Origin of the sequence: Flavobacterium sp., assembly GCF_039930565.1 — a bacterium.
Taxonomy (GTDB): Bacteria; Bacteroidota; Bacteroidia; order Flavobacteriales; family Flavobacteriaceae; genus Flavobacterium.
Window position 1 is genome coordinate 1 of sequence record NZ_JBDTTP010000002.1, and the last position, 115343, is coordinate 115343.

Sequence of the window (115343 nt, forward strand, 5' to 3'; positions counted from 1 at the left end):
ATTTATTACTATATTTGCATCCGCTTACGGGGTGTAGCGTAGCCCGGTTATCGCGTCCCGCTTTTCAGCGGGAAGACCGCAGTAAAATCTATGTATAAATAAGTTCGGGGTGTAGCGTAGCCCGGTTATCGCGCCTGCTTTGGGAGCAGGAGGCCGCAGGTTCGAATCCTGCCACCCCGACAAAAAGCCGAACAGAAATGTTCGGCTTTTTTTGTTTATAAAACCTTTCACGATGTATTATACTTATATTCTTTACAGCACAACCAAGTCAAAATTCTATATCGGACAAACTAATGATATCGATGACAGACTAAAAAGACATAATAATGGATTATCAACTTCTACAAAAAGTGGCATCCCATGGAAAATTGTTTATTATATTGTTTTTAATTCAAGGTCTGAAGCTGTTTTACTGGAAACAAAAATAAAAAAACGTGGCGCTAAAAGATATCTTAAAGATATAGCTTTCAAGTACGAGATATAATATAGCCTGGGATTGCGTCTCGCCGTGTGGCGGGAAGGCCGCAGGTTCGAATCCTCCCACCCCGACAAAAAGCCGAACAGAAATGTTCGGCTTTTTTTGTACAACTATATCTACTTATTTAATTACCTCTTTAGAATATGAGTTAGTCATAATCTATATCCGATTAACTAACTATACATTAAAAGATTATAATAGTAATTTATTCTTAAAAAAGGAATACATAGATAGCTAAATGATATTTCTTCGGCTTTTTATTGGCTTTATGCACGAAAAATAAATCCATGCTATAAAAAAGATTTGTAAAGGAATCCTATACCAAAGGTAAAGAGGACCTTCTCCATTAAATGTGGCAGTTTCAAGATTTACGTGCTTTAAGGAGGCATAAATATTTGAAGGGGTTATCAGTACTAAAAAAACAATTAGCAACCAACCCGTTAATTTTTTGTGTTTGGACAATAAAAGCCCAATTGCCGCAATGAATTCGACAACTCCCGTAAAGTAAATTAACTCAGGTTTATAAAGTATAAAATCAGGCAGCATCAGCAAAAATCCCTTAACAAATACAAAATGTGCAATTCCGGTTGTTATCAACATTGCTGACATGGCAATTCTGGCTGAAAGGGTATAATTATATTCATTTTGCAATAGTTTCAAAATGATCAGCGTAACAAAAAAAACGGTAGTTAAAATAATTTCAGGCATCTTGTTCTTTTTTTTGTAAAGTTCAAAAGAACTATTGCATTAAACAATGAACCTGGGTTAATAAATACGCCGACGAATTCTGCTCAGCGCCTGGGGAGTAATACCAATGTATGATGCAATATATTTTAATGGAACTTTTTGTATAAGGTGGGGCTGTTCTGTGAAAAGGTTTAAATACCGCTGCTCAGCGGTTTCAGTCAATAAAGAGATTTCTCTTTTTACATTTTCAAGGTATAAACCTTCACTTGCAAATCTTCCGATCGTATTACCTATTTCAGTTTCTGCATAAATAGCCTGAAGATCATTAAATGAAATTTGCCAAAGAATGGTGTCAGAAAGTGTTTCTAAATCATATGCACAGGGTGTTTGGGTAAGGAAAGAATCGTATGCACTTACAAATTCATTTTCAAAAGAAAAAGAAAACGTAAAATCACTTTCCTTTTTTGTAATATAAAAACGAATAATACCTTTTTCAATAAATGAAAGATAATTTTCGGTTTGACCTGATTTTAAAAGTAACGTTTTCCTGGGAAATTGATTTCTAACAAGTTTGGAAGAAAAAACATTCCACTCTTGGTCGGTAATTTTTACTTTTTTTTCAAAATATTTCCTGATTTCATCCATTAGCAGCCTTATGTTGATTGTTATTAATTTAATCTTATGATTTTCAAATATATGTATTTTTATAAGCAGGCTGTCTTTCTGCGATACTACAAATTCTTCCATCATTCAAAAAAAAGACTTCTATGCCTGTAATTCTTTTTAAGCAAAAAAAACTTACCCTATCGAAATGTTATTATATTTACCAATTAGAAACATTTTATTTATAACAATATGGAGGTTTTTCTTTTAGCAGGATTATTTGGTTTATTGATTTTTGTTCTTAACACTATGAAAAGTAGATTTGATAAGATCGAGGATGCTATTCAGAGACTTAATAAAAAGATAGACATTCTAAAAACAATTGAAAACCCTGTAGAAAAACCAGCGGCTACCTCTTTTATTATTCCTAAAGAACAAATTAGTTTTGAAAAACCAAAAGAAGATAAGGCTGTACCGCAAACAACTATTGAAAAGCCTATTACTCAAGAAAAAACAGAAAAAGTTGTTTTCTCAACGGAAAATAAAACAACTCCTGTTGCTGAAAAAATAACTCCAAAGCCTATAACTCCAATTATTCCAAAAAAATCATTTTGGGAAAATTTCAAAGAACAAAATCCGGATTTGGAAAAATTCATCGGTGAAAACCTAATCAATAAAATTGGTGTTTTAATACTGGTTCTGGGTATCAGCTATTTTGTAAAATATGCCATTGATAAGGACTGGATCAACGAACCGGCACGTGTTGGAATCGGCGTTTTGTGCGGAGCCTTAGTGATGGGAATTGCCCATAAATTGCGTAAAAATTATGCTGCTTTCAGTTCGGTTATTGTGGCCGGTGCCATTGCAATTTTTTATTTTACAATTGGAATAGCTTTTCATGATTATCATTTATTTAATCAAAGTGTAGCTTTTGGAATAATGGTTGTAATTACTGCATTCAGTGCTTTAATATCCTTGTCCTATAATAGAATTGAACTTGCCGTTCTTTCCTTAATTGGGGGTTTTGCAGTCCCGTTTATGGTCAGTACAGGTTCAGGAAGTTATATCGTGTTGTTTAGTTACATCATTATTCTGAACATTGGAATTTTAGCCATTGCCTATTACAAAAAATGGAATCTTGTTAACCTGCTTACTTATATTTTTACAGTATTACTTTACGGAGGATGGCTTGCTGATGATTTGACTAATGACAAACCACATTATCTTGGTGCTTTATTATTTGGATTTACCTTTTACTTTATTTTTATTTTAATGAATATCATTAATAATATAAGAACAAAAGGAGAATTTTCTAAAACCCAATTGACTATTCTGGCAAGCAACACCTTCTTATTCTATGCCGCGGGAATGGCTATCTTAACCAATTTTCATCCGGAATTAAGAGGTTTGTTTACTACCGCAATTGCATTGCTGAATTTAACTTATGCCTGGTTCCTTTATAAAAAATTCGGACTGGATAAAAAAGCAGTTTACTTACTTATTGGTCTAACATTAACTTTTATAACGCTGGCAATTCCAATTCAGTTTGAAAGCAATTATATTACTTTATTCTGGGCTGCAGAAGCTGTTTTACTATTGTGGCTTTCTCAAAAATCGAAAATTTCAAGTTATCGATTTGGTTCAGTAATTGTTCATGCCCTTATGATAATCAGTCTGATAATGGACTGGAACAAGTATTATAATGGCAATGCCGTTTTAAACATTGTACTTAATTCAATATTTACAACAGGTGTTTTTGCGGTAATATCTCTGTTTGCCGTGTCACATTTACTGAAACATGAAAGTGAAAGAATTAAACTATTAGGTATTCAATTCAATCCGGAAAAATATAAAAAATTAATTTTAGGATTAGGATATGTAATTGGTTATCTGGTTGGAATATTTGAAGTTACCTATCAATCAAATTATGCCATAACTAACTCAAGTTCTGCTGCTGCCCTGCCTATTGTTTATCACTTACTATTCTTTGCTCTGCTGGCAACACACTTAGTAAAAAAGAAAACCGAAGGAGGAAATCATGCTACAACATTAATTGCTGTAATCAATATTATTCTGTTTGCATTTTGGTTTAGCAATTATGCATTCATCGAACATAAAGATATATTGGCTTCTGGTACTGGAAAATCAATTGCTTTTTATCTGCATTATATTTCATTGCTAATTATCGTTTATTTTGGATTCTTATTATATAAAATAAATTCTGAAAAGATGATTCTTTCTATGTTCAACAAAAAGTTTTTTGTCTGGGCTGCAGCATTTTTTATTATTTATATTGCCAGTTCAGAAGTTATGCTTCATGGACTTGTATTAATGAATTCTCCAGTCACTTTACATGACATACAAACCAGTCCAATGTTTGCAAGTTACAAATTAGAAATCCCTTATCTGCGTGAATTAATAGCGGAAGATTCAATTGAATTAGCGAGAACAAAAATAATAAAAACAGGTTTTCCAATTCTCTGGGGAATTCTGGCCTTTTTATTTTTAATTATCGGAATAAAAAAGCAAGTCAAAACGATTCGAATTATTGCATTAAGTTTACTTGGATTAACTATTTTGAAATTATTTATATACGACATCAGTAATATTTCTGAAACCGGAAAAATTATATCATTTATCCTTTTGGGAATCTTAATTTTGATTATTTCATTTGTTTATCAAAAAATCAAAGTCCTAGTTATTGATGAAACCAAACCTAATGAAACCAATGAAACTAAATAATTTTTTTATATTCTTATTCCTGACAAACCTTTCTTTTGGCCAATTTCAAACAACGGGAAAAATAAAAGAAGTTACAGAAAATGGTTTCCATGAAATTGTTCTGTCCCCGGATATTCGATCTTATTCAAAACAGAATTTGAGCGATGTCAGGATTTTTAATGCGAAAGGAAATGAAATCCCTTATTTTATAAAGAGTAATTCTGAAGCTTTATTAAATTCATTTGAAGAATATAACATTGTTTCAAAAATGGTTTTCCCTAAGAAAAGCACTTCAATAGTTATTGAAACTCGTTCTGTAAAAAACAACAACCAGATTTCGTTATTTATCGCTAACGCTGATGTCGAAAAAAACTATTCTATCTCCGGAAGCAATGATTTGAAAGAATGGTTTGGAATCTCAAATTCGCAAACCTTATACGATTTAAACAGCTCTACAGAGTCAAGTATAGTGAAAACAATTTCATATCCTTTAAGCATCTATAACTATTTGAGAATTGATTTTGATGACCGAAAAACGCTTCCAATTAATGTTTTAAAAGTTGGGAATTTCAACACACAGTTTCAAAAAAATATAGTACAGGAAATTAAGCCCAAAAAATCGACAACATCTGAAATTTCACCAGAAAAAGAAACTCAAATTCATGTCCTTTTTGACAGACCCCAAGTTATCAACAATATTACCTTTGAGATTTCAAAGCCAACTTATTACAAACGTAAAGCTATTATTTACAAGAAAACAGCAATTCAGAACAAACGAAAATATCAAATAGTCGATGAAGAAATTGTCTCATTCGAATTAAATTCAAACACCAAAAACAGTTTTGAAGTTCCGGAAATATTCGAAAAAAATTTTTATATCAAAATAGAAAATCACGACAACCTGCCTTTATTGGTTTCGAAAATAAAATACAGTCAAAAACCAATTTCTATTATTGCAGATTTAAATGCAAATGAAAAATACAGTATAAAAACAGGAAATAAAAACCTAACTGAGCCAGATTATGATTTATCTGATTTTAAAAACAATATTTCAGAAATTCTGCCTCAAACTTACATCTACAATATGAAACGAAATCAAATACCCAAAAATCAAATTGACAACAAATCTTTTTGGCAGCAAGGCTGGTTTATGTGGCTTTGTATTGTACTTGGAGGGATTACGATTTTATTTTTCACAGCAAGTCTGATAAAAGATTTGAAAGAAAAAAATTAAACTTATTTAATTTTATTTTTAAACAATTTACACTTGTAATTCCAAACCTGAAAATTATAAACATAAAGAAATTTCCGGGCTTATTTATGATATTTAAAAAATAAATTCATCCCGACACCCACCAAACAAAAGGCTGAACAATGTTTAGCAAATGTTAACAAAATAGATTTTCAAAAACCATAAATAATTGTATTTTTACGGTTCAAAATTTAGAAAATAAATGGGCAAAATCATTGCGATTGCTAATCAAAAAGGAGGCGTTGGAAAAACTACTACATCAGTAAATCTTGCTGCCTCATTAGGTGTTTTAGAAAAAAAAGTATTACTAATTGATGCTGATCCTCAGGCAAATGCCACATCTGGCTTAGGTATTGATGTAGATTCTGTTGAAATTGGAACCTACCAGATATTGGAACACAGCCATACACCTAAAGAAAGTATTGTAAAATGCTCAGCTCCGAATGTTGATGTTATTCCGGCCCACATTGACTTAGTTGCCATTGAAATCGAATTGGTGGATAAGGAAAACAGAGAGTATATGCTGAAAAAAGCATTAGAAAGCGTTAAGGATGAATACGATTTTATCATTATTGATTGTGCGCCTTCATTAGGTCTTTTAACTTTGAATGCCTTAACAGCTGCAGATTCTGTTGTTATTCCAATTCAATGTGAATATTTTGCATTGGAAGGGTTAGGAAAACTATTGAATACTATAAAAAGTATCCAGAAAATTCACAATCCGGATTTAGATATTGAAGGTTTATTGCTGACTATGTACGATTCGAGGCTGCGTTTATCGAATCAGGTAGTCGAGGAAGTTCAAAAACATTTTAATGATATGGTTTTCGATACCGTTATTCAACGAAACGTTAAATTAAGTGAAGCCCCAAGTTTTGGTGAAAGCATTATTAATTATGACGCAACCAGCAAAGGAGCAGTTAATTATATTAGTCTGGCTCAGGAAATTATAAAGAAAAACAGCAAATAGTTTTTTATGACAAAAGCAATTAAAAAGCAAGCGTTAGGAAGAGGATTATCAGCCTTACTAAAAGATCCGGAAAACGACATTACATCAGTAGAAGATAAGAACGCTGACAAAGTGGTGGGAAATATTATTGAACTTGAAATAAGTGCTATAGAAATTAATCCGTTTCAGCCCAGAAGTAATTTTAATGAAGAATCATTACGTGAATTAGCGACTTCTATCAAGGAACTTGGTGTGATCCAGCCAATTACTGTTCGAAAAATGGACTTTAATAAATACCAGTTAATTTCCGGAGAACGTCGTTTACGTGCTTCGACTTTGGTTGGCTTAACGCATGTTCCTGCTTACATTCGTATTGCAAATGACAATGAATCATTAATAATGGCTTTGGTTGAAAATATTCAGCGTCATGACTTAGATCCTATCGAAATTGCACTTTCATACCAGCGTTTGATCGATGAAATTCAATTAACACAGGAGCAGATGAGCGAACGCGTTGGAAAAAAACGTTCTACTATCGCAAACTATTTGCGTCTTTTAAAATTAGATCCAATTATTCAAACTGGTATCCGTGATGGTTTTATTAGCATGGGACATGGCCGGGCAATTATCAATATTGAAGATTTAGATATCCAAACTGATATTTACCAAAAAATAGTAAGCCAAAATTTATCTGTTCGCGAAACAGAAACTTTGGTAAAAAACTATCATGAAAGTTTAAAACCAAAAGCAGAAGGAAAAACAAAGCCAGATTCTTCATTTGTAGTTAAAGAAACACACAAAAACACTTTTAATGATTATTTTGGTTCAAAAATTGATATAAAAGTTGCGGGTAACGGAAAAGGAAAAATCACAATTCCTTTTAACTCAGAAGCCGACTTTAACAGAATTATAAAATTAATAAACGGGTAGTGAATAAAATTGTCCCCATAATCCTACTGTTCTTTTTCTTAGGAACCGTCTCTCTTTTTGCCCAGGTAAAGGAAGAAACGGTTTTAGTCGCTAAAGACACTACCAAGATGCAGGAAATAGACCCACTAACGCCTGCAAAAGCAGCCTTTTATTCGGCAATTTTACCAGGTTTAGGGCAAGCTTACAATAAAAAATACTGGAAAATTCCTTTGGTTTATGGAGCAATCGGTACCAGCCTGTATTTTTATCTTGACAATAATAAAAAATATCATAGTTATCGAGACGAATACAAAAGGAGACTTGAAGGATATGGTATAGGCACTGGAGGAAAATACGATTATCTAGACGACAGCAGACTTATTGATGGTCAAAAATTTTATCAGCGTAATCGTGATTTATCTGCTTTATTTGTTGTTGGATTTTATGCATTAAATATAATCGACGCCAATGTAGATGCCGCATTACTTCAGTTTAATATTAACGAAAGACTGTCTTTACGTCCGGAAATTTATCCCAACGATGTAACTTTTAAACCAAATGTTGGACTAACTTTTAATTACAACTTTTAAATTCGGCATGTTCCAATTTAAATAAAAAAATATACAAAATGAAAATTGCACTTTTAGGGTACGGAAAAATGGGTCAGGTAATTGAAAGAATAGCTTTAGAAAGAGGTCATAAAATAGTTTTGAAGAAAGACGAATTTAATACTTATGACGGACTTTCAACAGCTGACGTTGCCATCGATTTCAGTGTTCCAACTGCTGCAGTAAGCAATATCTCAAGCTGTTTTAACAATAATGTTCCTGTAGTATCAGGGACTACAGGCTGGCTGGAACATTATGATGAAATGGCAGCACTTTGCCATGAAAAAAAAGGAGGATTTATTTCAAGTTCAAATTTTAGCCTTGGCGTAAATATTTTCTTTGAATTGAATGAATATTTAGCCAAAATCATGTCGCAGTTTGATTCTTATAAAGTAGCAATGGAAGAAATTCATCATACACAAAAACTAGATGCTCCAAGCGGAACTGCAATTTCTCTGGCAAAAGGAGTTATAGAAAATAGTAATTATACTAACTGGACTTTAGAAGAAGCAAAAGCTAATCAGATACATATAGAAACAAAAAGAATTGGTGATGTACCGGGAACTCACAGTATAACATACAATTCTACAGTTGATAATATTGAGTTAAAACATACTGCACACAATCGTGAAGGCTTTGCTTTAGGGGCCGTTATTGCTGCTGAATGGTTAGCCGGTAAAACAGGAATCTATACAATGAAAGACGTTTTAAACCTGGAATCCAAATAAAAATTAAATAAAAATATTCTGAATTTCAGAACTAAAATATAAAATTATGACACTTTATCTTTGGTTTATTTTTTTCCTGGCTGTACAAATAATACATTTTTTAGGCACCTGGAAATTATATCAGGCGGCTGGCAGAAAATCCTGGGAAGCAGCAATCCCTGTTTATAACTCGATAGTTCTGATGAAAATTATTAGTCGCCCAACATGGTGGACTATTTTACTTTTTATCCCAATTATTAATTTGATTATGTTTCCTGTTGTTTGGGTGGAAACTTTAAGAACTTTTGGAAAGAAATCAACTTTAGATACAATATTAGGGATTTTTACATTTGGATTTTACATTTACTATGTAAATTATACCCAAAAATTAGTACATAATCCGGACAGAAAATTAACTTCAGAGAACAAAGCAGGAGATACTATAAATTCTTTGCTTTTTGCCATAATAGTAGCAACATTAGTACATACTTATATTGTTCAGCCTTTTACTATTCCAACTTCTTCGTTAGAGAAATCCTTATTAATTGGTGATTTTCTTTTTGTAAGCAAAGTAAATTACGGACCTCGTGTTCCTATGACAACTGTCGCATTACCAATGGTTCATGATTCTATTCCCCTGACAAAAAATAAATCATATTTAAGCTGGCCACAATTGCCCTATTTTAGACTGCCTGCTTTAGAGAAAATTAAAAATAATGATATTGTTGTGTTTAACTGGCCAGTCGATACGGTGCATTACTTTTTTGAACCAAAAGGAAGACCAGGTGTAATAAAACCAATTGACAAAAAATCTAATTATGTCAAGCGATGCGTTGGAATTCCTGGTGATAATTTAACAATAATAGATGGCTTTGTATTTATAAATGGCAAAAAATTAGTGCTGCCGGAAAGAGCAAAACCTCAATATGAGCATAAAATATATGCCGCTAAAGGAATATCAAATGAATTATTGAAAACTACCGGATCTACTGAGTTCTCAAGGACTTACATTATAAAGCCGACTTCTGATGATCAGTTAGAAGCTGTTAAACCTTATATCATTAATGCTAATCAAAATCCTGATAATTCATTTACCATACAAACCGGATTTAACGGATTACCAGCAACTGTAATTCAAAGTACCGGAATATATGCGCAGGAACAATATCTTGCAGAAGCAAATGCTAATCTTACTTTGAAGGCTGCTGATGAATTAAGAAAAAACAAGGCAATTGATTCTATAATTCGATATGTAGATAAAAAACCTGGTGGCACAGAAATTTTTCCTCATAACGGAAAATGGACAATGGATGAATATGGGCCCATATTGATTCCTAAAGCCGGAGCAACTGTACAATTGAATAGCGAAAATATAGGTTTATATTCCCGAATAATTGGTACCTATGAAAACAATAAATTAGAAATAAAAGACAACCAAATAAAAATTAACGGACAGCCAGCGAACAGTTATACTTTTACAAAAGATTATTACTGGATGATGGGAGACAATCGTCACCATTCTGAAGACAGCCGTTACTGGGGTTTTGTTCCTAGCGATCATATTGTAGGAAAACCTGTTTTTATTTGGCTAAGCTGGGATACAAACGGAAAAGGAATCAATAAAATTCGTTGGGACAGAGTCTTTACTACTGTTGATGGCGACGGTCAGCCGCAATCTTATTTCAAATACTTCTTAATTATTCTGGCTGCATATTTTATTGGTGACTATTTTTGGAAAAAAAGAAAAGAAAGCAAATAATATTACCTAATGTCTGAATTGAAAAGTCATAAAGTCGTGTTTGATCCGGCTTTATGACTTTTCAATTTTAAGCTTAAAAACTTAATGAATATGAATTCCTTATTACTTCCAACCTATTTTCCATCCATTAGCCATTTTGCAGTAATGGCACAATCTGAAAGTATTACTTTTGAAATGGAAGATAATTTTCAGAAGCAAACCAACAGAAACAGAACGTACATATATAGTCCCAATGGCATACAGCTCTTAAATATTCCCGTTAAACATTCTAAAAATGCACATCAAAAAACAAAAGATGTGTTGATAGAAAATGAATTTGACTGGCAAAAACAACATTTTAAATCTTTGGAAGCTGCTTATAGAAGTTCTCCTTTTTTTGAATTTTTTGAAGATGATATTACGCCTGTATTCGAAAAGAAACATACTTTTTTAATGGATTTAAATATGGAAGTTTTAGAAATAACGACCAAGTGTCTACGAATGAAATTGGAGTTCGGCAAAACAAGCGAATATTTTCATGACACAGTAAATACTTGTGATTTTAGATATTTGGCAAATGGTAAAAAAGACACCAATTCATTTGAGAGATACCAACAGGTTTTTGATGACAAACATGGCTTTATAAACAATCTGAGTATTTTGGATTTGCTTTTTAATGAAGGTAAATTTGCAATGGATTACTTGAAAACACAAAAACTGATTCATCCTTAATCCATAGAAAGTATTGTCATTATTGGATAATGATCCGAATTTTCAAAATCCGAAAAACTTTCGAATTTTTTAATTTTCATTTTACTATCCGCAAAAATATAATCGATTCTTGCCGGGTAATATTTGAATTTATAGGTAGCTCCAAAACCTTTTCCCGCTTCTTCAAAGGTATCTTTTAATTTACCTTTTATATTTCGGTAAACATATGAAAACGGACTGTTATTCATATCCCCACAAATAATAATGGGATATTTACATTCTTTGATATTCTCTTTAAAAACCTCTGCCTGTTCCTGCTGCTGTGTAAATCCTTTACTGATTCTGCTGTAAATTTGTTGCGATTTTCGTTGATTTACATTGTCAATATCATCAGATATTTTATCAACATCAGGAGAAATCTTAATAGATTGTAAATGCATATTATAAACGCGAATAATATCCTTCCCGCGTTTTATATCAGCGTAAATCACATTATTATCCGATTTAGGAAAAATAATATTGCCTTCATTTATAATGGGAAATTTAGAAAATATGGCCTGCCCTGTTTTAATCTGATTTCCATCTATAAAAATATAACGATGCGGATATACTTTTAAATCCAAATGTGCAGAGTTTGAGTATTCCTGAATACACAGAATATCAGGATCCTTTTCATTGATAAAAGTTGTGATATTTGATGGAATATCATCACGATCCAGCCATTTAAAAACATTAAAAAGCCGCACATTATAGCTCATTACCGAGAAATTTTTTTCATCTTCGACATATTCCTTATTAGAAAATTTATAAAATTTACTGATAAAAGTAATTCCCGTCAATAATACCAAACCTGACAAAATCAAGCGTTTTTTAAACTGTACTCCCCAGTAAAAAAAGAACAAGGCGTTTAGTATGAAGAATGCCGGCATAAATAATGTCAAAACTGATAAAAGCGGAAAGCTTTTAGGTGCAAGAAAAGGTAAAATATAGACAGTAAAAGTCACTACAGTCAATACTATATTTAGAAAAAACATTATTTTATTAAACCAGGACAGGTTTTTCATATTTCTAATTATCGGTTTATTTACCTGCTTTAAACAAAAATTCTTTTTCTTCTTTAGTGAGACAATCGTAACCGGACTGGCTAATTTTATCTAAAATCTCATCAATCTGCTGTTGGGTTTTATCTTTAGTAACAATTCTTGATATTGGTTTCTCTGAAGGTTTATTATAATTTTTGTGCACTTTTTTAAAAGGAGTCGAAGAAGATTTACCAAATAGGTTAGCAAAAAAATCTAAAATTCTGGAAATTATCACACTCAAATCGGTTCCGTTCTGAAGTAATTTAATAAATATAAAGCCAAAAAAAGCTCCGGCAAAATGCGAAATATGACCGCCCATGTTAACAGAACGTAATTGCACTAAATCTAAAATCAAAATCACCGCAGTTATATGCCAAAGCTTTACGTTTCCGAATAAAAACAAACGCACATTCATTAATGGAGAATAGGTCGTTGCAGCAACTAGAATTGCCATTATAGCCGCAGAAGCACCAACAATAGATCCATAAATATTAGAAAAATAAAAACTTAAGGCAAAAACCAGTCCGGCAAAAAGAGCACTTAAAATATATAATCCTAAATACTGCTTTTGAGTAAAAAAAGTTAAAAACAAATTACTTGCAAAATTTAAAACCATCATATTAAATAACAGATGCCAAAAATCAAAATGAAAAAAAGCATAAGTTAAAAGTGTCCAGGGTTTAAACAAAAACACTTGTGGATCTGACGACAAAGCCAACCAATTTGGATAAGCGAACGCGCCTGTAAAATTCGGCCAGAAAAACACTAACGAAATCAGAAAACAAGCAATGTTCCAATAGATAAGCTTCATGGCGATACCGCCTAATTTATATTGCAATTTCAAATCATCCAGAATATTCATAAAAGCTTTTGAGTTTATATTACTATTTAAAGTTAAAAATTAATTCCAACGGTTTTTATCAAACTGATTTTTTTTCCAATAGAGCATCATTAAAAACCCAGTTATCGCTCCACCAATGTGAGCAAAATGAGCGATTCCAGTACCACCGCTACCAAACAATGAACTTCCTCTAAAACCTAAAAATAAATCAATAGCTAAAAGTCCTGGAACAAAATATTTTGCTTTTATTGGAACAGGAATAAACATTAATGCCAGTTCAGCATTTGGAAACATAAAAGCAAAAGCCGTAAGTAATCCGTATATAGCTCCAGAAGCTCCTACAACTGTACCCCTTGAGATAGCTGTTGCTTCAGACAAAACACCAAATTGTTCTTGATTACATCCAGCCTTTTCTAAAATTGTTCTAATATTTCCTGCCACCATTTGCCCATTAGAATCAAAAAGTGATTTATAATCTGCATTCAGTATTAATTGTAACTCAGATTTAGACAAATTCAAACTAGAAACTGAATCTAGAAGAGAATGTATTTGAATGTAATTTATCGCAGTGTGCAATAAAGCTGCACCCAAACCGCAAGAAATATAAAAAAACAAGAATTTTTTACTACCCCAAAAATGCTCTAATGCTGAACCAAATGAATATAAAGCAAACATATTAAAAGCAATATGCATAAATCCACCATGCATAAACATATGAGTTATAGGCTGCCATAATTCAAAATTATTATTCTCAGGATAGTAAAGTGCTAAAATTCTGTAAGCCGGATTCATATCTGGATTCATATCAAGACCAAAATGTCCTAAAGCAAGAGTTCCAACAAAAAAAAGAACATTTATTATAATTAACTGTTTTACAGTTTCAGTCATATTCATCATAAGGCAAACTTTTTATCTATATCTTCCACACGCATGGTGATGAAAGTCGGTTTTTGAAAAGGTGAAATATTGGGATCTTTACAGGCAAATAATCCGTTGACCAGATTGTCCTGCTCTTTTTCGGTTAAATAAGATCCAGTCTTAACCGCTAAACTTTTAGCCATCGATTTGGCAATAGTATCATTCTGACTGTAACTGCTCGCCGGAATTCCGTCCTGCAAATCGCTCAACAACTGCTCTATAACCATAGAAACTTCACTTTCGGTAATATTGACCGGAATTCCGGAAATTACAATATGATCGGTTTGAGGCAGCTCAAAAACAAAACCTGTGGTTTCTAATGAGGGTTTTAATTCTTCTATCAATGTCATTTCATCAGAGGAGTAAAATAAATTCAACGGAAACAACAATTGCTGGCTTGACGCCTGATTTACCGTCATATTTAATAAAAATTGTTCATACAAAATACGCTGATGAGCCCTTTGCTGATCGACAATTACCATTCCTGATTTTATCGGTGAAACAATATATTTTTTATGAATCTGATACGTTTTCTGAACGGCCTGCTCTACATCATTATCATTAAAAAGCGAAGAAGTTACTTCTTCATTTTCGAAAGTAAATGGAGAACTTTCAATACTTTCAGTTTCCAAACCTACATATAAACTTTCCCAACTCGCAGTCGGTTCTACTCTTTTTGAATATCCTGAGTATGATGAATTAAAAACCGAACCAGACGCCGAACCAGATTTAGAATAATGCTTATTCGTTTTGTCATCCGTAAATGGATTAAAAGTTCCATCAACCTGAATCGTTGGAGTTTCTGCCTCTACATCTTTGTAATGATAAGGTGTATCCAAATTAGAATCACGATCAAAGTCAAGAATCGGAGATACATTAAACTGACCCAAACTATGTTTGATTGAAGCTCGTAAAATAGCATATAGAGCCTGTTCATCATCAAATTTGATTTCAGTTTTCGTGGGATGGATATTGATGTCAATTGTATTAGGCGGAACTTGTAAATACAGGAAATAACTGGGCTGACAGCCGTCTTTCAAAAGCCCGTCATAAGCCGCCATTACGGCGTGATGCAGATAACCGCTTTTAATAAAACGATCGTTTACAAAAAAGAACTGTTCGCCCCTGTTTTTCTTTGCAAATTCTGGTTTACACACAAATCCCTGAATCGATATGATTTCAGTATCTTCGTTTACAGGTACTAATTTTTCATTGGTCCTGCCTGAAAAAATCCCTACAATCCGCTGACGGAAATTAGAAGAAGGCAAATTATACATTTCACTTCCGTTATGATAAAATGTAAAATGAATATTGGGATGTGCCAAAGCTACTCTTTGAAATTCATCCATTACATGGCGAAATTCAACCGTATCCGACTTTAAAAAATTACGCCTTGCCGGAATATTAAAAAACAGGTTTTTGACTGCAAAAGAAGTTCCTTTAGGTAAAACCGCCACTTCCTGAGAGACAAATTTACTTCCTTCAATAACAATATGTGTCCCCAGCTCTTCCTGATCCTGCTTGGTCTTCATTTCCATGTGTGCAATTGCTGCAATAGAAGCCAACGCTTCACCACGGAATCCTTTCGTGCACAATGAAAACAAATCCTCAGCCTGACGGATTTTTGAAGTAGCATGACGTTCAAAACACATTCTTGCATCTGTCACACTCATTCCTAAACCATTATCAATAACCTGAACCAGTGATTTTCCAGCATCCTTAATAATGAGTTTTATATCGGTTGCTTTTGCGTCAACAGCATTTTCCAATAGTTCTTTTACCACTGAAGCCGGCCTTTGAACCACTTCACCGGCGGCAATTTGATTCGCGACATGATCAGGAAGTAATTGAATAATACTCGACATTAAAAATTGTGTTTAAGGTTAGTTTTGCCAATCAATTGACATTTAAGGTTTAAAAAAAATCAAACCAAGGTGTACAAATTTAATGAATTTATACGTTGTTTTTGATCATGTTTAATCATAAAAAAAACAAAAAACCTATACTATTTTACATGGTATAGGTTTTAGTATTTTAAAACAATTGTATTTTATTGTTTATCTATTTTTATTGGGGTTTCTTCGATTTGAATTGCTCCTGAAGATAGTAAAGGCTGATTAAAAGGGTGTGACATTGATGCCTGTTGACGAATATAAGCCATTTTAATAGCCGCAATTGCCGCTTCTGTGCCTTTATTTCCATGAATCCCTCCACTTCTGTCAATAGATTGCTGTATATTGTTGTCTGTCAAAACACAAAAAATAACAGGAATATCAGTTTGCACATTAAGATCTTTAATTCCCTGTGTAACACCTTCACAAACAAAATCAAAATGTTTTGTCTGTCCCTGAATTACGCATCCAATTACAATAACGGCATCAACATTTTGCGTTTGCAGCATTTTTTTTGCTCCATAAATTAACTCAAAACTTCCGGGAACATTCCAACGGATAATTTGCTGAACAGGAACTTCATTGTCTATCAACGCTTCAAAAGCCCCATTATAAAGTCCTTCAGTTATGGTATCATTCCATTCAGAAACAACAATCCCAAATCGAAATTCTTTCGCATTTGGGATTGTGTTTTTATCGTATTCTGATAAATTTTTATTTTCAGTAGCCATCTTTAATATTTTAGAATAAATTTCAGATTGCTAAATTACAAATCTTAAATCTAAATCTGAACTCTATTACTTATATTATTGTGCTAATCCAATCAAGGCATCTACAGAAGAAGCTTCCGGAGTACCATCATAATTTTCTTTTATATCTGTCAAATATTTCAGCGCCTCTTCTTTTTGACCTAAAGCAATTGCCGTTTTACCTGCTTTTAATAAGAAACGAGGTGTAATAAAATCGTTTTTATTCGATTCTGCAGCTTTCACGTAATAGCTTAAAGCATCTTTTTGATTGTTTTTTTGAGAATAAGCATCTCCAATTCCACCAATCGCCAAAGCATTAACTATAGCATCATCTGATTTAAATTCACCCAAATATTTAATTGCTTCATCAAATTTACTCGTATTCAGGTAAGCCATTCCGGCATAATAATTAGCTAAGTTTCCTGCATCTGTTCCAGAATATTCTTCAGCAATTTTAATGAATCCAAATTTACCTTCAGAACCATTCAAAGCCAATTTATATAATGAATCACTTGCTACACCGCTAGTTGCTTTTTCGAAGTTTTGCTGTGCAACAAACATTTCGCTTGCGGCTTCGTCTTGTTTAGGTGCTTCGATAAATTTTTGATAAGCTAAATAACCAATAGTTGCAATAGCAATACCAGCAACTAAACCAATAATGATTTTTTGATTTTTAGCAACCCAATCCTCAGTTCTTGAAGCAGTTTCATCTAATTTAGAAAAAACGTCAGCTGTAGTACTGTTTTTTCCATCAAGAATTACTTGTTGTTCTTCATTCACAACCTCCTCTTTAACTTCCTTTTCCTTTGGTGCTTTATATCCTCTTTTATTGTAAGTAGCCATTTAAAATTAATTTAGTGAACGGCAAAAATAAAATTTTTATTGAAACTGAAGTAAAAAAAATCAATTTTATATCTATTTTATATTAAATAATTTAAACAATCGTAATTACTTTCAGTTAAGCAATAAAATAATTTATCCTGAAACGTGCTAAAAACCTTTTATATGGATAATTTTCGATAATTTGCACCCTCAAATTTTCGTTGTTCAAAACACTGAATTTTACCCTTACAGTTTCTTACAAAATGCATTTAAACAAAATTTCCTTATTCAATTACAAAAATTTCTCTGAAGCAAGTTTTGATTTTGATCTCAAGATTAACTGTTTTGTAGGCAAAAATGGAATTGGCAAAACCAATGTGCTCGATGCCATTTATCATTTGGCTTACGGGAAAAGTTATTTTAATCCGTTAGCCGTACAAAACATCAAGCACGGAGAAGAGTTTTTTGTGATTGATGCTGAATTAGAAAAAAATGAAAGAACGGAACAAATTGTCTGCAGTTTAAAAAAAGGGCAAAAAAAGGTACTGAAAAGAAATGGGAAAGCGTATGATAAATTTTCAGACCATATAGGATTCATTCCGTTGGTTATTATCTCTCCGGCAGATCGGGATTTAATTGTAGAAGGAAGCGAAACACGCCGAAAATTTATGGACAGCGTAATCTCGCAATCAGATTCAACTTACCTGCATCAGCTTATTCAATATCAGAAAGTAATCGTACAGCGAAATGCCCTGCTGAAATATTTTGCCCTCAACCATGTTTTTGACAATGATACCTTATCTATATACAATCAACAATTAAATGGTTTTGGGAAATCTATTTTTGAAAAAAGAAAAGATTTCCTCGAACAATTCGTCCCTATATTTAAGGTACACCATGAGGCAATAACGGGTTCTGAAGAAACGGTGCAATTGGTTTATGAAAGCCATTTGTTAGAAAAAGATTTACTAACCCTTCTTGAGGAAAACATCAATAAAGACAGGGCTTTACATTATACAAGTGTAGGAATTCATAAAGATGACTTATCGTTTGAAATTGATTCCCATCCTATAAAAAAATTCGGATCACAAGGTCAGCAAAAGTCATTTTTGATTGCTTTGAAATTAGCCCAATTTGAGTTTTTGAAGAAACAAAGCGGCGTAAAACCGCTGTTGCTTTTTGATGATATTTTTGACAAACTAGATGAAAGCCGCGTTTCTAAAATTATAGAAATGGTTAACAGCGAAACATTTGGACAGCTTTTTATTTCGGATACACATCCGGAACGTACGGAAACAATTGTAAAATCGACTCATCAAAGCTATAAAATATTCAATTTATAATTTCATTCGGAATCAAAATTGAAAATCATTAATTTAGCCTATATAAAAATATAATTATGAAATTTTCTCCCACCATATTAATGTTTGTTCTTGTGATATTCACTTCATGCAACGGTCAAACAACAGGTAATTTTGAAGAGATTGCCCCAAAAGAATTTTCTGAAAAAATAAAATTTACTAAAAATCCTCTGGTTCTGGATGTTCGCACTCCTGACGAATTTACCTCTGAACATATTGATAATGCAGTAAACATAAACTGGAATAGTCCTGATTTTGTTTCTAAAACTGATAGTTACGACAAATCAAAACCTGTTTTTGTCTATTGTTTAAGTGGAGGAAGAAGCAAAAAAGCCGCTGCAAAACTTAATGAATTAGGTTTCACAAAAGTTTACGAGTTAGAAGGTGGAATTTTAAAATGGAAAGCGGATGGCATGATGAAAAATTCTACTAAACAGATTGGAATGACTCAGGACGATTTCAATAAATTATTGCATACCGACAAAAAAGTGCTGGTTGATTTTTATGCCGAATGGTGTGCGCCATGTAAAAAAATGGAACCGTATCTTTTAAAAATGCAAAAAGAATTGGCAGATAAAGTAACCATCATTCGTATTGATGTCGATAAAAACAAAACATTAGCAACCCAAATGAAAATTGATCAGCTTCCGATTGTTATTCTATACCAAAATCACGAAGTAAAATGGAAGAATCTGGGTTATATAGATGAGCAAGATTTAAAAAAACAACTGCAATAAATACACTGATATGCTTACAAAAGAATCATTGAAATTTTTAGACGATTTAAAAATCAATAATAACAGGGATTGGTTTCAGGATAACAAAAAACGATACGAGATTTTCAAAAAAGAGTACCATCAATTAGTAAGTGATTTTCTGGATGCAATGAAACCGCTTGATCCTTCGTTGGAATTACTAGAAGTTAAAAACTGTACATTCCGTATCAATCGCGATATTCGGTTTTCTAAAGACAAATCACCTTATAAAGCGCATTTAGGTGTTTGGATGTCAACAGGTGCCAAAGGCGCCAACCGTTCCGGATATTACGTGCATATTGAAAAAGGTGCGAGTTTTATTGCCGGAGGATTTTATTCGCCGGATGCTGATCAATTAAAAAAAGTACGAAAGGAAATTGCCTTTTTTTATGATGACCTGGAAGCTGCTTTAGCCGACAAAAACTTCAAAAAAGAATTTGGAAGTTTGGATATAAACGAAAACAGTTCGCTTAAAAACCCACCAAGGGGGTATGAGAAAGACCATCCTGCAATTGAATTTTTAAAATTGAAAAGTTATACCGCTTCACAGAAATTCGACATAAAAGAAGTTACCCAAAAAGACTTTGTTTCAAAAATGAGCAAAAAACTCATTGCATTAAAACCTTTAAACGAATTCATTAATCGCGCTTTAGAAACGGATGAATCTTAAGCTGACAGAATGAAAAAAAGGAAAATACTTTTTTTAGGAGAATCCTATCGTGCAGATGCGATTACCTGGATGAACGGTTTAAGGGAATTTGGCGATTTTGAAATCTGTACATGGGAACTTCAGACACCAAACAATTCAAAACTAAATCGTTTCAAACGGATTTTAGAATATGGCTTCGCTCCTGTTTCGATTCGGAAAACAATCCGAAAAGAAAAACCGGACATGATTATTGCTGAAAGAACAACCAGTTATGGCTTTCTCGCTGCAATTTCAGGGATGCATCCAATTGCAATTGCCCAGCAAGGCCGGACCGATTTATGGCCGGAAGATTCTGTTTTATATCCTTTTAAGAAATTCATTCAGAAATACGCATTCAAAAAAGCTCATTTGATTCACGCATGGGGTCCGGTCATGACCATTTCTATGAAAGAAATTGGTGTTGATATGAAAAAGGTTTTGGTTCTTCCAAAGGGAATTGACTTATCCGCTTTCTCGCCCTACATTAATAATTCAAATAAAATTGAAGCTATTGTTACCCGTTCACTTCAACCCGAATATCGTCATGATTCTATTTTAAAAGCTTTTGCCATTTTACATCAAAAAGGAATTGATTTTTCCTTAACCATTGTTGGCAACGGAACCCGGTTACAATCTCTGAAAGATTTAGCCCAAAATTTACAAATTGAAAATAAAGTAATTTTTACAGGAAGAATTCCAAATACAGAACTTCCTAAATTTTTACAGCAGTCTAATATTTATATCAGCATGCCCATTACAGAGGGGGTTTCTGCTTCCTTGTTTGAAGCTATGGCCTGTAATTGTTATCCTGTTGTTTCAGATATCCCAGGAAATCAAAGCTGGATTACACATCGCAAAAACGGACAATTGATTGAAATTGATAATATTGAAAAACTGGCTGAAGAACTTGTTTGGGCTTTTGAAAATCAAGATTCAAGAAATGAAGCGATTTTACAAAACAGAAAATTTGTAGAAGAAAATGCCAATTACCACATTAACATGAAGATTATCTCAGATCAATATCATGAATTATTGAATAGATATTGGAATGCTAAAAACTAACGAATGGAAGATTTAATTAACGAATCTTACGACTTTGAACAAGTCGACAATAATCCCTTGCATACCAAATATGATTTTGTAAGCAATGGAGAAAAAGACATTCCGAAGAGAATTGCAATGATAAAATATCCTCACCCTGGTTTAGAAAAATTTTATAATTTAGGATTTGGTAATATTTTTATTGACAAAAATGGCAAGGAATTGATTTCTGATATGTCCAGGGATAATAACAAAGCAGATAAGGACAAAGTTCTAAAAACAGTTTTTACCTGTGCTTTGGATTTTTTATCCACTTCTCCAGAATCAATTTTGACTTTTTATGGCAATACATCTGCAAAACACAGACTGTATAAAATGGATTTAAATAAAAATTTACAATCTATTGCCAGTTGTTTTATTATCAAAGGCTGCATAATTCATGATTTAAAAATTACTGAAAATGAAGAAAACGGCAAAGAACTGCATTCAGTTATCAATACAGATACTATTGAATATCAGGATTATGACCCTGAAAAAAGCAGAACATACAGTTTTATAACTTTTAAAATTAAAGATCACTTAAAATAAAATTGTTTATATTTGTACTATTAAAATGATGCTGTTATGAAAAATATAATTAAAGATATTTTAGACAAATCAGGAAAGAAAACTGTTGTTTCTTATAAAGACAAGGATAACAGGCAATCCTTTGATGAAACTTTTGGAAAAAATAAAATGGAAATAGCCTCAAAAATAATTGGTGACAATTCAATATCCCTTTCTGAAAAATTAGCTTTAAAATAAAAATTAAATAATATATTATTTAATAGCCTTCAAATTTTGAAGGCTATTTTTTATTTAAATACAGATTAACAATAGAAAACCTTAGCTTCATTTCTTAAAATATCTTCTTAAATTACAACTGACATTTTTATTAAAATCCAACTCAAATAAATTATAATCCTTACTTTTGAAGTCAGAATCAATTCTTCAAAGCCTTTTTATTTATGGAAATTCAATCCAATTTTTCTTTAAAAAACTACAATACTTTTGGCATTGAAGCCAAAGCGAAAAAATTTGTTGCTGTTCATTCAACTGATGAGTTAAAAACTGTTTTAGAGGAAAATAAAAACGAGAAAAAATTTATTTTAGGAGGCGGAAGCAATATGCTTTTAACTAAAGATATTGAGGCACTTGTGATTCATATTGATCTGAAAGGAAAGAAAATAATCAAAGAGGATGATGACTTTGTCTGGGTAGAAAGCCAGGCTGGCGAAAGATGGCATGATTTCGTTCTTTACACCATCGAAAATAATTTTGGAGGCTTAGAGAATATGTCGCTAATACCCGGAAATGTTGGTACTACACCCGTTCAGAATATCGGAGCCTACGGAACCGAAATCAAGGATACTTTTGTTTCGTGTGAAGCTATGAACATTGAATCTCAGGAGATAAAAACCTTCACCAATGCCGAATGCCATTTTGGTTATCGTGAAAGTGTATTTAAAAATGAAATAAAAGATAAGTTCATTATTACATCCGTTATTTATAAATTAACCAAACGCCATCATAAAATCAATATTTCTTATGGAGATATTGCTGCAGAACTTGCGAAAAATAAAATTGAAATTCCAACTTTAAAAGATGTAAGCAATGCCGTGATTGCCATTAGACAAAGTAAATTGCCAGACCCGAAAGAGTTAGGAAACAGCGGAAGTTTTTTTAAAAATCCGATTCTATTGAAATCAGATTTCGAGAATATCCATACGAAATTTCCAGAAATGAAATATTATGAAGTTTCAGAAACCGAAGTAAAAGTTCCCGCTGGCTGGTTAATTGAAAAAGCCGGTTTTAAGGGTAAACGTTTTGGAGATGCAGGGGTTCATAAAAATCAGGCTTTAGTTTTAGTGAATTACGGAAATGCGACAGGACAGGAAATCTTAGCGGTTTCAAGAGATGTTCAAAAAACTGTTTTTGAAACTTTCGGTATTCATATCGAAGCAGAAGTGAATGTAATCTAGTAATTCACTAATTAATTCCTAAATGAAAAAACTTAATATCAGAGTGGTTTTTATTCAATTGGTTGGAATGATTTTTCTGATTCATGGCATTTTGCAATTAAGATTTTACACAGTAGCTGAAGAGTTTATTTGTGCTACAAGCCATTTTCAAGATGAAAAATCAGAATGCTGGAATAGATTGTTCCCTACCAAAGATGCAATTTTTAATTTTTTACCCAGCATATACATCTGGATATTTTTAGGCTTGTCATTAGGAATCATACTGATAGCTTTTTTGAATTGGAAAAATAAATTGTCTGCCCTAAACACCATTTTGGTTTCAATAGTAATGTACATCATTTTAAGGCTGAAATTTTTCAGAAAAGGAGTGTTTTCCCGATTATTTGATAATATTACTTCAGCATTTTCTGACGACTTTACAACACAATTTATCATCGGAGGAATTATTTTTACTATTACAGGAATTGCTGTTTTATGGCTTAGTGTGAATCTTAATATATTTAATTTTAGAAAGAAAAATTCAGATCAAATTAATTCATAAAAATGTACACACCTGACATCTATAAAAATGAAGATCCGGAATCGATCAGGATTTTTTTAAAAGAAAACAGTTTTGGAATTCTGATCAATCAGACAAATGGAAAATTATGTGCCACTCATATTCCGATAGAACTTGAAATAAATTCTGATGGAAAAGAAATATTACAAGGGCATATTTCCAGGCTAAATCCGCAGGCAGAAGGTTTCGTAGAAAATGATCAGGTTCTCGCTATATTTTCTGGACCTCACAGCTATATTTCTTCTTCCTGGTATGATCATGAAAATGTACCAACGTGGAATTATATTGCTGTACATGTTTATGGCAGAATTAAAATTATTAACGAACGTAACACAACAGAGCAGCTTAAAAAGTTAGTTGATAAATATGAAGCTAATTCAGAAAATCCTGTTCGTGTTGAAGATTTGTCTGCCAAAACCATGCGTCAGGTTAAAGGAATTTTTGGTTTTGAGATAGAAATTGACGAAATTCAGTCTACTAAAAAACTCTCGCAAAGCCGTGACGATCATAATTATAAAAATATCATTTCTGAGTTAAAAAAAACAGAAAACCCACAGTCTATTGCTGTTGCAAAAGAAATGTCAAAATACCGAAAGTAAATTGGTTTTAAACATTGAAAATTAGTAATTCATACCTACATTTGTTCTCGCAAAATTCAGAAATTAAAAAGACAATAAATTCATATGCTTATATTTTTACTTTACTTCTTTATTGCCGTTGTATTCATACAAATTTTTTACTACTTAGGGATTTTTGGAAAGTTTGCTTTTGCTAAACCCCATGGGATTACGCCAAAAAAAGTTCCGGTATCTGTAATTGTCTGCGCAAAAAATGAAGAAGAAAATGTAAAAAAGTTTATTCCTTTATTAGCAGAACAAAATTATCCTGATTTTGAAATTGTCTTAATTGATGATGCTTCAAGTGATGAAACCCTGGAAGCTTTTGAACAATTTGAGGAGCAATATGAAAATATACGTTTAGTAAAAGTAAAAAACAATGAAGCCTTTTGGGGCAACAAAAAATACGCTTTGACATTAGGCATAAAATCAGCTAAGAAAGAGTATTTATTATTTACTGATGCAGACTGTTATCCAGCTTCAAAAGAATGGATTACTGCTATGACTTCACAATTTACGCTGAACAAAACTATTGTTTTGGGATATGGTGCACACGAAAAAATCGAACGCTCTTTACTTAATAAAATTATACGTTTTGAAACCCTGCTTACTGCTATTCAATGCTTTTCATGGGCTAAAGCAGGATTTCCATATATGGGCGTTGGTAGAAACTTAGCCTATAAAAAAGAAGAGTTTTTTAATGTAAATGGTTTCATAGATCACATTCAGGTTCGCTCTGGCGATGATGACCTTTTTGTAAACCAGGCGGCAAATAAAACCAATATTACAATTGCGTATACTCCGGAAAGTTTTACGTATTCTAAACCTAAAGAATCGTATAAGGAATGGTTCGCCCAAAAAAGAAGACACGTTACTACAGCAAATTATTATAAATTTTTTGATAAATTACAATTAAGCCTTTTTTATACATCACAATTATTCTTCTTTTTATTAGTTATAATTTTACTCGCATTTCAGTTTCAATGGATTGCCGTGTTGGCTTTAGTGGCTACCCGCTACACTATTGCATGGATTGTAATTGGATTTTCTGCCGGAAAATTAAAAGAAAATGATATAAAAGTCTGGTTTCCTGTTGTAGAAATAGTGCTTATATTCACTCAAATCAATATCTTTATAACTAATCTCTTTTCAAAACCTGTACATTGGAAATAAATTCTAAAATAGAAAAAGCAAAAAAAGGTGACCAGATTGCCTTTACTTTTTTATTAGATTATTATTGGAATGAAGTGTACGGCTTTATGCTAAAACGTACTGAAAACGAAACCACTGCTGAAGATATTACAATTGAAACTTTCTCAAAAGCTTTTGATAAGATTGCCACTTATAATAAAGAATTCCAGTTTAACACCTGGTTAATTGCGATTGCAAAAAACGTTTACATTGATTTGTTACGCAAAAAGAAAACGTCTCTTTTTATTGAAATCACAGATACAGAAGATCAACAGGCTTATAATATTGCAGACACTACTCCATCTGCAGAAGATGCATTAATTAAGGAACAAAATTTATCCCGCCTGTTGCAATGCATAAAGGAATTAAAACCTCATTATCAGGAAGTGATTCAGTTGCGCTACTTTCAGGAAATGACCTATCAGGAAATTTCGGCTAAAATAAACGAACCTTTAAGCAATGTTAAAGTAAAACTTTTGCGTGCTAAAAAATTATTAGCTGAAATTATCAAACGTAATAGATAATTTATTATCTTTAATCAAAAGATAAAATATTCTTATGTATTTTATTAAAAAAATATCAAATTCACATACTGAAATTTAATTGTTTTTCGTTCTTAGTTAAACCAATACCCACGTTGCTTATGATTTAATGTTACTTAACCTTTTAAATCTATTAACTATGTCTAAATTAAGCCTTTACGAAACCAAGTGGACTGATCTTGTTTTCGAGAACAAAAACAAAGAGTACGGCGCGTACCAATTACGTCAGGAAAGTTCAAAAACCTCATTTTCTGCACTATTTTTAGCCTTATTGCTTATAGCAACTCTGGCAAGTGTATTTATGTTGATTAGCAAATTTCAAAATCCTGTCATCATAGCAACTATACCAACAGTTCTCGATGAAGTAATTAGGCCAGTAGATTTAAATCAGATTGTACCACCGGAAACTGAAGAAGCTGTTACGCCACCGCAAGAAGCTGCAGTGGCTGCACCAATCTCCTCTCAGTTAGTAAATCCTACAATAGTTTCTACTGAACAGGCTTATCAGGAAATTGCGCCTAATACAGATAACAGACCTGTTGTAGATAATACTTCCGAGGGAACACGAACTATTGTTAATGCATTACCATCAACTGGTGGAGGTGGTGGAGAAGTTGCACCATCAACACGAACTAATGAACCTGTTTTAATAAATGAGTTAGATAAGCTGCCTGAATTTCCCGGAGGAATGAGTAAGTTTTATACTTATGTTGGAAATAACTTCAACAGACCTGAATTAGATGCAGACAGAACTATGAGAGTATACGTGTCATTTGTTATAGAAAAAGATGGTTCCATGACTGATATAATAGTAAAACAAGATCCGGGTTATGGCCTGGGTAAAGAAGCTATAAGAGTTTTGAAATCATTAAAAACAAAATGGACACCAGGTATGATAAATTCTAAACCGGTAAGAACAGCATACAATCTTCCAATTACCATAAAGGTGGAAGCAGAATAAAACAACAAAAGCAGAATTTAGGTTCTGCTTTTTTTATGTTACTATTTTTATAAAATTAAGTTTGTAACCGAAAAATTGTTTCCTAAAATGTTACTTTTACATACCTTTAAATTAGTAATATCATAAAAAAATAAAAATCTTATAAAATGGGAATATTTTCGGCAATACTTGGTAATGCTGGCTCAGTCAGCCAGGATGACTTACTTAAAAAATATGGACAGCTTTTAATTGACAACGAAGAAATTGAAATGGGGTTTAAATTAATCCGGGACACTTTTATTTTTACCAATAAAAGATTAATTCTGGTTGATGTACAAGGCCTTACTGGTAGCAAAACAGAATATAAATCAATTTCATACAAAAGCATTACCCGATTTAGCGTAGAAACTGCAGGAACTTTTGAACTTGATGCCGAATTAAAAATTTGGGTTTCAAGCGAACAAAACCCAAGTATTATTAAGCAATTCAATAAATCTGTAAATGTATATGATGTCCAAAAAGTATTGGCACATCACGTTTTAGGGTAATTTTCAAATAAAAAACCCGGCAAATCTTATAATTTGCCGGGTTTGATTTATTAAATAAAATTATTTTTTCTTTTTTGCAGCTGTTTTTTTAATTGTCGTCTTTTTAACCGGAGCTCCATTAACAATTTTTTGCTGTACATATGCTTTGTAAACTCCATCTTGTTCAGCTCTTTTTTTAGCATCATCTGCTCTTTTCTTTGAATCAGGGTGAGAACTCATCATTTGATCAATAAATGAAGCTTCTGTTCCTTCGCTCATTTTTGCCAAAATTCTGAAAGCAGATTCTGCAGCATTCACATTATAACCATTTTTCTTCAAAAATTCATATGAGAATAAATCTGCTTCGGTTTCTTGTTTACGGCTATGCTTACTATCAATTAAGGCGCTTCCAATTTTTCCTAACTGGCTATCAGTAACTGACGCTACAGTAGCTGACTGTGAAGAAACTCCATCAATCAAGGCTTCTTTTTGGTAAGCTGCACGCATGGCATCCCTTGAGTCATTATTCGCAACGTGCCCGACTTCATGGCCAATAACCGCAAGCAATTCGTTATCATCCATAATATCCATTAATCCGGAATAGACACGAACACTTCCATCGGCAGTTGCAAATGCATTCACCTCTTTTAATTTATATACTTTATAATTTAGCGTATAACCTTCTCCTTTGGTATGTTTTCCAAAAAGCCTGTTTAACCTTATCGTATAAGGATCCTTTGGCCCTGCAACTTCATGCTCAGCGTCCATCTTTTCTACAGCAGCTTTTGACAATGCTGCCGCATCTTCATTGCTTAAAGTAAAACTTGCAACCCCTTTCTGAAGAGCTCCTATTGCCTTTTCTCCAAAATTAATTTGGGCATTCATTTTAGATGAAATAAAAAAAGCCAATGCAGCTCCTAAAACTATAATTTTATTTTTCATATTTCTTATTTAATTGATAACACAAATATACTCAGAACTAAAAAAATAAATGAAATTAATATTATTTGTTTTAGCTGTTAAACATTTATAGCATCATTTAGTTATTCAATTCACTACCGAATTTATGCTATGAAATTAACAAATCATCAATAATAAATCCATAACCAAACAACATAAGAAACGCAGATAATGCTAACTTAAACCAACTTTATGTATCTTTGCATTTTGAATTTTGAGATATGGAAACAGTCATTGAAAATATACCCACTCCAAAACCTAAATGGTTAAAAGTTAAACTTCCTATTGGACAAAAATATACTGAGCTGCGTGGTTTGGTTGACAAATATAGCCTTAATACGATTTGTACTTCCGGCAGCTGCCCAAATATGGGAGAATGCTGGGGTGAAGGAACGGCTACGTTTATGATTTTAGGAAATATCTGTACACGTTCCTGTGGTTTTTGTGGTGTAAAAACCGGAAGACCCGAGACTGTAGATTGGGACGAACCTGAAAAAGTTGCCCGTTCTATCAAAATAATGAATATCAAACATGCCGTGGTTACGAGTGTTGACAGGGATGACTTAAAAGATGGCGGTTCTATTATCTGGATTGAAACTGTAAAAGCTATCCGCAGAATGAATCCAAACACAACCCTTGAAACTTTGATACCGGATTTCCAGGGAATCGAAAGAAACCTGGACCGAATTGTAGAAGCAAATCCTGAAGTTGTTTCCCATAATATGGAAACTGTTCGCCGTTTGACGCGTGAAGTTCGTATTCAGGCAAAATATGATCGTAGTCTTGAAGTTTTACGTTATCTGAAAGAGAAAGGAATTAACAGAACCAAATCAGGAATCATGTTAGGTCTTGGTGAAACAGAAGAAGAAGTTTTTCAAACCATGACAGATTTACGTAATGCCAATGTTGATGTGGTAACAATTGGTCAATATCTTCAGCCAAGCAAAAGGCATTTACCTGTAAAAGAATTCATTACGCCAGACCAATTTGCCAAATATGAAAAATTTGGTCTTGAGTTAGGTTTTCGTCATGTCGAAAGCGGTCCATTGGTTCGTTCTTCTTACAAAGCGCAAAAACATATTTTATAAAATTCAATCGTTAAATCGATAGACAAATACAATTCACCAATTAAACAATAAGAGTGAAAACAAGAATTGCCATAAATGGTTTTGGAAGAATTGGCCGAAATTTATTCCGGTTACTTTTAAATCATCCCGAAATAGAAGTTGTTGCCATAAATGATATCGCTGATACCACAACCATGGCGCATTTGATAAAATATGACAGCATCCATGGCGTGTTGCCTTTCGTGGTGAGTCATAACGAAGAAGGAATTATTATTGATGGCAGGCTTTTTTTATTTTTTCACGATAAAAACATTTCAGACTTAAACTGGAAAATTCATAACATCGATTTTGTAGTAGAATCTACAGGGAAATATAAAACGTACGAAGAATTAAATGCCCATATTCTGGCTGGAGCAAAAAAAGTAATTCTTTCGGCTCCATCAGAAATTGAAACCATCAAGACAGTGGTTTTAGGTGTTAATGAATCTATTCTTGACGGTACTGAAACTATTATATCCAACGCAAGCTGTACGACTAATAATGCGGCCCCAATGATCAAGATAATTGATGAATTGTGCGGTATTGAGCAAGCTTACATCACAACTATTCACTCTTATACTACCGATCAAAGTTTACACGATCAGCCACATAAGGATTTACGAAGAGCAAGAGGCGCCAGTCAATCTATTGTTCCAACAACAACCGGAGCTGCTAAAGCCCTGACCAAGATTTTTCCTAAATTGGTTGACAAAATTGGAGGTTGTGGTATTCGTGTCCCAGTTCCGGATGGTTCATTAACTGATATTACCTTTAATGTAAAACGTGCCGTATCTATTGAAGAAATCAACAAAGCATTTGAAAACGCCTCTAAAACTAATCTTAAAGGAATTTTAGATTACACCGAAGATCCGATTGTTTCTGTGGATATTATTGGCAATAGACATTCGTGCCTTTTCGATTCTCAACTTACCTCCGTGATTGATAAAATGGTTAAAGTTGTAGGCTGGTATGATAATGAAATTGGTTATTCATCCCGACTTATTGATTTGATTTTGCTTTCGGTAAAGATGACTAAAGATTTAAAACATACCCATTACGAGAAGGTTTTTTAAATCATCAAATCCTTATTTACATATTGTAAAATTGTGGAATCAAAATTTTGTCCCTGATTGATAAAGTTGCTTTTTATAGGAAGATAATACAGCTGAGATATTAATTTAGAATCTTTTAAACGAACATAATCCTTTTCGGTCGTAATGATTTTTCTTCCCAGGGATTTATTCTGAATCGATTCTAAATCTTCCTCAGAAAAATGATAGTGATCCGCAAAGGTCAAACATTCATCATTTTCATTTTTCAGATAATCGAAAAACGAAACTGGTTTTGCAATTCCGGCTAAAAGTAATTTTGACTCTGACTTAATTTCAGAAACACCAATTTTTTCATTTTTTCCATAAACATCATCGTCGTAATCTATAAAAGTGAAATATAATTGCTGATTAGTATTTAATTTTAACTTTCGTTCAATTCTATTCTGATCTTCATTGGACAGATTATTAGGACATTTCGTCACAATAACAACATTGGCACGATCAGCTCCACTCCTGCTCTCCCTTAAATTTCCGGTTGGCAGTATAAAATCATCCGCATATAAATCTCCATAAGAAGTCAATAAAATATAAAAACCTGCTTTGACTTTCCGGTGCTGGTAGGCGTCATCAAGTAAAATTATTTGAGGTTTTTCATTTTGAGAAAGCAATGTTGTAATTCCGTTAGTTCTATTTGCATCAACAGATACCTGAATATTTGGAAATTTTCGATAAAACTGAAAAGGCTCATCGCCTATAATTTCTGCATTTGAAGTCGAATCAGCCAAAATAAAACCTTCTGATTTACGCTTATAACCCCGACTTAATGTTGCAACTTTATACTTATCAGACAATAAACGAATCAGATATTCAATTTGAGGTGTTTTGCCTGTTCCGCCAACACTAAGATTTCCAACAGCAATAACAGGAATATCAAATGAATAAGATTTCAGGATTCCTTTATCAAACAGAAAATTCCGAATTGTAGTTATGCATCCGTATAAAATGGCAAATGGGAACAGTATTTTTCGAAGTACATTCATTTTACGAAAGTATAATTTTTTTCGTTAATTTGTTTCAGGTTTCAAGCATACAAGACATGAAAACCTAAAACCTAAAACCTGAAACAAAAGTAAAAAATGAAAATCAAAAATATAATAGAAGTTCTTGAAGAAATGGCTCCTTTGGCTTACGCCGAAGACTTTGACAATGTTGGCCTTTTAGTTGGAAATTCAGAAACCGAAAGTACCGGAGTTTTGGTTTGTCACGATGCTTTAGAAACTGTAATTGAAGAAGCCATTACCAAAAACTGCAATTTGGTGGTTTGTTTTCATCCCATATTATTCTCCGGAATTAAAAAAATAACTGGCAAAAATTATGTAGAACGTGCGATTTTAAAAGCTATTAAAAATGATATTGCCATTTATGCCGTTCACACTGCCTTGGACAATCATTCACAAGGTGTTAATAAAATATTTTGTGATGCTTTACGTTTGACAAACATTAAAATTTTAATTCCTAAACAGAATTTCATTCAAAAATTAGCAACTTTTACTGTTCCTGAAAATGCTCAAAAAGTACGTCAGGCTTTATTTGATGCAGGCGCCGGAACTATCGGAAATTATGATAATTGCAGTTTTAATTCTAACGGAACTGGAACTTATAAAGGCAATTCTGAAAGTCATGCTGTAATTGGAGAACGTCATGAATTAACCGAAACTCAAGAAATAAAAATTGAAGTTACTTTTGAAAAACATTTGCAATCCAGAATTTTAAAGGCCCTTTTTGCGAATCATATTTATGAAGAAGTGGCGTATGAAATTTACGACCTTCAAAATTCTCATCAGAATATTGGTTTGGGAATGATTGGTGAATTTACATCTGAAATGGTGGAAAAAGAATTTCTCACTTTCGTGAAAGATAAAATGAAAGCTGATGGAATTCGTCATTCAGCCTTTACAGGAAAAAAAATAAAGAAAGTTGCTGTCTTGGGAGGATCAGGAAGTTTTGCCATCAAAAATGCAATTCAGGCCGGAGCAGATGCTTTTTTGACCGCCGATTTAAAGTATCATCAATTTTATGAGGCCGAAAACAACTTACTTTTAGCGGATATTGGTCATTTTGAGAGCGAACGCTATACAAAAAATTATATTGTTGATTATCTTAGGAAAAAAATCCTTAATTTTGCAATCATTTTATCAGAAGAAAATACAAATCCAGTTAAGTACTTATAGAATATGGCGAATACGAAAGAATTAAGTGTTGAGGACAAGTTAAGAGCAATTTACGATTTACAGCTTATTGACTCGAGAATTGACGAAATCAGAAACGTAAGAGGAGAACTTCCATTAGAAGTGGAAGATTTAGAAGATGAAGTTGCAGGTTTAAGCACGCGTTCAGAAAAACTAAAAAGTGAACTTGAAGTAGTTGAGGATCTTATTAAATCTAAGAAAAACGCTATTGACGAGCACAAAGAAGTTATCAAAAAATACACAAAACAACAAGAATCAGTTCGTAATAACAGAGAATTTAATTCGTTGACTAAAGAGGTTGAATTTCAGGAATTGGAAATTCAACTGTCTGAAAAGCAAATCAAGGAAATGAAAGCTTCTATCGAACATAAAAAAGAGGTGATTTCTAATTTAAAAGAAAAATTAGAAGCTAAAAGCAACCATTTAAAGCATAAAAAATCTGAATTGGATGCCATCATGGCTGAAACTCAAAAAGAAGAAATTTTCCTTACAGAGAAATCAGCAGAGTATTCAGGACAAATCGAAGATAGATTATTAGCTGCTTACAACAGAATCAGAAGCAGTGTTCGTAATGGTTTAGCAGTAGTTTCTATTGAAAGAGGTGCTTCTGCAGGATCATTCTTTACGATTCCACCGCAAACTCAGGTTGAAATCGCTTCCAGAAAGAAAATCATCACGGATGAGCATTCAGGAAGAATTTTAGTTGACAGCGCACTTGCTGATGAAGAAAAAGAAAAAATGGAACAATTGTTCTCGAATATCTAAATACATTGTCCCGATAATATCGGGACTTTTTTTTACCATTAAATTGATTTATTTTGGGAATTAAAAAAGGAATTCGTTTTATTACACTAAAATCGGTTGGACAATATATCAACTTTCTGAGTTATGTTCGTCCACAAAAAGCCGTTGAACTTTCATACGCACTTTTTAGCCAACCCCGAATTGGAAGATTACAAAAAGAACGCTTGCCTGAAATTCTTAAAAATACAGAAACCGAAACGTTTCATCATAACGACCATCATTTTCAAACGTATGTATGGAAAGGGAACGACAACAAAATTCTTCTGGTTCATGGTTGGGAAAGCAATTCTTCAAGATGGGAAAAAACATTACCTCATCTCCAAAAATCAGGCAGTACCATAATCGCTATTGATGCACCGGCACATGGGCAAAGCAGTGGTAAAGAATTTAATGTTCCGCTTTATGCCCAGTTCATTAATAAGGCAGTAGAAAAATACCAGCCCAATATTATCATTGGTCACTCAATTGGTGGAGCAGCCTGCGTATATCATCAATATTTATTTCCAAATACAAGTATCAATAAAATGGTAATTTTGGGAGCACCATCCGATTTAAAAACACTGATCGATAATTATGTTTCTATGTTGAGTCTGAATACCAAAATGTTTTCACTTTTGGAAAATCGTTTTTTGACCCATTTTAATTTCAAACTCGAAGATTTCTCAGGCCAAAAATTCGCTTCCGAATTCAATGTTTCCGGATTGATTGTACATGATGCTTCTGATAATATAGTTTCTTTTGAAGAAGGAAAAAAAATTGCGAGCAACTGGAAAAACAGTCGGTTTATTGAGACTAAAGGTTTAGGTCACGGAATGCACGATGATGAATTGTATCAGAAAGTACTTGATTTTCTATTTTCTGAGGGTTCTGAGATTATAAGTACTAAGACACATTAAGAATCTAAATAATTTTAATCAAATATGAGTTTAGAGCCTAAAATTCTAAGAAACAATTATTTTAAAATACCTCAAAAACTCCTTCTCTCCTTTTGCTGTAATAGTTACGGCTCTTGAATTTTTATTTCTTCTGAGCCAATCCTCGGTTATCATTTTATTTAATAGTAATGCTCCTATTGAACCTGCGATATGATTACGTCTTTCGCTCCAATCCAGGCATGGTTTTATGAAGATTCTTTTTTGTTTTTGAGCATCTTCTATATTAATTCCAAAATCTGAAAACCATTTATCTCCTTCGTTCGAAATCTTAAAAACACCCTTTTTTTCGATAATTATCTTTTGTTCCAATAAACTATCGGCTAAGGCAACACCAATTTTTCCCGCTAAATGATCGTAACAAGTCCGGCAATATTTTACGGGAGGATATTTTTCTGATTTGTTTTTAACAGAAACTTCATGTTTTGGAATAAGATTCGCCATTGCTTCTACAGCATAGGCAACTTCTTTATTATAAAATCTGTAATATTTGTGCCGCCCTTGTTTTTCAACACAAATTAAATTGGCATCCAGCAACTTGCCCAAATGCATACTGATATTTTGCGCTGATGTATCAACTGCAATAGCTAATTCGGTTGCGGTGAATGCTCTTCCGTCTAATAAATTCCATAAAATTGAGGCGCGTGTTGCGTCACCAATTAAGGTTGCTGTTTTTATAAATTGATCTTCCATTTTATTTCATAGTTAAATACAGACTGAACTATTACTTTGTAAAGTTAAATAACTTTGACAGAAACAATTTAATATGTGTACTACTTTATTTCTGCAATCTGATATTCAGGATCCCTATTCAATATATAAATCAATGTTAGAAAAACATCCGGTATACTGGGATGAAAGCAATAAAATATGGGCAATTTATTCGTATGAATATTGCGTTGAAATTCTCAACAATACCAATGCATGGATTCCTGCTGTAAATCCAGATAATGAACAAAAGCTGAACGAATATGCTTTAAAAATTCTGAATAATCTAACCCGATTATCGAATGGAATACAGCATGAAATATCAAAAGAAATTGCGATGTTATTAATTTCAAATATAAAATCAATTAACATCAGCAAAATTGTTTCATCATTGATCGAAAGTGATTTAGTTGATCATAAAATAGATTGGGTTGATTCAGTTTGTAAAAGATTGCCGGTTCTTGTTCTTTTAAAAAGTTTTGGTTTTGAAGAAAATGACTGTCAATTTATTTCAGATAAAATAGAATCTTATGCCAAAATTATGCTTTCACAGAAAAAGGAAGAACAAGTAAAAGCGATTAATGAGAATTCAGAAAAACTTTATTTGATTGTTGAAAAACATCTTTCTTCACTATCATTATACGATTCGTTATTAATCAAAATTTCGAATCAATATCATATTTCGACAGAAGAAACCACTTCGATTGCTGTTAGTAATTTTATTGGTTTGTGTATTCAGGGTTTTGACGCCGGTCGTGGAATTCTAAGCAATTCCTTATTGCAAATTATGCAACATACAACTTTTTCAAACAGAATTGAAGTTGAAAAAACGGTTATTGAAATGTTGCGTTTTGATCCGCCGATTCATAATACTAGACGAATTGCCATTGAAAATTTTTACATCGGCGAAAGCCAAATTAAAAAAGGAGATTCGATATTAATTGTCCTGGCTTCGGCAAATCGTGATTTCAAAAAGTTTGAAAATGCCATGGATTTCGATATTGAAAGAATAAACAATAATGAAAACCTAACTTTCGGAACAGGTGGTCATATGTGTCTGGCTAAATATTTTTCTATTCATTTGGCAACAGAAGCACTTTCGCATTTGTTTCAGAATTACAAATCTGTTTCATTGTTAGAAAATCAAATTCAGTACGAACCACTTATAAATGCCAGATTACCGAAAAATATCTGGATTTCATTACAAAAATAAAAAACTATGATAGCAGTAATTTTTGAAGTCATTCCTAACGAAGGAAAAAAAGCAGAATATCTCAATATTGCTGCGAATCTGAGGCCAGAACTAGATAACATTGAAGGATTTATTTCGATAGAACGTTTTCAAAGTTTTAGTAATCCTGAAAAGGTTTTATCATTGTCTTTCTGGAAAGATGAGGAAAGTATTCAGCAATGGAGAAATCTGGAAATGCATCGACACGCCCAATCCAAAGGAAGAAATGAAATTTTTAAAGATTATCATTTAAGAATTGCCCATGTTGTTCGGGATTATGGAATGTTCGAAAGAAAGGAAACACCAAAAGATAGTTCTAATTTTCATGATTAGAAAGGTTTAAAATTGCAGGAATTAAAATTTATTTGGATTTTAACCAAAGTCTGATAATCTAAGAAGTCTAAATTTTGACTACTTTTGCAATATGGAAGAGAATTTAAAACGCCTGAATAAATTTATTGGGGAAACCGGCTATTGTTCACGCCGTGAAGCCGATAAATTGATTGAAGAAGGACGTGTAACAATAAATGGAGTCGTGCCGGAAATGGGGACCAAAGTTTCTCCGGATGATGAAATACGTATAGACGGAAAATTGATTGTGGAGAAACACGAAAAAATGGTTTATCTGGCTTTCAACAAACCGGTTGGTATTGAATGTACGACCAACTTAGAAGTTCGAAACAATATTGTAGATTATATTAATTACCCTAAACGCATTTTCCCTATTGGAAGACTCGATAAAGCAAGTGAAGGATTAATTTTTATGACCAATGATGGTGACATCGTAAACAAGATTTTACGGGCCAGAAACAACCACGAAAAAGAATATACAGTAACGGTAAACCGGCCAATTACAGACCGTTTTATAGAAAGAATGGGTAATGGTGTTCCGATTTTAGATACAGTAACCCGAAAATGCAAGGTAGAACAGATCAGTAAATATAATTTCAAAATTATTCTGACACAAGGCTTAAATCGTCAAATTCGCAGAATGTGTGAATATTTGGGGTATGATGTAACGGCGTTGAAACGTATCCGAATTATCAATATTTCTTTGGATATTCCTGTGGGACGTTATCGCGATTTGACTGATGCTGAAATTAAGGAATTAAATGAATTAATTGAGCCTTCAAGCAAAACTGAAGAAGCAAGTTTGCCAAAAGTAGAAGCTCCAAAAAGAAGGACAGAATTCATCTCTGAACACGATCCCCGGTTTAAGAAAAAAGGAGATTATTAATGATTAATAAAAATAGAACAGGCGTATTAAATTAATAATACGCCTGTTCTATTTTATAATTTTGAATTATTATATTTTCTTATTGAAAATCCTTAACTCATTTTCATAGATATAATAAATTGATTGTGTTCCCGGATCAATTTCATAAATCGGACGCATGTTTTCAAAGATAATTTTATCTAATTCAGTACCATCCTCTTTTTTTACTTTCACTAATACTTTTTTGCTTGTCGCTTCATCTTTGGCAAAAATATAAGAGTAATCCCGATTTTGCTTCATTGCCTGGTACCTTTGTCCCAGCCTTTTGGAAACATCTCCTAAAACAGCAGCTCCGGCAGCTTGATTTGCAGATCTTCTTAATTGGGCTTCACTTTTTGCTTTTACCACACTTGTACTTTCTTTTCCGGTTGCCGGATCAATTGTAGTCATGGTCCATTCGCTTCCCATGACAGCATTCCCAAAAGAAGATACACCTAAGCCAATAGATCCTGCTGTAGCAAGTGCTGATCCCCAGGCTCTGCCGCCATCACCAGGCTGCGTATATATTTTTTGGTATAACACTTTACCATCTTTACTTACACCCATAACTTCTGTTGGTCCGGAAAGTGCAACCCCCCAGGAAAACAGTTCGATAGAATTTAATTCTTTTTCTTTTTTAACATTTACTTTTGCAAAAGCATCTGGTTTGTCTGCACCTTTTGAATCAAATTTGTACAGTTTTTCGTCATTATAAACTAAAAACTGATTATTTTCTTCATCAAAAACATTTAACAATGGACGGTTCTCATTAAATTTCAAATTTCCCCTCCATAATTTTTTGCCGCTTTTGTAATCTACCAGGTTACCATAGGTTGACGTCAGATATAAAACTTTATCATCAACTTTACCTAAATAACTGATTGCATCTTCCTTGTTGTCAGAAATTTCAATAAAGCTTTTCCATTTTTTTTGTCCGTCTTTATCGATAAGCATCATTTCGTTTTCAGCAACATATAAATAATCACCATCAATTGAAATCACTTTTTTTAATCCGTCACCGCGGGCATCTTTTTTCCAGATTTTAGATCCGTCATTTAAATTATAAAAATTGAATCCGCTGTGGTGGGCAACCAAAATTTTAGTTCCCCAATCTTCTAAATAAACGATATATTTCGTTTTAATGGCATCTTCCCAAATTGGTTTTCCTGTTTCAGAATCCAATACATTCAAATATTGTTTGGTAGACAACATTCCTTTGCTGTTGATTACTACTAAATTTTTATTATTTTGAGTTGGAAAAACTTTAGTATACTCCAGATCTCCTACCCATTTTAAATCACCATTCGTTCTGTCGATAGCAGATAATTTCCCGTAGTAAAGGGAATAGATCATGTTGGAACTAACCTGCGCTTCGTTTGATTGATTTGCTTTAAATGTAAACATGGAAGAAAACATGCTTTTAGCTTCTCCCTGAACTGTTTTCCATTTTACAGCTCCTGTATTCAGGTCGATTAAAGATGCAATTACTTTACCATCTTCAACTCCTTTTACCAAGTACTCATTATCATCATATAAAAATTGGCTGTTAAAAACAATATATTTATAATTTGCTGAATTGTAAACTACTTTACCGTCTTCAGAATTGATTAATACCGTTTTGTAGTTCACCAATGCCTCAATGTAAGGAGTTCCGTCAATTGGTTTTAGAATTCTTTTACTTGCAAATAAGTTATCGGTATCTAAGTTAGTAATTGTTTCAAGTGCGGTAGCGTTTCCTACCGTTTTATCTGCATCAAAACTCCAGATTTCAGTTTTCGTTTCCGGATTAATACCTTTAACAATATTACCTTCTTTAACCACAATAATACCTGTAATTGTATTTTGTGTTAAGTCGTCAATCTTCGAATTCATTTTTATAACTTGGTCGGCAACTCTCTGGGCAATACCAGTAAAGCTAACTAAAGTCAAAAAAAATACCAATGTAATTTTTTTCATAGTTTTTTTTGGGTTAAAATGTTATATTAATTTCCAAAATAGTGCGACAAATATCCCACATTGCTATTTAATAACCAAGGTAATTAATAAAAAAAATCTTCATAAAAATAAATTAAATTTTATGAAGATTTTGTAGTATACTTTATTTAGTATTCAGAAACTCGTAATATAAAGCTTTAGATAAAAAAGTTGTACTTTGATATTCATCAATTATTTCTTCTCTTTTAATTTCATTTGATTTTCCGTCTAAATTATTTTTTCTAAAGTATTCTCTCCGGCTTTGATCATTAAAATTCAAACCGCATAAAAATCTCGGTTCAACTCCTTTATTTACTGAGATATTATAATTGGTAATTAGATTTCCCCAATTAACAAAACTGCATAAAAGAACAGTTCCATAAAAATACCAAACCATCTGATTCGCTAAGTAAGCGTTTGTTTTTTGTCTTCTGATTTTTAGAAAAGCATATGCCAAACCAATGATTGCTAGAATGAGAAAAGCAAAAACCCCCAGACGTTTGTATGTCAAACCGAAAAAAGAAATATATTCTGAGTTTTTGATCAACGCACTTATAATCAAAACACCATTCAGAAAAATCCATACTTTGGCAAGTCTTTTAAGTGAAACTGCCTGTTTGTCGAAATTGAATCCGCCTTTAAAATAAAACATAATAACGCCAACCGCCATCAGTATTGAAAAAATCACAGAATTTACTCTTTCATGCGTATCAGAACTTAACTTAGATTTTTCTACTACCTCAAAAAACTGTTCGTAATTGTAGGTTACAATAAATACCAAAAGCATTAAATTCAATAGTATCAAAGTAATGACACCGCTTTTTCTCTCGAAATCCAAATCAAGAAATGAAAATGTATTTTGATTTTTAACTTCTGATATATTGCTGAATTCATTATCAAGAAGCTCATTTTTTTCATAACAAACCTCAGGAACCCAGTAATTCCAAAAGCTAAATGAAATATAGAAACCCAAAATACCAATAATAACCAGATTTCCCAAATTGATATCTAAAGTGTAATCTGTAAACAATGAAGAGAAATGATCACTTCCGAAAGAATATACGATGAAAAACAGAATTAGAAAAATGGCAGGAATTACAAAAAAAGCAACAAGTTTCTTGGCAAAATTATTATGGATTTTCTTTTCCGGAAGCCACTGCTTAAACATTAATATACGGCCCAATGATGTAATTCCGTTTAAAAATACGAGAGGAAAAACCTGAACTATTTTGAGTTTTGGATCCTGGGTTTTAAACTGTAAAAAAAGAATTGACATTGCCAAAGCTAAAAAAGAAGCGAAATCTCCGTACCAGGCAAAAGCCAGACAAGACAAAACTGATGTAACCACTAAAATCAAATGTGATCTTTCAGAAAAACGATCCTGAAAGAAATAACAAACAAAACCTGTTAAAACAAGTCCAAAAATTGACACGTTAACTCCAAGTTCTTCTTTGTAAAAAAGCAGTAAGAAAATCAGACTGCAAGCTAAAATAATGTGATGTTTTTTCATGTTGAATAAATTTAAAAGTACTTTGTTTTTCAAAGTAATTAGACAAAAAATTTTGGTTATTAGGATTTCATTAATTTTTCAAGGTAGGACAAGTGCTCTTTGAAGGCTAAACGTCCTTTTTCGGTAACACTATAAGACGTTTTAGGCTTTTTGCCAACAAACTCCTTCTTCACTACAATATATTCTGATTTTTCAAGCGCTGACGCATGACTGGCCAGATTACCATCTGTAATATTTAGTAAGTTTTTCATTTCGGTAAAATCTATCCATTCATTCACCATCAGTATGGACATAATACCCAGTCTGACACGGCTTTCGAAATCTTTATTTAGTTTATCAATGATTCCCATTGGTTATTTGTATTTTTTGAACATCATTAGTCCGTACAAGATATGCAAAATACCAAATCCTATGATCCAAAAAACTAAACCATATCCGATATAAAAAAGCGAAATACAACCTAAAATAATTTGGCAATATCCAAGATATTTAACATCCGAAAAAGTATATTTTTCTGCGTTTATTAATGCCAATCCATAAAAAAGTAAAGTTGCCGGAGCTATTAAACCATAGTTTTGATGGTATAATAATGATAAACAAAATACTCCGCCCACTGCTAAAGGAATTGCCAAATTAAAAAACATCTTTTTTGTAGCCGATGTCCAAATTGGCAAATTGTACTTTTTGCTTTTTCTGACAGTAAAAGCCAATCCAAAAACAAATGCACAAACCAAAATAATAACTCCGCTTACAACCAGTTCTGAAACCAATTTAGATGGAATTGTATATACTTGATCACCATCTAGTTCATCAGCAAAATATTCAATTCCGTTTATCTTAAACAACTGGTAAACATACAATCCGCCAATTAAGGCAGAAAGTCCCGCAAATACTCCTGAGAGTCCGCTAAGGGATATAAATCTTGAAGAACGTTCCATCATAGAACGAATGTGTGCTAAATCTTCCTGGTGTTTCTGACTCATAAATAAAGTACTTTGTATTGCAAAGTTAAATTTTATTTTGAATTGACAAACTAAAAATTGAATTTTATTTTATTGTTCAGTAAAATTATACCTAAAGTTTACAAAAACTTGCATAATGACTTTCTTTAATGGAGAGCTGCGTGAGGGATAGGAGCAAGCTACCGAAGTAGCGCGGATAGCCCGACCGTATTTACAAAAGGCGCAAATAAGCAGTATGTTAAGCAGCGCCTTTTGTAAATACGGTCACGCCCAAAGTATAAAACAACAAAGCCTACTCGATTGAATAGGCTTTGTTTATATTTTGTTTTGAAGAAAATTATTTTCTAGCGCTTCTCATTTTACGAGCCTGAAGTGTATTTTTTAACAACATCGCTATAGTCATTGGCCCTACTCCACCCGGAACTGGCGTAATAAATGATGCTTTTTTGCTTACTTCTTCAAAATCTACATCGCCTTTTATAACATATCCTTTTGGGTTTGACGCATCGTCTACACGGGTAATGCCAACATCGATGATTACAACTCCGTCTTTCACCATATCGCCCTTTAAAAATTCCGGAACTCCTAAAGCTGTAATGATAATATCTGCATTTTTAGTGAATTCTGCTAAGTTTTTAGTGCGGCTGTGTGTCAACGTAACTGTCGAATCTCCCGGATTTCCTTTACGGCTCATTAAGATACTCATTGGGCGGCCAACAATATGGCTTCTTCCAATTACTACGGTATGTTTTCCTGAAGTTTCTACTTTGTAACGTTCCAGCAATTCCATAATTCCGAATGGTGTTGCCGGAATAAAACTTTCCATTTCCAATGCCATTCTTCCAAAGTTGGTTGGGTGAAAACCATCGACATCTTTATCCGGATCAATTGCTAATAGGACTTTTTGTTCGTCGATATGTTTTGGCAACGGCAATTGAACGATGTAGCCATCCAAATCATCATCTTCATTTAACTCCTTAATTTTAGCTAACAAATCTGTTTCGGTAATATCTTCCGGTAAACTCACTAAAGTGGAATCAAAACCAATTTGCTGGCAGGACTTTACTTTACTTCCTACGTAAGTTAAACTTGCTCCGTTTGTTCCTACGATCACGGCTGCTAAATGAGGTACTTTTCCTCCTGCTGCTTTTATGGATTGAACTTCGGCTGCAATTTCATTTTTAATATCTTCAGATGTTTTTTTACCGTCTAGTATTTGCATTGTTTTTTGTTTCAGGTTTAAATTTTGTTTCAAGTTTCAGGTTAAAACGAAATTGTTATTTATTGAAAAAAGTTTCAAATTTCAGTCTCAAAACCTGAAACCTGAAACTTGAAACTTTTATTATTTTTTATCTCGGCATTCCGCCTGGCATTCCTTTCATGCCTCCCATCATTTTCATCAGGTTTTTTCCGCCCGGTCCCTGCATCATCTTCATCATTTTGCTCATTTGCTCGAATTGCTTCATCAACTGATTTACCTGCTCTACTTTAGTTCCGGAACCTTTGGCGATTCTGGCTTTCCTTTTTACGTCGATTATGGCTGGCTTGCTTCTTTCGATTGGCGTCATCGAGTGAATAATGGCTTCGATATGTTTAAAAGCGTCATCTTCAATTTCTACATCTTTCATGGCTTTTGAAGCACCTGGTATCATTCCAACCAGGTCTTTCATATTACCCATTTTCTTAACTTGCTGAATTTGCGTTAGGAAATCATCAAAACCAAATTCGTTTTTAGCGATTTTCTTTTGAAGTTTTCTGGCTTCTTCTTCGTCAAATTGCTCTTGCGCTCTTTCTACAAGGGACACAACGTCTCCCATTCCTAAAATACGCTCGGCCATACGATCCGGATAAAAAACATCAATTGCTTCCATCTTTTCGCCTGTTCCCACAAATTTGATTGGTTTGTTTACAACCGATTTAATCGAAATTGCAGCTCCACCACGTGTATCACCATCTAATTTTGTTAAAATAACTCCATCAAAGTTCAGGATATCGTTGAAAGCTTTTGCCGTATTTACAGCATCCTGACCTGTCATGGCATCTACAACGAACAATGTTTCCTGTGGCTGAATTGCTTTATGAACACGCGCAATTTCATCCATCATTTCCTTGTCTACTGCTAAACGACCAGCCGTATCGACAATAACAACATTGAAACCGTTTGCTTTTGCATGTTTGATTGCATTTTGAGCAATTTCAACAGGATTTTTATTTTCTGGTTCGGAGTAAACCTCAACTCCTATTTGATCTCCCACAACATGCAACTGATTAATCGCCGCAGGACGATAGATATCACAAGCTACTAAAAGTGGTTTTTTATTTTTCTTCGTCTTTAAAAAATTGGCTAATTTTCCTGAGAAAGTCGTTTTACCAGAACCCTGTAATCCTGACATTAAGATCACAGATGGAGTTCCTGAAAGATTAATTCCGGCAACATCGCCACCCATTAATTCGGTCAACTCATCCTTTACAAGCTTCACCAGTAATTGTCCTGGCTGAAGTGTCGTCAATACATCCTGACCAATCGCTTTTTCTTTTACTTTTGTTGTAAAATCTTTGGCAATTTTAAAGTTAACATCGGCATCAAGCAAGGCGCGACGAACTTCTTTTAAGGTATCGGCAACGTTTACTTCCGTAATTTTTCCGTGTCCTTTTAATATATGGAACGCTTTATCTAATTTATCACTTAAATTATCAAACATAATTTTGTTTTCTTTTATTGAAGTGCAAATATAAACTAAAGTTACAAAGTCACAAAGTTACCAACTTGTAAAATTTAGTGAATATCAATAAAAAAACCAGCTTAACTAACTGGTTTTTTGGTATACTTATTTTTTTGATTAAGAAATACTGCTATCAGTATTGATTTTTTTCAAAATAAAGATAGTTGGTACTATTACTTACATCACGCAAACGTATCAGAGAATTATTGAACTCAAATAATTTCCAATTAGAGTCTAATTTATGAAGTAAACTCGAACTAAAACTTATTTTAAATTCCCTTGTACCATAAACTTCCTTGGTTTCCCATTGACCTGTTTCGGAAATACCATCTTTCGAAGCAACCACAGATTTATCACTTTTAAAAACAAAAGCATATCCACTATACACAGAAGTCTTTTCTGAATCCTGAAAAACATACGTAATTTTCCAGGAACCTTTTGTTATTGATTCAGTAAAATCAAGTGTTGCGGTGTTATTCTCAGAGCAATTGTCAATTACATATTTAATTGCATTTTCGAATTCTAAATTATTTGTAATTGATTTTGTCTGATAATTATAATCAGTTATCGAAATAGGATATCTTAATGAAATATACTCGCTGGCGTTTAAATTTTTTATAAAATTAAAAAATGCCTGATCATTAGCAATGGATACAGAACTTGCAGCCTGATTATAACTATTGTAAATATTAATTGTTATTGGATAATTGATATTTAAACCATTGATTTTAGATAATAGATCAGGGTACATATTCCAATAATCTATTAGTGAATCAAAATCGGCTTCATTCGGAATCAATTTTTCTATATAATTATAGTAAATCATTGTTACCGGAAAAGTAATTTTTACAATATCATCATCAGTAGTATTTGCATTGATATTATCCAATACTTTTTGATAATCTGCTGTAGTGTTTATAGCAATGGCTGCATTATTAACAGTAACTGTATAAGGCAGTTTTATAGTGCAATAGGTAGACCCATCAATTATATTATCTTGCACCGTTTTTACCATAGCAACCCTTTGCAAATAAGAAGTAAGCGGAGAAGCATTAGTAACAGTCTGGTTATTATGGCTCTGTTCGTCTGTTTCGCTTTGGCAAGAGAATAAGAACAGAAAAGCTATTGATAAATATTTATTAAAACGGAACATATTTATATTTTTACAAAGGTAATACTTTAACAATCTGTTTTATGAAAATTGCTCATCAGTTAATATGTAATTAGGGTTATTTCCTTTATAAGTAATCATTTTTTTACAAAGAATATATTACGTTTAAAATGAACCCGGTTACGCAAAACCAAATTTTAGGATAATGAATAATTAACACTGTCTATACCTGAATAAAAACAATTTACTTCGCTTTTACCCTACTTGATTTAAAAACAAATACTTTTGCAGATTCCAAATTGAAAGATAATACGGCTAATGTCAAATATAAACCAATCAAATACTTGTGACGAAATTATCTTTTCGTCGTTTTTTAAAACTCACATCAAAGCACTTCGGAATTTTCTTTTTTACAAATTTGGTAATAAAGACCAGGCTGAAGATGTAGCGCAGGAAGCCTTTTTAAAACTTTGGCAAAACTGTGCCTCTGTACCTATAGAAAAAGCAAAATCATATGTTTATACGATTGCAAACAATAGCACTTTAAATGAAATTGCACACCAAAAAGTGGTTTTACGATATGAAAAAAATTTCGCCAATTTAGACAGAACTAATGAAAGTCCCGAATTTATTTTGGAAGAAAAACAATTTCAGGACAAACTTTTGAAAGCTATTGAAAACCTGAATGAAAAACAGCGTGTGGCCTTTTTGATGCATCGTATTGACAAAAAAAAATACAGCGAAATTGCCGAAGCATTAAATATTAGCGTAAAAGCAGTAGAGAAACGTATTCATCTGGCTTTGTTGAGCTTACGAAAAGAAATTAATTTATAAAAGTAGGGTAAATCCATTCCCGATTGTTTAATGATATAATACCACTTATACAATGAAAAAAAATGATTTATTAGCCAGATGGCTCAATGATGATTTATCAGAAAAAGAATTATCCGAATTTAAAGCAAGGCCTGATTTTGAAAAATACCAGAAAATAAAAAATTACACTGCTCATTTAGAAGTGGATGATTTGGATGAAAATGCGATGTTGTCGAACATTCTTCAGCATAAAAAAGCAACTCCAAAAGTGATTCCGTTATACAAAAAATGGATGTTCCGTGTTGCGGCTATTTTTGTTTTAGCCCTTGGAATTACTTTTGTGATGAAAAATTTTGTTCCCTATACCGAAACAGCAAGTTTTGGAGAAAAAACAACTTTTTCATTGCCTGATAATTCTGAAGTTGTCCTGAATTCAGGATCAGAGATACATTATAAAAAATGGAACTGGGACAGCAACAGACGTCTTGAACTGGAAGGTGAGGCTTATTTCAGGGTTTCAAAAGGCAGACGCTTTGAAGTCGAAACTAATCTTGGAAAAGTGTCGGTTTTAGGAACTCAATTTAATGTTAAGGCGCGAAAAAACAGATTTGATGTAATGTGTTATGAGGGTCGTGTAAAAGTAAATTATGGAAACACAAAAATCATATTGACGTGCGGACAAAGTGTGACTTTTGAAAACGGAAAACAATTCAGAACTGCTATAAAATCATCGAAACCGGGATGGATTGACAACCAAATATGTTTTAATAAAGAAAATATCAAAAGCCTTTTAGACGAAGTTCAAAGGCAATATAACATCACAATAGAATTGAATGCGAAAGATACAACTTCGCTGTTTACAGGAAAATTACCTACTAAAGACTTAAATGTGGCATTACAAATTATTAGTACAACGTATCATTTAAAAGCAAAAAAAGTTTCAAAAAATAAAATAATTTTTGACGAAAAATAGATGTTGCGCCCCAAACAATTTCATTTTTCATTTTTTTTGTTTTTCCTTGCCCTGAGCCTTACTGCACAGGACAAAGGGAAAATTATGTCTTTAAAAAAAATCATAATTGAAATCGAGCAACAGCATAAAGTAAATTTTAATTATACCGAAGACAATGTTGCAGGCCTGCAATTAACCCCTCCCAAAAAATCACTTTCTTTAGAACAAAAACTGCAATATCTGTCCAAAAGAACCAATTTGTCTTTTGAAAACATCGGAAATAAATTCATTAATATTTATAAAAAAGATAATGAACCCAAAATAATATGTGGTTATGTTTTTTCGAATACGGACAAAAAGCCTATTGAAAATGCTAATATTCATTTAGCTGAAAACTACCAGATTACAACGGACTTAAACGGTTATTTTGAATTTCAAAAAGGCAATAAAAATAATTTTTCCATTAGCCACATCGGGTTTAAAACTCAAAAAAATATTACATATAATTCAGATTTCAAAAATTGTTTAAAAATAGTATTAGAATCTGAAGTTACTGAACTCGAAGAAATCATAACCAATGCTATTCTGGCCTCCGGAATTTCTAAAAACGGTGATGGTTCGTTTGAAATCAAACCCAAGAAATTTGGTATTCTGCCCGGACTTATCGAACCCGATGCCCTGCAGACCATGCAGCAAATTCCCGGCGTTAATAGTCTTGACGAAAGTGTGGCGAGTATCAATGTTCGAGGTGGGACTCATGACCAAAATTTGTTTTTATGGAACGGAATACGAATGTTTCAAACGGGACATTTTTTTGGTTTAATATCCGTTTTTAATCCCAACTTGGCGCACACTATTTCTATCTACAAAAACGGAAGTTCCTCTTTTTACGGCGAAAGTGTTTCCAGTGTCGTCGCTATTTCTTCTACCCCTGAAACTGCAGAAAAAAATATTTTTAGTGCCGGAATCAATATGATCAACGCCGATATTTATGCCAAATATAATATTTCTAAAAATTCATATATTGAAATTTCAGCACGTAAATCGATTACTGATTTTGTAGAAACTCCAACGTACAAGGAATATTTTAATAAAGTATTTCAAAACACTACCATGACGAATTTTTCTAAAAACCAAAATATCAATTATCAAAGTGACAAGGAATTCGACTTCTACGATGCAACCTTTAAATACGTACAAAAAATAGGGTTGAAAGACCAGTTAATTGTAGATTTAATAACAATAAAAGACAATCTCAAAGTTTTTCAAAGCGCTTCGGTAAACGACATAAACAAATCAGAAGATAATATTTTGCGCCAACAAAATTATGGCGGAAATATATCATGGAAGAGAAACTGGAATAGCTTTAATACGACTAAAATTAATGTTTACAACTCTTCTTATGAGCTTTTGGGCAATCAAAAAACGACCAATGAGAGTCAAATAGTTATTCAGGAAAATACGGTTGACAATAACGGAGTTAATTTAGAAAACAATCATACTATTAATTCTAAATTTAGTTTCAATGATGGATATCAGTTTAATGAAATTGGCATAACCAATTTAGAGCAAGTTACTAACCCGGATTTCTATCGTAAGACCAAAGACGTTTTAAGAACCCATTCTCTGATTTTGGAAGGAAAATACAATGATACAATTTCGAGAATAATTCTTAATGCCGGAATACGATTGAATTATATTGAAAAATTCAAAAAACACATTCCTGAACCCCGTATACAGTTTAATTATGGTTTCAATAAAAATTTGAATCTGGAACTGCTTGGCGAATTTAAAAGTCAAAATTCCCAACAAATTATTGACTTGCAAAAGGATTATTTTGGTATCGAAAAAAGACGCTGGATTGTTTCTAATAATTCTACAATTCCAATTCAAAGAAGCAGGCAAATATCTCTAAGTTTATTCTATAAAAAAAATGACTGGCTATTGGACATTGAAAATTTTTATAAAAAAGTTACCGGCATTACAACCTCTAGCCAAGGATTTCAGAACCAATTAGAGTTTCTACGTACAACCGGCGATTATGAAGTTTTAGGCACAGAATTTCTGGTTCAAAAAAAGATGAATCATTTCCTGACCTGGTTAAGTTACACTTACAACAAAAATAATTACCATTTTGCAAATTATGAATTTCCAACTTTCCCAAACAATTTTGAGTTAACCCACACTATATCGTGGGCCGGAATTTATGAAAAAAACAATTTCAAAATTGCATTGGGAACTAAATGGTCTTCCGGCAGGCCAAAAACTTCTCCCAACCTCTCCGTAATCGATCTTTCAAATCCTGTATTGGTTTATAACAGGCCTAATAATACGAATTTGCATGTTTTTTCGCAGGTTAATTTTTCTTCAACTTACAAATGGGAGATGGATAATGGAATTCAGTTCAAATTAGGAGTTTCCATTCTGAACATTCTGAACAGGAAAAATGAAATCAGTGAATATTACAGAATAAGTTCGCTGTCAAACTCCATAGAGGAAGTCGAAACATTCTCACTTCAAAGAACTCCAAATCTGAGTTTTAGAGTTTCCTTTTAATTCAGACTATTTCTGGTTTTTAAAATCCTGGGCATTTCTTTCCACTTTTTTTTCAAAAACAATAATTCTTTGGTAGGGTAATCGGCATCAAGGCTGTTTTACCATTGAACCCCTTTAAAAGAATTAAAATGAAGAAAAAAATAATACTAACAGCTTTGGCAATAACTGTTCTTGCAGTTTTTGGTTACTACTATGTTTGGTATGGAGGTGCCAGAAATGTATCTGCGGAAGATGCTGTTTTTAATGTTTCCTCAAAAAGTATTATCGCAGAGTTTAACTCTGATATTGACAAATCAAATACTAAATACCTCGAAAAAGCAATAGCTATCAAAGGTGTTGTTAGTAAAATAAACCAAAAACAAGTCATAATAGACAATACGATTATCTGTGATTTGAAAGAGTCAGATTCCTCCATTAAAGAAGGTCAACAAGTAACCCTGAAAGGAAGAGTTGTAGGATATGATGACCTGATGGGGGAACTAAAATTAGATGAGTGTTCAGTAATAAATAATGATTAATAAAATAAAAATGAGGAATTTTTTAGGCTTTATGCTTTTGTTTTTTTTGACAGGAAATCTATTTGCCCAGGATGATTTGCTAAGCCAGCTGGACACAGTTAAATCTAATGAAAAACAAATTGAAACAGCAGCTTTCAAAGGATTGCAAATAGCCAATATGCAATCTACAAAATTGGCTGCAAAAGGCGAATGGTACATGCTTGTCTCGCATCGTTTTGGCGATCTGTCTGAAGGATTTAATAATTTCTTTGGTTTGGATAATGCCCTGACCAAATTTGGAGGAATTTATGGGATAACAAACTGGCTGAGTTTTGGTGCTACACGACATACATACAATAAAATTTATGAGGTAACAGCCAAATATAAAATGGCTAATCAGGAAGTAAACGGCTTTCCTGTTACAATTGTAGGATATAACACTATGGATATCAACAGTGCATTAGAAAAAGACCTATATCCAAATTTACAATTTTCGGATCGTTTGGCTTTTACAACACAATTATTAGTTTCCAGAAAAGTAAATGAAAAATTATCAGTCGAATTGGGTTTTATCAATGTTTATAAAAACTTATATGACGATGCGGCTGAACAGCAAAATGTATTTTCATCGGCTGCAGGATTACGATACAAAATTGCAAAAAGAATGAGTATTAACCTTGAATATGCTGCCCGAATAATTACAGAAGAGAAGGCAATAGACCCATATCATAATCCGCTTACTGTTGGATTGGATATCGAAACCGGCGGACACGTTTTTCAGCTGGTATTCTCAAACAGTCAGCCTATGAATGATGTGGCAGTATTTTCGGGAGCGTCAGGAGATTGGAATAAAGGAAAGATTTACTTTGGATTTAACATGTACAGATCCTTTTAAAACAAAATATATAAACAAATGAAAAAGAGCATACTATTATTATTTACCTGTGCATCATTTTTGGCTTCCTGCACAACCAGAACTTACGAAGAAATTTCTGAAACAGAGACAAGTGCCTCTCCTACTTTTACGGCAAATATTGAACCTATAATAAAAACAAATTGTATTGGTTGCCATTCATCTGGAGGGAGATTCCCAACTTTAGAAACATATGATCAGGTAAAAGACGCTACACAAAATGGCGATTTAATTTGCAGAATCGATCAGACTCAATCTTGCGGAAATGTAATGCCAAGATCAGGAGCTATGCCCAGACAAACTATTGACATGATCATACTTTGGCAAAAAGAAGGATATAAAAATTAAAACTATAATAAAATGAAAGAAGTAATAATATCAGTATTGTTTTTATTGGCAGGGAATCTAATTTTTTCACAAAAAATGATGAGCCGCACCGGAGAAATAAAATTTGAAGCCTCTATGCCTGCTTTTGAAGAAATAGCAGCAACAAACAAGACCACTTCCTGCATTCTTGAAAAAAGTACAGGCGACTTTGTGGCTTTGACTTTGATAAAATCATTCAAATTTAAAGCGCCGTTAATGGAAGAACATTTTAATGAAAATTATATGGAATCTTCTTTATTTCCGAAAGCGACTTTTAAAGGGAAGATTTTAAATTTTGATGCTAAAAAAGTATCAGTCACAAAGACAATTTATGACTTAGAAGGTGATTTAACGATACACGGGGTGACAAAAAAGATAAAAACTAAAATCAGTCTTGCTTTAAGTGGAGCAAAAATTCTGGCAACAAGTGCAATTTCAGTTAAACCACAAGATTATAAAATTGAAATTCCAAATCTGGTAAAAGGAAAAATAGCCGAAAATGTAAAAGTTTCAATGAATTTTATTCTTGAACCTAATTAATTCAAAACTATTATTAGTATGAAAAAACTATTATTACTTACTCTGCTGTTATGCTTTTTTGCTGCTTCAGCACAAGAAAAAAACGTTTTTGATATAGCACGAAGCGGAAATTTAACGGAGATTCAAAACCTGAACAAATCAAACCCGGATTTGATCAATTCCCTTAACGAGAATAAAACAAGCCCATTGATTTTGGCTTGTTACAAAGGAAATATTGAGATTGCAAAATTCCTGATTGAAAATGTAAAAGACATCAACTACAACTCTGATATGGGAACGGCCCTTATGGCTGCAACTTATAAAAAACAATCTGAATTAGTAAAATTATTATTAGAGAAAAAAGCCAATCCAAATTTAACTGACGGTAATGGAACAACGGCGTTATCACTCGCTGTTCAATTCAGGAACAGTGAATTAGTAAAATTGCTTTTAGATAATAAAGCAGATAAAACAATTAAAGATAACAAAGGGAAAACAGCATTTGAATATGCTGTTTTTTCAGAAAATGAACAAATAATCAATCTCTTAAAATAAACTACCATGAAAAAAATTACTCTTTTGGCAATTTTGGTAATCAGTAGTGCTTCCTTTGCACAACAAAAATCTACCGGAAACGTGACTTTGACAACCAATATGACTGTCAATCTAACATTAAATAATACCACATCAAAAGCTACTCTCACATTGACTGGTCCTTCAGACAGATGGTTTGCTCTACAATTTGGAAGTTTCGCTGAAGGTGATGGGATGGCGGCTGGTGAAGATTTAGTATATGCAAATGCCACTACAATTGTTGATGCCAGCCATAACGGAGTTGGTTCTGCTCCCAGTACGGATGCTGCTCAAAACTGGACAGTAACTTCTAACACAGTAGCCTCAGGAATCAGAACAATAATCGCAGAACGAAATTTATCAACGGGAGACACAAACGATTATACTTTCAATTATGCGAACTCCAGTATTGATTTTGTATGGGCCAGAAGAAGTTCTGCAGGTTATGGATTAAACTACCATGGAGCAACAAATCGTGGGTATAGTGTAAGTGTTCCTTTATCAACTACTTTGGGTGTAGACGATTTTAGTTTAAAAACTTCTTCCATTTATCCAAATCCATCCAACGGGAATTTTACCATTGAAACAAAAACAGGTTTAGATCAAATAAATGTATACTCTTTAATAGGAACATTAGTTGAAACTATCGATTTAAAAGATACATCTAATACTGTTGAAGTATCTTTAAAAAATTTACAATCAGGAGTTTATTTGGTACAACTAAAAAATGAAAAAGATAAATCCTGGAAAAAAATAATTATTGAATAAGCATTACCATTTTCACATTCACAAATTGTTTTTCGAAAAAAAGAGGTTAGATAAAATCTAACCTCTTTAAAAAAAAAACAAAAAACCAAGTTATTAATAATTGAAAAATTGAATATTATTAACTCTATTCTTGAATCACACCAATTAGGAATGTCGATATATTTTCTTAAAATGTTGTACTGCTATTTGCCTGATATGCAAAATTAAAAGTATAATATTTTGATGCAGCAGCCAGAGGATCTGGATTTGCCGGAGCATCTTTATAGTAGCTTAAGATTTCGAATTTTGCATATTTACCATCATGTGTCTTTACAACAAATACTTTACCTGCCTTTGCAGAAATAAGATGAGTTGCATCGTTATAAGTATACCATGCATTTTCTCCAGAAGCTGGAAATGCATAGACTGAAGCTGCATCCTGATTAAATGTAGCTGAAGATGGAAATGTTGTCACATTAGCAAATACTCCAGAAACGATACTCACTGCCCCAGATCCTGTTCTTGCCGGTTCACCTGTGTCTTCAGCATTGTACTTAACTCCACCATTAATTATAATTACTGTACCACGAAACGCTATATCCCATTTATCCGTAGTAACAATTTTATTTTCAGAAAAACTGAATTTTGTGAATTCGCCACTAGCTGGTCCTGCTTGCCCTCCTCCGGTTTGTGGAGCTGGAAGGTCAGAAACTTTTGTTGTAACAACCGCTGGAGGAGTTGTGTTTTTGTCATCATCACTACTGCAAGATGCTGTAAAAATTACTAATGCTAAAAGAGATAGTTTTAAAAAATTTGTTTTCATGGTAAAAATGTTTAAATAAATATTGATTAAAAATTATATTGAATTCTTGCAAAAAGTTGTCTTCCGGCAAGATTAGGAATCTGCCCGGGATCTTTGTAATCGAACAAATTATTGGCTCCTGCCTGAAATATGACTTTATCTGTAATGTATTTTGAAACTGATAAATTGGTGAGCAAATACTCGTTTACAAATGTGTCGTATTTATCCAGAACCTGATTACCATTCGTATCAAAAAGTCCGTATTTGCTTCGGTAAAAAACACGTAAATTGATATCCGTTTTTATTTTCGGAATCGTATAAGCGAATTTAATATTGGCTGTATGTTTCGATCGATTGTATAATCCGAAATAATCTGATTTACTAATTTGAACCGTTTGTAGTTGTGAATTTCGGATGTATTGGTGTTCTTGAAAATTATCAAGGACTGATTTGTCTTTTGCTGTTAAATACTGATAACCTAATGACACAACAAATTCTTTTGTAAAACTATAAGTCGAATTAAATTCTACGCCATACGTAAATATTTTATCGTAATTGGTATAACTAAAAATATTCTGCCCATTGATTTTTTGAGCTACAGCCTGTGTATCAATTAAATTATCTATCAGATTATAGAAAGCATTTACATCTATTTTTAGTTTATTTCTTTTGTAAAAACCTCCAAAATTGAAATTGATTGAACTTTCAGCTTCTAATGGTTTGTCAAAATTTACTCCTGCCGTCCTGGACAAAAGTTGACCCTGCTCTTCAAATTCGTTTAATCGATGTTCAGCAACATTATATCCCAAAACGGTATATCCGACTGATGGATTTGTGAAATCGAAAAATAACTGTCGGAAATCCGGTGCCTTATATCCATAACCAATTGAAGACTTTAAGGAAAAAATATTATTAAACTTATAATTCACAGCTAGTTTCGGACTAAACTGAGAGGCATATTCGCTATGATTATCATATCTGAAGCCGGCAAGAATATTCAACTTTCCGGATGGATTGTAATCATACTGCACAAAAATATATTGAGAATTAAAATTTACATTACCTTGAAAATACGTTCTGTCAAGGGTTTCATAATTTAAACCAACTCCGGCAGTTAATTTGTCATTTTTTATAGAAAAAGTTGTTCTGACTTCCGGCCTGAAAAGCCATTGATTGTAATAAGTGTTTTCAAACAGTACGTTATTTTGATCATTTAAAAATGAATCATTTTTATAATTGGTCGTATATAATTCATATTCAGAATATATTTTAGGATTCCATTTATGCTCAAGCTTTACTTGTGAATTCCATTCATTTTCTTTTGCATCCCCTTTATAATTTTCAGAATCAATAATAGCTACATTATTCATTTTCTGATTATAAAAGCGGTTACTAATGATTAATTTCAAATTTTTTGAAAAATCATAATATAATTTTGGCTGAATTGTATAATTATAGAATTTCTCAACGTTTTTCAATGATGTGCTATCATCTAAATCATATCCATCAGATGAATAAAAATTAGCAAATAAATTGGCTGCAAATTTCTTCCTCTTCCAAAGAACATTTGCATTCACATCATTGGTATTGAATGTTGCATATCTGTAAGACAGATTACCTGAAAATACATCTTTTACTGGTCTTTTTGTAATTATATTAATCACACCACCCATAGCTTCTGAACCATATAAAGCTGATGAAGCACCTTTTACAATTTCAATCCTTTCAATATTTCCAACAGAAACCCTTGATAAATCTAAAACTCCTGAAGTTCTTCCCACAATAGGAACACCATCTATCAGAATCATGGTATACGCTGCATCTAAACCCTGCATCTGAATCCCTTCGAAACCACTTTCGTCCGGAATCAAAATAATTCCTGTTTGTTCACTTAAAATTTCGTTTAATCTTGTAACCCCCGATTTTACAATTTGCTCTGATGTAATGATTGTCATTGGTAATGGCAATGATGAAAGCACTCTTTCTGTTCTTGTACCTGTAATAACTATAACTTCTGATAATTTATTTGCAGCAATACTATCATTCTTTTGTATTTCCTGAGCAACAGAAATCTGACAAAAAACAAACAGTGCAAAATGGGTAATTTTAATTTTCATTATTTTTATTAAGTCTTAATAAGCAATGCAAATATATAATTATTTTTATTTATTCTAAATAAAGTTTATATATTTGCCAAAAAAATTTAAACAATAAATGTTATGAATACAAAAAGTCTTTATTTATCAGCCCTTATGGCTTTAAGTTGTGGTTTTGGATTTAGTCAGGATAAAAAACAGCAAGACACTAAATCAATTAAATCAATGTGTGGCTGTTATGAAGTGAAATTTAATTTTACAGAAACTTTTCAATATGCTAAAGATTCGGCTGCTTATAAACCTTCAAAAACCAAACATGAAACTGCTTTAGAATGGGTAGCGTTAATAGAAGACTCTCCAAATAAAATCTCCATGCAGCATTTGTTAATCGTAAGTGATGACATGATCATTAAACACTGGAGACAGGACTGGCTTTTCGAAAACACTGATTTGTATTTATTTGACAAAAATACTTCCTGGAAGTATAAAAAACTGGATAAAAAAGCAGTAAAAGGACAGTGGACTCAAAAAGTATATCAGGTAGATGACAGTCCAAGATATGAAGGATCCGCAACATGGGTTCATGTAGACGGACAAGACTATTGGGCAAATGTAACATACGCTCCTTTACCAAGGAGGGAGCACACAAAACGTAATGATTATAATGTTCTCAAAAGAAGAAATATTCATGAAATTACATCAACAGGATGGAATCATGAACAGGATAATAAAAAGCTAATTAGAGATGACAGCGGAAAAGATGTTTTATTGGCCGAGGAAAAAGGAATGGACGTTTACACTAAAGTTCCAGATATTAAATGTCTTGCCGGTCAAAAATGGTGGGCAGCAAATAATGCCCTTTGGAAAAATGTACGTGATAAATGGCAAACTTTTTTTGAAAGAAATAAAGACTTAAACCTGGAAGCTAAAGTAGAGAAAAAAACACTTTATTCCCTTTTGTTTGATTTGAAACCAAATGCGACAAAAGCAGAAACTGATGTAATTATTGACAAATTCGTAAAATAAATTGTTTTGTGTTAGTTGTTAAAAGAGCCGCCAATGTTAAGATTAGCGGCTCTTTTTATATAATTTCTGCAGTTATTGAAAACCGTTTTACATTCTTTCCGGAACTTCAATTCCTAACAAAGTAAACGCTGATTTTATTACCTCAGCTACTTTTTGCGAAAGCTGTACTCTGAATATCTTTTTAGTCAAATCTACCTCTCCTAAGATATGCACAGATTGATAGAATGAATTATATTCCTTTACCAAATCATATGTATAATTGGCAATCAAGGCCGGACTATAGTTTTGTGCCGCATTTTGAATTACTTCAGGAAAAAGTTCCATTTGTTTTATCAGCTCCTTTTCTTTTTCGTGCAATTCTTCAATATTAGTTTTGGCTGAAAAATCAAAATCGGCTTTACGAATTATTGACTGGATTCTAGCATACGTATATTGAATAAAAGGCCCGGTATTTCCTGCAAAATCAACAGATTCTTCAGGATTGAATAAAATACGTTTTTTAGGATCTACTTTTAAAATGTAATATTTCAAAGCTCCAAGTCCAATTGTTTTGTGCAATTTAGCTTTCTCTTCTGGAGTGTAACTGTCAAGTTTTCCTAAACCTTCAGAAATTTGTTTTGCTGTATCTGTCATATCCTGCATCAAATCATCAGCATCTACAACCGTTCCTTCACGGCTTTTCATTTTTCCGGAAGGTAAATCAACCATTCCGTATGATAAATGATATAAGCTTGAAGCCCAGTCAAAACCTAGTTTTTTCAGAATCAGGAACAACACTTTAAAATGATAATCCTGCTCGTTACCAACCGTATAAACCATTCCGCCAACATCTGGCATGTCTTTTACACGCTGAATTGCTGTTCCAATATCTTGCGTCATATAAACTGCAGTTCCGTCTGAACGCAATACGATTTTACGATCTAAACCGTCTTCTGTCAAATCTATCCAGACAGAGCCATCTGGATCTTTTTCGAAAACACCACTGTCTAAACCAATTTGAACTACATCTTTCCCTAATAAATAGGTATTGCTTTCGTAGTAATATTTATCAAAATCAACTCCAAGATTATTATAAGTAGTTGCAAAACCATCATAAACCCATTGATTCATTTTTTTCCAAAGTGCAATTACTTTTTCATCACCGGCTTCCCATTTCTTCAGCATGTTTTGTGCTTCAATTATAACGGGTGCTTGTTTTTTTGCTTCTTCTTCTGTTTTACCGTCTTCTATTAATTGATTAATTTCTGCTTTATAAGCTTTATCAAACTCCACGTAATATTTACCAACTAATTTATCTCCTTTCAAATTTGAACTTTCAGGAGTTTCTCCGTTTCCAAATTTTTCCCAGGCCAGCATCGATTTGCAGATATGAATTCCACGGTCGTTGATAATTTGTGTTTTATATACTTTTTTACCAGAAGCTTTTATTATTTCAGCCACAGAATATCCCAAGAGATTGTTACGAACGTGACCTAAATGCAGCGGTTTATTAGTATTTGGCGAAGAATATTCAACCATGATCGCTTTATCTTCAGAATTAGGTGTCACATGTCCAAATTTTGAATTGTCTTTGATTTCATTAAAGAAATTCAAATAATAACGATCTGCAATTACAATATTCAAAAAGCCGGAAACTACATTAAAACGAGCTACTTCGGCAACATTTTCAACCAGATACTCTCCAATTTTATTTCCTAACTCTCCAGGATTACTTTTAATCACTTTGAGTAGAGGAAAGATTACCATCGTGATATCGCCTTCAAACTCTTTTCTTGTTGTTTGATATTCAATTTTATCAACAGTTACATCAAATAATGACTGTATAGCATTTTGTATAGAAGGAGTAAGAGTTTGTGATAATGACATGTAAACTTATTTTTAAAGTGAGCAAATATAGTGCTTATTCAGCAATTAGAGAAAACGAAAAAGATATAAAATACTATAAAAAACATGCCTTCTTTTTGAATCTAGCTTTTTTTATCTACCAAAAGTGTTATAAAAATGAGTTTATAATATATTGTAAAACAGTACTTCATAAAAAAAATGAAAATTTATTTAAAATATTTTGTAACATATCAATGATAAAAGAGTCTTAATAGCAAATTGAAAATTCATTTTAAAGATTTAATCAAAACAAAAAAATCATCATCAATCAATCAAAATAATCAATAACTCATTATGAAATTAAAATTATTTCTGTTCGCATTACTGGGTGTAATAACAACAGTTCAGGCACAAAACTCCGGAACCGTTTCCGGAAAAATTACCGAAAAGACAAGCAAGGCTCCTGTTTCTTATGCAACTGTCTCTATTAAAGACAATGGAAAAGTAGTTTCAGCAGTAAACACAGATGACAATGGAGAGTTTGCAATAAAAAGCTTAGCATTAAAAAACTATACAATTGAAATTCAATACATTGGATTTAGAAAATATATAGGATCCATAATTTTAAGCGATAATAAAAAATCTGCAACTGTTAATGTTGGTCTGGAAGAAGAAGCAACACAGCTGAAAGGTGTTAACATTGTTGCTGAACGTTCCACAATCGAACAAAAAATTGACCGAAAAGTAATTAATGTTGGAAAAGATTTGACTACTGCGGGAGCTTCGGCATCAGATATTATGAACAATATTCCGTCAGTAAATGTAGATCAGGATGGAAAATTATCACTTCGTGGAAATGACAATGTTCGTGTATTAATTGATGGACGCCCGTCTAATATTGATCCTGCTCAGCTTTTGAAACAAATTCCGTCAACTTCTATCAAGAAAATTGAGCTGATTACAAATCCAAGTGCAAAATATAACCCGGAAGGAATGTCGGGAATCATCAATATTGTTTTGCACAAAAATGCCAATACAGGTTTCAACGGAAGCTACAGTGGTGGAATCACTTTTGGAGAAACTGCTAAATACAATCAATCATTAGATTTAAATTACAAAACCGGAAAGGTGAATTTCTTTGGAAATGGAGGAACTAATTTCGGAACTTATTTCAATGATGGCCTCATCAAAAAAACAGATAAAACTACTATCCAAAACTTAGACATTTCTAATGAAAATGATTCGTACTTATATAAAATTGGAATGGATTATTTAATTGATGATCATAATACTTTATCTTTTTATAGTACTCAAAATAAAGCGACAGGACTTGGATTTGTAAATACTGATATTGATTATTTTAATTCACCAGAAGAAATTAGTAATGTATATCAAAAAGGAAGATATGAAGGTCCAAATAAAACCGGAACTTATAATCTGGCTTATAAACACATCTTTAAAAAAGAAGGCCACACATTAGATTTTGAAGGAAATTATAGCACTACAGAGGAAACTCAGAATGCTTCTTTTGATACTGAAACCATAAAAACAGATAATACATCTAATAGAAATATTTATAAAGATTTCATAAATGACGAACGTAAATTAAGTACTTTGAATGTTGACTATGTAAATCCTTTAAATGAAAAAACAACATTAGAAGCTGGAGCCGAAGCCAGAATAACAAAAACAGAGAATAATTATACAACTGAAAATCCGTTTGCTGAATTCCCAGTTTCTAATTATACGTATGATACTAATATCTATTCAGCTTATGTAACTTTTGGTCAGAAATTCAAAAAATTTAGTTATCAATTGGGGGCTCGTTTTGAAAGTTATAAAGTGGAATCCAATTTAAATTACGGTTATAAAACATTTAATGATGATTATATTACCTTATATCCTTCTGCTTATTTAACTTATAACCTAAACGAGAAAAACACTTTTCAGTTGAGCTATAGCCGCCGCGTTGACCGCCCGAGTTTAGAACAGACAAAACCGATTCGCGAGTTTTCGACTCCATTAGTTACTTCATTTGGAAATCAGGAATTAAGACCACAGTTTACCAATTCTGTAGAATTAAATTATACTAAGACTCTAGAAAAAGGAAGTTTTACTACAGGTGTCTTTTATAGAAGCATTAATGATCCGATTAGCAGAACTTTAAGACCGGATGAATTAAATCCTAATAAGCAAATTATGAGTTTTACTAATTATGATCATAATACTTCGTATGGATTTGAAGTTTCTTTAAATTACAAAATTACAAAATGGTGGGATATCCAGCCGTCTATTGACTTTTCAAGTATTAACCAGCAAGGAGTAGTGTTTAAATATGATGAAACACAAATCACAAAAAGCTCTGCAGAGGAAAGAACAGTTACAGTTGCAGCATTTAATGCCCGTATGAATTCGAACTTTAAAGCCACGAAACGCTTAAGCTTTTTATTATTCGGTTTTTATAGAGGACACGTTGAAGATGTACAGCAGGAAAGAAAGGAAATGTACAAAATAGATATTGGCTCACGTTATACATTATTAGACAACAAAATGAATATAAGCTTACGTTTTAATGATGTTTTCAACACTATGAAATATGCTTTTGATACCCAATATCCTTATCCCCAATCAGGACAGTTTACGTGGGAAAGCCAAACGGTTTATTTAGGTTTAACTTACAACTTTGGAGGTGCAAAAATCAAAAACTTACAACGTAAACAAAGAGATGATAATACTAGTAAAGACGGTGGTGGAATGTTTTAATCACTTTTATTTTACTTGACTTTAATATTTTTTGAATTAGTTCTTGTAGAAGAAAATGCCTGAAGTTTGCCAACTTCAGGCATTTTCTATTTATAAATTATCCTATAAAAAGTTCTTAATTTCTTTTATTTCTTCCGGATTTGCTGTATCAGTATCATCTGTAATCGCTGATGAATGATAAAAAGTCGGTTCTAGTTTATCCTGCAATAATTTAATATTGGAAGATCGCAATCCGCCTCCGGGCATTATTTCAATTCTGTTATTGGCTAATTTTTGAATTTTCACCAGGTTAAAAATTCCTTTTTCAACATTTATTTCCTGTCCGGAAGTTAAAATGGTTTTAAAACCACAATCAATTATATCTTCTAAAGACTGCTGCATATTTTTAACCACATCAAAGGCACGATGAAAAGTACATGAAAGCGGTTGAGCCAAATTGACTAATTCCTTATTTCTAATCTTATTTACACTTCCGTCTTCATTTAAAATTCCGAAAACAAAACCATCAACTCCTAATTTCTTGAGCTGTTTTATATCTTGCTTCATTTCAATAATTTCTTCATCGGTATAAATAAAATTCCCACCTCTCGGTCTTATTATGACGTGCATTTTTATTAAAATCTTTTCCCGAACCCTTAATGCTAAAACATAATTAGGTGTTGTACCGCCAATATTCATATTCTCGCACAATTCTATTCGGTCTGCCCCATTATCCTGAGCAATAAAAGCTGATTCGTAATTAAAACAGGCTATTTCAAGTTGATCTTTTTTCATTGTATTGAATAATAAATAGTAGTTTTGAATGTAGCTAAATCAAATATAAAAAAACCTGCTTCGTTTGAAGCAGGTTTTACATAATAATATACTAAACTATTACCATTTAATAATGGCACTTGCCCAGGTAAAGCCACTTCCAAAGGCTGCTAAAACTACAGTATCCCCAGATTTTATTTTTCCTTGTTCCCAGGCTTCGGTTAAAGCAATTGGAATAGAAGCTGCCGTTGTGTTTCCATATTTTTGGATGTTATTGTGAACCTGATCATCTGATAGCTTGAATTTATTCTGAATAAATTGCGAAATTCTCAAATTTGCCTGATGCGGAATCAGCATATCAATATCTGAAACCTGTAAGCCATTCGCTTCCAAACCTTCATTGATAACCTCAGCAAAACGAACAACCGCATTTTTAAATACAAATTGACCATTCATATATGGGTAGTAACTTTCATCATTTGGATCGTTATCTGCTAAAATATCCGTTACCCATCTTGCTCCCATTCCAGGTGCCTGCAAAGCTAATTCTTCAGCATGCTGACCTTCAGAATGTAAATGTGTAGATAAAATTCCTTTTGTCAAATCTTCTTCACGGCTCAAAACAGCTGCTCCTGCACCATCGCCAAAAATCACTGAAACTCCACGTCCACGAGTCGTCATATCTAATCCGGTTGAATGAACCTCAGAACCTATTACCAAAATATTTTTATACATCCCTGTTTTAATATACTGATCAGCAACAGAAATTGCATATACAAAACCCGAACACTGATTTCTAACGTCTAATGCTCCTACGGTTCTTAATCCCAAATCTCGTTGTACTAAAACCCCAGGACCCGGGAAATAGTAATCCGGACTTAATGTCGCAAAAACTACAAAATCAATATCTTCCTTGGCAATACCTGAACGTTCGATCGCTATTTTGGCTGCTTTTACACCCATTGAAGTTGTTGTATCTTCTCCTCTTATAATATGTCTGCGTTCCTGTATCCCGGTTCTTTCCTGAATCCATTCGTCATTAGTATCAATAAGTTTAGACAAATCATCATTTGTCACCACATTGGAAGGAACATAATACCCTAAGCCCGCTATTTTTGAGTGATACATATCTTTTTGTTATTTGTTAAAAAATTGGACTGTAAATTTAAACATAGTTTAAAACATTAGCGTACAAATTACCACTTTTTTCGTAATTAATAATTCAATATTTTTTTTAAAAAATATTGAATTCATTATTCTTAGAAACTCATATTTTGTTTATGCTGCTAAAGAGAATATTCTTCATTTGCTTTGGGAACAGGATCAATTCTTAAAAAATATTTAAAGAACTCATTTTCATTCTGTTTTATTGCCAAATAAAAAGCCCCTAAAAATAAAATTTTAGGGGCTTTTGCTTTTATTGTATTTCAATCTTAACCCTTTAACCAGGCATTTTTAAGTTTGTCTTTTGAAGCATCTGTAGCTTTAAAAGTTTCTTTTTCGTCGTATGGTAATTTTATTGTTCCTTTAATCGTTTGTTCTTTACCTGCACGTTTTATTTGTAGTGTAACAGCATCGTTTTCTTTCCATATCTCACTTTCAGAAATCAAATCGTAAATATTAGCTAAAGAATAAGGTTTATTATTTATTGATAAAATAACATCACCGGCTTTAAGATTCAGATTGGTAAAAAACGGATTTAATTCTATATCAGGACGAACACTTATTTCTTTTGTTTTTTGATCTACAGCAATGTAAGGAACTTGCCCTTTAAGAAATATAGAACCCGGAGCTTTTTCACTAGCTATACTTACACCCACTTTTGCTAAATAGGTATCATAAGGAATTGGAGTTGTCCCTGCAACATGCGTTTTTAAAAACTCCCCTACTTCAGGATACGTTAATTTTGTAATTTCATCAAAAAGCTCATTATCGTTAAATGGTTTTTCAACTCCATATTCTTCTGATAATTTGTGCATCAAATCAAGAATTCCACGTTCACCATTACTTTTTTCCCTAATAATGATATCAATACACATCCCAATTAAAGCTCCTTTTTGGTACACATTTAAATATTGATCTTTATAGGGCTGTTCTAAAACATTTTTACTCATTGTAGTGAATGACATCGTATCGTTTAAACCTTTTGCCTGTTCTATTTTGTCAGCAATACGGGTATAAAATTCAGCTTCGTCAATTAAACCCTGATTGATTTGAAAAAGATTGGCAAAATATTCCGTAACGCCTTCATACATCCACAAATGTTCAGACATTTTTGGCGCATTATAATCAAAATACTGAATTTCTTTTGAGTGAATAGTTAACGGAGTTACGATATGAAAAAACTCATGCGACACCACATCTTTCATAGATTCTACCAGTTTTTCCTTTGGCATTGATTCAGGCAAAACGACTGTAGTGGCAGTTGGATGCTCTAATGCTCCAAAACCATGCGCATCATCTTTTGCCATGCTTGACAAATACAATAAAACAGTATATTTTTTAGTTGCATTTACTTTACCTAAAAAGTTTTTCTGAGCCGTCATCATCGTTTTCATTTCCGGTGTAATGCTTTCTGCGGTAAACTTTCCTGTAGGGGAGTAAACAGCAATCAAAATGTCCATCCCGTTAACATTAAAAGTTGTATAATCCGGCTTAGAATACATTATTGGATTTTCAACTAAAACTGCATAACGAGGTGTTACAAAAACATCGCTTGTATTGCTTGCATCGTCATCGTTCATTGATGTTGCTCCCCAAAGTGTTTCAGGATGTGTAACAGTCACTTTATAAGGAACATCCAGTTTATCCTGAAAATAACCTACAAAACCGTGTGTATTTAACATAAAGTTTTTACCTGCATCGATATTTGTTCCTGCTGGTGAAAAAACATCATCATTGCCAAATCCGGTTCCTTTCTCAGTATCAAAAGTATCGCCAACTAAATATGTTATTTTGGCTAGTGTTTTTGCATTTGCCACAGACCATGAATTATCATCAATTCTTTTTACTGCCAAAACATTGCCTTTAGCATCAAAAGCTTTAAAATCATCTGAATATTTACCGTAGTTGTCAGTGGAGTAGGTTCCCGGAACAGTTTTGGGAATACTATAGATAATTTCGTCTGTTTTTATCTTCGGAGGTATTACGGTAACTAAAACTTTGTCCTCTTTTACATCAATAAGATTAATATTAACATCAACAGTATTCGTTTTTGCAGTACCCGAAGTGCTTCCTGTTTTACAGCTCAAAAATGCGATTGCAAGAGCTAATGTGTAAACTATTTTTTTCATTTGTTTGTGTTTAGTATTTAATGAGTCTTACAAAATCCATAATTGTTACAGTAAGAATATAAATATAAAAAAACTCCTGAATTTCAGGAGTTTTAATTTTAGTCTAATTTATTTTTTATATAATATTTACCATCTAAATCTTCATCAAAATCATCTATTTTAACTGGTTTGGGTTTTGGTTTATTGGCAATTGCTTTCTTTTTCCACATCTCGAACTTTTCAAGCGGCATTTTCTTCTTCATTATTTCCAAAACTTCCTTTTCTGAAAATCCAAATTCTTTTTTTATAATTTCAAATGGATTTCTTTCTTCCAGTGCCAACGAAACAAGTTTTTCTGTTTCTTCCCAATTCAATTCTTTGCGGTTACTCTTTTTCATCAGGTGAAAATTAATTCAAAATAGAGATTAAATGATTAATAGATTGATTTTCAATTTAAGTATCAATATTAATAAAAAAAAGAATTGGTTGGTCAGATGAATGATGTTTTTTTCAATTTTTTCCTTATTTTGATTTTTGAAAAGGAATCTGTAGTAAATTTTTTAATTTATTATTTTCCTCGTGATCCATATGAGTATCAACTCCATAAATTATTTCTTCTTTTGGAAGTGTGGTAAAAGTTCCAAAAAGGCGATCCCAAAACGAAAAAATATTTCCGTAATTGCTGTCGGTATAAGGCAAAACGTAATGATGATGTACTTTATGCATATTAGGGGAAACAATAAGATAACTGATAAAGACATCTAATTTACGGGGAAGTGAAATATTGGCGTGATTAAATTGCGAAGCCACAACAGAAAAGGATTGATATAAAAAAACCATCCACATCGGGCTGCCAACAATTAAAACGCCTAAAGTGGTAAATCCAAACCGAATAATACTTTCTCTCGGATGATGTCTATTCGCAGAAGTTGTATCAATCCAGGTATCTGAGTGATGAATAAGGTGAAAACGCCATAGACTTTTGACTTTATGCTGCACTAAATGTGCTAAATAAGCACCAATTAAATCCAGTAATAATAACCCTGTTATCGTATATAACCAAATTGGCATTTCCGGCAGGAACTGTAATATTCCAAAATCATTATTGATTGTCCAGTCTGCGACTAATAATAGAATAAAAGCAAGAACAAAATTGACAATAATAGTAGTAAAAGTGAAGAAAAAGTTGATCCCGGCATGATGCCACTTTCTATATGTCATCTGAAAAAGTGGAAACGCATTTTCTATTAACCAAAAAATAGTGATTCCTCCAACCAAAATCAAACTTCGGTGTGATGACGGAATGGTACTGAAATAGTCAATAATATGAATCATTCATAAATAATTTAAGGACACAAAACTTTCTGGTATTTTTTAAACCGCTACAAAAAAGCCATTTATAATCAAAAATAAAGAAAAAATAAGAAATCTGTTTTTAAATATTTTTAAAAAGTATATTGATATGCCCAATACATTAATACCAACTGCAATGGTAAACGCAAAAGCAAAAGCCATTTGGGCAATCCAAAACCAGCTTTTTCATTTTGAAGCATAAATAAATTAGCCGGAAATACAGCGACAAGTAAAGCAATTATGCCCCAGGCGGCAAATTGAGTTAAAGAAGGAACTATTAGCAATAATGCCAAAATTATCTCTGCAGCGCCACTTAGGCTATTCAACAATTTAGGATTTGGAAAAGAGTCCGGAATAATTTTAATATACATTCTTGGACTCATAAAGTGATTTATTCCGGCTATCACATACAAAAAAGCCATTAGATATAAATGCCATGGTAATGTCATAATTGAAGTAGTTTGTAACGAATTTATAAATAAAATTTTAAGTTTTAGATTTAAAATCTATATTCATTATGATGATAGCCAAAATAATAAGAACGATCCCAATCCATTGCAGAAAAACAACTTCTTCATTTAACAAAATAAAAGCCATCATTACTGAAACGGGAAGTTCTAATGCAGAAACGATACTTCCTAAACCAATTCCCGTTAGCGGAAAACCTGCATTCATGAGCATTGGTGGAATTATAGTTCCAAAAAGAGAAAGTACAATTCCCCATTTCATAAAGATGCCAAAATTAAAAGAGGTTATCTGAGTGAAAAATGCAAATGAAAAAACGATTATTGCCCCACCTAAAAGCATATACAAACTTCTTTGGGCTGATGAAATTTCGGTAGCTACCCGATTTGCGGTAAACATAGTGGCAGTAAAAGATGCCGCAGCTAATATTCCCCACCCTATTCCTTTCCAATCGAGATTGATGTCATTATTTATGATATTGGTGGCAAGAACGGTTCCTGTCAGCACAATAAAAACGGAAATTACTTTTTGTTTTGATGGCAATTTCTTTTCTAAAATCATTTCAAGGATAACACCCATCCAAACGGTTTGCATTAGTAAAACTATACCAATTGAAACCGGGATATATTTAACCGCCAGATAATAAAACAAACTAGTCATACCCAAGGAACTTCCTGCTAACATTAAATTAAAAATATTTTTTGGCGTAGCTTTTATTACTTTTTCCTTATTTTTTATTTTTTGAAAAGCGTTGATTAGCAATATTCCCAAAATTCCCAATACAAATTGAGATGTAGTTATCTCAGCAGTCGTAAAACCTTCACCATAAGCCATTTTTACAAAGGTGGCCAGCATACCATAACTTGTAGCACCAAGACCAACCAGAAAAACCCCTTTGAAAACATTTTTTTGTAACATTTTTTATTCTTTTTTTTAAATTTTAAGGCTGCAAAGATACATCTTAGTTTTATCTAATTTATATTATATAGTGAACAATTAAATTTCTTTAGTTAGACATTTTTCTTTATTTTGCACCAAAATCTAAAATAACAATGAAAAAATCAATTATTGCCTTTGCTGCAATTGTAATGTTAATATCATGTGACAAAAAAGAGTCAACTGATGGTTTACACTTAACCGGAAACATAAAAGGATTAAAAGAAGGAACTTTATACATTCAGAGAATTGTTGATACTGCACTTGTAGCAATAGACACTATTAAGATTAATGGAAATTCAGTTTTTGAAAGCAATATTAAACTAGAATCTCCTGAAATGCTTTATTTATTTCTTGATCGTGGAGTTACCAATTCGTTAGATAATAACATTACGTTTTTTGCTGAACCCGGAAATATAAATATCAATGCTAATCTTGATAATTTTATAAACGGAGCAAAAATTACGGGTTCAAAAAACCATGAATTATACGAAGAATATCAAAAAATGAATTCACGTTTTAAAGATGAAAACCTTACATTGCTGGAAGCAAGATTCAAAGCCTTAAAAAGAAAAGATCAAAAAGCAGCTGATAGCATCAGTGCTAAAAGTGATTCCAACATTAAAAGAAAATATTTATTTGCGACTAACTTTGCTATTAATCATAAAGATCATGATATAGCACCCTATATAGCTTTAGCTGAAATTTACGACATTAATGTTAAATTTCTGGATACTATTCAGAAATCAATGACTCCCAAAATAGCGAAATCCTTATACGGCAAAAAGCTTACTAAATATGTAAATGATATAAAAATTCAAGAGAGTAAATAATTGCCCTTTTACCTATAAACAAAAGTCCTGGAAATTTTTCAGGACTTTTTATTTACATAAAAATCAATATTTAGAATTATTTTTAAAAAAAAACCAGCATAAAAAAAGCCTCTCAAATTGAGAGGCTTTTATGTTGGTCTACAAGGACTCGAACCTTGAAAGACTGCACCAAAAACAGTTGTGTTACCATTACACCATAGACCAGCAGTGCTGTTAAGCGAGTGCAAATTTAAAGCTTTTTTTAGTTTGCGCAAACTTTTTAGCAAAAAAAAGCGATTTTTTTTTATTTTTTTTTCTTCTTAGCACTTAATTGTATCGCAAGTATTTAGCAAACAATAAATTACTTTAACCAAAGAGTTTTGTAGAATTTTTTGTTAATGCTCGTTTCTTTCCACAAAAAAACATTTTCTTTGTAAGATAGAAACATACAAATTTTAATACCAAAATATGGCACAATTCAATTTCAATAAATGGAATACAATTATTGGCTGGTTTGCATTTACAATCGCATTAATTACTTATACATTAACTGTTGAACCTACAATGAGCTTTTGGGATTGTGGCGAATATATTGCCACAGCTGCTAAATTAGAAGTGGGACATCCACCGGGAGCTCCATTATACCAAATGATGGGCGCTTTTTTTGCCATGTTTGCTATAGATAACCAACATGTTGCCCTGATGGTTAATATGATGTCTGTCTTTTCAAGTGCCTTTACAATTTTATTTTTATTTTGGTCGTCTTCTATAATTTTAAAAAAAATGATAGGACGTTTTACCGAAATAAATCAAAATAATTCTATTGTTATTTTAGGAAGTTCTCTGATAGGTGCTCTTGCTTTTACTTTTTCAGACAGTTTTTGGTTCAATGCTGTGGAAGCAGAAGTGTATGCCATGGCTTCTGTGCTGATTGCATTACTTTTCTGGCTTGGATTGCGCTGGGAACAAGATATGGATACCCCAAAAGGAAACAAATGGTTATTAATCATTTCTTTAGTAGTCGGACTCTCTTTTGGAGTTCACTTCATGGCTTTATTGACGATACCTTCAATAGGATTTTTATATTACTTTAAGCATTACGAAAAAATTACTATTAAGAATTTTATCATTGCCAATGTAGTAGTAATTGGGATTTTGTTATTCATTTTTAAATTGCTCTTGCCTTTAACAATGGCTTTCTTTGGAAAGACAGAAGTTTTCATGGTAAATAGTATGGGATTGCCGTTTAACTCAGGAAGTATTTTTGTAGCCTTGCTACTTATTGCTTTCTTTTATTTTGGATTAAAATATACCAAACAAAAAGGATTTGTATTTTACAACACCATTATTCTTTGCATCTTATTTATTTTAATTGGTTTCTCCACCTGGATTATGCTGCCGGTACGTGCCAATGCAAATACGGTTATCAATGAAAATAAACCTTCTGATGCTGCTGAAGTTTTAGCCTACTACAACCGTGAACAATATGGTGTTAACCCTTTATTTTATGGTCCTCAATACACGGAAGTTTTTGCTGGTTTAGATGCAGAAACTCCTTATCTGGACAAAAAACCTAATTACGAAAGAGATTATAAGACCGGTAAATACGTCATTACCAATAATTATAAAAACGCTGAGCAAAATAGTGATGACAATCAAAAAACAATTCTGCCAAGGCTATGGAGTACAGAAACAGGACATATTCAGAACTATATTAATTTTACCAATCCTCCCAAATTCAAAATAAATCCTAATTATCCTTATGAAGATGATTTGGCAAAATACGGAATTGATGCCAGCCAGCTAACAGAAGAAGAATATAACAAAGCGACTGCTCAATTGCGTAATGAAGTAGAAAAAACAATTACAGAATTCAGGCAGGCATATGCTCAAAAACAAATTGACAATGAAGGATATGTAAAATTCCTAAAAAGCTATGGAGATTATTTGATTATAGAAAAACCGACAACGGCTGACAATTTCAGTTTCATGTTTGAATATCAATTTGGATACATGTACATCAGATATTTAATGTGGAATTTTGTAGGCCGTCAAAGTGATATTCAGGGTAAATATGACAATTTAGACGGGAACTGGATCAGCGGAATTAAATTTATGGATTCATTACATTTAGGACCGCAGGATAATTTGCCAGCAGATGTGCAAAATAACAAAGGAAGAAATGTTTACTTTTTTCTGCCATTTATTTTAGGATTAATTGGCTTAATGTACCACGCCAATAAAGACATCAAAAGTTTTTATGTGCTTTTAGCTTTATTTTTATTTACCGGAATTGCACTTAAAATTTACTTAAACGAAAGACCTTTTGAACCAAGAGAAAGAGATTATGCCCTTGTAGGATCTTTTTATGTCTTTGCCATCTGGATAGGCTTTGGCGTCTATTCTCTTTACGAAAGTATTCAAAAATTTATCGCTCCAAAAATTGCCGGTCCTGTTGTAATTGCTGCCAGTTTACTGGCTGCACCAGTTCTAATGGCATCTCAAAATTGGGATGATCATGACAGGTCAGGTAAATATACGGCTGTAGCAATGGCAAAAGCTTATTTAAGTTCGTGTGACAAAAATGGCATTTTATTTACCATTGGTGACAATGATACCTTTCCCTTATGGTATGCACAAGAAATTGAGCATTTCAGGACTGATGTTAAAATTGTTAATACGAGTCTTTTCATGACTGATTGGTACATCGATCAGATGAAAGCAAAATCGTATGAATCAGATCCGCTGCCTATATCTTTTACCCATGATCAATATGTTGGAGATAAGCTGGATTATGTAGCTCATATTCAAAAAGTAGAAACACGATGGGACATCAATGATTTTATAAGCTTTATCAAAAACCCGAAGTCAACAGTTACTTTACAAAACGGGCAAACCATTCACTTTTATCCAACAGATAAAATTAGAATTACAGTTGATAAAAATAAAATTATAAAAAATAAGATAGTCAATCCTAAATACAATGATTCCATCGTACCTTACATGGATATTAATATTAAAGGAAACGCGTTATATAAAAATCGCTTAATGATGCTGGATCTGATTGCTAATAACAACTGGAAAAGACCAATTTATTTCAGTGGCGGTGCTTTTGACGATGAAGATTATTTATGGTTAAAAGATTATCTGCAATTAGACGGAATGGTATATAAATTGGTTCCCGTAAAAAATACGCCTTCAAAAGAAGGTGGACCAATGGATATGGGGCAAATAGATGCTGACAAAATGTATGACATCGTTATGAAGTGGGATTGGGGCAACAGTAACAGTGATAAAATTTATCATGACCCGGAAACCAGAAGAAACAGTATTACTTACCGTACCAATCTTTCCCGATTAATGAACCAGCTTATCCTTGAAGGCAAAATTGACAAAGCCAAAAACATTATCAATTTAGCAGTAACAAAAATGCCTTTAGAAAAATTTGGTTATTATTCATTAGTAGAACCTTTTGCTGATGGTTATTACAAAGTTAATGAAAAAGCAAAAGCCCAGGATCTGCTTAATAAATTGGTTCAAAAATACAAGGAAAATCTTAATTATTATGCTACTTTAAGTGGTGGCGACCAGTCAGATTTAGCTATTGATATCATAACGGATATAGAACGCTACAGAAGTTTACTTCAGGTTATGAAAGACAATAAAGACCTGGCCTTTTATAACATTCATAAAACTACTTTTAATACCTATGTAAATGTTTTTGAACGCTTTGGAAGAGAAAAAGAATAAAAAACATAAAATATAATAATTAAAAAATATAGCGCTATTGATTAATAGCGCTATATTTTTTATATTTACTATTACTAAATATTTCCAAAATGAGCTTTTATTGGGTTAAAACAAATACATTCATTAAGAAGATATTTTATAAATATTGCTGGGACATTCCTAACAATGAAAAGAAAATATACCTCACTTTTGATGATGGACCAACTCCTCAGGTAACGGATTGGGTTTTGGCTGAATTGAAAAAACACAATGCAAAAGCTACTTTTTTTTGTATAGGAAAAAATATAGATTCTAACCCTGAATTATTCCAAAAAATAAAAAGCGAAAACCATTCTATAGGCAACCATACGATGAATCATATCAATGGATGGAAAAGTGAAACCAGCGAATACATTAAAAATGTAAAGAAATGTGCGGAAATCTTATCTCAAAAGTACCTTACAAAGTCTTTATTATTTCGTCCTCCTTATGGGAAAATAAAAAAAGAACAATCTAAAATTCTACTAAAATTAGGTTATAAAATAATAATGTGGGATGTTTTAAGTGCGGATTTTGACCAAAAAATAAGCCCTGAAAGATGCTTGAAAAATGTTACCAAAAATGTAAAACCCGGAAGCGTAATTGTTTTTCATGACAGCGTAAAAGCATCACCAAATTTAAAATTTGCTTTACCAAGAACTTTAAGTTTTTTAAAGGAAAAAGGATATGTCTTTGATGTTCTTAATTAGAAATAAATTAGCAGCTGCTATTTATTAGGAACCAAACTGGTCCTGAACGATTCCTATAATAGTGTTAGCATCAAGTTCGCCAGACTGTCTCCAGATCATTTGTCCTTCTTTATAAATCATTAAAGTTGGGAGACCTTTAATTCGCAAAGCTTCTGCTAATTCCTGGTTTTTATCTACATCAATTTTTATTACTTTGGCTTTATCACCAAGAGCAGCGGCAACATCCTTAATAACAGGATGCATCGAAACTGATGATTCATTCCAGTCTGTGTAAAAGTCTATCAGAACAGGAACCTGAGCATTTATTAATTCTCCAAATTTTGACATAAAATCAATAATTAAATTTTTAAATCTATTAAAAGAGATAATACTTTATACAAATGTAGCATTTTTACCGAATTAAGCCACCTTGTTGCCTTTTTTTAGTTGTATGACTGTAATTTCTGGCATAATTCCGACTCTTCCGGGATAAGCATGAAAACCAAAACCACGATTAACATAAATGTATCTTCCAACATTTTCATAAAGTCCCGCCCATTGTTTGTAAATATATTGCGCAAGGCTCCATTTAAAATATCCCGGAATTTCTATACCAAACTGCATTCCATGAGTATGTCCCGATAATGTTAAATGAAAGTTTTTTGGATGATTTTTAATTTCTGCATCCCAATGACTTGGATCGTGACTCATTAAAATCTTAAAGTCGTTCTGATTAACATGTTGTGACGCCTTATTTAAATCTCCGGCTTTCTTAAAATTCACACCCCAGTTCTCTACTCCAATCAACGCAATTTTATCATTCCCTTTTTGAATATAAGCATGCTCGTTGAGCATTAATTTAAATCCAATTTGTCCATAAAGGCTCTTAATTTCCTGAAAATTTTCGTCTTTTTGTTTCTCTGAAGGCCATGTAACATATTCACCGTAATCATGGTTCCCTAAAATGGAAAACTTTCCATATTTATAATCTTTTATTCTATTGAAAGTATCTAACCATGGATGCATTTCGGTAGCATGTGTATTAACGATATCTCCCGTAAACAATATCATATCTGCTTCCTGATCATTTATCAGATCAATTGCATAATTGATTTTTTCCGGATTATCAAAACTCCCACTATGAACATCTGAAATATGAGTGATCTTAAAACCATCAAAAGCATCGGGCAAATCAGGAAAGAAAATCGTTTGTTTAAAAACTTTATAATTATACTTCCCTTCAAAAATTCCATAAATTAATGATAAAAAAGGAACAGCTGCTAAACCAAGTGCAAGCTGACTAACGAATTTTCGTCTGTTAGGCATCATTTCTGATCTGGGTGCATTATACATGAAATAATTCAAAATACTGGCTCCTAACCTAAAGATATCTTCCCCTAATAAAATAATCGTAATTACAATTTTCGGGACATACACCAACAACATCAGCCCCATTGTAAACATGGTCTGTTTAGTTTGCCCTACAGAACGATCAAACTGAGTAAAAGAATAGATAATAAAAATTAAAAGAAGCAGACTTACAAGCTGATAACTAATCAAAATCCATCTTAATTTAATCAAGGTACGTATAGCCTGGTAAGAATAAAATTCAATACATAAAAAAAGAGCGCAAAGAATTACAAAACGAAGGATCATTAGTTACAATTTTAAGCAAAGTAACAAAGAATGAAAATTTTATGGCTTTTTATTATCAAAAATTTAACTCAAATAAAAACTAAAAGGCTGATAAATTTATTTACCAGCCTTATAATCTGCTCAAAATTATCTTTATTAACATTTTTACAACCAAACCAAAAGCTATCAAACCAAATAAAAATTACTTTTTATTTCACTTCAGATTTTGCAGCTTCTTGTTTGGCTTCTGTTTTTTTAGCCTTTTTATCTGCTTTTTTATCTTTTTTAGGAGCTTTGGCTTCTTTTACAGGAGTTGTTTTTGCTGGTGTTGTTTGAGCACTTACCATTGCTGTTGTTCCTAAAACTGCTACTGCTAACATTACTAATTTTTTCATGACTTTTAATTTTATAAATTATTATTATTTGATTATTTATAAGCTAAAGATAGTATCCCTAAATGAAGATCACATGAAGATTTGTAGTGTTAAAAAAAAATAACTTTTAATTGCGTTTTACAGCTTCCGGAAATAAAAGGATAAATGTTGTTCCTTCGTTAATCACTGAGGTGACTTTAATTTCGATATGGTGAAAATTAGCAATACTATCGGCAATAGCCAAACCAAGACCCTGCCCGTCCTGATCTGAATTGATTCTGGCAAACCTGTTGAAAATCTTTTCGATTTGAGAAGGATCCATGCCAATTCCGGAATCAGAAATAGAAAGAAAGTAGTGTCTGTTTAAGAATCCGTCAGCAACTGTAATTTTTCCTTTTTGACGATTGTATTTAATTGCATTTGTTATGAGATTATAAATGAGAATATGAATTAGTGTTTTATTTCCTTTAAAACCAAAATCATGCTCCATTGTATTCAAAAATTCAATTTCTTTATCTTCAATTCTATCCTGAAGATCTTCCTGCATATCTGTGACGATTTCATAAAAACGAACCTCTTCGTCGGTTGCATATTGATTGTTTTCGATTCGGGAAATCAGTAATAAATTATTGATGATTTTTTTCAGCATATCTAATGTCTTCAGCGAACTTGCGATTTTATCGACAGTATTATCGTTTAAGGAATCATTCTGCAGTAAATTTTCCAACTTGTTTTTGAGGAGTGCAATTGGCGTAAGAAGTTCGTGGGAAACGTTCGAAATAAATTGTTTTTCTTTTTTAAAAAGTTCACCAATCCGATCCATCATTTGGTTTAAAACTAAATCAAGTTCCCTGAAATCCCTTGACTTTGCTTTTATTGGTGTATGGTCAAAAGCTTGGGGTTCATTAACACGCCGGATTTTAGTGTCTATAATTTTATAGAAAGGCGTGAGTAAATATTCGATATAAACGGTATCTGCCAAAAACGTCACTAAAAGAATAACGACTAAAACAATAATAATAAAGAACCTGATAATAAACGTCAGGTCGCTTACTTCACTAAGATCACTTCCTATTTCAAGTTGATAATCTTGTTTTCCATAGGCAAAATGATATTTCAGAATTCGGTACTCATTTTTTTCTCCTTCAATAATCCTGTAATCGTTACTGAAAGCGGTTTCTTTTTGATGCGGTTTTACAGAAATTTTTGAAAGCACCAGAAATTCACTGTGAAGCGTAGAAAATTGCGAATACGTTTCTGTCGAATCGCCGGAGCTTTCTATAAAATCATTGATTTCATTTTGATTTAAATGGTCAATAAATTTTTTCTTTTTTTCCAGCAATCCATTATTAATATGTCTGTAAACTACATTTTCGACCAAAATTGGCAGCATTAACCATAAAACCAGAATCACCAACAATCTTGTGAGTGCATTAAAAATTGCCAATTGGTGTTTTATCTTCACAATAAGTCTATTTTATTCATTAATCCTATAACCTACATTCCGAACAGTTTCAAACCAGTCAATATCAGTATGCTTGTCTAATTTTTTTCGAAGATTCCGAACATGTACATCTATAAAATTAGAATCTGAATTAACTTCAAGAATGTCTCCCCAGATATGTTCCGTCAATTGTAATCTGGTAATCACCCGGTTTTTATTCAATACTAAATATTGAAAAATATCAAATTCTTTTTTGGTCAAATTGATTGGTGTATCACTGTAACTTACTTTATAGTCCTGCAATTGCAATGAGAAACCATGAATTACTAAATCATTCAAAGTAAAACCATGCATCCTGCGGATAACCGCAAACAGCCTGGCACTCAATTCTGTTAGAGCAAACGGCTTTGTCAGATAATCATCTGCACCTAGATGGAGACCATTAATCCTGTCATCCAATTCGCCACGGGCCGTAATTACAATAACTCCTATTTTAGATTTGGTTTTCCTTACAGCTTTCAAAACCTCAAAACCATCTCCGTCAGGCAGGCCAAGATCCAGCAGCATTGCATCATAATCATTACTGTTAACCTCTTCTAACGCATCGCTGCAATTATGGGTAATCTTACATATATAACCTGTGTTGCATAGAAAATCACAGACTTCTGCAGCAAGATCTTTATTATCTTCAACAATTAAAATATTCATATCTATACGTTATAAACAGAACTAAAATTAAGCATTTATAAAAAGCCCTGTCGGCTATTATTAAAAAATTAACGAATTAAAAAAAGCTGATAAATTTCTTTATCAGCTTCTCCATCATTATTATTTCTGTTTTGCTCCCCATACAATCCTTCGAAAGCAAAACAAAAACAATTCTTATTTTTTCATTGTAGATTCTTCTGATTTTGAAGCTTCTTTTTTATCAGATTTTGCTTTTTTATCAGATTTCTTTTTAGGGTGTTTTGTAGCTTTTACCTCTTTTGAAGGAGTTACTTTAATTTCTTTGACAGGGCCAACTTTTACTGTTGTTGGAAATGCGTGCACCATAGATATGGTACCTAAAACTGCTACGGATAACATTAAAAAATTTCTCATGATTTCTAATAATTTAAATTAATAACTTTTTTATTACAGATCAAATTTACCTCTGTAAAATGAAGATTAAATGAAGAAACCATACCTCTTAAAAATTTTAACTCCAGATTAACTTATTAGGCAATTCATGCTTTTTTTTATCATCAGTTATGGACATTCATTTTAGGTAAGCTTTTTTACATTTAGTTATATGATGAAATCGTTGCATCAGTTAACAAATCGTATATTTCGTTTGCTTTTAAATTTATTGAGACATAAATTTTGAGAACCGAATCATTTTTAAAACCCAATTGTTTATTTTTACAGACTAATATTTTTTTTATGTCAACTCAAAAACGTCTTTTTCTTCTCGATGCGTATGCATTAATTTTTCGTGGTTATTATGCCTTCATAAAAAACCCGAGAATTAACTCAAAAGGAATGGATACTTCAGCAATCATGGGATTCATGAATTCTCTTTTGGATGTTATAAAACGTGAAAAACCAGATCATTTGGCTGTTGCTTTTGACAAAGAAGGAAGTCAGGTGAGAACCGAAATGTATTCCGATTATAAAGCGAATCGTGATGCTACGCCTGAAGCGATTAAAATTGCAATTCCTTATATTCAGGATTTATTAAAAGCAATGCATATTCCGATTATTGAAATGGCAGGTTGTGAAGCCGATGATTTGATTGGAACAATTGCCAAGCAAGCCGAAAAGGAAAACTACAAAGTCTTTATGGTAACGCCCGATAAGGATTTTGCCCAATTGGTTTCTGAAAATATATTTATGTACAAACCAGCCCGTATGGGCAATGGGATAGAAATTTGGGGAGTTCCGGAAGTTTTGGCAAAATTTGAAATAGAAAGACCAGATCAGGTAATTGATTTTCTGGGAATGATGGGAGATGCCGTTGATAATATTCCTGGATTACCCGGCGTTGGAGAAGTTACAGCTAAAAAGTTCCTGAAAGAATTTGGTACGATGGAGAATCTTTTGGAAAACACGCATTTACTGAAAGGTAAAATGAAAGAAAACATCGAAGCCAATAAAGACAAGGGAATTTTATCTAAAAAGCTGGCCACTATTATCTGCGATTGTGATGTTGTTTTTAACGAAAATGACTATGAGCTTTCCCGTCCTGATATCGAAAAAACAGATGCGATTTTTCAGGAATTAGAGTTCAGAAGAATGGCAGAACAATTTGATAATTTATTTAAATTTGGAGGTGGAAATGAATTAGCTGCTTCAGCAAATTCTGCTTCTGATGCCAAATTATATAAAAAGCCACAACCTAAAAACGACGATCAGTTTGATCTTTTTGGAGGAGATTCAACAACGAATGAAAATCCTGAAAGAACATCCTTTTATGATACTTTAGAATCTATATCTCACTCTTACCAAGCTATTCAGGGAAATTTAGGCATTAAATTACTTTTACAAAATTTACTCACCCAGCCTTCAGTGTGCTTTGATACTGAAACAACAAGTTTAGACGCTTTGAATGCTGAATTAGTTGGAATTTCTTTCTCTTATGAAAAAGGAAAGGCATTTTATGTTCCTTTTCCCGAAAGCAAGGAAGAAGCTCAAATTTTAATTGATAAATTCAGGCCTTTCTTTGAAAATGAAAAAATTGAGAAAATTGGTCAAAATTTAAAATATGACCTGAAAATACTTTCTAATTATGGCGTTACCGTAAAAGGAAAACTTTTTGATACGATGATTGCGCATTATCTCATTAATCCGGATATGCGGCATAATATGGATATTTTAGCCGAAACTTATTTAAAATATTCACCAAAATCTATTGAAACATTAATTGGTAAAAAAGGAAAAAATCAGATTTCGATGCGCGATGTTGCCTTGGAAGAAATCAAGGAATATGCTGCTGAAGATGCTGATATAACATTACAGCTCAAGGAAATTTTCACAAATGAATTAGACAAAACTGAAACTAAAAAATTATTTGATGAAATTGAAATTCCGTTGGTAAGTGTTTTAGCAGATATGGAAAGCGAAGGCATTCGTCTTGACGTTGAATTCCTGAATGCCATGTCTAAAGAAATGGATATTGAGATTAAATCTTTAGAACAAAAAATCTACGAAAGTGCCGGAGAGCAATTTAACCTTGCTTCACCAAAACAGTTAGGCGATATTTTATTTGATAAAATGAAAATTGGCGGTGCCAAACAAAAGAAAACCAAAACCGGCCAATATGCGACTGGTGAAGATGTCTTAACGTATTTGGCCAATGACAACCCGATTATTAAAGAAATTCTGGACTGGCGTCAAATGGTAAAATTACAAAGTACTTACATCTTAGCTTTGCCGGAACAGGTAGACAAGAAAACACTACGGGTTCATACCGATTATATGCAGACTGTTGCCGCAACGGGACGTTTGAGTTCTAATAATCCTAATTTGCAAAATATACCCATTCGTACTGAAAGAGGACGTCAGATTCGTAAAGCTTTTGTAGCAAGGGATGAAAACCATACCTTAATTTCTGCCGATTATTCGCAGATAGAATTAAGAATCATTGCTGCCTTAAGCGGTGAAGAAAATATGATTAAAGCTTTTCAGGACGGAGAAGATATTCATAAGGCAACCGCGGCTAAAGTCTTTAATGTTCCTTTAGATGAAGTTAGCCGAGAACAAAGAAGCAATGCAAAAACCGTTAACTTCGGAATTATTTATGGTGTTTCTGCGTTTGGATTGAGTAATCAAACTTCGTTGTCCCGAAGCGAGAGTGCTACTTTAATTGAAGCCTATTACAAAACCTATCCAAAACTTAAATCCTATATTCAGGAACAGATAGAATTTGCAAGGGAAAACGGTTATGTACAAACCATTTTAGGCCGTCGTCGTTACTTAAAGGATATCAACTCTGCCAATGCAATTGTCAGGGGAGCAGCTGAAAGAAATGCTGTGAATGCCCCAATTCAGGGAAGTGCTGCCGATGTAATCAAAATCGCAATGATTAACATTCATAAAAAGCTTAAAGAAGAAAACTGGAAATCTAAAATGCTGCTTCAGGTACATGATGAACTTGTATTTGATGTCCATAATGATGAATTAGAAAAAATTCAGCCAATAATCAAACACGAAATGGAAAATGCCTTTATGATGACCGTTCCTTTAGAGGTGGAAATTGGCATAGGTAAAGATTGGTTAGAAGCACATTAAAAATAAACTATAAGAATCCATAAAAAAATCCATTCAATGAATGGATTTTTTTAAATATTATCTGGCAAACAAACTTCCTAATATTGCAAAAACAAATATTGCACCGTACAATATCACGATTGACAATGTAAATATTCCGATAAATTTATAGTGTGATTTCAAATATTCTAAAGAATTAGTAAGCGCTTCAGAATCATTTTCCCTAAAAGCCTTTTTAGCATTTACAGCAAACTTATTTAAATAGTAAACCGGAAAAAAGTAAATGGCAGCTAAAGCAAAATAAACAACTCCAATTATCAAACCAAATGAACCTCCCATACCACCCATTCCCGGAACGGTATTTCCTAAAGTTGAAAAAAGAGTTCCGGCAAAGAGAGCCGCAATAACTAAAAATGCAATGCCTATAAATCCAATTATGGATATTATATAAGCCCATTTAGCGGTTTCTTTTAAAAAGTCTTTTGCAGATTGACTGAGATGCAGCTCAAATTTTTCAAAAACTGAAGTTTCTTCCATTGTATTGTTTTTTGTTAAGAAACAAACATAAGAAAATTAATGTTATAATTTTAAAAAATCATACAGCTAAACATAATTCAAAATAAGATAGCATATTCTATATGTAAAATTTTCTAAAAGCTGGAATTCTATTTTTCAATTTTATTCCAAAAAAAACCATCACTAAGAAGTGATGGTTTTATGTTGAGCCGGCGGAGGGACTCGAACCCACGACCTGCTGATTACAAATCAGCTGCTCTAGCCAACTGAGCTACGCTGGCGACTCATTACGGGTGCAAATATAATCCTGATTTTTGTATTTCCAAAATAAATTTGCACTTTTTTATTATTTTTTTCGACTACAATTCATTGATTTTAGCAATCAATTGATTAGCAGTTTCTTCCAATTCAACATTGATTTGCTTAAAATGTGCTTTTTTGTTTTCAACATTCTTTGCATTCACTTTTGTGATTAAACTGTCAAAAGCGGCGATAGCCTGATCGATCAAAGCATTCGTTTCTGGAGTAGGATTTCCTGTAGTTGACATTTCAAATAAGTAAATTGCTTCAATAATATCTCCTAATACGAAATTGATGTCTTTCTTTAAATTCTTAACGTTTGCCATTTTATTTTAATTTTAATTTGCGTCTGCAAAAGTACATATAATCTTTAGATTTAGTGCTATGAAATGTAAATTTCTAAAATTGAAGCTTTTCCATTCAAAATAAATGCATTTATTTCAGCAGGAACCAAAATTGTATCTCCCTTTATGTATGTATTTTTAAAGCCTTCATATTCAATTTCAAAACTTCCTTCTATACACATATAAACCGTAAAAGTTTCACCAGATTTAGAAACTTCCAATTTATTTTCTAATGGAAGAAAATTGGTTGTAAAATAAGGACAATCAACCATGACATTAGATGTATTGGTTTTTGTTTCATATTTTTTCTGTGTATCTACTTTATTATAGTTTATCGCATCAAGTGCCAAATCTACATGCAATTCTCTTGTATTTCCGTTCGCATCCTTACGATCAAAATCATACAAACGATAAGTTATATCAGATGTTTGCTGAATTTCAGCAATAACTAATCCGGCACCAATTGCGTGTACAGTACCCGTTTCTAAAAAGAAAACATCTCCTGGTTTTGCTTTTACAGTATCTAAGATCGAAACTAATGTTTTATCATTTAAATGTTTTAAATATTCCTCTTTACTGGAGTTTTCTTTAAAACCAACAATAATTCTGGCATCGTCATCTGCCTGAGTTACATACCACATTTCAGTTTTACCAAATGAATTGTGACGTTCTTTTGCTAATTTATCATTTGGATGAACTTGTATGGAAAGATCTTCTCTTGCATCTAAATATTTAAAAAGCAACGGAAACTGTTTCCCGAAACGTTTATATACTTGTGTTCCCAGAATTTCATTTGGCATTTCATTAATAAGTTCCATTAATGATTTTCCTTTTAACTCACCATTCGCTACAACACTAACATCGCCTTCTACAGTTGATAACTCCCAGCTTTCACCAGTTATTTTAGAAGTAATTGGTTTATTAAGAAGTGTTTTTAATTTTTGACCTCCCCAGATGCGTTCTTTTAAAATAGGCTCAAATTGTAAAGGATATGATTTTGGTTTCATAAATTTTCTGTTTTGGCTAATATGTTTATTTGTTATAATACTAATTCTTTTATCGTTTTTAATGCTTTAGAAATATGTTTCGCCGCATTCATACTATCAAAAATATAAATCACAACCCCATTCCTGTCGATTATATAAGTCACTCTTCCGGGCAAAAGACCAAATAAATTATCACGGACACCAAAAAGATGTCTTAATTTTTTATCCTGATCTGACAATAATACAAAAGGCAATTCATATTTTTTGGCAAACTTTTGATGGGATTTTACGCTATCGCTGCTTATCCCAATTACTTCCGCTCCTAACTCCTTAAAATCTTCGTATTGATCTCTAAAACTACAGGCTTCAGTCGTACAGCCGGGTGTGTTGTCTTTTGGGTAAAAATAAATCACAAGCGGTTTTCTTCCCAAAACATTTCTGCTTTCAAAAATTTCTCCGCGACTATCTTTTGAAGCAAAATTCGGAACTATATCTCCTATTTTTAATGACATTTACTATTCTCCTTTATAAGTTACAAAATTTCGGTCCGTTTCATTCAAAACGATTTCTAAATCAAAATCAGGCTGAATTCTTTTTCTAATTTTATTCCATATCACAACGGCAATGTTTTCTGCAGTTGGATTCAAATCCGCAAATTCCGGAACATCCAGATTCAGGTTTTTGTGATCAAACGGAATTTCTACTTCTTCCAGTATAATATCCGCTAATACTTTCACATCTAAAACAAAACCAGTTTCGGTATCAATTTTTCCTGTTACACTTACTGTTAAACCATAATTATGACCATGAAAATTGGCGTTATTGCATTTTCCAAAAACAGCATCGTTTTTTTCAAATGTCCAATCTTTCCTGTGCAATCGATGTGCAGCATTAAAATGTGCTTTTCTTGATATGGTTACTCTCATTTAGGTTGGGTAGTTGGTATAATTAAATTCTATGCTCTTCTAAATAATGATAAAATTGATCGAAAATTATTTTAAACCATACGGTATAAATTTCGGGTTGTTTTTCAATATCCTTTTTAATGTCTTCAATCTTCATCCATTTCCAATCTTCAACTTCATCATGATTAATAGCAGGATTTTCATTAAAATAACCAATCATAACATGATCGAGTTCATGTTCTGTAAGTCCATTATCAAACGGTGCCTTGTAAATGAAGTGAAACAGTTCTTTTAGCTCTGTTTTAAAACCCATTTCTTCAAATAATCTTCGGCTTCCTGCTTTTAAATTTGTTTCTCCTTCTCTTTGATGACTACAACAGGTATTTGTCCAGAGTAAAGGCGAATGATATTTTTGACGGGCACGCTGCTGTAACATTATTTCATTTTTATTATTTAAAATAAAAACAGAGAATGCGCGATGCAAAAGTGCTTTTTCATGCGCTTCTAATTTTGGCATTAAACCAATTTGTTCATCATTCTGGTTTACTAATATTACGTTTTCTTCTATCATAAAGTGTATTGATACAAACAAAAATACGAAAAAACAAATGGCTTGAAAATCCTGAAAGAGATTGTGAAAAGTTTAACTAGCTGCTTTTTTACAATACTCAGATATTAAGAATGTGTTTTTATTTAATTTCCTTTAAAAATAAGCGTAAAAAACTAAAACTATTCGTTTTACGTAAATAAAAAAAGTTAAAACATACTTAAAAAAAACTCAATTGTAAATTACACGACATTTTGAACCCAACTCTCGTCGTATCTTTGGTTTACAATTAAAGCCTTTAAAAATTATGACAACAAGAACCCAATTTTTCAGCCTTTGCTTTTTAATCCCAATTTTTATTTTTCAGGCATGCGGACAATCATCAAAAAAACAAAATATAAAAACTGTTACCATGGAAAATAAAATCGATAAAACCGGAAATCCTTATTATTCTAATACAGATAAAACAAAACTAAATGTTAGCGACGCCGAATGGAAAAAAGTCTTGCCGGATGATGTTTATGCTGTTATGCGCCAAGCAGATACCGAAAGACCTTTTACAGGAAAATATTGGAATACAGATGAGAAAGGAACTTATTATTGCGCCTCGTGCGGAAATTTGCTTTTTAGATCCGGAGCCAAATTTGCAAGCAGTTGCGGATGGCCGAGTTTTTTTGAACAGGAAAATAAGAAAAGTGTCGTTTATAAAAATGATAATTCACTTGGAATGGAAAGAATAGAAGCTCTTTGCGGACGTTGTGGCGGACATTTAGGTCATTTATTTGATGATGGTCCTGCGCCAACCGGAAAACGTTATTGCATGAACTCGATTGCACTTGATTTTATTCCGGATAACCAAAAATAAATAGTCATAAAATGAAAAATACAATTCTAATTTTACTTTGTGCATTATCTCTTAACGGATTTTGCCAGACTAAAAACAAACCAAGTTTTGAAACAATTACCATTGGCGGAGGCTGTTACTGGTGTGTTGAAGCAGTTTACGAAAATCTAAACGGTGTAAAATCTGTAGTTTCTGGATTTTCGGGAGGAAAAATCGCCGACCCAACATATGAGGAAGTTTGCACAGGAACAACCGGCCATGCGGAAGTTGTCCAAGTTACCTATGATAAAAACATAACGGATATTAATGAAATCTTTAAAGTTTTCTTTACCGTTCATGATCCTACAACACTTAATAGGCAAGGTGCTGATGTGGGAACGCAATACCGTTCTGTGATTTTCTATAAAAATGAAGAACAAAAAAAAGCAGCCCAAAGTATAATTGCCGAACTTAATAAAGCAAAAGTTTACGACAGCCCGATTGTCACTAAAGTAGAAGCTTTTACCAAGTTTTACAAAGCCGAAGATTACCATCAAAATTATTATGCCAATAATAAAAACCAACCGTATTGCAAAATGGTAATTCAGCCGAAAATAGAAAAATTCGAAAAAGTTTTTAAAACAAAATTAAAGAAGAAATAAAATATCATGTAATAAAAAAGGGTCTGTTTATAATAAACAGACCTTTTTTATATTATTAATTTATTTAATGAGTAACATCTAATGTATAGAACTTGACATTGGCAAACGATCCTAATACATCACCCTGAAGATTGCATCCTACTGTAAAATAATTATCAAAAAGACCCCATTTTTTATAATCATCTCCTGAATATACTTTTGTTTCACCATCAACACTTACTTCCATTTTTCCGTCAGAAATCTCTATTTTTAAAGTAAATTTATTTCCATCAACTTTCTTTTTAAAGATATATCCATCATCATCAATCCAGGAATCCTCTTTTAATAAATCATTTCCTTCAATAGAAGGATCAGCTATTCTCTTAGATCTTAATTTTATATATCCATTATCCCAAAAAACTTTTAAAATGGATGGAGCATTTTTGTCTTTAGCACCAATTAAATTAACCTGATCTTCTTTTAACCTTCCTCCTATCTGCGCAAAAATAACTCTTGGACTAGTATCATTCTTCTTAGAAATCTCACCCATTTTAACCACAGCTTTAAGTTTTGCACCTTGTTTAAAAGTCCAGCCTGCATCACCTCCAAATGAGTTCTGCTCTTTTAAATCGGTTTTATTAAAACTTCTCGTTGATTTAATAGATGGATAAGCATAAAAAACCAATGATCTGTCTTCCAGGTCATTAAACATAAATTTTCGAATATCCATATTTTCGGCATAATCTAAAATTTTAGGTGCTTTATAACTAGTAACTGAGCCTTCCGGGATTGTTAATTTCCAAAGTGTTAAATCAATTTTGGGTGCTTTCTGAGCATGACTAATTAAAGTAATACACATGAAGAATACAAAAAGAAGACGAGATGTAATTTTTTTCATTTTTGTTTAATTTTTTTATGTTAATAATAAACATAGATTTAAGAGCCGTCAAATATACGAAATTATTAAAAAAGTATTTTAGACAACTCTATATTCTGGTATTTATAATTATTTGCAATCGATTGCATAAAAATAGATTTTTTTTGTATTATTTCAAATTTTTATGCAATTTTTTTACTGATTACAACATAATTTGAATGTATAATACTTTTTTATTAAGAAAAAATTTAAATTTATAAAGTACTAACTTCTATTGCTTTTAGTTTAGACAAATCAAATATTCTGGCTATATCATTTCATTCGACAAGAAAACAAATAACTATCTTTCTGGATATGTATCAACTTATTAATTCTAAATTTGATTTTTCTAAGGAAGATTAAATATAAGGTAACAAATTACAACTTTACGTTTGTTCAGGATATTCAAAATTAAAATCCTTAGTTATCATTTGATAAATAAAACACTCAGCATCTTCAGGACTGAATCGAGAACATCAAATAAAACAATTGAATTTAATCTTGCATTTTATTAAAAAAGCACAAAATATTTTTTTATCAACTATACTTAAGGCTCTCAGCAATCATTAAAGCACATTTTTCGCCATCTATGGCAGCAGAAATAATGCCGCCCGCGTAACCCGCACCTTCTCCGCAAGGATACAATCCTTTTATTTGCAAATGTTCATATGTTAAAGGATCTCTGGGAATGCGAACAGGTGATGAAGTTCTGCTTTCTGGCGCGTGCAAAATTGCTTCATTAGTTAAATAACCGTGCATTGATTTTCCAAATTCCTTAAATCCTTCACGCAAAATTTGTGATAAGAATCCAGGAAAAACCTCTCCCATTTCTACCGAAGCTGTTCCCGGAACATAAGACGTTTTAGGAATATTTGCTGAAACTTTATTTTGTGTAAAATCGAGCATTCGCTGTGCAGGAACTTTTTGGGTCTGCCCGGCCAAATGCCATGCTTTTTGTTCGATACTTTTTTGAAATTCCATTCCGGCTAAAGCACCAAATTTTGCGAAAGGTTTGAAATCTTCCAATTTCAATTCGATCACGATTCCTGAATTTGCAGTAACCTGATCCCGTTTAGATGGTGACCAACCATTTGTAACGACTTCGCCAGGACTTGTCGCGCAAGGTGCAATTACACCACCGGGGCACATACAGAATGAATACATTCCTCGTCCGTTAACTTGTTTCACAATTGAATATGGTGCAGGAGGCAAATGTTCCCCCCGATAATCACAGCTATATTGAATACTGTCAATTAATTGCTGAGAATGTTCAGCACGAACACCCAAAGCAAAAGGTTTGGCTTCGATAAAAATTTTCTTTTTGTCCAGTAATTCAAAAATATCCCGAGCCGAATGTCCTGTTGCTAAAATCAATTTATTTGCCAGAATTTTGTCTCCGCTCTGCGTTACGATTCCTTCCACTTCATTATTTTTTATCAAAATATCGGTAACCCGGGTATCAAAAAGAACCTGGCCGCCAAACTCGATAATTTTATTTCGAATGTCTTCGATGATTTTTGGCAATTTATTAGTTCCAATGTGGGGATGCGCTTCAATCAAAATATCTTCTGAAGCTCCAAAAGCTACCAAAAGTTCTAAGATTCTGGTAACGTCTCCACGTTTTTTGGAACGTGTATATAATTTTCCGTCAGAATAGGTTCCGGCACCACCTTCTCCAAAACAATAATTGGAATCTTCATTAACCAAATGATCTACATTGATCGCTTTTAAATCGCGTCTGCGTCCCCGGACATCTTTTCCGCGTTCAATTACAATTGGCTTTAAGCCTGACTCAATTAATTGTAAAGCTGCGAATAATCCTGCTGGCCCAGCTCCAACAACAATGACTTCCTGAGCCGAGGAAACATCTTTATAGCCAGGTAATTCTATTTTAGTTTCCTGAAAAGGTTCGGCCTGTAAATAAATAAGCACTTTCAAATTGATTTTAATTGCCTTTTGACGTGCATCAATAGAACGTTTTAAAATAGAAATATGTTGAATTTCCTTTAGAGAAACTTTTATTTGTTTAGACAAATAGTCTTTAAGCAATAATTTGTTTGCGGCAATTTCGGGCGTTACCTGAAGTAAAAGTTCTCTTGGCATTTTATGTGTTTATTCAATTAGCTTTTCTATTTATGAAAAGAATATTGCAAAAATAACATTTTGAACTGAGACTTTGTACCTTTGCTTTTTGAAACTTTACACCTGTAAATAATGTCCAGAAAAATAAAACTAATTTGGGATTTTCGTGGTCCGGCGTCAGCAAAGACAGCTGAGCATCATGAAATTCATTTAAAAGAATATATTGCTATCGAAAAGATTCCGTTAAATATTACGGGATTTAAAATCATTAATGAAATGCAATCCATCGCTTTTATGGTTGTCACCGATGAACATATGATTCAGGTACGTGATGCTTTGAAACCGCATCGTGGAGAAATATATGTCGAAAGTTAAAAATCTTAAATTTGAAAGCAAAAAACAGCAAGTTTAAGACTTTTAACTTATAACTTTTTAAGACTAATTCGCAACTTCACTGATAAACTTAATTCGCATTAATCTTAATTCATCAATATCATAATCACCATCAAATTCTTTAAGAGCATCTTCGATTTTATCTGATTGTGATTCCATGAAATAATCGTGAATTTCTTCCTGCTGATCATCGTCAAGCATGTCATCTACCCAATATTTAATATTAAGTTTAGTTCCGGCGTACACAATCATTTCCATTTCCTTGATCAAGGCATCCATAGAAAGTCCTTTTGCAGAAGCGATATCGCTTAAAGGTAATTTTCGATCAATATTCTGAATAATATATAATTTATTGGCTGAATTTACTCCGGTAGATTTTACCACTAAATCATCTGGGCGGATAATATCATTGTCCTCAACATAACGACTTATTAATGTAATAAAATCATTGCCATATTTCTTGGCTTTTCCTTCGCCAACACCATGAATATTATATAATTCTGTTAAGGTAATCGGATATTTTAAAGCCATATCTTCCAGAGAAGGATCCTGAAAGACTACAAAAGGCGGAACTCCAAGTTTTTTGGCTACTTTTTTACGAAGTTCACGCAACATATCCATTAAAACTTCGTCAGCTGTTCCTGATGATTTTGCTGCAGTAACAATAGCTTCATCTTCAGATTCGTTGTATTCATGATCTTCAGACATCATAAATGAAACTGGGGTTTTAATAAAATCCAAACCCTGTTGTGTAATTTTTACCACACCGTATGTTTCTATATCCTTAGACAAATATCCCGACACGAGAACTTGTCGGAGTAATGCCATCCAATACTTTTCATCATGATCAGATCCTGAACCGAAAAAAGATTGTGTATCCGTTTTATGCGCCTTAATGACTGCATTAATACGGCCAATTAAAGTAAAAACAATTTCTTTTGACTTATAAATATGCTTGGTATCACGAACGACTTGTAACAATTTAACCACTTGTTCCTCAGCTTCAATTTTGGTTTTAGGATTGCGTACATTGTCATCCATATCGGCTCCGTCACCATTATCCGGAAATTCTTCACCAAAATAATGCAATAAAAACTTTCTTCTTGATATTGACGTTTCAGCATATGCCACAACTTCCTGCAACAAAGCAAAACCAATTTCCTGTTCCGCAACTGGCTTACCTGACATGAATTTCTCTAACTTTTCTACATCCTTATAAGAATAGTAAGCGAGACAATGCCCTTCTCCTCCATCTCGCCCGGCGCGGCCTGTTTCCTGATAATAACTTTCGAGTGATTTTGGAATATCATGATGAATTACAAAACGCACATCAGGTTTATCAATTCCCATTCCAAAGGCAATGGTCGCTACTACAACATCTACATCTTCCATCAAAAACATATCCTGATGTTTTGCTCTGGTTTTAGCATCTAAACCCGCATGATAAGGAACAGCACTAATACCATTTACCTGTAAAACTTCTGCAATAGACTCTACTTTTTTACGGCTTAAACAATAAATAATTCCGGATTTTCCTTTATGTTGTTTGATAAATCGAATAATATCCGATTCTATATTTTTAGTTTTTGTACGAACTTCGTAATATAAATTAGGTCTGTTGAATGATGCCTTAAAAGTGTTAGCATCAGACATATCGAGGTTTTTAAGAATATCCTCCTGAACTTTTGGAGTTGCAGTTGCAGTAAGTCCGATAATAGGAACATTGCCTAACTGCTTGATAATACTTTTAAGATTTCTGTATTCAGGACGAAAATCATGTCCCCATTCTGAAATACAATGCGCTTCATCAATTGCGACAAATGAAATTGGAACGTTCTGTAAAAACGCTACATACTCCTCTTTTGTTAAAGATTCAGGTGCAACATACAAAAGTTTAGTTAATCCGGACGTAATATCTTTTTTTACCTGAGTAATTTCAGTTTTGGTTAAAGAAGAATTTAAAACATGTGCAATGCCATTTTCTGAAGAAAGGCTTCTGATTGCATCAACCTGATTTTTCATTAAGGCAATCAAAGGAGAAACAACGATAGCGGTTCCTTCCTGAATTAAAGCGGGTAATTGATAACAAAGAGATTTTCCGCCACCAGTAGGCATAATAACAAAAGTATTTTTCTTATTTAAAATACTGGTAATGACTTGCTCCTGCAAACCCTTAAAGTGGCTAAAGCCGAAATACTTCTTTAATTCTTTATGTATTTCAATTTCGTTTGAATTCATTCTTTATTTTATGGTATTTTGTATAAATTTGCATTATAAAGATACAAATTTCTTTCACACTCACAAATTTTAACTTTCCTGATTTGATAACAAAAGAAAATATATTAGCTATCGCAAAAAAAACGATACTATCTGAAAGTGAAGCAATTACGAAGCTAATTGATTTCCTTGACGAAAATTTTTACGAGGCTACCCAAAGGATTTACGAAACAAAAGGCAGATTAATTGTTACGGGAATTGGGAAAAGTGCTATCATAGCTCAAAAAATGGTTGCTACTTTCAATTCTACAGGCACTCCGTCTATGTTTCTTCATGCTTCTGAAGCCATCCATGGAGATTTGGGAATGATACAAAATGACGATATTATAATCTGTATTTCAAAAAGCGGAAATAGTCCTGAAATTAAAGCTTTAGTTCCTTTATTGAAACGTTTTGGAAATATTTTAATCGGAATAACCGGAAATATAACTTCCTTTTTGGCCAAAGGCTCCGATTATGTTTTAAATACGACTGTTGACATGGAAGCCTGTCCAATTAATCTTGCACCTACCAACAGCACTACTGCACAATTGGTTATGGGCGATGCTCTTGCAGTATGCCTGATGGAAATGCGGGATTTTAAACCCGAAGATTTTGCTGTTTATCACCCAGGCGGTGCATTAGGCAAAAAATTATTGCTTCGCGTAAAAGACATGATCGAGAATTCATTAAAACCAATGGTATCTGCTGATACATCAATCAAAAAAGTTATTTTTGAAATATCTGAAAAAAGATTGGGTGTAACTGCTGTTATCGACAATGATAAAATCATAGGAATTATTACGGATGGAGATATTAGAAGAATGCTTAATGACAGGGACACTTTTACTGATCTGACAGCTAAAGATATTATGACAAAAAATCCAAAATTGGTAACTTCCGAAACTATGGCCGTTGACGCATTAAATATTTTGGAAGATTTTTCGATAACACAATTAATTGTTTCGGATAATGGAGAATACAAAGGAGTTTTGCATTTGCATGACATTTTAAAAGAAGGAATTATATAATGGCAAAGAAAAACCTTAGCGAAATGTCTTTTTTGGATCATCTTGAAGAACTAAGATGGTTATTAGTCCGAAGTACAATTGCTATTCTTGTAATGGCTTTTTTTACTTATTTTATCAGCGATTACCTTTTTGACGTTATTCTGCTGGGACCAACAAGACCTACTTTTTTTACCTATGTCTGGTTTTGTGATTTATCACATCAATTGGGATTTGCCGATAGCATTTGTATTACTGAAATGAATTTTATCATTCAGAATACAGAAATGGAAGGACAGGTCAATATTTTTGTTTGGATGTGTATTTTGGCAGGATTTATTTTAGGCTTCCCTTATATATTATGGGAAATATGGAAATTCATCAGTCCGGCTTTATATGAAAAAGAAAGAAAAAATGCGAGATTGTTTATTTTTGCCTCTTCATTACTTTTTTTCATGGGTGTCCTGTTTGGTTATTATATCGTAATTCCGATGTCGGTAAACTTCGTTGCTACTTTTTCTGTTAGTGATGTTGTACAAAATCAATTTACCTTAAGTTCTTACATGGGAATGGTAAAAACAAGTCTTTTAGCAGGCGGACTTTTTTTCGAGTTACCCATTATTATTTATTTCCTAACCAAATTAGGATTAGTAACTCCCGCTTTCTTAAGAAAATACTGGAAATATGCTGTTGTAATTATACTTATCGTTGCCGCCATTGTTACGCCTCCGGATGTTGTCAGCCAAACTATTGTTGCCATTCCAATGTTAATAATCTACGAGATAAGTATTCTTATATCAAGAATTGTTTATAAAAATAAAAACATAGAAAATGTCTGAAATGATTCAAGAGTTTAATGATTATCGTTCTAAAATGAACGAAAAATTACTGGCTGATAATAATAAAATAGTTAAAAGAATTTTCAACCTTGACACAAATGCCTACGCACCAGGTGCTCTTGATGTTAAAACAAAGGAACTTTTAGGATTAGTTGCCTCAGCAGTTTTACGTTGTGATGACTGCGTAAAATACCATTTAGAAACAAGCTATAAGGAAGGAGTTAGTAAAGAAGAAATGATGGAAGCAATGGGAATCGCAACTTTGGTTGGAGGAACCATTGTAATTCCGCATTTAAGAAGAGCTTATGAATTCTGGGAAGCTCTTGAAGAAGAAGCTGCAAATTAGAAAATGTGTCAATTAGATAATTTTAATACGTTATGTTAATTGATTTATCTAATCGCCATATTTTACTTTATTTTGCCCTCAGAGATAATAATTATCTCATTATCAAATTACCTAATTATCAATTGAAAAATGAAATTAAGAGCCGACAATCTAATCAAAACCTATAAAGGCCGAAGTGTTGTAAAAGGAATTTCTGTTGAAGTAAATCAAGGAGAAATTGTTGGGCTTTTGGGACCAAACGGTGCCGGAAAAACAACTTCTTTTTACATGATTGTGGGATTGGTAAAACCTAATTCAGGAAATATTTATCTTGATGATTTGGATATTACTGATTATCCGATGTACAAACGTGCGCAACAGGGAATTGGTTATTTAGCACAGGAAGCTTCTGTTTTCAGAAAATTAAGCATTGAAGATAATATTTTAAGTGTTTTGCAATTAACCAAACTTTCTAAAGAAGAGCAAATTGCCAAAATGGAAAGTCTGATTGAAGAATTCAGTTTAGAACATATTCGCACGAATCGTGGTGATTTACTTTCAGGAGGAGAACGCCGTCGTACTGAAATCGCACGTGCTTTGGCAACAGATCCAAAATTTATTTTATTGGATGAACCTTTTGCAGGAGTTGACCCTGTTGCGGTTGAGGATATCCAGAGAATTGTAGCTCAGTTAAAAAATAAAAACATCGGAATTCTGATTACCGACCACAACGTTCAGGAAACCCTGGCAATTACAGACAAAACGTACTTAATGTTTGAAGGGGGAATCTTAAAAGCGGGAATTCCAGAGGAATTGGTTGAAGATGAAATGGTTCGGAGGGTATATCTTGGTCAAAATTTTGAACTTCGTAAAAAGAAATTGGAATTTTAATTACAGCATTCAGTCTACGTTTTTAGTTTATAACTTAATAATGATCTAAAATGAATTCAGAAAAACCAACTCAGGAAGATTTTGAAAATTGGCATAAAGATCCCAATAATTGGTATTTGGGATTCTTATATTACAATCCGCAAGACAAAAGATTATTACCTCCAAAGAAAATAAAAGAACTGGGCTGGACCGTTAACTTTGCCAACCCCTATTCTGTTTTTATACTTATAGCAATTCTTGCCTTAATTCCGCTTATACATTTATTAAAATAAAAACTAATCGACAGTTATAAATTGCAATTGTTGTAAATCTCCGTTGTAAATATTTACATCTACAGTATGTTCGATTCCCGGAACGGAAGCTTTTTCGGTAAACTGCCAAAACAGCCAGTCGTCTTCAATTTTTTCTCTGTAGAAATTATAATTGGCAATCCAAAACAAATATTCCCCAAATTCATCTTTCAGGAAATCTGCATAATATCGTTCTCCGGTATAAATTATCGGACGGACTTTATAATGGTTTTCTACTTTTAAAAGCCAGCGTTTTAAACCTTTTTTCAAACTATCCAAAGGTTGGTTTTTTGGTAGCCTTTCAATATCCAGAACCGGTGGCAAATCGCCTTTTTCCAGTTTCACTGTTTTAATAAAAAGATCTGCTTGTTCAATAGAATTTTCGTTTGGCCGGTAATAGTGGTAAGCGCCGCGAATCATTTTATTTTCTTTAGCACCAATCCAATTTCGTTTGAACTGAAAATCCTTTCTGTCTCTACCGACAGTTGCTCTAATGAACACAAAATCAATCGGGTATTTTTGTTCTAAAGTATCGACATAAGACCAGCTGATTTTTCCCTGATATTCGGATACATCCAAGCCAATAGATTTTCCCTGATGTTTTGCGAGAACCTGAAAATTACGAACATCGGACAACCTTTTATCTTCTATTTCTTTTTCGGATAACCTGTTGCTTTTAAAACCTAAATAATAAGCTAATCCGCGACGATAATGATAAGCAATACCAAGAAAAAGGACAATGAACCCAATAATGGTTACGTACTTGAAAAGTTTGCCAATCGAAGATCCTGAGTTTGATTTTCGAATATAATTGTGTGTTCTCTTAGCGGGTTTTCTTTTCATTAAAAATAACTACTTTTTAAAAAACTTATTATTTACTACTGACAACAATACGTAAAAAATAATAATTAAAGGAATGGCAAGATAATTAAGCAGTAAAACTAACACAACAGAAATCAGTAGAAAAACAATTTGAAGAATATTGTCATTTAAGTTAAATTTCTTGACTTTTAAAGAAAACAGAGGGATTTCGGCATTCAGAATGTAAGCACTGCATATTGTAATAGCTAATAAAACCCAATGATTAGTTAAAATTCCGAAAACAATTAAAGAATCTGAATACTTAATAACCAACGGCAAACTCAAAATAAACAATGCATTTGCCGGCGTTGGCAATCCAATAAACGAATCTGTCTGACGGGTATCAATATTAAAATTAGCCAAACGATAACAAGAACCTAAAGTTATGATAAATCCAAGAAAAGGAATAAAAACAGATCCAATTTCATCATTAGGATTGGCACTTTTTAAAAACAAACTATACATTACATAACCTGGCACAACACCGCTTGTCACCATATCTGCCAAAGAATCTAATTGCAATCCCAGCGGACTTGAAACCTTAAATAAGCGGGCAAAAAAACCATCAAAAAAATCAAGGAAAATCCCTAAACAAACGAAATAAAAAGCAATTAAAAAATTATTTTGCGAAACAAAAACAACTGCAATACAGCCACAAAAAAGGTTAAGTAACGTAATTAAATTAGGGATATGCTTTTTAATGGTCATGTTTTAAAATTTGAGATTACAGAGAGCAAATTTAGTATAATAAGTGAATGTTATATACGTTTTTTAATAGAGTTTTTTTATCTATATCCAGACTTTTGCATTATTTATGAAAAGGAAGAAATAAGCTCAGTAAAAAATTATATTTTTGATGAAAATTAAAACAGGCTTTCGTCTGCAAAAAAACATACGTTGAAGAAAATTTTTGTGCTTTCATTATTTTGTACTTATACGCTACAGTATGCGCAAACCGTTCGGAAATATTCGAATGAATTTATGAATATTGGTGTGGATGCTGCTGCATTAGGGATGTCTAGTGCAGTGGTTGCTTCGACAAACGATGTAAACTCTGTCTATTGGAATCCTGCAGGACTAACGCATCTTGAAGATCATCAAATCTCATTAATGCACGCCAATTATTTTGCTAATATAGCCCAGTACGATTATATTGGATATGCAATTCCGATTGATGACAGAAGTGCCTGGGGGATTTCAATGATTCGTTTTGGTGTCGATGACATTTTAGACACTACAGAATTGATTGACAATCAGGGCAATATTGATTACAACAGAATTAGTTTGTTCTCAACAGCTGATTATGGCTTTACTTTTTCATACGCCAGGAAATTACCTGTCGAAGGTTTTCAATATGGCGTTAATGCTAAAATTATCAGGAGGATTATTGGAAAGTTTGCTAATTCCTGGGGATTTGGTTTTGATTTTGGATTGCAATTTGAAAAAAATGAATGGCAATTTGGATTAATGCTCCGCGATATTACTACAACCTACAACATTTGGAATATTGATGAAGAAGAATATCAAAAAGTAGCTAATGCCATTCCCGGAGAGAATCAGGAATTACCTGAAAGTACTGAGATCACTTTACCAAAAGCACAATTAGGAATCGCTAAAAAAATTGAATTTCACAACGATTACAGTCTTTTAATTGCTACTAATCTGAATATGAGATTTGAGCAGACTAATGATATCATTTCATCAAAAGTTATAAGCATTGACCCGGCAGTTGGATTTGAATTTGGTTATACTGACCTTGTTTTTTTGCGAGCTGGTGCCGGGAATTTTCAAAATGTTACTCAAATCGATAATACTGAAAAATTAAGCTTTCAGCCTAACATTGGTCTTGGCTTTAAATATAAAGGTATACAGGTTGATTATGCATTAACCGATTTAGGCAATCAAAGTACAGCTTTGTATTCAAATATATTTTCTTTGAAAGTAGATTTAGGCATCTTTAGATAGTAATTTTCAATCATAAAAATCAAATCATGAAGGGATTATCATTTCCAAAAGCAGTTTTTGTTTTACTAACATTTCTAAGTTTACATCCTGGTTTTGCTCAAAATTCAACATTATCCGAAAAGGCTGCTGTTAGTATAATTACCTGTGGATTGGGAAATGAAACCTATTCGTATTTTGGACACACGGCTATTAGGGTTAGGGATATTAAAAACGATATCGATATTGTTTTTAATTATGGCGCCTTTGATTTTAGAACTTCTAATTTTGTTATGAAATTTGCAAAAGGGGATTTGCAATATTTTGCAGTCGCCCATCCTTATACAGAATTTCTTAAGATTTATGTATATGAGCAGAGAAGCGTATTCGAGCAGAAATTAGACCTAAATCTGGATGTAAAACAAAAAATATTTGACAATCTTAATAACACCCTGCTTTCAGAAAATCGCTACTATACCTATAAGTTTATTGATAAAAACTGTACTTCCATGGTAGTTGAAGTAATTAATAAATCGTTGAATGAAAATGTAATCGCTAAAAAAACTGACACTGACAAAACCTATCGAACTATTTTATTTCCTTATTTCGATGGCCATTTTTATGAAAAATTAGGAACAAGCATTATTTTCGGAACGAAAGTAGATCAATTAGGCACCAAAATATTTTTGCCTTTCGAATTAAAAAATAGTTTAGAGAAAACGATTTATAAAAATCATCCTTTAGCAAAGGAAAGTAAAACGATTTTAAGTTTTAAAAAAGAAACACCTGCTTCATGGTGGAACAATGTTTTCAGTTATCTTATTTTGCTTGTTTGTATTGTTTTGATAAATAAAAGATTTGTAGATAAACTCTATCTTTTCATTCTATCATTAATGGGAATGTTTTTTGTAACAGTTGGTTTTTATTCTTTTCATCAGGAACTGGCTATGAATTACAATATTCTTTTATTCAGCCCGCTTTTATTAATTTTGATTATTTTATCAGCAATGAATAATAAAAAGGCAACTTATCAATTTGCTATACTGCATTTAATTTTATTGATTTTTTATACTCTTTTCTTAATTAACAAAGCACATTTTTTTATTGTTTTACCGATTATAATCACTACCGCAATAGTCTTGGTCAGAGTAGCAATTCGGAATAAAAAGAGAATTCCAATAATAATTTAATCAATTACTGCCCTCTATAAAATAAGACTGTAGTAATTGTTTTAAAAGTAATACTTAAATCAAGAAAAATGCTTCTGTGTTTAATATAATACAGATCGTATTGTAATTTTATCAAACTTTCCTGTATAGATTCACCATACGAATAATTAACCTGTGCCCAGCCGGTAAGTCCTGGCTTAATTACGTGTCGTGTTTCATAAAAAGGCATAATTTCGGCAATTTCTTTTACAAAAAATGGTCTTTCAGGCCTTGGTCCGATAACTGCCATATCTCCTTTTAAAATATTAATAAACTGTGGCAGCTCATCGATTCTTGTTTTACGCATGAATTTCCCGAAAGGGGTTACTCGTTTATCATTTGAAGTGGCAAATTTTATTCCGTTTGATTCGGAATTTTTTACCATTGTTCTAAATTTATATATTTTAAAAACAATTCCATTTTTACCCACCCGCTCCTGCGTATAAAATAAACTTCCCTTGTTGGCAATGAGATTTCCAATATAAATTAATGGAATAAATAAGACACAAAATAATAATCCAATCAGCGAAAAAGCAAAATCAAGAAACCTCACCAGTAATAAATATAATTTATTTGTATTGCTTCTGCTAAAAGGAAAAAAACGGTAAAAATCCCGTGAGATATAATGCACAGGAATACGTTGGGTTTTACTTTCATAAACCTGTGTATATTCTCTGATCAGATTTCCTAATTCTAATAAGTGAAGTAATTGCTGATACAAATCTGCTGTTATTCCATCAGTTTTTTGGGAAGCTATAACAATTTCTGAAACATTATTCATTTTTACAAAAGTTTCAATGTCTTGTTTTTTAATTTCTTTTACATAATTAAAAACTAAATCTTCATCTGATAAGGAATCAGAATTTACAAACCCAATAATCTTATAATGAGGATCAACATTCTCTAAACCCAACACCAATTCTTCTACCTGATTCTGATCACAAATTAAAACAACGTTTTGAGAAAAGCGGTTTGAAGCTAAAAAATAAACATAAAAAAAACGCCAAATTAACAACGATCCCAGAACGATAAAATAAAAAATGATTATCGTTAATCTGTGTTTCGGAAGTTCGGGAGATAATACAGGTGTAAACAAGTACACTAAAACTGTAGTTGTAGTAGTTAAAATAGTACTTCTAAGAATTTGAAATTGATTACTTGCGGTTTGTAAATCATACATTTCAAAGATTGCTCCAAAAATATTGATATACAAAACAAGCAAAATAATGGAATAACAGTTCGTGTCTTTAAAGTTAAAATAATTATAATCGAAAATTTGACCAAAAACATAGAATGCAGTTACTATAAAAATAACATCAAAAAAGTGAAGCAATATTTTGCGTTCCGATATTTCGAAATGTATTTTTTTTTTCTGTTGCATATTTCATTTACTCGTTAAGTTTGTATATTTAAATTTGGGGAATTTAAAATTATCAGAGCAAATGTATAATTAAATAATAAGAAAGCATTACCTAATATGTACTATTTTCCTTATTTTCAATGGTATTTTTTTTAATACCATTTATTGTAAGCAAAGTTAGTGCATATACAAAAGCCGGTGCTGCAGTACGCATTGCTGCATGATTTATAGTTAGCAGCCAAAAAAGATAAAAAGATAAAAAATAGAAATGCTGCCGGTTGTTTATATACATAATAAAAGGGGTGACAAAAAGGATCAATAACCCAAATAATCCAAACAATCCATGTTCAGCTAACATTCTGGTTATTTCGTTATGGGATGCTGCATCTTCAATTTTTCCCATGTTTTTCCTGTATTGTTTACCTAAACCTGCCCCTACTCCAGTAATAGGATTACTAAAAAACAAATTAAATTCTGCATTCATAATGGCCTCACGTCCACCTAATTTGTCTTTTTTAACTCTTCCTGCCGCATCTTCATTTGCATATCTTTTATTAATTAATCCTGAAGTTTGCAGTGAACTATAACTCCACACAGCTAATGACAGCAGAGCTGTTAGTATCATTATTATGCTTAATTTAAGTTTTGTTTTTACATTAGAATAATAATATAATAAAATTATTAAACCTACTATCATTGCTGCCCCTGTTATTACCCCGCCACGTGAAAAAGTAACAATTGCCCGATAACTTATAAGCAATAATAATCCGCCATTTAAAAACCACATTTTTTTTGTTTTTGAAAACAAAATTAATTGTGCAAAAAAAACAAACATCCCTAAGCCTAAAATGGTAGATACCTGATTAGGACCAAAACCTCCTGATGTTTCAAAATTAGATTGTGTACTCGTTACAACTTCCTGTACACTTGGATTATATAAAAATAAATATGCTGTAGTAGTAATTATTGGAAGTCCCATTGCTAATACAATATTTTGTAAATCAGCAAAATTAATATTTCTTTTTAAAGTATAAATTGCCGTAATGCCCAAACATACCGGACCAGAAAGATTAAAAACTAATACTTTTTTTATATCTGTTGATAAGTCATCTGATAAAGATGTCATTAAAATACCAGGTATTAATAATATTAAGAAAACACTGTACACCAATGAATTCATTGAAAACCCACTGTAAATCATACCTAAAAGCATAAAAACAATGACGCTTACTTTAACATATTCATTATTAAAATTTCCGCCTGTCATACGCAAAAAAACTTCCATCCCAACCATGTAGGCAGCGACTAAAAGGACTTCGTTATTTTTATTTTTAGTACCAAAAACATATAATAAACCTGCAAAAGGTACTAAAATTGCATAAATTTTAGACAAAAAAGGAAGAGCAAAAACAGCTAATGCAATAAATAGATGCACTAACACAAAGGAGGGATAAGAAAACTGTATGTTTTTTTTCATTCTTACAAAAATCTTTTGAGCGAAATTAGAACAAAGAAACCACCCATTTAATATATTTTTCAATAATATTTTTTTCGCTGTAATCCTTTTGGATTTTTTTATTTAATGTTAATGCTGCTTCATTCCGGTAAGTTTTATCCGAAATAAGTTTATTTACAGCATGAATAAATTGATCAACATTATTGGATTCAACAATTAATCCTTCTTTTTCTGAAGTTATTATTTTATCAATCTCTCCCACATTTGTTGCAATTACAGGTAATTTATACTGTCCATATTCTAATAATGCTAAAGGTAATCCTTCTGATAAAGATGTTAAAACTGCAATATCACATTGTTGCAGAGCAGAAGAAATAGTATTAGTTGATCCGTATAAAAAAACATTTTGTTCTAAAGTAAAACTTTTAATGATACTTTTTATATCTTCAAAATAAGCATCATCAAAATCTTTTCCAAACAAGTGAAAAGTCCACTCAGGAAATTGTTTTTTAATTCTATGTGCAACTTCCAGAAGCAGTTTATGGTTTTTTTGCGGCCGGAAATTTGCCACACAAATAATTCTTTTTCCATCACAGCCTTTTAATTCAATTTTTTCAACTTTCTCCTGCGAAACCTGAATAAAGTTGGGGAAATAAATTACGCTGGAACTGAATAAATAGGATTGTGCCCAACTCTTCAAATCAGAATTAACTGCAATACTTCCAATAAAAAAAACAGAAGATAATTTTAATATGATATTTTTCCTCAACGATAAATCCTGAGAAATTCCATAATGATCGTGCCAGATAATTTTTATTTTAGGCAAAGTCAATTTTACCAATACGGCAATAAAAAAAGAAGAACTATGTGCGTGAAGAATAAAAATTTTATTTTTTTGGAGATACTTCCTTAATCTGAAGATAGCTAAAAAGTCAATCCTTATTTTTTTATCCAGAAATAAATAGGAAACTTTTTTATTGATTTGATTCTGCAGTATACCTTCCTTTCGCGTCGATATCAAGCCTGAAAATTCTATTTTCTCAGCTAATGCATTAGCATAATTTAAGGCCATTCGTTCAGCACCTCCCGGTTCTAAGGAATCTATAATTTGTGCTATTCTCATTTTGTCAGCAGTTTTTTTATTTCAGCTTCAAATATATCAGTTGTATAGCTTCGTGACCAGTTACTGGCTATTTGACTTTTATTATCAAAATCTGATTTATTTTTAAAAAGAGCTACAATCTGAGAACCATCGGTTTTTAAATTCATTTTTAATAAAAGACCTCTATTACCAAAATCTAACATAAATGGAATACATGAAATGGAAGTTGATAAAGGCACACAGCCCCAGAACATACCCTCAGCAATTGCTTTTGGCCAACCTTCACTTTTAGATGGTAAAATAACAAAATGACTTTCCTGGTACGCTTTTTTCAATGTTTCCTTGCTTTGATTTCCATTTAAAATAATATAATCTCCTAATTGATTAATTTGAATATAATCTTCCAAAGACAGTCTTTCTGAACCTTCTCCATAAATATTTAAAGTAGCTTTATTTCCTTCTTTAATAAGATTGTGAACTAATTTTATAGCATACATCGGGTTTTTACCAGTGACCAGACTTCCAACAAAAATAAAACCAACCACTGAGTCAATACTTGTTTTTGCAACTATTTCTTTTTCCGATTCTGAATAACTTGCTGTAAAAAAAGGTTTTATGTTTTTAGATTGATTATTCCAATTTCCGTAAACCAGAACCTGCATATTCCGGGTTAAAAATGTATTCTTTAAAATATACTTTTGTAATTTATAAGTCCACGGCTGCTTAGCATTAGGATCCCAATTACCGGCATATTTTGCAGTTTTTATTTTATGTGGAAATAAAATCTGGACAAAACATGCTAATAGTCCAATATTTCCTGGACATCTCAAGTGGATATGGTCAGCACTTTTCATTGCAGAAAATAGATTCCATATAATTATAGGAAATTTAAACAATGCCAATATACTTTCCTTAGCAGTAATGAAACTAAAATTAGGAACTTTTCTAAAATTAATATTGCTATGTTGATAAAAACTATCAATACCACTTGTACAATTACCTTCTGCGGGTGCAACAATAATAACCTCATCAACAAATTGTAACCAAATATTCATTTCACGAATATAGGGATCATAACCAAAATATAGCTTATTGTAATATTTATGGTTAACGTGCGTAATTATGGCAAACTTCATGATTTAAACTTTGGTTTATTAAACAATAAACTCCACCATCCAATTGTTCTCCCAAAAGCTTCGGTAAAAGCTGCTTTTTTATTGTTATCATTCAGGACATTGGTGTACCTGACCATATTTAGCAATAGTGTAATTGCATTCCATTTCAAATAATCCTTAATATTTGGTTTCGGATTTTTAACCCGCCAGACGTACCAGCCATTTCGAACTACCATCTTTCCGTATTTATATTGATTTGGACGGCCTGATGGATGATGAAAATGACTTAATTTAGCAGCAGTATTTAGATATAATTTTCCTTGTTTTGCAACCCTTAAAGTAAAATCGGCATCTTCATACAAACCATACCCTTCAAAGTATATTGAGAAAGAAAACATTTCAAAAACTGATTTTCGAAATGAGGAAACACCACCCATTAGTTGTTCTGCTTCATATATTTTATTGCTGGGAGGTAAAAAACCAACGCTTCTTCCGTGAGAAAATGTTGGAGAAAAACCTGGTAGGCAATCACTGTCTAAATTCAGTTTTTTTCTTAAAACAAATCTGCTTCCGTCTTTACGTTTCCATCCATCAAAATAAAACTCATTTATTTTCGGAACATAACTATTTGTTACTTTTTCCCATTTTGTTTCATTATCAATATATCCTCCAACACCTAAAGCCTCAGGATACAAATCATAGGTTTCTAATAAATTTTCAAAATAATCAGCTGCTAAAACCGTATCATCATCTAAAAAACAAATAATTTCTGATGCTGCATTTACTTTTGAAATTCCAAAATTCCGTTGTCTTGTCAATCCTCGATTTTCGTTTGAAACTAAAAAATATTTTAAATTTTGAATTGAACTGTTTTTTAAAAGAAACGCAGTATCATTATTTACAGATCCATCAATAATTAAAATCTCATCGGGATACATTTCCTGTAACTGAACGGATTTTAATAGTTTACTTAGCGGCTCAGGGCGCATGTAAGTGCAAATAATTAAGGAAAATTTCATATTGCGCTATTTATATCTTATTCCGTATTCATTAAGTTTTTTAGCATAAAAAAGCGATTTCTTAAATTGTATGTTTTTGTAGGGAAGTCTAAAAAAACGATATAAAAAACCTGCTTTTGATCCTTTAAAAAGATACAGGAAAAAATATTTACATTTATATTCTACTATTTGCTGAGCAGAAAAATGCTTCACTATTCCGTACATAACGGTTGGGCTTGGAACGGGTTTTATCCATTTTACCGGATTGTCTAATTCCCAAGGTTGCTGTTTTCTTTTTTTACCAACAGTTTTGGCCTGATTTCCCCAAAAACGATAGCCTCCGACAGGAGGTTTTAAATGCAAATTTGGTGAAAAAGGATTTGCTATTACTGGCACTCCTAATTTCGCTAAGGACATTCCAAAATCACTATCTTCTCCATAACCTCCATCAAAATTAATATCGTTACCAATTAGTCTTCTCACATATTCTGTTTTTACGCATGAATTTGCATTACTGAAATTTTGGGAAATCCCAACTTTCCATCTTTTGTCTCCTAATTTCTTCAGCTTATCATCTAAATCAGTCAGGTTTTGCTGTTGATTATCGGCCCGAATATCAAGACCATTGCACGCATTTGTTTTATACGTCTGAAGAATTTTTAAATGATTTTTTATAAAATCAGGTTGAATCCGAATATCATCATCCCCAAAAACGATATAGTCTCCCGTACAAAGTTCTATAGCTTCATTGCGTGCCCTGCAGCTCCCTTTAGTCTCCTGCCATTTTATTATTAACTCAAAGGGGAAATCTTTTGACTTGTATAATTCTTCATTTCGTAAACTCTGCGGTGTGGCATCTACAACAATAACCTGAAATAAGGGATATGTCTGATTAGCCAAATCATCTAATAATTGCAGCGTAAAATCTTGTCGCAACATGGTTGGAATGATATAACTCACTAATGGGTTTCCCTCTATATTTTGTAATTCCCGAACTTTTACAATTGGTTTTTCAATATTTTTTTTGAAGTTATTCTTAGCATAGAAAAACGCATTCCATTCTTTCCAATTCCAGATTTCTTTTCGAAACAGCATAAAAACAGCATGCTCAATTTTGAAATTCTTTCTGTAAAAAACATACCTGTCTTTTACTGATATATTAATTTTTTCAATTTTATTTTCATTAAAAAGATTTTTAATATATAAAGGAATTGCAGCTGAATTCCGTAATGCATTATATCCGAAATCCAATGCCTGTAACTGAATATTCTGATATTCATGATCAAATCCGTTCAAAGTTTCCCAAACCGATTTTCGTATTGCGAATTGATTGGGATTAATTCTCCAGCTTACACATTCATCCAGATTATCAAAATCATTTATATAGGAAAAAAAAACAGCCGTTTGATAAACTAATTCCGGAAAAGCATTTTTATAACCCTGTTCGAATGAACTATGCCAAATATCGCCTGCTCCAAAGGATAAAAGTTCTAACTTAGAAAAATCAGGCTGACCATTGTAAAGGATAATTTCACCAGCACTTGTTACAAATTCATTTAGATTCATTATTTAATTCTGAATATGTTACTTTTTAAATCTTTTATAAAATTCAATATTTTGGCTCGCCACAATCTGTATATCAAAATATTGCGTTACTTTTTCCCGGGCTAAATTTCCTGTTTTTAAACATAACGCTTCATCTTCTAAAAGCGTATTAATTTGTTGAGCAAAAGCTTCATGATGTGTTGGATGTTCCAGAAAGCCATTCATTCCGTTATCAATCATTTCTTTTGCCCAACCGATATTTGAAGCTACAATTGGTTTTTTCATTGCCATTGCTTCCAGCCACGAAACAGGAAACGCCTCAGCAAAAGAAGGAAAAACACAAACTGTTGCCTGTTGAATTTTTTCTTTTATTTCAGAATATGGGATACTTCCTAAGTATAGTACATTTAAAATTGCTTTATCTGAAAACAATTCCTGCATCATCTTCCACGTGGATGAATTACCTGAAATTATATCGGGAACATCCCTGCCTGCTATGATTAACTTGGCATCAGGATGTTTTTCAATTACCTTATTAAAAATCAAAGGCAATTCTAACAGTCCTTTTTTACGAATCAGGCTACCAAAATACAATATATTTTTTTCTTTTGATATCGCCTTTTCGTATGATTGAAATACGCTAACATCAATAGAATTAGGAATAATTGTGAATTTTTTATTTAAGCCCATCACTGCATTGGTTATAACTGCAGCAAATTGGCTTACTGACAATAAGGAATCCGCTTTTTTTAATGCTCTTTTTTCATGAAATTTATTTACCCTTTTTACTGGACGTTCATCCAGGTAACAAAAATAAGTATCAGAGCCATGAATTCTAATTATTACCGGGCATTTATCTGGCTGAATAAAGGATGTTATTCCGGTCCAGTCGGGAGCTTCAACTAAGTCAATTTCCTTATTTAAATAGAGCTGGTTAATAATTTTCTCTATTTTTTTTCTTGTCAAAAACCAGGACAGGCCTTTGAATTTTATATTTTTTATTTGTTGAATACCTACTCCATTATCATCAAAAAAACCATCTTCTTTTTGTCCATATAGTAATATTCGTACCGAAATACCCTGAGCGAGTAAGCCAATAGCAAGATTTTTAATACTGGTACCAATACCACCGGAGTTTCCTGTTTTAGGATGTGGATATTCTGGTGTTAGAAAAGCTATTTTCATCTATTAAAAAAATCTTTTAAAATAATTTCTGTAAACTTTCTTGCTCCTGTATTATTCATATGACCACAAGAAGAAAAATATTTATTTTCTACTACAACATTTTCATAATTATGAATTTCCGGATAAGCTTTTTTTACCTTTTCAAAATAATTCATTCCCACAATATTTTCGCACATTGGCGTCATTACAGTTATTAAATTAATATTGTTAGCCTTGCAAATACTTTTTATTTCCTCATAATATTTATTGTGTGGCAAAGGGTCTAGATTAGCAATATTATTTTTCATATTACCATTTTTGTGCTTTACAAGCGGATAATAGCCTAAATTATCTAACGCATTTGTTTTTTTATGAATTGCAGTTAAAAAAGCCTGCCTAAAACCTATCTTAGTTTCGTATTTAGCATATCGATAAAATGGGATATAATACAGTTTGTTAAAATTTTCATCTGGTTTAAAATGTCTTTTTATAATATCAGAATTATGAATATAGGGTAAAAATTTAGCAGAAATACCTTCAGATTGATTCTCACTAGAAAGGCTTAAATCAGCTTCAAGAATTATATTTTTAATATCATATTTTCTTTCGATCATCAACTTTAAAAGCAATGAAGTCTCAAATAAATGCCCGGCACTTATTCCATAATTAAAAGTTCTTAAACCCTTGTCTTCAAACATTTGTGAAACAAAATGATTATTTGCCCGAGATGTGCCTAAAATAATAACATCGTATTTTTTAGCTTTTGAGTTAAAAACAGTTTCTATTTTTCCTATGTCTTTAGAATAAAAAAAAACATATGTGAAAATACCATCTAAAAATACAGCAATTAAAATGATGCTGATTATTATTTTACCAATAAAAACTAAAAATTGTTTCATTAAAATTGAAAATATATGAATTCTTTATAATCAGAAAAAGTTCCAAATGCCATAATTGCCATAATTGCAAGTGCTATTTTTAGCATGCTTCTTTTTCCTGAAAATGGTTCTATTTTTTTACGATTATTCCATTCAACTAAAATAAATAAACAAATCAAAACTATCAATTCATAATTACTCCGGTCATTTGATAAATATTGAATTTTAAATTCGCCATTTAAAATAATGCGCTTTAAATATAAAACGGCATCTGTAATAGTTCTTGCCCTAAAAAATACCCATGCTATACAAGTCAGTAAAAAAGTATACAAAATACTTAGAATCACTTTAGTAGAATCGAAATTAAATTTCAGCTGAATAGCATCCATATTATTCCGGTTGCTGTTTGATAATAGTAATGGTAAAAAGTAAACAGCATTTATAAAACCCCATGCAAGATAAGTCCAATTGGCACCATGCCAAAAACCGCTAACCACAAAGATGATAAATGTGTTTCTTATTTTCATCCAGATTCCTCCCTTGCTTCCTCCTAAAGGAATATACAAGTAATCACGAAACCAGGAGGAAAGCGAGATATGCCAACGGCGCCAAAACTCAGCAATGTCTCTTGAAAAATAAGGATAATTGAAGTTTCGTAACAAATCCAATCCAAATAATTTAGAAACTCCCAAAGCAATATCTGAATAACCTGAAAAATCACCATAAATCTGGAAAGCAAAATATATTGCTCCTAAAATCAAGGAAAATGAATTCATTGAAGTATAATTATCAAAAATAGCATTGGCATAAGTTGCACAAGTATCAGCAATTACTATTTTCTTAACAAGCCCCCAAATAATCTGACAAACACCTTCTTTGGCTTTTTCAAAATCAAACTCTCTTTTTGCTTTTAGCTGAGGTAATAAATGGGTCGCTCTTTCGATAGGTCCGGCAACCAAAAGGGGAAAGTAACTCACAAAAAGTGAATAATCTATAAAATTGTATTCCGCTTTTATTCTTTTATAATAAATATCAATTACATAGGATAACCCGTGAAATGTATAAAATGAAATTCCGACAGGCAGAATCACATTCAGCAAAATAGGACTTGCTTTAAATCCGGCTGAATTTAATAAATCTGCAAATGAATCAGCAAAGAAATTATAGTATTTAAAGATTCCAAGGAAACCTAAATTAACTACAATACTAAGCCAAAACCAGAACTTCCGGCTTATTTCAGACTTTCCTTTTTCGATTTGAATTCCGGTGTAATAGTCCAGAAATGTTGAAAAAACTAATAAAAATAAAAATCTCCAATCCCAACACGAATAGAAATAATAACTGGCAACAATTAAAAGGGCATTTTGTGTGCTCTTGGTTTTATTAAATACAAACCAATACAAGAAAAAAACAATTGGTAAAAAGATAGCAAATGCTAAGGAATTAAAAAACATCTAAGTATTTATAAATTTAGGTTGGTCTATTTTATTTGAAAAGTAAGTGAAAATGATTTTCTACCATTTTCGGCAAAGAAAAGGAATTGGCAATTAATTCTCTTGTATTAATCGATATCTTTTTGTTCCCTGAATAAACCTCATTAATAATTGTAGTCAAAGCTTTTATGTCTTTTGCTTTAATAATATATCCGTTTTCTTTAGGAGTGATCGCTTCTGTATTTCCCCCTACATTTGTTGTAATTACAGGAACGTTGGCAGCGAGACTCTCCAGTATAGACAAGCTAAAGCATTCCATATGAGTGGGCTGCAGCATATAATCGTATAAATAAAAAATCTCATTAAGGTTCGGTTTACTTCCCATAAAAACAAAACATTTTTCGAGTGAAAACCGTTTTATTTTTTCTGACAAATAGTTTTTATACGGTCCTTCTCCATAAATATCAATCCTAATTTCATTTTTGATGTCTGCTGGCAGAAAACTTACTGCTTCAATTAAATCCTGTATTCCTTTTGATTCTCTTAAATGTGAAGCAACCAAAAAAGTAGGTTTTACAGCATTTCTTTGTTCTCTGACTAAAATTGAATCCATAATAACTCCATTGTAAATTGTTTTGGTTTTTGATTTTAAATGAGAACCAAAATCATTCAGAATTTCGTTTACGGTATAATTGGAAACTCCAATAAAAACGTCAATGTATCTTGAAAATATCAGACCTTTTAATTTTTTATTTATTTTCTTTTTGAATGAATACCCATCTAAAGGTCTAGGATTATGATCGACAGCAATAATTTCTGCATCTGAAAATTTCTTTATCTTTTGAAAAAATGGCGTGCACAATTCTACAAAATGAGTAATAACATGAGAATAAACCGGGTTCTTTTCTATGCAAAAATCTATAAAATTATTTTCTACACTTTTACTTTCATTACCATACAGAGTGAGATCTGAATAATGTCCATGATCTGAATGATTCGGAAAAAACCAATCAATTTCAATTCCTTCCTTTTTACATTTTTCATCAAACTCCCAAAAAAAATAATCCATTCCCCCTACTCTTTCAGGAAGCAATTTATAATTGCAGATTATGGCTATTTTAGTCATTTCTCTTAAGCAAGATTGTGTTTAAATATTTAATAATCTTTGATTCTATTTTTTGATTATAAAATATACTAAAAAGAATCATGACAATTATAACCAAGACCGGAGCCAAAAAACTGTTTGGATAAAAGAAAGTTACTATATTTCTAATCCATACCACTCCAATATATTCGTGAATTAAGTATAAGAAATATGATGAAACCCCAATACTTACGAAAAATTTATTTTCAAAAAATTTTAACCATCCCGGAGAATAGATAAAGCAAAAAAACAAACAGTAAAAAAAAGTACTAGAAATAAATCCAAGTATATTAAACTCTATGTTCAATAAAACAAAAACAACTAACAATAATATATGATATGAAAAATTCTGGCTTTTATATAGTAAATAAAACAATGCTCCAGACACGAAATAAGATAAATATTTTAGTAAATTAAATAAATTTAATATTTTCTCTACATAAACAATATGACCTAAATTATTAAATTGAATAAATTGATAAAGCAATATTAGTATTAAACATATTGCTATAAAAAATTTTCTGAATTTTAATTTATTGAAAAAATAAATAGCACTTGATAAAAAATAAAACTGAATCTCGGGCCATAGAGTCCAATAAGATAAATTTAAATAACTAAAATGATTTTTTGTCCCAAAAATAAAATCGAAAATACTTGGTGGCAAAAAAGTTATACTGGTAATTAAATTTCTAAAATTATGACTCTTAGGAAAGATTAGATTATAATCGAATAATCTCAAAAACCCAAAAGTCAATATAGAAGCAATAAACATTGAAGGAAATAAACGAATAAATCGTTTTTTCCAAAAAACATTCAGACTTGAAGTATTTTCTAGAGAATAACAAATTACAAATCCGCTAATCATAAAAAAGAATTCGACCCCCCTAAATCCTTGGTGAAAAAAATCAGAACCATAATATGGTGTTACAGGATCGTTCCATCTGTAAAAATAATGATATAGTACAACTCCTAAAATTGCAATTGCCCTAAAACCATCCAAAATTTTAATTCGCCCAGCAGAATGGGTTGATTCCTTAATAATATTCTCCAAAATTCGATATTGTTTTTGCTATTCTTTTACTTGTATCCTTTAAATCTCTGCCTATTTGAAGTTTTAGAAAATCTTCTCTTTGTTCTTGCTTATTGTCTTTACCTTCAAGAATAAAATTAATACCATCTAAGTATTCTTTTTCATTCTTAACAATATTGCTTGCATCAAATTGCGCTAATTTAGACAAATGATGATAATCTAAAAACTTCAGATCATCAAACATTCCATTTGCCTTGTTCCCAAAAACTGGATTTATCACAGGTTTATCAAAAATAAAAGCATCCAATGTAATTGTGGATAGCACATTAATACACAAATCACAATATTTCAAAAGTGATTTCAAATCGTTCAAATCTGATATTGAAGGCACTCTTTGTGTCCATGCTTCCTGATGTCCTGCTCTGCTAATAGACCAATCGGGAAAATTCCATATTACAGAAGGAAATTTTTTGATAAGATGAGCAAAACGCGTTGGCTCTTCAGCAGGAGAAGTCCTTACTATTAAATTAACTTCTCTGATTAACTTTTTTTGCACAATAAATTCAGCGAGCATTTCTAAATATATAGGGTCGTTTTCACTACTGGCATCATTACAGGTAAAAAATATAATTGGGTAGTTGTTGTTAATCCTGAATTTCTGTAAAAAATCAATTTTATTATATCCAAATTCAGTCATTGAATAAGGTTCAAACTGGGGAGTTCCAACCACTTTAATTTGCTCTTCTTTTACGGATTGATAAAAAGTAAGCAATTCCTGCTTCATTAAGTCACTCCAAACTAAATAAAAATCAAAATTTCCTGCCATTCTTCCTTTTGAAGCCAGATTATCCCAACTAAAAATAAATGCTGAAGTTTTAATTTTTAATTTTTCGGCTGCATAGATAAGAGGCGCAATAAAAGGTGGACGCTGATGTGTAAAAAACAACATTGAAATTCTATGTTGTTTTAACAAATCTGAATATTCCTTAGTAATTGCATTTGATTGAAATGATAATTGCTGTAATTGATTGTATTTTAAAATCAATTTTTCTGAATGAAAAATACTGGGCAATTTATGAATAATTCTAGTTGCAAAACCTCTCGGATTTTTCGCTTTCGATTTAGTGATATTTAAATTATCCAATATCCCGAAATTACCCTTTTTATGTAATTGTAAATGAGTAACCTCTTTAGCTTTTCTAAAAAACCAGGTAAAAAAAGTCTCTTCAAAAACAGCTAGTTCTATAATTTTACAGTCTAAATTAAAATTATCATAAACTATTTTTGGTAAGCAGGAAAAAACAATCACCTCATCAAAATTGTTTTTAGCCTCTTGAATAAAATCAGTTAAAATAAAATTACGAA

At 32.3% G+C, this 115343-nt stretch carries 111 protein-coding genes and 3 tRNA genes (1 of these 114 running past the window's edge); 56 read left to right on the top strand and 58 right to left on the bottom strand.

Annotation, left to right across the window (positions count from 1 at the left end; genetic code table 11):
- Positions 1 to 105 precede the first annotated feature (105 nt).
- A tRNA-Pro gene (locus ABI657_RS00730) sits at positions 106 to 180 on the top strand.
- A 52-nt stretch (positions 181 to 232) separates the two neighbouring features.
- A complete protein-coding gene (locus tag ABI657_RS00735; RefSeq protein WP_348095317.1) occupies positions 233 to 484 on the top strand; it encodes a GIY-YIG nuclease family protein in 252 nt (83 codons plus the stop codon).
- 228 nt (positions 485 to 712) lie between these two features.
- Here the strand turns inward: ABI657_RS00735 and ABI657_RS00740 are convergent, their stop codons facing one another.
- Both ABI657_RS00740 and ABI657_RS00745 read right to left on the bottom strand, forming a co-directional pair.
- Entirely contained in the window at positions 713 to 1186 is a 474-nt protein-coding gene (locus tag ABI657_RS00740) for a hypothetical protein (protein WP_348095318.1), read from the bottom strand.
- A 57-nt stretch (positions 1187 to 1243) separates the two neighbouring features.
- Positions 1244 to 1810, bottom strand: coding sequence for a Crp/Fnr family transcriptional regulator (locus tag ABI657_RS00745; RefSeq protein WP_348095319.1), 567 nt, complete (start codon positions 1808 to 1810; stop codon positions 1244 to 1246).
- A gap of 267 nt (positions 1811 to 2077) precedes the next feature.
- Between ABI657_RS00745 and ABI657_RS00750 the strand changes: the two genes are divergently transcribed.
- From ABI657_RS00750 to ABI657_RS00785, 8 genes are all read left to right on the top strand, one after another.
- Positions 2078 to 4510, top strand: coding sequence for a DUF2339 domain-containing protein (locus ABI657_RS00750; RefSeq protein WP_348095320.1), 2433 nt, complete (start codon positions 2078 to 2080; stop codon positions 4508 to 4510).
- Positions 4497 to 5723, top strand: coding sequence for a hypothetical protein (locus tag ABI657_RS00755; protein ID WP_348095321.1), 1227 nt, complete (start codon positions 4497 to 4499; stop codon positions 5721 to 5723). Before ABI657_RS00750 ends, ABI657_RS00755 begins: the two co-directional genes overlap by 14 nt.
- A gap of 220 nt (positions 5724 to 5943) precedes the next feature.
- On the top strand, positions 5944 to 6711 hold the full coding sequence (locus ABI657_RS00760; RefSeq protein ID WP_348095322.1) for an AAA family ATPase: 768 nt from the start codon (positions 5944 to 5946) through the stop codon (positions 6709 to 6711).
- A gap of 6 nt (positions 6712 to 6717) precedes the next feature.
- Positions 6718 to 7620: a ParB/RepB/Spo0J family partition protein gene (locus ABI657_RS00765; protein ID WP_348095323.1), complete on the top strand. Its 903-nt coding sequence runs from the start codon at positions 6718 to 6720 to the stop codon at positions 7618 to 7620.
- Complete coding sequence (locus tag ABI657_RS00770) at positions 7620 to 8189, top strand: DUF5683 domain-containing protein (protein ID WP_348095324.1); 570 nt, start codon at positions 7620 to 7622, stop codon at positions 8187 to 8189. Before ABI657_RS00765 ends, ABI657_RS00770 begins: the two co-directional genes overlap by 1 nt.
- A gap of 38 nt (positions 8190 to 8227) precedes the next feature.
- Positions 8228 to 8935 carry a 4-hydroxy-tetrahydrodipicolinate reductase gene (gene dapB / locus ABI657_RS00775; RefSeq protein WP_348095325.1) on the top strand — a complete coding sequence of 236 codons (708 nt, stop codon included), beginning with the start codon at positions 8228 to 8230 and terminating at the stop codon, positions 8933 to 8935.
- A 46-nt stretch (positions 8936 to 8981) separates the two neighbouring features.
- A complete protein-coding gene (gene lepB, locus ABI657_RS00780; protein ID WP_348095326.1) occupies positions 8982 to 10673 on the top strand; it encodes a signal peptidase I in 1692 nt (563 codons plus the stop codon).
- Between the two features lie 90 nt (positions 10674 to 10763).
- Positions 10764 to 11384: a WbqC family protein gene (locus ABI657_RS00785; protein WP_348095327.1), complete on the top strand. Its 621-nt coding sequence runs from the start codon at positions 10764 to 10766 to the stop codon at positions 11382 to 11384.
- Here the strand turns inward: ABI657_RS00785 and ABI657_RS00790 are convergent.
- From ABI657_RS00790 to ABI657_RS00815, 6 genes are all read right to left on the bottom strand, one after another.
- Positions 11381 to 12427 carry an endonuclease/exonuclease/phosphatase family protein gene (locus ABI657_RS00790; protein ID WP_348095328.1) on the bottom strand — a complete coding sequence of 349 codons (1047 nt, stop codon included), beginning with the start codon at positions 12425 to 12427 and terminating at the stop codon, positions 11381 to 11383. The two genes, ABI657_RS00785 and ABI657_RS00790, sit on opposite strands and share 4 nt — an antisense overlap.
- 16 nt (positions 12428 to 12443) lie before the next feature.
- Positions 12444 to 13307, bottom strand: a complete 864-nt coding sequence (locus ABI657_RS00795) for a rhomboid family intramembrane serine protease (protein WP_348095329.1) — start codon at positions 13305 to 13307, stop codon at positions 12444 to 12446.
- Between the two features lie 39 nt (positions 13308 to 13346).
- Complete coding sequence (locus ABI657_RS00800; protein WP_348095330.1) at positions 13347 to 14183, bottom strand: rhomboid family intramembrane serine protease; 837 nt, start codon at positions 14181 to 14183, stop codon at positions 13347 to 13349.
- Complete coding sequence (gene mutL, locus ABI657_RS00805) at positions 14180 to 16069, bottom strand: DNA mismatch repair endonuclease MutL (protein WP_348095331.1); 1890 nt, start codon at positions 16067 to 16069, stop codon at positions 14180 to 14182. The genes ABI657_RS00800 and mutL overlap by 4 nt, the downstream gene beginning before the upstream one ends.
- Before the next feature lie 185 nt (positions 16070 to 16254).
- Positions 16255 to 16827 (bottom strand): 6,7-dimethyl-8-ribityllumazine synthase, encoded by a 573-nt coding sequence (gene ribH, locus ABI657_RS00810; protein WP_348095332.1) that lies wholly within the window; start codon positions 16825 to 16827, stop codon positions 16255 to 16257.
- Between the two features lie 75 nt (positions 16828 to 16902).
- Positions 16903 to 17688, bottom strand: a complete 786-nt coding sequence (locus tag ABI657_RS00815) for a tetratricopeptide repeat protein (RefSeq protein WP_348095333.1) — start codon at positions 17686 to 17688, stop codon at positions 16903 to 16905.
- Between the two features lie 242 nt (positions 17689 to 17930).
- Here ABI657_RS00815 and recF point away from each other — a divergent pair, with 242 nt between their 5' ends.
- From recF to ABI657_RS00880, 13 genes are all read left to right on the top strand, one after another.
- Positions 17931 to 19010: a DNA replication and repair protein RecF gene (gene recF / locus ABI657_RS00820; RefSeq protein ID WP_348095334.1), complete on the top strand. Its 1080-nt coding sequence runs from the start codon at positions 17931 to 17933 to the stop codon at positions 19008 to 19010.
- Positions 19011 to 19066: 56 nt separating this feature from the next.
- Positions 19067 to 19765: a thioredoxin domain-containing protein gene (locus ABI657_RS00825; protein WP_348095335.1), complete on the top strand. Its 699-nt coding sequence runs from the start codon at positions 19067 to 19069 to the stop codon at positions 19763 to 19765.
- A 10-nt stretch (positions 19766 to 19775) separates the two neighbouring features.
- Entirely contained in the window at positions 19776 to 20453 is a 678-nt protein-coding gene (locus tag ABI657_RS00830) for a DUF2461 domain-containing protein (RefSeq protein ID WP_348095336.1), read from the top strand.
- Between the two features lie 9 nt (positions 20454 to 20462).
- Positions 20463 to 21533: a glycosyltransferase gene (locus ABI657_RS00835; RefSeq protein WP_348095337.1), complete on the top strand. Its 1071-nt coding sequence runs from the start codon at positions 20463 to 20465 to the stop codon at positions 21531 to 21533.
- Positions 21534 to 21536: 3 nt separating this feature from the next.
- Positions 21537 to 22100 (top strand): hypothetical protein, encoded by a 564-nt coding sequence (locus ABI657_RS00840; protein ID WP_348095338.1) that lies wholly within the window; start codon positions 21537 to 21539, stop codon positions 22098 to 22100.
- Positions 22101 to 22136: 36 nt separating this feature from the next.
- Positions 22137 to 22316 (top strand): hypothetical protein, encoded by a 180-nt coding sequence (locus ABI657_RS00845; RefSeq protein ID WP_348095339.1) that lies wholly within the window; start codon positions 22137 to 22139, stop codon positions 22314 to 22316.
- Positions 22317 to 22519: 203 nt separating this feature from the next.
- On the top strand, positions 22520 to 23533 hold the full coding sequence (murB, locus tag ABI657_RS00850; RefSeq protein ID WP_348095340.1) for a UDP-N-acetylmuramate dehydrogenase: 1014 nt from the start codon (positions 22520 to 22522) through the stop codon (positions 23531 to 23533).
- 22 nt (positions 23534 to 23555) lie between these two features.
- Positions 23556 to 24074 (top strand): hypothetical protein, encoded by a 519-nt coding sequence (locus ABI657_RS00855; protein ID WP_348095341.1) that lies wholly within the window; start codon positions 23556 to 23558, stop codon positions 24072 to 24074.
- 2 nt (positions 24075 to 24076) lie between these two features.
- The gene (locus ABI657_RS00860) at positions 24077 to 24691 is read left to right on the top strand and encodes an FMN-binding negative transcriptional regulator (RefSeq protein ID WP_348095342.1); all 615 of its coding nucleotides are present in this window, start codon (positions 24077 to 24079) and stop codon (positions 24689 to 24691) included.
- 84 nt (positions 24692 to 24775) lie between these two features.
- The gene (locus tag ABI657_RS00865) at positions 24776 to 25882 is read left to right on the top strand and encodes a glycosyltransferase (RefSeq protein ID WP_348095343.1); all 1107 of its coding nucleotides are present in this window, start codon (positions 24776 to 24778) and stop codon (positions 25880 to 25882) included.
- Positions 25873 to 26424: a sigma-70 family RNA polymerase sigma factor gene (locus ABI657_RS00870; protein ID WP_348095344.1), complete on the top strand. Its 552-nt coding sequence runs from the start codon at positions 25873 to 25875 to the stop codon at positions 26422 to 26424. The genes ABI657_RS00865 and ABI657_RS00870 overlap by 10 nt, the downstream gene beginning before the upstream one ends.
- A 157-nt stretch (positions 26425 to 26581) precedes the next feature.
- Positions 26582 to 27403: an energy transducer TonB gene (locus ABI657_RS00875; protein WP_348095345.1), complete on the top strand. Its 822-nt coding sequence runs from the start codon at positions 26582 to 26584 to the stop codon at positions 27401 to 27403.
- A 146-nt stretch (positions 27404 to 27549) separates the two neighbouring features.
- Positions 27550 to 27930, top strand: a complete 381-nt coding sequence (locus ABI657_RS00880; RefSeq protein ID WP_348095346.1) for a PH domain-containing protein — start codon at positions 27550 to 27552, stop codon at positions 27928 to 27930.
- Between the two features lie 60 nt (positions 27931 to 27990).
- Here the strand turns inward: ABI657_RS00880 and ABI657_RS00885 are convergent, their stop codons facing one another.
- The gene (locus ABI657_RS00885; RefSeq protein ID WP_348095347.1) at positions 27991 to 28851 is read right to left on the bottom strand and encodes a M48 family metalloprotease; all 861 of its coding nucleotides are present in this window, start codon (positions 28849 to 28851) and stop codon (positions 27991 to 27993) included.
- 239 nt (positions 28852 to 29090) lie between these two features.
- On the opposite strand from ABI657_RS00885, the gene lipA reads away from it, so the two are divergent.
- Together lipA and gap are read left to right on the top strand one after the other, a co-directional pair.
- Complete coding sequence (gene lipA / locus ABI657_RS00890) at positions 29091 to 29957, top strand: lipoyl synthase (RefSeq protein WP_348095348.1); 867 nt, start codon at positions 29091 to 29093, stop codon at positions 29955 to 29957.
- A gap of 53 nt (positions 29958 to 30010) precedes the next feature.
- Positions 30011 to 31048 carry a type I glyceraldehyde-3-phosphate dehydrogenase gene (gene gap / locus ABI657_RS00895; RefSeq protein WP_348095349.1) on the top strand — a complete coding sequence of 346 codons (1038 nt, stop codon included), beginning with the start codon at positions 30011 to 30013 and terminating at the stop codon, positions 31046 to 31048.
- Here gap and lpxK read toward each other — a convergent pair.
- Entirely contained in the window at positions 31045 to 32067 is a 1023-nt protein-coding gene (lpxK, locus tag ABI657_RS00900) for a tetraacyldisaccharide 4'-kinase (protein ID WP_348095350.1), read from the bottom strand. The two genes, gap and lpxK, sit on opposite strands and share 4 nt — an antisense overlap.
- Positions 32068 to 32163: 96 nt before the next feature.
- Here lpxK and ABI657_RS00905 point away from each other — a divergent pair, with 96 nt between their 5' ends.
- From ABI657_RS00905 to ABI657_RS00915, 3 genes are read left to right on the top strand one after another with little or no spacing between them, the layout of a single operon-like run.
- Positions 32164 to 33258, top strand: a complete 1095-nt coding sequence (locus ABI657_RS00905; RefSeq protein WP_348095351.1) for a Nif3-like dinuclear metal center hexameric protein — start codon at positions 32164 to 32166, stop codon at positions 33256 to 33258.
- A 3-nt stretch (positions 33259 to 33261) separates the two neighbouring features.
- Positions 33262 to 34041, top strand: a complete 780-nt coding sequence (locus ABI657_RS00910) for a C4-type zinc ribbon domain-containing protein (RefSeq protein ID WP_348095352.1) — start codon at positions 33262 to 33264, stop codon at positions 34039 to 34041.
- Between the two features lie 53 nt (positions 34042 to 34094).
- Positions 34095 to 34976, top strand: a complete 882-nt coding sequence (locus ABI657_RS00915; protein ID WP_348095353.1) for an alpha/beta fold hydrolase — start codon at positions 34095 to 34097, stop codon at positions 34974 to 34976.
- A gap of 45 nt (positions 34977 to 35021) precedes the next feature.
- Here the strand turns inward: ABI657_RS00915 and ABI657_RS00920 are convergent, their stop codons facing one another.
- Positions 35022 to 35705 (bottom strand): winged helix-turn-helix domain-containing protein, encoded by a 684-nt coding sequence (locus tag ABI657_RS00920; protein WP_348095354.1) that lies wholly within the window; start codon positions 35703 to 35705, stop codon positions 35022 to 35024.
- 73 nt (positions 35706 to 35778) lie between these two features.
- Between ABI657_RS00920 and ABI657_RS00925 the strand changes: the two genes are divergently transcribed.
- The 3 genes from ABI657_RS00925 (at position 35779) to rluF (ending at position 38188) form a co-directional block, all read left to right on the top strand.
- On the top strand, positions 35779 to 36933 hold the full coding sequence (locus ABI657_RS00925; protein ID WP_348095355.1) for a cytochrome P450: 1155 nt from the start codon (positions 35779 to 35781) through the stop codon (positions 36931 to 36933).
- 6 nt (positions 36934 to 36939) lie between these two features.
- A complete protein-coding gene (locus ABI657_RS00930) occupies positions 36940 to 37284 on the top strand; it encodes an antibiotic biosynthesis monooxygenase (protein ID WP_348095356.1) in 345 nt (114 codons plus the stop codon).
- A 91-nt stretch (positions 37285 to 37375) separates the two neighbouring features.
- On the top strand, positions 37376 to 38188 hold the full coding sequence (rluF, locus tag ABI657_RS00935; RefSeq protein WP_348095357.1) for a 23S rRNA pseudouridine(2604) synthase RluF: 813 nt from the start codon (positions 37376 to 37378) through the stop codon (positions 38186 to 38188).
- A 69-nt stretch (positions 38189 to 38257) separates the two neighbouring features.
- On the opposite strand, the gene ABI657_RS00940 is transcribed toward rluF, so the two are convergent.
- From ABI657_RS00940 to ABI657_RS00970, 7 genes are all read right to left on the bottom strand, one after another.
- On the bottom strand, positions 38258 to 40162 hold the full coding sequence (locus tag ABI657_RS00940) for a PQQ-binding-like beta-propeller repeat protein (RefSeq protein ID WP_348095358.1): 1905 nt from the start codon (positions 40160 to 40162) through the stop codon (positions 38258 to 38260).
- A gap of 142 nt (positions 40163 to 40304) precedes the next feature.
- Positions 40305 to 41690 (bottom strand): DUF4173 domain-containing protein, encoded by a 1386-nt coding sequence (locus tag ABI657_RS00945; RefSeq protein WP_348095359.1) that lies wholly within the window; start codon positions 41688 to 41690, stop codon positions 40305 to 40307.
- A gap of 59 nt (positions 41691 to 41749) precedes the next feature.
- On the bottom strand, positions 41750 to 42040 hold the full coding sequence (locus ABI657_RS00950) for a transcriptional regulator (protein WP_348095360.1): 291 nt from the start codon (positions 42038 to 42040) through the stop codon (positions 41750 to 41752).
- Positions 42041 to 42043: 3 nt separating this feature from the next.
- Positions 42044 to 42673: a hypothetical protein gene (locus tag ABI657_RS00955; protein ID WP_348095361.1), complete on the bottom strand. Its 630-nt coding sequence runs from the start codon at positions 42671 to 42673 to the stop codon at positions 42044 to 42046.
- Between the two features lie 316 nt (positions 42674 to 42989).
- The gene (locus ABI657_RS00960; RefSeq protein WP_348095362.1) at positions 42990 to 43874 is read right to left on the bottom strand and encodes a tetrahydrofolate dehydrogenase/cyclohydrolase catalytic domain-containing protein; all 885 of its coding nucleotides are present in this window, start codon (positions 43872 to 43874) and stop codon (positions 42990 to 42992) included.
- Positions 43875 to 44001: 127 nt separating this feature from the next.
- Positions 44002 to 45354, bottom strand: coding sequence for a signal recognition particle protein (ffh, locus tag ABI657_RS00965; protein ID WP_348095363.1), 1353 nt, complete (start codon positions 45352 to 45354; stop codon positions 44002 to 44004).
- A 154-nt stretch (positions 45355 to 45508) separates the two neighbouring features.
- Positions 45509 to 46528 carry a hypothetical protein gene (locus ABI657_RS00970; RefSeq protein WP_348095364.1) on the bottom strand — a complete coding sequence of 340 codons (1020 nt, stop codon included), beginning with the start codon at positions 46526 to 46528 and terminating at the stop codon, positions 45509 to 45511.
- 276 nt (positions 46529 to 46804) lie between these two features.
- On the opposite strand from ABI657_RS00970, the gene ABI657_RS00975 reads away from it, so the two are divergent.
- From ABI657_RS00975 to ABI657_RS01015, 9 genes are all read left to right on the top strand, one after another.
- Positions 46805 to 47320, top strand: a complete 516-nt coding sequence (locus ABI657_RS00975) for a sigma-70 family RNA polymerase sigma factor (RefSeq protein WP_348095365.1) — start codon at positions 46805 to 46807, stop codon at positions 47318 to 47320.
- A 52-nt stretch (positions 47321 to 47372) separates the two neighbouring features.
- Complete coding sequence (locus tag ABI657_RS00980; protein ID WP_348095366.1) at positions 47373 to 48272, top strand: FecR family protein; 900 nt, start codon at positions 47373 to 47375, stop codon at positions 48270 to 48272.
- 84 nt (positions 48273 to 48356) lie between these two features.
- Complete coding sequence (locus tag ABI657_RS00985) at positions 48357 to 50807, top strand: TonB-dependent receptor (protein ID WP_348095367.1); 2451 nt, start codon at positions 48357 to 48359, stop codon at positions 50805 to 50807.
- Positions 50808 to 50935: 128 nt separating this feature from the next.
- On the top strand, positions 50936 to 51325 hold the full coding sequence (locus tag ABI657_RS00990; protein WP_348095368.1) for a hypothetical protein: 390 nt from the start codon (positions 50936 to 50938) through the stop codon (positions 51323 to 51325).
- A 10-nt stretch (positions 51326 to 51335) separates the two neighbouring features.
- The gene (locus ABI657_RS00995; protein WP_348095369.1) at positions 51336 to 52199 is read left to right on the top strand and encodes a DUF5777 family beta-barrel protein; all 864 of its coding nucleotides are present in this window, start codon (positions 51336 to 51338) and stop codon (positions 52197 to 52199) included.
- 18 nt (positions 52200 to 52217) lie between these two features.
- The gene (locus tag ABI657_RS01000; RefSeq protein ID WP_348095370.1) at positions 52218 to 52565 is read left to right on the top strand and encodes a hypothetical protein; all 348 of its coding nucleotides are present in this window, start codon (positions 52218 to 52220) and stop codon (positions 52563 to 52565) included.
- A gap of 12 nt (positions 52566 to 52577) precedes the next feature.
- Positions 52578 to 53123, top strand: a complete 546-nt coding sequence (locus tag ABI657_RS01005) for a YceI family protein (protein ID WP_348095371.1) — start codon at positions 52578 to 52580, stop codon at positions 53121 to 53123.
- A gap of 18 nt (positions 53124 to 53141) precedes the next feature.
- Positions 53142 to 53657: an ankyrin repeat domain-containing protein gene (locus ABI657_RS01010; RefSeq protein WP_348095372.1), complete on the top strand. Its 516-nt coding sequence runs from the start codon at positions 53142 to 53144 to the stop codon at positions 53655 to 53657.
- A gap of 6 nt (positions 53658 to 53663) precedes the next feature.
- Positions 53664 to 54443 carry a T9SS type A sorting domain-containing protein gene (locus ABI657_RS01015; protein ID WP_348095373.1) on the top strand — a complete coding sequence of 260 codons (780 nt, stop codon included), beginning with the start codon at positions 53664 to 53666 and terminating at the stop codon, positions 54441 to 54443.
- A gap of 166 nt (positions 54444 to 54609) precedes the next feature.
- Here ABI657_RS01015 and ABI657_RS01020 read toward each other — a convergent pair whose 3' ends face one another.
- Together ABI657_RS01020 and ABI657_RS01025 are read right to left on the bottom strand one after the other, a co-directional pair.
- A complete protein-coding gene (locus ABI657_RS01020; protein ID WP_348095374.1) occupies positions 54610 to 55245 on the bottom strand; it encodes an HmuY family protein in 636 nt (211 codons plus the stop codon).
- A gap of 26 nt (positions 55246 to 55271) precedes the next feature.
- Positions 55272 to 57341, bottom strand: a complete 2070-nt coding sequence (locus ABI657_RS01025; protein ID WP_348095375.1) for a TonB-dependent receptor — start codon at positions 57339 to 57341, stop codon at positions 55272 to 55274.
- Between the two features lie 102 nt (positions 57342 to 57443).
- Here ABI657_RS01025 and ABI657_RS01030 point away from each other — a divergent pair, with 102 nt between their 5' ends.
- Positions 57444 to 58346 (top strand): DUF6607 family protein, encoded by a 903-nt coding sequence (locus ABI657_RS01030; RefSeq protein WP_348095376.1) that lies wholly within the window; start codon positions 57444 to 57446, stop codon positions 58344 to 58346.
- An 87-nt stretch (positions 58347 to 58433) separates the two neighbouring features.
- Here the strand turns inward: ABI657_RS01030 and argS are convergent, their stop codons facing one another.
- The gene (gene argS, locus ABI657_RS01035; RefSeq protein WP_348095377.1) at positions 58434 to 60212 is read right to left on the bottom strand and encodes an arginine--tRNA ligase; all 1779 of its coding nucleotides are present in this window, start codon (positions 60210 to 60212) and stop codon (positions 58434 to 58436) included.
- Between the two features lie 312 nt (positions 60213 to 60524).
- Here argS and ABI657_RS01040 point away from each other — a divergent pair, with 312 nt between their 5' ends.
- The gene (locus ABI657_RS01040; RefSeq protein WP_348095378.1) at positions 60525 to 62933 is read left to right on the top strand and encodes a TonB-dependent receptor family protein; all 2409 of its coding nucleotides are present in this window, start codon (positions 60525 to 60527) and stop codon (positions 62931 to 62933) included.
- A gap of 102 nt (positions 62934 to 63035) precedes the next feature.
- On the opposite strand, the gene ABI657_RS01045 is transcribed toward ABI657_RS01040, so the two are convergent.
- The 7 genes from ABI657_RS01045 to ABI657_RS01075 form a co-directional block, all read right to left on the bottom strand.
- Positions 63036 to 63707: a copper homeostasis protein CutC gene (locus tag ABI657_RS01045; protein ID WP_348095379.1), complete on the bottom strand. Its 672-nt coding sequence runs from the start codon at positions 63705 to 63707 to the stop codon at positions 63036 to 63038.
- A gap of 99 nt (positions 63708 to 63806) precedes the next feature.
- On the bottom strand, positions 63807 to 64814 hold the full coding sequence (locus ABI657_RS01050; RefSeq protein WP_348095380.1) for a beta-ketoacyl-ACP synthase III: 1008 nt from the start codon (positions 64812 to 64814) through the stop codon (positions 63807 to 63809).
- Positions 64815 to 65119: 305 nt separating this feature from the next.
- Positions 65120 to 66979: a peptidase M61 gene (locus tag ABI657_RS01055; protein WP_348095381.1), complete on the bottom strand. Its 1860-nt coding sequence runs from the start codon at positions 66977 to 66979 to the stop codon at positions 65120 to 65122.
- 98 nt (positions 66980 to 67077) lie between these two features.
- Positions 67078 to 67356 (bottom strand): DUF2805 domain-containing protein, encoded by a 279-nt coding sequence (locus ABI657_RS01060; RefSeq protein ID WP_348095382.1) that lies wholly within the window; start codon positions 67354 to 67356, stop codon positions 67078 to 67080.
- Between the two features lie 124 nt (positions 67357 to 67480).
- A complete protein-coding gene (locus ABI657_RS01065; protein ID WP_348095383.1) occupies positions 67481 to 68293 on the bottom strand; it encodes a sterol desaturase family protein in 813 nt (270 codons plus the stop codon).
- A gap of 110 nt (positions 68294 to 68403) precedes the next feature.
- Positions 68404 to 68760, bottom strand: a complete 357-nt coding sequence (locus tag ABI657_RS01070) for a MauE/DoxX family redox-associated membrane protein (RefSeq protein ID WP_348095384.1) — start codon at positions 68758 to 68760, stop codon at positions 68404 to 68406.
- 37 nt (positions 68761 to 68797) lie between these two features.
- Complete coding sequence (locus tag ABI657_RS01075; RefSeq protein WP_348095385.1) at positions 68798 to 69694, bottom strand: DMT family transporter; 897 nt, start codon at positions 69692 to 69694, stop codon at positions 68798 to 68800.
- Between the two features lie 134 nt (positions 69695 to 69828).
- On the opposite strand from ABI657_RS01075, the gene ABI657_RS01080 reads away from it, so the two are divergent.
- The gene (locus ABI657_RS01080; RefSeq protein ID WP_348095386.1) at positions 69829 to 70545 is read left to right on the top strand and encodes a DUF4369 domain-containing protein; all 717 of its coding nucleotides are present in this window, start codon (positions 69829 to 69831) and stop codon (positions 70543 to 70545) included.
- Positions 70546 to 70678: 133 nt separating this feature from the next.
- On the opposite strand, the gene ABI657_RS01085 is transcribed toward ABI657_RS01080, so the two are convergent.
- Positions 70679 to 70749 (bottom strand) — tRNA-Gln (locus ABI657_RS01085).
- 243 nt (positions 70750 to 70992) lie between these two features.
- Here ABI657_RS01085 and ABI657_RS01090 point away from each other — a divergent pair.
- Positions 70993 to 74274 carry a DUF2723 domain-containing protein gene (locus tag ABI657_RS01090; protein WP_348095387.1) on the top strand — a complete coding sequence of 1094 codons (3282 nt, stop codon included), beginning with the start codon at positions 70993 to 70995 and terminating at the stop codon, positions 74272 to 74274.
- Positions 74275 to 74363: 89 nt separating this feature from the next.
- Positions 74364 to 75002 carry a polysaccharide deacetylase family protein gene (locus ABI657_RS01095; protein WP_348095388.1) on the top strand — a complete coding sequence of 213 codons (639 nt, stop codon included), beginning with the start codon at positions 74364 to 74366 and terminating at the stop codon, positions 75000 to 75002.
- A gap of 24 nt (positions 75003 to 75026) precedes the next feature.
- Here ABI657_RS01095 and ABI657_RS01100 read toward each other — a convergent pair whose 3' ends face one another.
- The 6 genes from ABI657_RS01100 to ABI657_RS01125 form a co-directional block, all read right to left on the bottom strand.
- The gene (locus tag ABI657_RS01100) at positions 75027 to 75329 is read right to left on the bottom strand and encodes a thioredoxin family protein (RefSeq protein WP_223679916.1); all 303 of its coding nucleotides are present in this window, start codon (positions 75327 to 75329) and stop codon (positions 75027 to 75029) included.
- A gap of 72 nt (positions 75330 to 75401) precedes the next feature.
- On the bottom strand, positions 75402 to 76637 hold the full coding sequence (locus ABI657_RS01105; RefSeq protein ID WP_348095389.1) for a metallophosphoesterase: 1236 nt from the start codon (positions 76635 to 76637) through the stop codon (positions 75402 to 75404).
- Between the two features lie 188 nt (positions 76638 to 76825).
- The gene (locus ABI657_RS01110) at positions 76826 to 77011 is read right to left on the bottom strand and encodes a hypothetical protein (protein WP_348095390.1); all 186 of its coding nucleotides are present in this window, start codon (positions 77009 to 77011) and stop codon (positions 76826 to 76828) included.
- A 106-nt stretch (positions 77012 to 77117) separates the two neighbouring features.
- Positions 77118 to 78455 carry a HAMP domain-containing sensor histidine kinase gene (locus ABI657_RS01115; RefSeq protein WP_348095391.1) on the bottom strand — a complete coding sequence of 446 codons (1338 nt, stop codon included), beginning with the start codon at positions 78453 to 78455 and terminating at the stop codon, positions 77118 to 77120.
- Between the two features lie 12 nt (positions 78456 to 78467).
- Entirely contained in the window at positions 78468 to 79142 is a 675-nt protein-coding gene (locus tag ABI657_RS01120; RefSeq protein WP_348095392.1) for a response regulator transcription factor, read from the bottom strand.
- A gap of 174 nt (positions 79143 to 79316) precedes the next feature.
- Positions 79317 to 79535, bottom strand: coding sequence for a hypothetical protein (locus tag ABI657_RS01125; RefSeq protein WP_348095393.1), 219 nt, complete (start codon positions 79533 to 79535; stop codon positions 79317 to 79319).
- Positions 79536 to 79856: 321 nt separating this feature from the next.
- Between ABI657_RS01125 and polA the strand changes: the two genes are divergently transcribed.
- Positions 79857 to 82703 carry a DNA polymerase I gene (gene polA, locus ABI657_RS01130; protein ID WP_348095394.1) on the top strand — a complete coding sequence of 949 codons (2847 nt, stop codon included), beginning with the start codon at positions 79857 to 79859 and terminating at the stop codon, positions 82701 to 82703.
- Between the two features lie 57 nt (positions 82704 to 82760).
- Here polA and ABI657_RS01135 read toward each other — a convergent pair whose 3' ends face one another.
- The 7 genes from ABI657_RS01135 to idi all read right to left on the bottom strand — a co-directional run bounded on the left by ABI657_RS01135 (position 82761) and on the right by idi (position 86304).
- Positions 82761 to 83219 carry a hypothetical protein gene (locus tag ABI657_RS01135; protein ID WP_348095395.1) on the bottom strand — a complete coding sequence of 153 codons (459 nt, stop codon included), beginning with the start codon at positions 83217 to 83219 and terminating at the stop codon, positions 82761 to 82763.
- Positions 83220 to 83405: 186 nt separating this feature from the next.
- Positions 83406 to 83479 (bottom strand) — tRNA-Thr (locus ABI657_RS01140).
- A gap of 78 nt (positions 83480 to 83557) precedes the next feature.
- Complete coding sequence (locus ABI657_RS01145; RefSeq protein WP_132036441.1) at positions 83558 to 83824, bottom strand: hypothetical protein; 267 nt, start codon at positions 83822 to 83824, stop codon at positions 83558 to 83560.
- A gap of 56 nt (positions 83825 to 83880) precedes the next feature.
- On the bottom strand, positions 83881 to 84849 hold the full coding sequence (locus tag ABI657_RS01150; protein ID WP_348095396.1) for a type I phosphomannose isomerase catalytic subunit: 969 nt from the start codon (positions 84847 to 84849) through the stop codon (positions 83881 to 83883).
- A 32-nt stretch (positions 84850 to 84881) separates the two neighbouring features.
- Entirely contained in the window at positions 84882 to 85340 is a 459-nt protein-coding gene (locus ABI657_RS01155; protein ID WP_348095397.1) for a peroxiredoxin, read from the bottom strand.
- 3 nt (positions 85341 to 85343) lie between these two features.
- Positions 85344 to 85754, bottom strand: coding sequence for a 6-carboxytetrahydropterin synthase (locus ABI657_RS01160; RefSeq protein ID WP_348095398.1), 411 nt, complete (start codon positions 85752 to 85754; stop codon positions 85344 to 85346).
- Positions 85755 to 85776: 22 nt separating this feature from the next.
- Positions 85777 to 86304, bottom strand: coding sequence for an isopentenyl-diphosphate Delta-isomerase (gene idi / locus ABI657_RS01165; RefSeq protein WP_348095399.1), 528 nt, complete (start codon positions 86302 to 86304; stop codon positions 85777 to 85779).
- A 388-nt stretch (positions 86305 to 86692) separates the two neighbouring features.
- Between idi and msrB the strand changes: the two genes are divergently transcribed.
- On the top strand, positions 86693 to 87145 hold the full coding sequence (gene msrB / locus ABI657_RS01170; RefSeq protein WP_348095400.1) for a peptide-methionine (R)-S-oxide reductase MsrB: 453 nt from the start codon (positions 86693 to 86695) through the stop codon (positions 87143 to 87145).
- Positions 87146 to 87156: 11 nt separating this feature from the next.
- On the top strand, positions 87157 to 87765 hold the full coding sequence (gene msrA, locus ABI657_RS01175; protein WP_348095401.1) for a peptide-methionine (S)-S-oxide reductase MsrA: 609 nt from the start codon (positions 87157 to 87159) through the stop codon (positions 87763 to 87765).
- A gap of 64 nt (positions 87766 to 87829) precedes the next feature.
- On the opposite strand, the gene ABI657_RS01180 is transcribed toward msrA, so the two are convergent.
- Complete coding sequence (locus ABI657_RS01180; protein ID WP_348095402.1) at positions 87830 to 88642, bottom strand: polysaccharide lyase family 7 protein; 813 nt, start codon at positions 88640 to 88642, stop codon at positions 87830 to 87832.
- Positions 88643 to 89197: 555 nt separating this feature from the next.
- Positions 89198 to 90763 carry an FAD-dependent protein gene (locus tag ABI657_RS01185; protein ID WP_348095403.1) on the bottom strand — a complete coding sequence of 522 codons (1566 nt, stop codon included), beginning with the start codon at positions 90761 to 90763 and terminating at the stop codon, positions 89198 to 89200.
- A 111-nt stretch (positions 90764 to 90874) separates the two neighbouring features.
- On the opposite strand from ABI657_RS01185, the gene ABI657_RS01190 reads away from it, so the two are divergent.
- On the top strand, positions 90875 to 91117 hold the full coding sequence (locus ABI657_RS01190) for a hypothetical protein (protein ID WP_348095404.1): 243 nt from the start codon (positions 90875 to 90877) through the stop codon (positions 91115 to 91117).
- A 63-nt stretch (positions 91118 to 91180) separates the two neighbouring features.
- Here ABI657_RS01190 and recQ read toward each other — a convergent pair whose 3' ends face one another.
- Complete coding sequence (recQ, locus tag ABI657_RS01195; protein ID WP_348095405.1) at positions 91181 to 93373, bottom strand: DNA helicase RecQ; 2193 nt, start codon at positions 93371 to 93373, stop codon at positions 91181 to 91183.
- A gap of 83 nt (positions 93374 to 93456) precedes the next feature.
- Between recQ and ABI657_RS01200 the strand changes: the two genes are divergently transcribed.
- The 5 genes from ABI657_RS01200 (at position 93457) to ABI657_RS01220 (ending at position 96725) form a co-directional block, all read left to right on the top strand.
- Positions 93457 to 94422 (top strand): KpsF/GutQ family sugar-phosphate isomerase, encoded by a 966-nt coding sequence (locus tag ABI657_RS01200; RefSeq protein WP_348095406.1) that lies wholly within the window; start codon positions 93457 to 93459, stop codon positions 94420 to 94422.
- Complete coding sequence (gene tatC / locus ABI657_RS01205) at positions 94422 to 95237, top strand: twin-arginine translocase subunit TatC (RefSeq protein WP_348095407.1); 816 nt, start codon at positions 94422 to 94424, stop codon at positions 95235 to 95237. Before ABI657_RS01200 ends, tatC begins: the two co-directional genes overlap by 1 nt.
- Positions 95230 to 95583, top strand: coding sequence for a carboxymuconolactone decarboxylase family protein (locus ABI657_RS01210; RefSeq protein WP_348095408.1), 354 nt, complete (start codon positions 95230 to 95232; stop codon positions 95581 to 95583). The genes tatC and ABI657_RS01210 overlap by 8 nt, the downstream gene beginning before the upstream one ends.
- Before the next feature lie 129 nt (positions 95584 to 95712).
- Positions 95713 to 96453 carry an LPS export ABC transporter ATP-binding protein gene (gene lptB, locus ABI657_RS01215; protein WP_056255108.1) on the top strand — a complete coding sequence of 247 codons (741 nt, stop codon included), beginning with the start codon at positions 95713 to 95715 and terminating at the stop codon, positions 96451 to 96453.
- Between the two features lie 50 nt (positions 96454 to 96503).
- A complete protein-coding gene (locus tag ABI657_RS01220; RefSeq protein ID WP_348095409.1) occupies positions 96504 to 96725 on the top strand; it encodes a DUF5808 domain-containing protein in 222 nt (73 codons plus the stop codon).
- A 3-nt stretch (positions 96726 to 96728) separates the two neighbouring features.
- Here the strand turns inward: ABI657_RS01220 and ABI657_RS01225 are convergent, their stop codons facing one another.
- Both ABI657_RS01225 and ABI657_RS01230 read right to left on the bottom strand, forming a co-directional pair.
- Positions 96729 to 97586 carry a glycoside hydrolase family 25 protein gene (locus tag ABI657_RS01225; RefSeq protein ID WP_348095410.1) on the bottom strand — a complete coding sequence of 286 codons (858 nt, stop codon included), beginning with the start codon at positions 97584 to 97586 and terminating at the stop codon, positions 96729 to 96731.
- A 9-nt stretch (positions 97587 to 97595) separates the two neighbouring features.
- Positions 97596 to 98312, bottom strand: coding sequence for a CDP-alcohol phosphatidyltransferase family protein (locus ABI657_RS01230; RefSeq protein ID WP_348095411.1), 717 nt, complete (start codon positions 98310 to 98312; stop codon positions 97596 to 97598).
- Positions 98313 to 98585: 273 nt separating this feature from the next.
- On the opposite strand from ABI657_RS01230, the gene ABI657_RS01235 reads away from it, so the two are divergent.
- Together ABI657_RS01235 and ABI657_RS01240 are read left to right on the top strand one after the other, a co-directional pair.
- Entirely contained in the window at positions 98586 to 99569 is a 984-nt protein-coding gene (locus tag ABI657_RS01235; protein ID WP_348095484.1) for a PorV/PorQ family protein, read from the top strand.
- A gap of 26 nt (positions 99570 to 99595) precedes the next feature.
- Positions 99596 to 100735 (top strand): DUF4105 domain-containing protein, encoded by a 1140-nt coding sequence (locus tag ABI657_RS01240; protein WP_348095412.1) that lies wholly within the window; start codon positions 99596 to 99598, stop codon positions 100733 to 100735.
- 4 nt (positions 100736 to 100739) lie between these two features.
- Here the strand turns inward: ABI657_RS01240 and ABI657_RS01245 are convergent, their stop codons facing one another.
- The 11 genes from ABI657_RS01245 to ABI657_RS01295 form a co-directional block, all read right to left on the bottom strand.
- A complete protein-coding gene (locus ABI657_RS01245) occupies positions 100740 to 102134 on the bottom strand; it encodes a sugar transferase (protein WP_348095413.1) in 1395 nt (464 codons plus the stop codon).
- A 91-nt stretch (positions 102135 to 102225) separates the two neighbouring features.
- Positions 102226 to 103590 (bottom strand): O-antigen ligase family protein, encoded by a 1365-nt coding sequence (locus ABI657_RS01250; protein WP_348095414.1) that lies wholly within the window; start codon positions 103588 to 103590, stop codon positions 102226 to 102228.
- A 25-nt stretch (positions 103591 to 103615) separates the two neighbouring features.
- Entirely contained in the window at positions 103616 to 104692 is a 1077-nt protein-coding gene (locus tag ABI657_RS01255; protein WP_348095415.1) for a glycosyltransferase family 4 protein, read from the bottom strand.
- Complete coding sequence (locus ABI657_RS01260; RefSeq protein WP_348095416.1) at positions 104689 to 105807, bottom strand: glycosyltransferase; 1119 nt, start codon at positions 105805 to 105807, stop codon at positions 104689 to 104691. Before ABI657_RS01260 ends, ABI657_RS01255 begins: the two co-directional genes overlap by 4 nt.
- Entirely contained in the window at positions 105804 to 106805 is a 1002-nt protein-coding gene (locus ABI657_RS01265; RefSeq protein ID WP_348095417.1) for a glycosyltransferase, read from the bottom strand. Before ABI657_RS01265 ends, ABI657_RS01260 begins: the two co-directional genes overlap by 4 nt.
- A gap of 6 nt (positions 106806 to 106811) precedes the next feature.
- Positions 106812 to 108350 carry a glycosyltransferase family 2 protein gene (locus tag ABI657_RS01270; protein ID WP_348095418.1) on the bottom strand — a complete coding sequence of 513 codons (1539 nt, stop codon included), beginning with the start codon at positions 108348 to 108350 and terminating at the stop codon, positions 106812 to 106814.
- Positions 108351 to 108368: 18 nt separating this feature from the next.
- Positions 108369 to 109514, bottom strand: coding sequence for a glycosyltransferase family 4 protein (locus ABI657_RS01275; RefSeq protein ID WP_348095419.1), 1146 nt, complete (start codon positions 109512 to 109514; stop codon positions 108369 to 108371).
- Positions 109511 to 110392, bottom strand: a complete 882-nt coding sequence (locus ABI657_RS01280) for a hypothetical protein (RefSeq protein ID WP_348095420.1) — start codon at positions 110390 to 110392, stop codon at positions 109511 to 109513. Before ABI657_RS01280 ends, ABI657_RS01275 begins: the two co-directional genes overlap by 4 nt.
- Positions 110392 to 111825 (bottom strand): MBOAT family O-acyltransferase, encoded by a 1434-nt coding sequence (locus ABI657_RS01285; RefSeq protein WP_348095421.1) that lies wholly within the window; start codon positions 111823 to 111825, stop codon positions 110392 to 110394. The genes ABI657_RS01280 and ABI657_RS01285 overlap by 1 nt, the downstream gene beginning before the upstream one ends.
- A gap of 31 nt (positions 111826 to 111856) precedes the next feature.
- Positions 111857 to 112930, bottom strand: coding sequence for a glycosyltransferase family 4 protein (locus ABI657_RS01290; RefSeq protein WP_348095422.1), 1074 nt, complete (start codon positions 112928 to 112930; stop codon positions 111857 to 111859).
- A 1052-nt stretch (positions 112931 to 113982) separates the two neighbouring features.
- Positions 113983 to 115343: the 3' portion of a hypothetical protein gene (locus ABI657_RS01295; RefSeq protein WP_348095423.1), read on the bottom strand. Its footprint extends 40 nt past the window's final position; 1361 of the gene's 1401 nt are visible here — the last part of the coding sequence; its start codon lies beyond the right edge, outside the window; it ends in the stop codon at positions 113983 to 113985.

Coding starts and splice junctions, on each gene's coding strand:
- ABI657_RS00735 (WP_348095317.1), top strand. CDS start 233: ATGTATTATACTTATATTCTTTACAGCACAACCAAGTCAAAATTCTAT.
- ABI657_RS00740 (WP_348095318.1), bottom strand. CDS start 1,186: ATGCCTGAAATTATTTTAACTACCGTTTTTTTTGTTACGCTGATCATT.
- ABI657_RS00745 (WP_348095319.1), bottom strand. CDS start 1,810: ATGGATGAAATCAGGAAATATTTTGAAAAAAAAGTAAAAATTACCGAC.
- ABI657_RS00750 (WP_348095320.1), top strand. CDS start 2,078: ATGAAAAGTAGATTTGATAAGATCGAGGATGCTATTCAGAGACTTAAT.
- ABI657_RS00755 (WP_348095321.1), top strand. CDS start 4,497: ATGAAACTAAATAATTTTTTTATATTCTTATTCCTGACAAACCTTTCT.
- ABI657_RS00760 (WP_348095322.1), top strand. CDS start 5,944: ATGGGCAAAATCATTGCGATTGCTAATCAAAAAGGAGGCGTTGGAAAA.
- ABI657_RS00765 (WP_348095323.1), top strand. CDS start 6,718: ATGACAAAAGCAATTAAAAAGCAAGCGTTAGGAAGAGGATTATCAGCC.
- dapB (WP_348095325.1), top strand. CDS start 8,228: ATGAAAATTGCACTTTTAGGGTACGGAAAAATGGGTCAGGTAATTGAA.
- lepB (WP_348095326.1), top strand. CDS start 8,982: ATGACACTTTATCTTTGGTTTATTTTTTTCCTGGCTGTACAAATAATA.
- ABI657_RS00785 (WP_348095327.1), top strand. CDS start 10,764: ATGAATTCCTTATTACTTCCAACCTATTTTCCATCCATTAGCCATTTT.
- ABI657_RS00790 (WP_348095328.1), bottom strand. CDS start 12,427: ATGAAAAACCTGTCCTGGTTTAATAAAATAATGTTTTTTCTAAATATA.
- ABI657_RS00795 (WP_348095329.1), bottom strand. CDS start 13,307: ATGAATATTCTGGATGATTTGAAATTGCAATATAAATTAGGCGGTATC.
- ABI657_RS00800 (WP_348095330.1), bottom strand. CDS start 14,183: ATGATGAATATGACTGAAACTGTAAAACAGTTAATTATAATAAATGTT.
- mutL (WP_348095331.1), bottom strand. CDS start 16,069: ATGTCGAGTATTATTCAATTACTTCCTGATCATGTCGCGAATCAAATT.
- ribH (WP_348095332.1), bottom strand. CDS start 16,827: ATGGCTACTGAAAATAAAAATTTATCAGAATACGATAAAAACACAATC.
- ABI657_RS00815 (WP_348095333.1), bottom strand. CDS start 17,688: ATGGCTACTTACAATAAAAGAGGATATAAAGCACCAAAGGAAAAGGAA.
- recF (WP_348095334.1), top strand. CDS start 17,931: ATGCATTTAAACAAAATTTCCTTATTCAATTACAAAAATTTCTCTGAA.
- ABI657_RS00825 (WP_348095335.1), top strand. CDS start 19,067: ATGAAATTTTCTCCCACCATATTAATGTTTGTTCTTGTGATATTCACT.
- ABI657_RS00830 (WP_348095336.1), top strand. CDS start 19,776: ATGCTTACAAAAGAATCATTGAAATTTTTAGACGATTTAAAAATCAAT.
- ABI657_RS00835 (WP_348095337.1), top strand. CDS start 20,463: ATGAAAAAAAGGAAAATACTTTTTTTAGGAGAATCCTATCGTGCAGAT.
- ABI657_RS00840 (WP_348095338.1), top strand. CDS start 21,537: ATGGAAGATTTAATTAACGAATCTTACGACTTTGAACAAGTCGACAAT.
- ABI657_RS00845 (WP_348095339.1), top strand. CDS start 22,137: ATGAAAAATATAATTAAAGATATTTTAGACAAATCAGGAAAGAAAACT.
- murB (WP_348095340.1), top strand. CDS start 22,520: ATGGAAATTCAATCCAATTTTTCTTTAAAAAACTACAATACTTTTGGC.
- ABI657_RS00855 (WP_348095341.1), top strand. CDS start 23,556: ATGAAAAAACTTAATATCAGAGTGGTTTTTATTCAATTGGTTGGAATG.
- ABI657_RS00860 (WP_348095342.1), top strand. CDS start 24,077: ATGTACACACCTGACATCTATAAAAATGAAGATCCGGAATCGATCAGG.
- ABI657_RS00865 (WP_348095343.1), top strand. CDS start 24,776: ATGCTTATATTTTTACTTTACTTCTTTATTGCCGTTGTATTCATACAA.
- ABI657_RS00875 (WP_348095345.1), top strand. CDS start 26,582: ATGTCTAAATTAAGCCTTTACGAAACCAAGTGGACTGATCTTGTTTTC.
- ABI657_RS00880 (WP_348095346.1), top strand. CDS start 27,550: ATGGGAATATTTTCGGCAATACTTGGTAATGCTGGCTCAGTCAGCCAG.
- ABI657_RS00885 (WP_348095347.1), bottom strand. CDS start 28,851: ATGAAAAATAAAATTATAGTTTTAGGAGCTGCATTGGCTTTTTTTATT.
- lipA (WP_348095348.1), top strand. CDS start 29,091: ATGGAAACAGTCATTGAAAATATACCCACTCCAAAACCTAAATGGTTA.
- lpxK (WP_348095350.1), bottom strand. CDS start 32,067: ATGAATGTACTTCGAAAAATACTGTTCCCATTTGCCATTTTATACGGA.
- ABI657_RS00905 (WP_348095351.1), top strand. CDS start 32,164: ATGAAAATCAAAAATATAATAGAAGTTCTTGAAGAAATGGCTCCTTTG.
- ABI657_RS00910 (WP_348095352.1), top strand. CDS start 33,262: ATGGCGAATACGAAAGAATTAAGTGTTGAGGACAAGTTAAGAGCAATT.
- ABI657_RS00920 (WP_348095354.1), bottom strand. CDS start 35,705: ATGGAAGATCAATTTATAAAAACAGCAACCTTAATTGGTGACGCAACA.
- ABI657_RS00925 (WP_348095355.1), top strand. CDS start 35,779: ATGTGTACTACTTTATTTCTGCAATCTGATATTCAGGATCCCTATTCA.
- ABI657_RS00930 (WP_348095356.1), top strand. CDS start 36,940: ATGATAGCAGTAATTTTTGAAGTCATTCCTAACGAAGGAAAAAAAGCA.
- rluF (WP_348095357.1), top strand. CDS start 37,376: ATGGAAGAGAATTTAAAACGCCTGAATAAATTTATTGGGGAAACCGGC.
- ABI657_RS00940 (WP_348095358.1), bottom strand. CDS start 40,162: ATGAAAAAAATTACATTGGTATTTTTTTTGACTTTAGTTAGCTTTACT.
- ABI657_RS00945 (WP_348095359.1), bottom strand. CDS start 41,690: ATGAAAAAACATCACATTATTTTAGCTTGCAGTCTGATTTTCTTACTG.
- ABI657_RS00950 (WP_348095360.1), bottom strand. CDS start 42,040: ATGGGAATCATTGATAAACTAAATAAAGATTTCGAAAGCCGTGTCAGA.
- ABI657_RS00955 (WP_348095361.1), bottom strand. CDS start 42,673: ATGAGTCAGAAACACCAGGAAGATTTAGCACACATTCGTTCTATGATG.
- ABI657_RS00960 (WP_348095362.1), bottom strand. CDS start 43,874: ATGCAAATACTAGACGGTAAAAAAACATCTGAAGATATTAAAAATGAA.
- ffh (WP_348095363.1), bottom strand. CDS start 45,354: ATGTTTGATAATTTAAGTGATAAATTAGATAAAGCGTTCCATATATTA.
- ABI657_RS00970 (WP_348095364.1), bottom strand. CDS start 46,528: ATGTTCCGTTTTAATAAATATTTATCAATAGCTTTTCTGTTCTTATTC.
- ABI657_RS00975 (WP_348095365.1), top strand. CDS start 46,805: ATGTCAAATATAAACCAATCAAATACTTGTGACGAAATTATCTTTTCG.
- ABI657_RS00980 (WP_348095366.1), top strand. CDS start 47,373: ATGAAAAAAAATGATTTATTAGCCAGATGGCTCAATGATGATTTATCA.
- ABI657_RS00985 (WP_348095367.1), top strand. CDS start 48,357: ATGTCTTTAAAAAAAATCATAATTGAAATCGAGCAACAGCATAAAGTA.
- ABI657_RS00990 (WP_348095368.1), top strand. CDS start 50,936: ATGAAGAAAAAAATAATACTAACAGCTTTGGCAATAACTGTTCTTGCA.
- ABI657_RS00995 (WP_348095369.1), top strand. CDS start 51,336: ATGAGGAATTTTTTAGGCTTTATGCTTTTGTTTTTTTTGACAGGAAAT.
- ABI657_RS01000 (WP_348095370.1), top strand. CDS start 52,218: ATGAAAAAGAGCATACTATTATTATTTACCTGTGCATCATTTTTGGCT.
- ABI657_RS01005 (WP_348095371.1), top strand. CDS start 52,578: ATGAAAGAAGTAATAATATCAGTATTGTTTTTATTGGCAGGGAATCTA.
- ABI657_RS01010 (WP_348095372.1), top strand. CDS start 53,142: ATGAAAAAACTATTATTACTTACTCTGCTGTTATGCTTTTTTGCTGCT.
- ABI657_RS01015 (WP_348095373.1), top strand. CDS start 53,664: ATGAAAAAAATTACTCTTTTGGCAATTTTGGTAATCAGTAGTGCTTCC.
- ABI657_RS01020 (WP_348095374.1), bottom strand. CDS start 55,245: ATGAAAACAAATTTTTTAAAACTATCTCTTTTAGCATTAGTAATTTTT.
- ABI657_RS01025 (WP_348095375.1), bottom strand. CDS start 57,341: ATGAAAATTAAAATTACCCATTTTGCACTGTTTGTTTTTTGTCAGATT.
- ABI657_RS01030 (WP_348095376.1), top strand. CDS start 57,444: ATGAATACAAAAAGTCTTTATTTATCAGCCCTTATGGCTTTAAGTTGT.
- argS (WP_348095377.1), bottom strand. CDS start 60,212: ATGTCATTATCACAAACTCTTACTCCTTCTATACAAAATGCTATACAG.
- ABI657_RS01040 (WP_348095378.1), top strand. CDS start 60,525: ATGAAATTAAAATTATTTCTGTTCGCATTACTGGGTGTAATAACAACA.
- ABI657_RS01045 (WP_348095379.1), bottom strand. CDS start 63,707: ATGAAAAAAGATCAACTTGAAATAGCCTGTTTTAATTACGAATCAGCT.
- ABI657_RS01050 (WP_348095380.1), bottom strand. CDS start 64,814: ATGTATCACTCAAAAATAGCGGGCTTAGGGTATTATGTTCCTTCCAAT.
- ABI657_RS01055 (WP_348095381.1), bottom strand. CDS start 66,979: ATGAAAAAAATAGTTTACACATTAGCTCTTGCAATCGCATTTTTGAGC.
- ABI657_RS01060 (WP_348095382.1), bottom strand. CDS start 67,356: ATGAAAAAGAGTAACCGCAAAGAATTGAATTGGGAAGAAACAGAAAAA.
- ABI657_RS01065 (WP_348095383.1), bottom strand. CDS start 68,293: ATGATTCATATTATTGACTATTTCAGTACCATTCCGTCATCACACCGA.
- ABI657_RS01070 (WP_348095384.1), bottom strand. CDS start 68,760: ATGACATTACCATGGCATTTATATCTAATGGCTTTTTTGTATGTGATA.
- ABI657_RS01075 (WP_348095385.1), bottom strand. CDS start 69,694: ATGTTACAAAAAAATGTTTTCAAAGGGGTTTTTCTGGTTGGTCTTGGT.
- ABI657_RS01080 (WP_348095386.1), top strand. CDS start 69,829: ATGAAAAAATCAATTATTGCCTTTGCTGCAATTGTAATGTTAATATCA.
- ABI657_RS01090 (WP_348095387.1), top strand. CDS start 70,993: ATGGCACAATTCAATTTCAATAAATGGAATACAATTATTGGCTGGTTT.
- ABI657_RS01095 (WP_348095388.1), top strand. CDS start 74,364: ATGAGCTTTTATTGGGTTAAAACAAATACATTCATTAAGAAGATATTT.
- ABI657_RS01100 (WP_223679916.1), bottom strand. CDS start 75,329: ATGTCAAAATTTGGAGAATTAATAAATGCTCAGGTTCCTGTTCTGATA.
- ABI657_RS01105 (WP_348095389.1), bottom strand. CDS start 76,637: ATGATCCTTCGTTTTGTAATTCTTTGCGCTCTTTTTTTATGTATTGAA.
- ABI657_RS01110 (WP_348095390.1), bottom strand. CDS start 77,011: ATGAAAAAATTAGTAATGTTAGCAGTAGCAGTTTTAGGAACAACAGCA.
- ABI657_RS01120 (WP_348095392.1), bottom strand. CDS start 79,142: ATGAATATTTTAATTGTTGAAGATAATAAAGATCTTGCTGCAGAAGTC.
- ABI657_RS01125 (WP_348095393.1), bottom strand. CDS start 79,535: ATGAGAAATTTTTTAATGTTATCCGTAGCAGTTTTAGGTACCATATCT.
- polA (WP_348095394.1), top strand. CDS start 79,857: ATGTCAACTCAAAAACGTCTTTTTCTTCTCGATGCGTATGCATTAATT.
- ABI657_RS01135 (WP_348095395.1), bottom strand. CDS start 83,219: ATGGAAGAAACTTCAGTTTTTGAAAAATTTGAGCTGCATCTCAGTCAA.
- ABI657_RS01145 (WP_132036441.1), bottom strand. CDS start 83,824: ATGGCAAACGTTAAGAATTTAAAGAAAGACATCAATTTCGTATTAGGA.
- ABI657_RS01150 (WP_348095396.1), bottom strand. CDS start 84,849: ATGAAACCAAAATCATATCCTTTACAATTTGAGCCTATTTTAAAAGAA.
- ABI657_RS01155 (WP_348095397.1), bottom strand. CDS start 85,340: ATGTCATTAAAAATAGGAGATATAGTTCCGAATTTTGCTTCAAAAGAT.
- ABI657_RS01160 (WP_348095398.1), bottom strand. CDS start 85,754: ATGAGAGTAACCATATCAAGAAAAGCACATTTTAATGCTGCACATCGA.
- idi (WP_348095399.1), bottom strand. CDS start 86,304: ATGATAGAAGAAAACGTAATATTAGTAAACCAGAATGATGAACAAATT.
- msrB (WP_348095400.1), top strand. CDS start 86,693: ATGGAAAATAAAATCGATAAAACCGGAAATCCTTATTATTCTAATACA.
- msrA (WP_348095401.1), top strand. CDS start 87,157: ATGAAAAATACAATTCTAATTTTACTTTGTGCATTATCTCTTAACGGA.
- ABI657_RS01180 (WP_348095402.1), bottom strand. CDS start 88,642: ATGAAAAAAATTACATCTCGTCTTCTTTTTGTATTCTTCATGTGTATT.
- ABI657_RS01185 (WP_348095403.1), bottom strand. CDS start 90,763: ATGCCAAGAGAACTTTTACTTCAGGTAACGCCCGAAATTGCCGCAAAC.
- ABI657_RS01190 (WP_348095404.1), top strand. CDS start 90,875: ATGTCCAGAAAAATAAAACTAATTTGGGATTTTCGTGGTCCGGCGTCA.
- recQ (WP_348095405.1), bottom strand. CDS start 93,373: ATGAATTCAAACGAAATTGAAATACATAAAGAATTAAAGAAGTATTTC.
- tatC (WP_348095407.1), top strand. CDS start 94,422: ATGGCAAAGAAAAACCTTAGCGAAATGTCTTTTTTGGATCATCTTGAA.
- ABI657_RS01210 (WP_348095408.1), top strand. CDS start 95,230: ATGTCTGAAATGATTCAAGAGTTTAATGATTATCGTTCTAAAATGAAC.
- lptB (WP_056255108.1), top strand. CDS start 95,713: ATGAAATTAAGAGCCGACAATCTAATCAAAACCTATAAAGGCCGAAGT.
- ABI657_RS01220 (WP_348095409.1), top strand. CDS start 96,504: ATGAATTCAGAAAAACCAACTCAGGAAGATTTTGAAAATTGGCATAAA.
- ABI657_RS01225 (WP_348095410.1), bottom strand. CDS start 97,586: ATGAAAAGAAAACCCGCTAAGAGAACACACAATTATATTCGAAAATCA.
- ABI657_RS01230 (WP_348095411.1), bottom strand. CDS start 98,312: ATGACCATTAAAAAGCATATCCCTAATTTAATTACGTTACTTAACCTT.
- ABI657_RS01235 (WP_348095484.1), top strand. CDS start 98,586: ATGAATATTGGTGTGGATGCTGCTGCATTAGGGATGTCTAGTGCAGTG.
- ABI657_RS01240 (WP_348095412.1), top strand. CDS start 99,596: ATGAAGGGATTATCATTTCCAAAAGCAGTTTTTGTTTTACTAACATTT.
- ABI657_RS01245 (WP_348095413.1), bottom strand. CDS start 102,134: ATGCAACAGAAAAAAAAAATACATTTCGAAATATCGGAACGCAAAATA.
- ABI657_RS01250 (WP_348095414.1), bottom strand. CDS start 103,590: ATGAAAAAAAACATACAGTTTTCTTATCCCTCCTTTGTGTTAGTGCAT.
- ABI657_RS01255 (WP_348095415.1), bottom strand. CDS start 104,692: ATGAGAATAGCACAAATTATAGATTCCTTAGAACCGGGAGGTGCTGAA.
- ABI657_RS01260 (WP_348095416.1), bottom strand. CDS start 105,807: ATGAAGTTTGCCATAATTACGCACGTTAACCATAAATATTACAATAAG.
- ABI657_RS01265 (WP_348095417.1), bottom strand. CDS start 106,805: ATGAAATTTTCCTTAATTATTTGCACTTACATGCGCCCTGAGCCGCTA.
- ABI657_RS01270 (WP_348095418.1), bottom strand. CDS start 108,350: ATGAATCTAAATGAATTTGTAACAAGTGCTGGTGAAATTATCCTTTAC.
- ABI657_RS01275 (WP_348095419.1), bottom strand. CDS start 109,514: ATGAAAATAGCTTTTCTAACACCAGAATATCCACATCCTAAAACAGGA.
- ABI657_RS01280 (WP_348095420.1), bottom strand. CDS start 110,392: ATGAAACAATTTTTAGTTTTTATTGGTAAAATAATAATCAGCATCATT.
- ABI657_RS01285 (WP_348095421.1), bottom strand. CDS start 111,825: ATGTTTTTTAATTCCTTAGCATTTGCTATCTTTTTACCAATTGTTTTT.
- ABI657_RS01290 (WP_348095422.1), bottom strand. CDS start 112,930: ATGACTAAAATAGCCATAATCTGCAATTATAAATTGCTTCCTGAAAGA.